Annotated in this window: 61 protein-coding genes and 1 tRNA gene; 38 read left to right on the top strand and 24 right to left on the bottom strand. The window is 66.0% G+C overall.

The window, feature by feature from the left end; all coding sequences use genetic code 11:
- Positions 1 to 299: 299 nt before the first annotated feature.
- Entirely contained in the window at positions 300 to 1,364 is a 1,065-nt protein-coding gene (locus tag AC6A67_RS09320; protein WP_498036281.1) for a Tim44 domain-containing protein, read from the top strand.
- Positions 1,365 to 1,714: 350 nt separating this feature from the next.
- On the opposite strand, the gene AC6A67_RS09325 is transcribed toward AC6A67_RS09320, so the two are convergent.
- Positions 1,715 to 2,161 carry a PaaI family thioesterase gene (locus AC6A67_RS09325; RefSeq protein ID WP_498036282.1) on the bottom strand — a complete coding sequence of 149 codons (447 nt, stop codon included), beginning with the start codon at positions 2,159 to 2,161 and terminating at the stop codon, positions 1,715 to 1,717.
- Positions 2,162 to 2,712: 551 nt separating this feature from the next.
- On the opposite strand from AC6A67_RS09325, the gene AC6A67_RS09330 reads away from it, so the two are divergent.
- Positions 2,713 to 3,870: an acyltransferase family protein gene (locus AC6A67_RS09330; protein ID WP_498036283.1), complete on the top strand. Its 1,158-nt coding sequence runs from the start codon at positions 2,713 to 2,715 to the stop codon at positions 3,868 to 3,870.
- A 42-nt stretch (positions 3,871 to 3,912) separates the two neighbouring features.
- Here AC6A67_RS09330 and AC6A67_RS09335 read toward each other — a convergent pair whose 3' ends face one another.
- Positions 3,913 to 4,827 (bottom strand): metallophosphoesterase family protein, encoded by a 915-nt coding sequence (locus tag AC6A67_RS09335; RefSeq protein WP_498036284.1) that lies wholly within the window; start codon positions 4,825 to 4,827, stop codon positions 3,913 to 3,915.
- Positions 4,828 to 5,080: 253 nt separating this feature from the next.
- On the opposite strand from AC6A67_RS09335, the gene AC6A67_RS09340 reads away from it, so the two are divergent.
- The 4 genes from AC6A67_RS09340 (at position 5,081) to AC6A67_RS09355 (ending at position 8,781) form a co-directional block, all read left to right on the top strand.
- Entirely contained in the window at positions 5,081 to 5,554 is a 474-nt protein-coding gene (locus AC6A67_RS09340; protein WP_498036285.1) for an NUDIX domain-containing protein, read from the top strand.
- 195 nt (positions 5,555 to 5,749) lie between these two features.
- Positions 5,750 to 6,247, top strand: coding sequence for a GNAT family N-acetyltransferase (locus AC6A67_RS09345; protein ID WP_498036286.1), 498 nt, complete (start codon positions 5,750 to 5,752; stop codon positions 6,245 to 6,247).
- A gap of 360 nt (positions 6,248 to 6,607) precedes the next feature.
- The gene (locus AC6A67_RS09350; RefSeq protein ID WP_498036287.1) at positions 6,608 to 6,859 is read left to right on the top strand and encodes a hypothetical protein; all 252 of its coding nucleotides are present in this window, start codon (positions 6,608 to 6,610) and stop codon (positions 6,857 to 6,859) included.
- A 341-nt stretch (positions 6,860 to 7,200) separates the two neighbouring features.
- Positions 7,201 to 8,781 carry a fatty acid--CoA ligase gene (locus AC6A67_RS09355; protein WP_498036340.1) on the top strand — a complete coding sequence of 527 codons (1,581 nt, stop codon included), beginning with the start codon at positions 7,201 to 7,203 and terminating at the stop codon, positions 8,779 to 8,781.
- A gap of 984 nt (positions 8,782 to 9,765) precedes the next feature.
- On the opposite strand, the gene AC6A67_RS09360 is transcribed toward AC6A67_RS09355, so the two are convergent.
- On the bottom strand, positions 9,766 to 10,563 hold the full coding sequence (locus AC6A67_RS09360; protein ID WP_498036288.1) for an enoyl-CoA hydratase/isomerase family protein: 798 nt from the start codon (positions 10,561 to 10,563) through the stop codon (positions 9,766 to 9,768).
- A gap of 375 nt (positions 10,564 to 10,938) precedes the next feature.
- Between AC6A67_RS09360 and AC6A67_RS09365 the strand changes: the two genes are divergently transcribed.
- The 7 genes from AC6A67_RS09365 (at position 10,939) to AC6A67_RS09395 (ending at position 19,812) form a co-directional block, all read left to right on the top strand.
- Positions 10,939 to 12,060 carry an acyl-CoA dehydrogenase family protein gene (locus AC6A67_RS09365; protein ID WP_498036289.1) on the top strand — a complete coding sequence of 374 codons (1,122 nt, stop codon included), beginning with the start codon at positions 10,939 to 10,941 and terminating at the stop codon, positions 12,058 to 12,060.
- Positions 12,061 to 12,199: 139 nt separating this feature from the next.
- Positions 12,200 to 13,444, top strand: a complete 1,245-nt coding sequence (locus tag AC6A67_RS09370) for an acyl-CoA dehydrogenase (RefSeq protein ID WP_498036290.1) — start codon at positions 12,200 to 12,202, stop codon at positions 13,442 to 13,444.
- 122 nt (positions 13,445 to 13,566) lie between these two features.
- Positions 13,567 to 14,808 carry an acyl-CoA dehydrogenase family protein gene (locus AC6A67_RS09375; protein ID WP_498036291.1) on the top strand — a complete coding sequence of 414 codons (1,242 nt, stop codon included), beginning with the start codon at positions 13,567 to 13,569 and terminating at the stop codon, positions 14,806 to 14,808.
- A gap of 126 nt (positions 14,809 to 14,934) precedes the next feature.
- A complete protein-coding gene (locus AC6A67_RS09380; RefSeq protein WP_498036292.1) occupies positions 14,935 to 15,906 on the top strand; it encodes an NAD(P)H-dependent flavin oxidoreductase in 972 nt (323 codons plus the stop codon).
- Positions 15,907 to 16,096: 190 nt separating this feature from the next.
- Positions 16,097 to 16,852: an enoyl-CoA hydratase/isomerase family protein gene (locus AC6A67_RS09385; protein WP_498036293.1), complete on the top strand. Its 756-nt coding sequence runs from the start codon at positions 16,097 to 16,099 to the stop codon at positions 16,850 to 16,852.
- Between the two features lie 818 nt (positions 16,853 to 17,670).
- Entirely contained in the window at positions 17,671 to 18,459 is a 789-nt protein-coding gene (locus AC6A67_RS09390; protein WP_498036294.1) for an outer membrane protein, read from the top strand.
- 522 nt (positions 18,460 to 18,981) lie between these two features.
- Complete coding sequence (locus AC6A67_RS09395) at positions 18,982 to 19,812, top strand: outer membrane protein (protein ID WP_498036295.1); 831 nt, start codon at positions 18,982 to 18,984, stop codon at positions 19,810 to 19,812.
- A 217-nt stretch (positions 19,813 to 20,029) separates the two neighbouring features.
- Here the strand turns inward: AC6A67_RS09395 and uvrB are convergent, their stop codons facing one another.
- Positions 20,030 to 22,876 (bottom strand): excinuclease ABC subunit UvrB, encoded by a 2,847-nt coding sequence (uvrB, locus tag AC6A67_RS09400; protein WP_498036296.1) that lies wholly within the window; start codon positions 22,874 to 22,876, stop codon positions 20,030 to 20,032.
- Between the two features lie 226 nt (positions 22,877 to 23,102).
- Positions 23,103 to 23,723: a hypothetical protein gene (locus AC6A67_RS09405; protein WP_498036297.1), complete on the bottom strand. Its 621-nt coding sequence runs from the start codon at positions 23,721 to 23,723 to the stop codon at positions 23,103 to 23,105.
- Between the two features lie 237 nt (positions 23,724 to 23,960).
- Here AC6A67_RS09405 and AC6A67_RS09410 point away from each other — a divergent pair, with 237 nt between their 5' ends.
- Entirely contained in the window at positions 23,961 to 24,671 is a 711-nt protein-coding gene (locus AC6A67_RS09410; protein WP_498036298.1) for a class I SAM-dependent methyltransferase, read from the top strand.
- A gap of 137 nt (positions 24,672 to 24,808) precedes the next feature.
- Here AC6A67_RS09410 and AC6A67_RS09415 read toward each other — a convergent pair whose 3' ends face one another.
- Positions 24,809 to 25,060: a hypothetical protein gene (locus AC6A67_RS09415; RefSeq protein ID WP_498036299.1), complete on the bottom strand. Its 252-nt coding sequence runs from the start codon at positions 25,058 to 25,060 to the stop codon at positions 24,809 to 24,811.
- 413 nt (positions 25,061 to 25,473) lie between these two features.
- On the opposite strand from AC6A67_RS09415, the gene AC6A67_RS09420 reads away from it, so the two are divergent.
- Positions 25,474 to 26,676, top strand: a complete 1,203-nt coding sequence (locus AC6A67_RS09420; protein ID WP_498036300.1) for a pyridoxal phosphate-dependent aminotransferase — start codon at positions 25,474 to 25,476, stop codon at positions 26,674 to 26,676.
- 399 nt (positions 26,677 to 27,075) lie between these two features.
- Positions 27,076 to 28,761, top strand: a complete 1,686-nt coding sequence (locus AC6A67_RS09425) for an AMP-binding protein (protein WP_498036301.1) — start codon at positions 27,076 to 27,078, stop codon at positions 28,759 to 28,761.
- Between the two features lie 1,207 nt (positions 28,762 to 29,968).
- Here AC6A67_RS09425 and AC6A67_RS09430 read toward each other — a convergent pair.
- The 6 genes from AC6A67_RS09430 to carB form a co-directional block, all read right to left on the bottom strand.
- On the bottom strand, positions 29,969 to 30,859 hold the full coding sequence (locus AC6A67_RS09430) for a LysR family transcriptional regulator (protein ID WP_498036302.1): 891 nt from the start codon (positions 30,857 to 30,859) through the stop codon (positions 29,969 to 29,971).
- 147 nt (positions 30,860 to 31,006) lie between these two features.
- Positions 31,007 to 31,969: a thioredoxin-disulfide reductase gene (trxB, locus tag AC6A67_RS09435; RefSeq protein ID WP_498036303.1), complete on the bottom strand. Its 963-nt coding sequence runs from the start codon at positions 31,967 to 31,969 to the stop codon at positions 31,007 to 31,009.
- A 228-nt stretch (positions 31,970 to 32,197) separates the two neighbouring features.
- Positions 32,198 to 33,178, bottom strand: a complete 981-nt coding sequence (locus tag AC6A67_RS09440; protein WP_498036304.1) for a mitochondrial fission ELM1 family protein — start codon at positions 33,176 to 33,178, stop codon at positions 32,198 to 32,200.
- A 161-nt stretch (positions 33,179 to 33,339) separates the two neighbouring features.
- Complete coding sequence (locus AC6A67_RS09445) at positions 33,340 to 33,891, bottom strand: hypothetical protein (RefSeq protein WP_498036305.1); 552 nt, start codon at positions 33,889 to 33,891, stop codon at positions 33,340 to 33,342.
- Positions 33,892 to 34,476: 585 nt separating this feature from the next.
- Entirely contained in the window at positions 34,477 to 34,950 is a 474-nt protein-coding gene (gene greA / locus AC6A67_RS09450) for a transcription elongation factor GreA (RefSeq protein ID WP_498036306.1), read from the bottom strand.
- Positions 34,951 to 35,868: 918 nt separating this feature from the next.
- Positions 35,869 to 39,192 (bottom strand): carbamoyl-phosphate synthase large subunit, encoded by a 3,324-nt coding sequence (gene carB, locus AC6A67_RS09455; protein ID WP_498036307.1) that lies wholly within the window; start codon positions 39,190 to 39,192, stop codon positions 35,869 to 35,871.
- 524 nt (positions 39,193 to 39,716) lie between these two features.
- Between carB and AC6A67_RS09460 the strand changes: the two genes are divergently transcribed.
- Positions 39,717 to 40,331, top strand: a complete 615-nt coding sequence (locus AC6A67_RS09460) for an HdeD family acid-resistance protein (protein ID WP_498036308.1) — start codon at positions 39,717 to 39,719, stop codon at positions 40,329 to 40,331.
- A 288-nt stretch (positions 40,332 to 40,619) separates the two neighbouring features.
- Here AC6A67_RS09460 and carA read toward each other — a convergent pair whose 3' ends face one another.
- On the bottom strand, positions 40,620 to 41,822 hold the full coding sequence (gene carA / locus AC6A67_RS09465) for a glutamine-hydrolyzing carbamoyl-phosphate synthase small subunit (protein WP_498036309.1): 1,203 nt from the start codon (positions 41,820 to 41,822) through the stop codon (positions 40,620 to 40,622).
- Positions 41,823 to 42,016: 194 nt separating this feature from the next.
- Here carA and AC6A67_RS09470 point away from each other — a divergent pair, with 194 nt between their 5' ends.
- From AC6A67_RS09470 to AC6A67_RS09490, 5 genes are all read left to right on the top strand, one after another.
- On the top strand, positions 42,017 to 42,472 hold the full coding sequence (locus AC6A67_RS09470) for a GatB/YqeY domain-containing protein (RefSeq protein WP_498036310.1): 456 nt from the start codon (positions 42,017 to 42,019) through the stop codon (positions 42,470 to 42,472).
- Between the two features lie 281 nt (positions 42,473 to 42,753).
- Positions 42,754 to 44,709: a DNA primase gene (dnaG, locus tag AC6A67_RS09475; protein WP_498036311.1), complete on the top strand. Its 1,956-nt coding sequence runs from the start codon at positions 42,754 to 42,756 to the stop codon at positions 44,707 to 44,709.
- A gap of 858 nt (positions 44,710 to 45,567) precedes the next feature.
- Positions 45,568 to 47,547, top strand: coding sequence for an RNA polymerase sigma factor RpoD (rpoD, locus tag AC6A67_RS09480; RefSeq protein ID WP_498036312.1), 1,980 nt, complete (start codon positions 45,568 to 45,570; stop codon positions 47,545 to 47,547).
- A 381-nt stretch (positions 47,548 to 47,928) separates the two neighbouring features.
- Positions 47,929 to 48,843 carry an aldose 1-epimerase family protein gene (locus AC6A67_RS09485; RefSeq protein ID WP_498036313.1) on the top strand — a complete coding sequence of 305 codons (915 nt, stop codon included), beginning with the start codon at positions 47,929 to 47,931 and terminating at the stop codon, positions 48,841 to 48,843.
- A 169-nt stretch (positions 48,844 to 49,012) separates the two neighbouring features.
- A complete protein-coding gene (locus tag AC6A67_RS09490; protein ID WP_498036314.1) occupies positions 49,013 to 49,315 on the top strand; it encodes a hypothetical protein in 303 nt (100 codons plus the stop codon).
- 17 nt (positions 49,316 to 49,332) lie between these two features.
- Here AC6A67_RS09490 and AC6A67_RS09495 read toward each other — a convergent pair whose 3' ends face one another.
- Positions 49,333 to 49,956 carry a TIGR02466 family protein gene (locus AC6A67_RS09495; protein ID WP_498036315.1) on the bottom strand — a complete coding sequence of 208 codons (624 nt, stop codon included), beginning with the start codon at positions 49,954 to 49,956 and terminating at the stop codon, positions 49,333 to 49,335.
- A 551-nt stretch (positions 49,957 to 50,507) separates the two neighbouring features.
- On the opposite strand from AC6A67_RS09495, the gene AC6A67_RS09500 reads away from it, so the two are divergent.
- From AC6A67_RS09500 to AC6A67_RS09510, 3 genes are all read left to right on the top strand, one after another.
- Entirely contained in the window at positions 50,508 to 50,705 is a 198-nt protein-coding gene (locus AC6A67_RS09500) for a hypothetical protein (protein ID WP_498036316.1), read from the top strand.
- A gap of 1,500 nt (positions 50,706 to 52,205) precedes the next feature.
- Entirely contained in the window at positions 52,206 to 53,540 is a 1,335-nt protein-coding gene (locus tag AC6A67_RS09505; RefSeq protein WP_498036317.1) for a carbohydrate porin, read from the top strand.
- Positions 53,541 to 53,886: 346 nt separating this feature from the next.
- Complete coding sequence (locus tag AC6A67_RS09510; RefSeq protein WP_498036341.1) at positions 53,887 to 54,756, top strand: metal ABC transporter substrate-binding protein; 870 nt, start codon at positions 53,887 to 53,889, stop codon at positions 54,754 to 54,756.
- 110 nt (positions 54,757 to 54,866) lie between these two features.
- On the opposite strand, the gene AC6A67_RS09515 is transcribed toward AC6A67_RS09510, so the two are convergent.
- A complete protein-coding gene (locus AC6A67_RS09515) occupies positions 54,867 to 56,066 on the bottom strand; it encodes an ABC transporter substrate-binding protein (RefSeq protein ID WP_498036318.1) in 1,200 nt (399 codons plus the stop codon).
- A gap of 316 nt (positions 56,067 to 56,382) precedes the next feature.
- Between AC6A67_RS09515 and AC6A67_RS09520 the strand changes: the two genes are divergently transcribed.
- From AC6A67_RS09520 to AC6A67_RS09540, 5 genes are all read left to right on the top strand, one after another.
- Complete coding sequence (locus AC6A67_RS09520; protein WP_498036319.1) at positions 56,383 to 57,081, top strand: TetR/AcrR family transcriptional regulator; 699 nt, start codon at positions 56,383 to 56,385, stop codon at positions 57,079 to 57,081.
- 440 nt (positions 57,082 to 57,521) lie between these two features.
- Entirely contained in the window at positions 57,522 to 58,688 is a 1,167-nt protein-coding gene (locus AC6A67_RS09525; RefSeq protein WP_498036320.1) for an amidase, read from the top strand.
- Positions 58,689 to 58,738: 50 nt separating this feature from the next.
- A complete protein-coding gene (locus AC6A67_RS09530) occupies positions 58,739 to 59,758 on the top strand; it encodes an ABC transporter substrate-binding protein (protein ID WP_498036321.1) in 1,020 nt (339 codons plus the stop codon).
- A gap of 193 nt (positions 59,759 to 59,951) precedes the next feature.
- Entirely contained in the window at positions 59,952 to 60,737 is a 786-nt protein-coding gene (locus tag AC6A67_RS09535) for an ABC transporter permease (RefSeq protein ID WP_498036322.1), read from the top strand.
- Entirely contained in the window at positions 60,734 to 61,528 is a 795-nt protein-coding gene (locus AC6A67_RS09540) for an ABC transporter ATP-binding protein (protein ID WP_498036323.1), read from the top strand. The genes AC6A67_RS09535 and AC6A67_RS09540 overlap by 4 nt, the downstream gene beginning before the upstream one ends.
- 101 nt (positions 61,529 to 61,629) lie before the next feature.
- Here AC6A67_RS09540 and AC6A67_RS09545 read toward each other — a convergent pair whose 3' ends face one another.
- Positions 61,630 to 62,133 (bottom strand): pyridoxamine 5'-phosphate oxidase family protein, encoded by a 504-nt coding sequence (locus AC6A67_RS09545; RefSeq protein WP_498036324.1) that lies wholly within the window; start codon positions 62,131 to 62,133, stop codon positions 61,630 to 61,632.
- 255 nt (positions 62,134 to 62,388) lie between these two features.
- Between AC6A67_RS09545 and AC6A67_RS09550 the strand changes: the two genes are divergently transcribed.
- Positions 62,389 to 62,464 (top strand) — tRNA-Ile (locus tag AC6A67_RS09550).
- A gap of 836 nt (positions 62,465 to 63,300) precedes the next feature.
- Here AC6A67_RS09550 and AC6A67_RS09555 read toward each other — a convergent pair.
- The 3 genes from AC6A67_RS09555 to AC6A67_RS09565 all read right to left on the bottom strand — a co-directional run bounded on the left by AC6A67_RS09555 (position 63,301) and on the right by AC6A67_RS09565 (position 67,396).
- The gene (locus tag AC6A67_RS09555) at positions 63,301 to 64,164 is read right to left on the bottom strand and encodes a DUF4238 domain-containing protein (protein ID WP_498036325.1); all 864 of its coding nucleotides are present in this window, start codon (positions 64,162 to 64,164) and stop codon (positions 63,301 to 63,303) included.
- A 470-nt stretch (positions 64,165 to 64,634) separates the two neighbouring features.
- Positions 64,635 to 65,870, bottom strand: coding sequence for an adenylate/guanylate cyclase domain-containing protein (locus AC6A67_RS09560; protein ID WP_498036326.1), 1,236 nt, complete (start codon positions 65,868 to 65,870; stop codon positions 64,635 to 64,637).
- Between the two features lie 293 nt (positions 65,871 to 66,163).
- Positions 66,164 to 67,396 (bottom strand): MFS transporter, encoded by a 1,233-nt coding sequence (locus AC6A67_RS09565; protein WP_498036327.1) that lies wholly within the window; start codon positions 67,394 to 67,396, stop codon positions 66,164 to 66,166.
- Positions 67,397 to 67,926: 530 nt separating this feature from the next.
- Here AC6A67_RS09565 and AC6A67_RS09570 point away from each other — a divergent pair.
- The 5 genes from AC6A67_RS09570 (at position 67,927) to msrA (ending at position 71,425) form a co-directional block, all read left to right on the top strand.
- Positions 67,927 to 68,172 (top strand): hypothetical protein, encoded by a 246-nt coding sequence (locus tag AC6A67_RS09570; protein ID WP_498036328.1) that lies wholly within the window; start codon positions 67,927 to 67,929, stop codon positions 68,170 to 68,172.
- Between the two features lie 248 nt (positions 68,173 to 68,420).
- Positions 68,421 to 69,236 (top strand): meso-2,3-butanediol dehydrogenase, encoded by an 816-nt coding sequence (gene budC, locus AC6A67_RS09575; protein WP_498036329.1) that lies wholly within the window; start codon positions 68,421 to 68,423, stop codon positions 69,234 to 69,236.
- A gap of 2 nt (positions 69,237 to 69,238) precedes the next feature.
- Positions 69,239 to 69,553, top strand: a complete 315-nt coding sequence (locus AC6A67_RS09580; RefSeq protein ID WP_498036330.1) for an XRE family transcriptional regulator — start codon at positions 69,239 to 69,241, stop codon at positions 69,551 to 69,553.
- Between the two features lie 300 nt (positions 69,554 to 69,853).
- Positions 69,854 to 70,597: a hypothetical protein gene (locus AC6A67_RS09585; protein WP_498036331.1), complete on the top strand. Its 744-nt coding sequence runs from the start codon at positions 69,854 to 69,856 to the stop codon at positions 70,595 to 70,597.
- 177 nt (positions 70,598 to 70,774) lie between these two features.
- On the top strand, positions 70,775 to 71,425 hold the full coding sequence (msrA, locus tag AC6A67_RS09590) for a peptide-methionine (S)-S-oxide reductase MsrA (RefSeq protein WP_498036332.1): 651 nt from the start codon (positions 70,775 to 70,777) through the stop codon (positions 71,423 to 71,425).
- A gap of 562 nt (positions 71,426 to 71,987) precedes the next feature.
- Here the strand turns inward: msrA and mepA are convergent.
- Complete coding sequence (mepA, locus tag AC6A67_RS09595; protein WP_498036333.1) at positions 71,988 to 72,935, bottom strand: penicillin-insensitive murein endopeptidase; 948 nt, start codon at positions 72,933 to 72,935, stop codon at positions 71,988 to 71,990.
- Between the two features lie 110 nt (positions 72,936 to 73,045).
- On the opposite strand from mepA, the gene AC6A67_RS09600 reads away from it, so the two are divergent.
- The gene (locus AC6A67_RS09600) at positions 73,046 to 73,405 is read left to right on the top strand and encodes a DMT family protein (protein ID WP_498036334.1); all 360 of its coding nucleotides are present in this window, start codon (positions 73,046 to 73,048) and stop codon (positions 73,403 to 73,405) included.
- 4 nt (positions 73,406 to 73,409) lie between these two features.
- On the opposite strand, the gene AC6A67_RS09605 is transcribed toward AC6A67_RS09600, so the two are convergent.
- From AC6A67_RS09605 to AC6A67_RS09620, 4 genes are all read right to left on the bottom strand, one after another.
- Complete coding sequence (locus tag AC6A67_RS09605; RefSeq protein ID WP_498036335.1) at positions 73,410 to 74,378, bottom strand: magnesium and cobalt transport protein CorA; 969 nt, start codon at positions 74,376 to 74,378, stop codon at positions 73,410 to 73,412.
- Between the two features lie 145 nt (positions 74,379 to 74,523).
- Positions 74,524 to 76,362: a response regulator gene (locus AC6A67_RS09610; protein WP_498036336.1), complete on the bottom strand. Its 1,839-nt coding sequence runs from the start codon at positions 76,360 to 76,362 to the stop codon at positions 74,524 to 74,526.
- Positions 76,355 to 77,215: a CheR family methyltransferase gene (locus AC6A67_RS09615; RefSeq protein ID WP_498036337.1), complete on the bottom strand. Its 861-nt coding sequence runs from the start codon at positions 77,213 to 77,215 to the stop codon at positions 76,355 to 76,357. The genes AC6A67_RS09610 and AC6A67_RS09615 overlap by 8 nt, the downstream gene beginning before the upstream one ends.
- Positions 77,212 to 80,319, bottom strand: a complete 3,108-nt coding sequence (locus AC6A67_RS09620) for a hybrid sensor histidine kinase/response regulator (RefSeq protein WP_498036338.1) — start codon at positions 80,317 to 80,319, stop codon at positions 77,212 to 77,214. The genes AC6A67_RS09615 and AC6A67_RS09620 overlap by 4 nt, the downstream gene beginning before the upstream one ends.
- Positions 80,320 to 80,689: 370 nt before the next feature.
- Here AC6A67_RS09620 and AC6A67_RS09625 point away from each other — a divergent pair, with 370 nt between their 5' ends.
- The gene (locus AC6A67_RS09625; RefSeq protein ID WP_498036339.1) at positions 80,690 to 80,902 is read left to right on the top strand and encodes a hypothetical protein; all 213 of its coding nucleotides are present in this window, start codon (positions 80,690 to 80,692) and stop codon (positions 80,900 to 80,902) included.
- Positions 80,903 to 81,535: the final 633 nt, after the last annotated feature.

An 81,535-nucleotide genomic window follows, 5' to 3' on the forward strand; every position in this document is an offset into this window, starting at 1 on the left:
GCCGCCAGGCCGCCCCCTTACAGATATCGGGTGCGTGATGGCCGTCAGCGCGGAGGTGGCCTCCGCACGGGCACTCTTCGCTAATCCTGCATCATCTCGCGGCGCGCCATGACAGGCGCGCCGCTGTCAGCACGGTCATTGCGACGCCATTCCGCGCTCGGACGCCAGCTCACACATGCCTGAATCAACCCATCTGCGCAGGCCCCCCAGAAAATGTCGGAAAAATGTCGGCGGGCGCTTTAACTGGGGGTGGCGGCTCCCCACATATGTCAGGACTTTTATGCCCGTGGGGGAGATGGATGAAACAGGTGTTGCGTCGTACCGGCCTTTTGGCTCTGGCTTTGGTGGTCACGCTCGGCATGTCGCTGGGCGACGCTGAAGCCCGCAAGGGCGGGGGCGGTTTCGGCAGTCGCGGCTCGAAGACCTGGTCGGCCCCGCCGTCGACCCAGACCGCGCCTTCCACCGCCGCGCCGATGCAACGCACCCAGACCCAGCCTGGCATGCAGCAGCGTGGCCCGGGCGCGCCTGGCGCCCAGGCGGCGCCGCAGCGGCGGTTTGGCGGCGGCCTCATGGGCGGTCTGATGGGCGGTCTGCTCGGCGCCGGCCTCATCGGCATGCTGATGGGCGGCGGCTTCTTCAGCGGCCTCGCCGGCATGGCCGGTTTCCTCGGCCTGTTGTTGCAGGTGGCGCTGATCGGCGGTCTCGTCTGGCTGGCGGTGCGTTATTTCCGCAATCGCCAGCAGCCGGCGGCCGCAGCCCCTGGCGCCGCGCATTATAGCGCTGCGCCGCAGCAGTCGGCGGGTCCGTCTGCAGGTTCCTCGGCTGGTTCCTCAGCAGGTTCCTCAGCTCTTGGCGGCCTTGGCCGCATGGGCGGCGCGGCTGCGCCTGGTTTTGGCGCTCCGGTCCCGCCTGCGCAGCCTGCTTATGCGCCGGCGACGGCGAAGTCGGGCAGCGATGACGTTGGCCTGGGCCAGCAGGATTATGAGGCCTTCGAGCGCCTGCTTGCTGAGATGCAGCTGTCCTTCGGTCGTGGCGACGTGGGCGCCCTGCGGCGGATCTCGACCCCGGAGGTCGCCGCCTATCTGGAAGAGGAACTGGCTGACAACGAGCGCCAGGGCGTGGTTAACGCCACGGCTGACGTCAAACTGCTGCAGGGCGATCTGGCCGAAGCCTGGCGCGAGGGCCCGACCGATTACGCCACCGTGGCCATGCGCTATGCGATGATCGACGTCACCCGCGACCGCGCCACCGGCCGGGTGATTGATGGCGACGCCGAGCGCCCGTCCGAGGTCACCGAGGTCTGGACCTTCCGTCGCGATAACCGCGGTCCGTGGACCCTGTCGGCGATCCAGAACGTCAACTGAGGCGGTTGAGCCTACAGGTCGCGGATGCGTCGCTGCTATCGCGGCTTTCAAGGCGTCGGCGCGTGTGTGTCGCAGATCAGCCAGGCGGCGTTTCGGCGCCGCATGGCTCGCCGCTTTCGATGAAGCGAGATTTCGCAAAGAAAAAGCCGGGAGCGCCCTGTGGGGTCTTCCCGGCTTTTTTGTTTGTTGCGCCGCATGGTTGCGGCGGGCCATCGGGCGCCCCGGCCAGAGGCAGCGTCATACCAGAACCCGATGAGCGTGATAGATCGGGTTCTGGCTAAGCCCGTGCGGCGCCTGAGCATTTCAGGATGCGGATGCGTCCGCTCGCATCCTGGTATAACTGCGTTGGCTCAGCCCTGCTGTTGACGCGCGGCGATGTCCTGCACGCTGGGGCCGCGCTTGAAGGTGGCGCTGGCCCGCACCACGGCCTCGCCGTTGGCGGTGATGATCGCCTGGGTGAACACCAGGTTGCGGGTGACCTTGAGCACGTCGGTGCGGCCCTCGAGCCAGTCCCCCTGCTTCGCCGGACCCACGAAATCCGTGGTCATCGAGATGGTCGGCAGAAACTGGCCGAGCCGGTGGGCGAAGTTGGCGGCCATCGGCATGCACATGTCGCAGAAGGTCATCAGCATGCCGCCATGGCAGACGCCCATGGGATTGCAATGACGCTCTTCAATGCGCATGCCCACCAGCAGGCCCGCGTCGGTTTTCTTGAAGTAAAGCGGTCCATTGACCGCGATGAACTGGCCGCCCGTATCGCGCAACAGCCGGAAACCCTCTGGAATAGTCTCGCTCATACTCTGTCCTGCCTGTCGTTCCTGTCCCGTCAGGCGCGTGCGCGCAACCGCGCAGGCGTCGTTATGACTGGCTGCCGCGATGGGAGCGCGAGGCGGGCGCTGCGCCAGGCAACGCGCCGCTGTGTCTCCATCGCCGCCGATCTGTCAGGCGTCGTCTTCAATGATTACGGCGAGCGCGGCAAGTAGGCAGTTCGCAGTGGGGGCGCCGGCGGGACGCAGGTCGCACTGGCGCGCCGCGCCGCCGCAAAAGCCCCGGCGGACGACAATGGAGCCGCAGAAGGCTGGTGTGTGGCCATGGCGGTGTGTCCGCCTCTGGCGCTTGAAATTGCGTCAGCGCCAGCTATCCATAGGCGGCCTGCGCCAGATGGCTGGCCTATTGGGCGGCGTTTCCTGCTGGTAGCCTGCGTTTGCCAGACTCTGGCCGAGGCAACCAAAAGGTAAGCCTGATCGGTCTATATGGCTGGAACAGGCGTGGCCTGTTGGGGGGCGTTCCCCCGGCATGCGCCTTATGCACCCTGGCCCGCCGCGCGGGCGGTCTATCGGGAACCCTTATGCACGCAACGCCCGTCCTTTTGTCCGCGCCACCTCCGGCGCATCCCCGGGCCGACGGGCGGACGCTCGCGCTGTTGCAGGCCTTGCGCGCCATCGCCGCCATCTGGGTGGTGATCTACCACTGCCACACCGAGGCCTGGCACTGGCTCATCCCGGGCCAGCCGCGCCCGCCCGAGCCATTCCCATGGATGGCGGGCGTCGACGTGTTCTTCGTCATCTCCGGCTTCATCATCGTGCTGAGTTCGCGCAAGCTGTTCGGCGCGAAGGGGGGCTTCCGGCTGTTTGTGACGCGACGGCTGATCCGGGTGCTGCCGCTCTACTGGTTCATGACCACGCTGTTTCTGGCGGTGGCGTTCATATTGCCCCAGGTGCTGAACAGCGCCACGCCCGGCTGGCAGGAGATTCTGGCGTCCTATCTGTTTTATCCGATGCAGCGCAGCGACGGCCTGACCGTGCCGGTGTATTCCATCGGCTGGACGCTGAACTATGAGATGTTCTTCTACACGCTGTTCGCCTTTGTGGTGATGCTGCCGCAGCGGCTCGGCGTGATCGTCATCGCCGGCGGCCTGTTCGCCGGCGTGGCGTGGGGGGCGTGGGCCGGACCTTTGCCAGAGCCGTGGCAGTTCTGGTTCCGGCCGCTGACGCTGGACTTCATTTTCGGCCTGTTCCTCGGGCTGATCTACGGGCGCGGCGCGTCGATCCCGGCGCTCATCGCCTGGCCAGGCGCGGTTATCGCCTTTGGGCTGCTGGCGCTCGATCTGCCGACGCAGGCGCCGCTGAACCAGTTGCCGACGCTGGGGCCGATCCTCGGCTATGGTCTGCCGGCGACCCTGCTGGTGGCCATGGCGGCGTTTGGCGAAACCCGGGCCCTGTCAGCGCAGGTGGCGGCGCGGCCCGATTTTCTGCGTCGGCCTTTCGCCAGCGCGACGAGGGTGCTCGCCGAACTCGGCGACGCCTCTTATGCGCTTTATCTGCTGCATCCGTTCGTCATCCGGCCGATCCGCCAGCTGCTGGCGGCGTTCGGGCTGGGGCCGTGGACGCCGGTGTTGCTGTACACCGCAACAGGCGTCATCGCCTCCTGCATCGCGGGCTGGCTGATGTTCCGCTTTGTGGAATCGCCGGTGACGCAATGGCTGCGCCGGCGCTTCGCTGTCTGACGCCAGACTGCGAACGGCTGACGTATCCGCGACCTTGCGGGCTCATCCGCTGATTACGCCATTGGGCGCCACATCGGCCAGTCGCTGCACCTCGGCGACATTGTCCTGGCTGAAGCCGCGCGTTGTGACCGCGATACGCGAGCGCACGCCGTCGGCGTCGATCCGCAGCAGATGATAGCCGGCGCGGTGGTTGTGGGAGCCGGCCATGGCCGAGGCCGAAGGCGCGCCGAGGATCGGCACGGCGCCGTCCGGGCCGGTGAGGTGGGCCAGCGAGGTGACATGGTTGTGGCCGTGCAGCACCAGCTCGGCGCCGACGCGGGCAATCATCCGCTCGAAGGCCTGCGCGTCGGTCAGACCGCGGCCTGGGGCGGCGCCGCCGCGATGCGGCGGATGGTGGATCATGATGACCCGGCACAGGCGCTCGGCGCGCAATTGCGCCAGCAGCCCCTCCGCCGCCGCCAGCTGGCGGCCGCCCAGCTTGCCGCTGGCCAGAAACGGCAGGGTCGGCGCGCCTGACGAAAGCCCGACCAGGGCCACGCCGTCGCGTCGCCGCACATAAGGAAAGCCGCTAACCGGGCCTTCCGGCGCGCCGGCGTCGCCCGTCATCCATGGGCCGAGATGGGCGTGCAGCGGCTTCAGCGCGCTGCGCACATAGGCGTCATGATTACCAGGGGTGAAGCTGACCCGCTGCGGATCGCCAAGGCTGGCGACAAAAGCCCTGGCGGCGGGAAACTCCGCCGGCAGGCCGATATTCACCACATCGCCAGTGAAGGCGATGTGATCAGGCCGCTGCGCCGCCATATCCGCGCAAATCAGCGCCAGCGCCGCCATGTCATGGGTGAGGAACCGGCCGCGCCGCCAGTTCACCCAGCCGGTGACGCGCTTGCCGGCCAGCTCGCGCAGGCGCGGCGCGGGCAGGGGGCCTATGTGGGCGTCCGAGAGATGGGCGAGCAGCATGGTCAGACCAGCCTGTTTGCAAAAAAATGACGATGGCGGCGCTCTCTGCATAGAGCATGATCGCGGCAATCTGAATTGGATGACGCAGGTTTTGGCGTTTTCATCGCGCAGCCTGATGGGATGACGCGTGCCAGAGGCGGGGCAGAACGCGACCAGGGACATGGGCTTGAGCGTGCCCGAAAGCGCCGCCACTGGAGCAGCCTGGCGGCTGGCGCGCGCCCTTGACCTTCCGGGCGGAAGGCGCTCACAACACATGATGCAAACCTCCCTGTCCGAGCGGCTGCTGCGCCGCGTCCTGCATGTGTATTTCCGCTTCGCCCGGGGCATGACCCTTGGGGTGCGGGCGGCGGTGTTCGACGGGCAGGGCCGGGTGTTCCTGGTGCGCCACACCTATGTCAGCGGCTGGTATTTTCCGGGCGGCGGGGTTGAGGTCGGCGAGGACGCGCTGAGCGCGTTGCAGCGCGAGCTGGCCGAGGAGGGGAATATCGTCATGCAGGGGCCGCCGCGCCTGCACGGCTTTTTCTTCAACAACCGGGTGTCACGACGCGATCATGTCGCTTTGTATGTGGTCGACGCCTTCCACCAGACGGCGCCGCGCCTCGCCGATCGCGAAATCGCCGAGACAGGTTTCTTCGCCCCTGACGCCTTGCCCGCCGACGCCACCCCGGCGACCCGGGCCCGGCTTGCCGAAATTCTCAACGCCACCCCGCCATCGCCGCACTGGTGATGCGGCGGCGTCGCGGACCTGCTGTGGCCAAGGGGCGCCGTGGACGACGGCGCGGCCCGCGTGATAAGGCGCGAGCGGGCGTTGCGGCGCAGGGCCCTGACCGATGGCGACCGGCTGCGGCGCGCCCTGGTTGCGAAAAAGATGCCTTTGTCGTTCCGTCGCCGGTGCTGCGGAATGACGCCCGCGGAGATGCCAATGGCTGAGCTGGAACTGACCACGCGTCCCGAGAGCCCTGAAGACGCGCTGCAGATCGAGCGCCTGCATGACCGCGCCTTTGGCCCTGGCCGCTATGCGCGCACCGCCTACCGTCTGCGCGAGGGCCGCGCGCACCGGCCGGATCTGTCCTTCACCACCCTTGTCGGCGCCATGCTGGTGGGGTCGGTGCGGCTGTCGGGGGTGCGCTCGGGCGCCATCAACGCCGTGATGCTCGGGCCGCTGGCGGTGGAGCCGGCGTTTGAGGGCAGGGGCATCGCCGGGGCGCTGATCCGCTGCTCGCTGGACGCCTGTCGCGCCGCCGGCGAGGAGCTGGTGATGCTGGTGGGCGATCCGCCCTATTACAACCGCTTCGGTTTCACGGTGGCGCCGCCCGGATCGCTGCAGTTTCCTGGCCCGGTCGATCCGACTCGCATCCTCTATATCGAGCTGACCGAGGGCGCCTTCGCCCGCGCCAGGGGCCAGGTGTCGCCGCTCTGATCACAAGATGGCGTGCTGCGCTGGCGGCGCCGGGGCGATCCGGCACATTTTTTTGGCGGTGACTACGCTGAAAAACCGCGGTTCTGCGCGTCAAATGGCCGGAACCCGAGCCTCATAACGGGGTTTTGTTGACGGGCGCATCACCCTGCCTGCGTTTGCCTGACATTGCGCGGCCTGACCGCGAGGCTGGCGGCCCGGCGCCGACGGGTGACGTGGCTATCGGACCGACGTATGCCTTGGTAGAACAGCGCCGATGATCGGGCGACGCAGACGCCAGGGAAATTGGCGGGCGGCGACGCCCTGATCGTGCGTCCAGGCTCGTAGCCCTGGCCATCCAGGGCGGCAACACAGGATTTGGCAATGACAGCAGTTTCCCCCGCCAGGGCAATCAGGACCGTGACGCTCGTCGCGCTGGCAGGCTTTGCGGCGTTGACCCTGGCCGCCTGCAACGCGAAAGTGCGGCCGACGGGCGTGTTGCCGCGTGAATATGTGCCGCCGCCGCCGGCCGAGCGCAACATTGGCATCAAGCCCAAGCAGGGCGAACTGACCGAAGCGCCCGTGTACCAGCAGGCCCCTGCGCCGCAGCGCGGCCTCGCCGTGCCGTCACGCTGACCTCACATACGACGAGAAGGCGCGCGGCCAGGCGATCACCGCCTGGCCTCAACGGGTGCAATAGCGCGGGATGGCGCCTGTCCACTACTTGACAATTTTGCCCCGCGACCTGTTAGGCTTGGGCCAAGTCACGCGCGCTCCGTGGGCGCTACAGATGACGGCCAGAAACGGGGAGCTGGGGGGCCTCGCGTGCGCGCGGCCCTGATATGTGCGGTCGCGCCTGGCGCGGGCGTTGATCACATCCCTGGACCTGGCCGTTGCTGGCGTTTGCGCGGCGTGGTCACGCACAAGACCGGAGCGGCTGTCGCCGCCGGCCCCAGGGGAAACCAACGTCCATGAAGCTGAGCCTCGACGCCAACATCACCACGCTCGCCGAGATTCCGCGCATCCATGCCGCGAAGAGTGGCGACCAGATCAACAACAAGTTTGAAGATCGCGTCACCACCCACGCCGAGTTCAACCGGCACACCAACCAGATCGCCAATCTGATCCTCGCCGCCGGCCTGAAGCCTGGCGACCGGGTGGCGCATGTCGGCAAGAACACCGACCATTATTTCGAGCTGGTGTTCGCCTGCATGAAGGCTGGCGTGATCATCGTGCCGATCGTCTGGCGTCTTGCGCCGCCGGAAGTGGCTTATATCGTGCAGGATTCCGGCGCGAAGCTGCTGTTCGTCGGCCCGGAGTTCATCGATCTGGCGAAGCAGGTGAAGGCCGACAGCCCGAAGCTCGAGCAGGTGATCACGGTTGAGGGCGGCAATCCGGAATGGCCAGACCTCGTCACGCTGCGCGACGCCCAGCCCGACGTCGACCCGCGGCTTGAGTGCAAGCCGGAGGAAGCTTTCCTGCAGCTCTACACGTCAGGCACCACCGGTCGTCCGAAGGGCGCCATGCTGACCCACGAGAACTTCCTGTCGATGCGTCGCCTGCAGGATGGGTCGGATCTGGAGTGGTTGCACTGGTACGCCGACGACATCGGCCTTGTCGCCATGCCGAACGGCCATATTGGCGGCACCGGCTTCGGCATCTGGGTGATGTATTACGGCGTCAAGGCGGTGATCACCCGTGAGTTCGACCCGATGCAGGTGCTCGACCTGATCGAGCACGAGGGCGTCAACAAATTCTTCATGGTGCCGGCCGCCCTGCAGTTTGTGGTGCGCCAGCCGCGCGCCCGCGAGGTGGATTACAGCCGCCTGCGGTCGATCTCTTATGGCGCCAGCCCGATCCCGCACGCGCTGCTGGTCGAGTGCATGGACGTGTTCAAGTGCGGCTTCGTGCAGATGTATGGCCTCACCGAAACCACCGGCACGGTGGTGGCGCTGCCGCCGGAAGATCACACCCGCGAAGAGACCACGCGCATGCGTTCGGCGGGCCGGCCGTTGCCAGGCTGCGAGATCGCCATCCTTGACGATGAGGGCAAGCCGCTGCCGGTGGGCGAGATCGGCGAGATCGCCATCAAGGCGCCGTCCAACATGATCGGCTATTTCAATCTGCCGGAAGCCACCGCCCAGGCCATGCCAGGCGACGGCTGGTTCAAGTCGGGCGACGCCGGTTACATGGACGCCGACGGCTACCTCTATGTCCACGACCGCATGAAGGACATGATCATTTCAGGCGGCGAGAACATCTATCCGGCCGAGGTCGAGAACGCTCTGTGCAGCCACCCGGCGGTGGGCGAGGCGGCGGTGATTGGCATTCCGTCGCCGAAATGGGGCGAAGAGGTGAAGGCCATCGTCGCCCTGCGCCCGGGCCAGAACGTCACCGAGGAAGAGCTGATCGGCTTCGTCCGCACCCGCATCGCCGCCTTCAAGGCGCCGAAGTCGATCGACTTCATCGAACTGCTGCCGCGCAACGCCTCGGGCAAAATCCTGCGCCGCACCCTGCGCGAGCCGTTCTGGGCGGGCTACACCCGCAATGTGAACTGAGCCAGGGGGCATTCTGAGCTTGAGGCGACGGGCGGGGGCTTTCCCCGCCCGTTGTCGTTTTACGCCGCGATGACGCCGTGACGTGGGAGTAAACGCGCGCCCGCCAGCGTCACCCCTTAGCCCGCCGCCACGCCCACGCGCCGCGCCGCCATGCCTTCGCGCCGCCATGCACTCGCGCCGTGATGCCCTCGCGCCGCGCCGCGCCGCGCAACTCGTGGACGCGCGCCGCCCCCTTCGCTCCCCTCGCGGCCGCCGCCCCACCGCCGTCATGGTCGGGCTTGTCCCGACCATCCACGCGTTTGTCACAAAGCCGGACAGCCTGACGCATGGCGCGTGGGCCGGGCGAGAAGGGCAGCGCTGCGGTGGTGCGGTGGGCAAGACGTGGATGCCCGTGACAAGCACGGGCATGACGCGCGCAGGAGGCAACGCACGGGGCAGTGACGCATGGGGCAGTGGCGCACGGTGCAATGGCGCAAGGGGCAATTGCGCATGGGGTAGGGGCGCGTTGGCTCATATGGCGTTGGGCCGTGACACACTGGATATGACGCACAGGAAACAACGCGCCAGGCAGGACGGAAGGCGCCTTGGCGCGGCGTCGTCCTCCATCGCTCCCCTCGCGGTCCCCACCCCACCACCGTCATGGTCGGGCTTGTCCCGACCATCCACGCGTTTGTCGCAAAGCCGGGCAGCCTGGCGCATGACGCGTGGGCCGGGCGAGAAGGGCAGCGCTGCGGTGGCGAGGCGGGCAGGACGCGCAAGACGCGAGAAACGCGAAAGACGCGCAAGACGTGGATGCCCGTGACAAGCACGGGCATGACGCGCGGAGGAGGTGTTGCACGGGGCAGGGGGCGGCCTGAGGCGGCGGGCAGAGGGCAGCGGGCAGCGGGCAGAGGCAGAGGCAGAGGGCAAAGGGCAAAGGGCAAAAAAAAATACCCCCGGAGAACCGGGGGCATCTTTACGCGTGATGCGCGGAGCGCAAGAGGATCAGCTGTCGGTGTAGACCGGCTTGCGCTTGTCGAAGAACGCCGCGATGCCTTCCTTGAAGTCATTGGAGCGCGACGACAGGATCTGGTTGCGGTCTTCCATGGCGATCACCGCCTCGAGGCCGCCGGCGTCGATGGCGTGGTTGAGCGCTTCCTTGGTCAGGCGCAGGCCAAGCGGCGTGGCGTGCAGCAGATCGTCGACATAGGACTGGCCGACGGCGTTCAGCGTCTCCTGGGTGGCGATCTCGGCGGCGAGGCCGAGTTGCAGCGCCTTGTCCGCGTCAATGAAGCGGCCGGTCAGCATGTATTGCGAGGCGATCGAGGCGTTGGTCAGGCGCGGCAGGAAATAGCTGACGCCGATGTCGCAGGCCGACAGGCCGATGCGGATGAAGGCGGCGTTCATCTTCACTTCCGGCGTGACGATACGGATGTCGGAGGCCAGCGCCATGGCGAAGCCGCCGCCCGAAGCCGGGCCATTGACCAGCGAGACGATCGGCTGCGGGCAACGGCGCATGGCGACCACGATCTCGGCGATGCGGCGCTGGAAGCGCAGCGACGACCAGGTGGTCGGCTGCTCGTTCTCGCCGCTGCGGTCCTTGAGGTCGAGGCCGGCGCAGAAGCCGCGGCCAGCGCCGGTCAGCACCACCACGCGCACGTCGTCGCGCCAGTACAGATCGGTGAAGAAGTGGCGCAGCTCTTCCACCAGCTGGCGGTTGAGCGCGTTGAGGCGGTCGGGACGGTTCATGGTGGCGCGGATGACCGGGCCGTCCTGCTCGATCAGAAGATGCTGGTATTCCATGGGGTTCCTCTTGCTGTGACGCCGGCGCCTCTGGGGGCGTGTCGGCCAAATCGGGGATGCGTCTCCGCTCGCGCCCATGCGGCCCCGCCCGTGCCAGTGCTTGCGGCGGCGTCCCTTGGCAGGTCCTGCACCAGGGCCCTGAGCCACGACCTACGCTTGCTGCGGACAGGCTGTGACTGGGCGCTTGAGTCGGGCGAAACGCGGTTCTATTCTGTTGACCAAACGATCGTTAGGTGCTGCAACTGCATCATGCAAGCCGTGAGTTGCGGATGGCTGCGGAAAGTGGCCGCGCAGCTAAAGGGGCTGGCGCGCAGGCGCTCCTGACGGCGGTAATCCAGGCGCAAGGAACGCGAGACGTTCCTGTGGGAGGAACATATGAACTTCGATTTCTCTGACGAGCAGAAGCAGCTGCGCGACTCGGCGCGCCGGTTCCTTGAGAAGCAGAGCCCGGTGGCCGTGGTGCGCCGCGTGCTGGAAGGCGATGAGGGTTACGACAAGGACCTGTGGCAGGGCCTGGCCGACATGGGCTTCACCGGCGCGGCGATCCCGGAAGAGTTCGGCGGCGCTGGCCTCGGCTATCTCGAGCTGTGCGTGATCGCTGAGGAGCTCGGCCGTTCGCTCGCCCCGACGCCGTTCTCGTCCACCGTCTATCTCGCCGCCGAATTCCTGCTCGCCGCAGGCTCCGAGGAGCAGAAGCAGGCCTGGCTGCCGAAGATCGCCGCAGGCGAAGTCATCGGCACATTCGCTTACGCCGAGAGCGCCGGCCCGGTCACCGCCGACCGCATCAAGGCCCAGGTCTCGGGCGGCAAGCTGTCGGGAACCAAGCTTCCTGTCGCTGACGGCGCCGTCGCCGACTTCGCCATCGTCGCCGCCCAGTCGGGTTCGGGTCTCGGCCTGTACATCGTCGACCTCAAGGGCGCTGGCGTCACACGCGAGAACGTTGACGTCATCGATCCGAGCCGCAAGCACGCCCGCATCGTCTTCGACGGCGCCGCCGCCGAGCAGCTCGGTTCGGGCGACGCCCAGGCCGTCATCGACGCCGTCTATGACCGCGCCGCCGTGCTGACCGCCTTCGAGCAGGTCGGCGGCTCTGACCGCGCCCTTGAGATGGCCCGCGACTATGCGCTGGAGCGCATCGCCTTCGGTCGCCAGATCGGCTCGTTCCAGGCCATCAAGCACATGCTCGCCGACATGTATGTCTCGGCGACCCTCGCCCGTTCGAACTGCTATTGGGGCGCCTATGCGCTGTCCACTGGCTCGGCCGAGCTGCCGGAGGCCGCCGCCTCCTGCCGCGTCAGCGCCACCAAGGCGTTCCAGCACTGCTCGACCAACAACATCCAGGTGCACGGCGGCATGGGCTTCACCTGGCAGTTTGATTGCCACCTCTACTACAAGCGCTCCAACCTGCTCGCCCTCAATCTGGGCAGCCTCAGCGTCTGGGAAGACAGGCTGATCTCGCGCATGCGCGAGCGCAATTCGGCGCGCGACGCGGCCTGAGCGGCTTCCGGTTCCGCGCGGGATTCCCGCGCGGCCCGTTCCATGGCGCGACCTGGCCGGCGTATCCGGCGGGCGCGTCGCCAAAGGTAGCGGTGGGACAGGCCTCAAGGCTGTCTCCGGCGAGAAGAGGAACAGGGCGATGAACTTTGACGATACCACCGAAGAAGCCGCGTTCCGTGCGGAAGTGCGCGCCTGGATCGACGCCAACGCGCCGCATGATCTCGACCACGACCTGAAGAAGTCGGGCCTCGGCGGCCTGCGTCTGCCAGGTCGCGACATCGTGGCGGAAGCCAAGGCGTGGCAGAAAAAGAAAGCCGACGCCGGCTGGGCTTGCCTGCACTGGCCGAAGGAGTATGGCGGTCGCAGCGCCAGCCCCATCGAGCGGGTGATCTGGCAGCAGGAAGAGGGGATGTACAACCAGCTGGCGGCGCCTTTCGCCATCGGCCAGGGCATGTGCGGCCCCACCGTGATGGCCTACGCCTCGGAAGAGCTGAAGCGGACATATCTGCCGAAGCTGGCCTCGGGCGAGGAGATCTGGTGCCAGCTGTTCTCCGAGCCGGCCGGCGGCTCCGACGTCGCCGCCTTGCGCACCCGCGCGGAGAAGGTGGAAGGCTCGGACGAATGGGTGATCAACGGCCAGAAGATCTGGACCTCAGGCGCCCAGTTCTCTGACTATGGCATCCTGCTGACCCGCACCGATCCGACCGTGCCGAAGCACGCCGGCCTCACCATGTTCATCGTGGACATGAAGGCGCCGGGCGTCGAGGTGCGGCCGATCCACCAGATGAGCGGCGGCCGCGAGTTCAACGAAGTGTTCTTCGAGAACGTGCGCATCCACGACAGCCACCGTCTTGGCGCGGTCAATGACGGCTGGAACGTAGCGCTGACCACGCTGATGAACGAGCGCATGTCGATTGGCTCGCGCCTCGCCACCGGCTTCCCGGAGATCTTCGCCTTCACGTCGGACTTCCAGCTGCCAGATGGCCCGGCCATCGACAACGCCGCCGTGCGTTCGAAGCTGGCTGACTGGGCGGTGAAGTCGAGCGGCCTGCGTTACACGGCGTTCCGCTCGATCTCCAGCCTGTCGAAGGGCGAACGCCCTGGCCCGGAGAACTCGATCGGCAAGCTGGTCGCCGGCGTCATGACCCAGGACATCGCCAAATATGCGCTCGAACTGCAGGGCGAGGCCGGCGTGCTGACCTCGCCAGAGCAGGCGGAGGCGGCGGCCCTGTTCCAGAATCTCGTGCTCCGCACCCCTGGCATGCGTATCGCCGGCGGCACCGACGAGATCCTGCGCAACATTATCGCCGAGCGCGTGCTTGGCCTGCCGGGCGACGTGCGCGTCGACAAGAACGTGCCGTTCAACCAGGCGCCGGGGCGCTGAGGCAGTCCACCATCAGGGGCGGCGCCGCCAGCGCCGCCCGACACGCACACGGGGCAGGCGTGGCCAGCGGCCAGCCGCCACAACAGCAAGAATGACCGGGACCTCCCGGGGGAAATGAACCGATGAATTTTGACGATACCCCAGAAGAAGCCGCCTTCCGCCAGGAGGCGCGCGCCTGGATCGCCGCCAATGCGCCGAAGCACCTGAAGGAAGAGCTGGAGCTGTCGGGCTTTGGCGGTCTGTATCTGAAGAGCGAAGACCCGATGGAGGCCGGCAAGGCCTGGCAGAAGAAAAAGGCCGAAGCCGGATGGGCCTGCCTGCACTGGCCGAAGGAATATGGCGGCCGCGGCGCCACGCCGATCGAGCGCGTGATCTGGGGCCAGGAAGAGGGCGTCTACGCCAAGCTCTCCGGCCTGTTCACCATCGGCCATGGCATGTGCGGCCCGACCGTGATGGCCTGGGGTTCGGAAGAGGCCAAGCGCGAGCGTCTGCCGACCCTCGCCTCGGGCGAGGAGATCTGGTGCCAGCTGTTCTCGGAGCCGGCCGCCGGCTCTGACCTCGCCGGTCTGCGCACCCGCGCCGAGCGCGCCGATGACGGCTCGGGCGACTGGATCATCAATGGCCAGAAGATCTGGACCTCGGGCGCCCAGCATTCGCAGTGGGGCCTGCTGTTGACCCGCACCGACCCGAATGTGCCGAAGCACAAGGGTCTGACCATGTTCTTCCTCGACATGCGCTCGCCGGGCGTGGAGGTGGTGCCGATCCGCCAGATGAACGACCAGCGCTCGTTCAACGAGGTGTTCTTCACCAATGTGCGCATTCCGGACAGCCAGCGGCTTGGCCCGGTGGGCAATGGCTGGAACGTCTCGCTGACCACGCTGATGAACGAGCGCCTGTCGATTGGCTCCGGCATGCCGACGGGCTTCCCTGACCTGATCGACTTCGCCATCCAGTGCGGCGACATCGACAACGCCGCCGTGCGCACGAAGCTGGCTGACTGGGCGGTGAAGGCCTCGGGCCTGAAGTTCACCGCCTTCCGGGCCCTGTCGGCGCTGTCGAAGGGCGAGACCCCCGGCCCGGAGAACTCGATCGGCAAGCTGGTGGCCGGCGCCATGATGCAGGACATCGCCCGCTACGCCATGGAATTGCAGGGCGAGGCCGGCATGCTGACCGACGCTAAGGACGCCGAGGCGCGCGGCAAGTTCCAGGCCATGGCGCTGCGCTCGCCCGCCACCCGCATCGAGGGCGGTTCGGACGAGATCCTGCGCAACATCATCGCCGAGCGCGTGCTGAACCTGCCGTCTGACGTGCGCGTCGACAAGGACGTGGCCTTCAACGCCATCCCGACCAGCGGTCGCAAGTAATCACGCCCAGGCTGCGCCCGCCACGGCGGGCGGCGGCCTGCGGCTTCACCTTACGGCGTCTCTCCGCCCGGCCCTGGTGGTCGGGCGTGAGCGCATCGCCGCCATGGTTCATCCAGGGGAAATTCGATGATCAAGACACGTTTCACCGAGATGTTCGGCGTTGAACATCCCATCGCCCAGGGCGGCATGCAGTGGGTTGGCAAGGCTGAGCTGGTCTCCGCCGTCGCCAATGCCGGCGGCCTCGGCTTCATCACGGCGCTGACCCAGCCGACGCCAGAAGATCTGGCCAAGGAAATCAAGCGCACCCGCGAGATGACCGACAAGCCGTTCGGCGTCAATCTGACCATTCTGCCGGCGATCAACCCGCCGCCTTACGCCGAATACCGCGCCGCGATCATTGAATCGGGCGTCAAGGCGGTTGAGACGGCTGGCTACAAGCCGGAAGAGCACATCAACGAGTTCAAGAAGCACGGCGTCAAGGTCATTCACAAATGCACCGCCGTCCGTCACGCGGTCTCGGCCCAGCGCATGGGCGCCGACGCCATCTCGATCGACGGCTTTGAGTGCGCCGGTCACCCGGGCGAGGACGACATTCCGGGCCTGATCCTGATCCCGGCCGCCGCCGAGAAGATCACCATCCCGATGATCGCCTCGGGCGGCTTCGGCGACGGTCGTGGCCTCGCTGCCGCCTTGGCGCTGGGCGCCGAGGGCATCAACATGGGCACCCGCTTCATGGCGACGAAGGAGGCCCCGATCCATCAGAAGATCAAGGAGCAGCTGGTCGCCAATGACGAGCGCGCCACCGATCTGATCTTCCGCACCATGCGCAACACCTCGCGCGTCGTGCGCAACGTCGTCAGCACCGAAGTGGTGCAGAAGGAGCGTGAGGGCGCCAAGTTCGAGGACGTGCGGCACCTGGTGGCCGGCGCCCGCGGCAAGATGGTCTATGAAACCGGCGATCCGGACCACGGCATCTGGACCGCTGGCATGATCCAGGGCCTGATCCACGACATTCCGAGCTGCGACGAGCTGATTTCGCGCATCGTCGCCGACGCGGAAGCCATCATCAAGGGTCGCCTGGCCGGCTTTGTGAGCTGATCCCGGGCGTCGCCGACGCCTTGAGGCCGGGCCGGCGCGCAAGCGTGGGCCCGGCCTTTTTTATCTGGCTGCGCGCCTGCTTTAACTGGCTGCGCGCCGGCTTTAACTGGCTGCGCGCCGGCGTGGCGCGCCACAGCTTTGGGCCCGCAAGGGCCGCCCGCGACCCTCAGGTCGCCACAGGAGGAACATCATGACCCAGCTGGTGCTCAGGGAAGACCGCGATGGCTGCGCCATCCTCACCCTCAACCGCCCCGACAAGCTGAACTCGCTGAATGTCGAACTGTTCGCCGACCTTGAGCGCCATGTGGACGCCATCGCCGGCCAGACCGACAGCATTGGCCTCGTTATTGTGCGCGGCGGCGGCAAATGTTTCTCGGCCGGCCACGACCTCAACGACATCGCCGCCGGTGAGAAGCCGCCGCGCCCGCATTTCCAGTCCAGCGTCATCGAAAAGCTGGCTAACCTGCCGCAGCCGGTGATCACCGCCGTGCACGGCCATTGCTACACAGGCGCGCTGGAGCTGGCGCTGGCCGGCGATCTGCTGGTGTGCGCCGAGAACGCCAAATTCGCCGACACCCACGCGCGCTGGTCGCTGACTCCGGTGTGGGGCATGAGCCAGCGCCTGCCGCGCCGCGTCGGCCTGCCCAAGGCGCGCGAGATGATGTTCACCGCCCGCACCTATACGGGGCGCCAGGCCGAAGCCATGGGCCTCGCCAACATCTGTGTCGCCGACGCTGATTTCGACGCCGAGCTCGACAGCCTGGCGAAGGCGATCCTCGCCAATTCCTGGTTCAGCCACCGCGCCAACAAGGCGCTGCTCAACGACACCGATGGCCTGCCGCTCGCCGCTGGCCTCAGCCATGAGATCGCCCGCACCCGCGGCGTCGGCCCCGACATGGCCGACCGCATCGCCGCCTTCCAGAACAAGACGGCGAAGATTTCGTAACCGGCTGACGGGCGTCGCCTGCGGATGTGCGGGCGGCGCCTGTCCCGAGACGCACGTGACGCCATGGCATGCGCTGTGGCGTTTTCCGTTGTTGTGAAAAAATAACGCTCAAGATGCGCGATAAGTTATCGTCACCAATCAGGATTATTGAATATTTGGTAAAATAATTATCGGCTTTCCATTGAATAACAGTAAACGGGAGCGCGATGTTAAAGGCATGCCTGATGTGCCGGGCGTTGATTCTTGCCCTGGCGGCGGCGCTGGCCTCGCTGGACGGGGTTCTACATGGGCGCCAACGGCGGCTATGGCGCTGCCCTTCCGAAGCTGTCGGGGGTGAGCTGGAACGCTTGCGCCAGTGAGGGCTACACGGCGATCGCGCATATGATGACGTCAATCCCGGCGCGAAGGCTCATACATTGCGCAACGCCAACACACGCGGCCGATTATACATGAGCGCCAGGAGCCGTGGTGAACGTCAGCGTGTTGCGCGCGGAGTTACGCTACCGGTTCTGAGCGGCCGGCATCGCCAACAAGGCCTGATAGCGGAGCCGGATGGGCATGACTGATCGGGTTCTGGTCACGCTCGAGTGGCGTTTGAGCTTTGCCGGGAGCGACGCGTCGGCATCGTCGCGGCCTGGTATGGGCCGGGCGCTGTGAGCCGGCGCGGGGGCGGCGCCCGATGGGGACTGTGGCGCCGTAGCGTCAGTGTAGACGTCGCAGCGCAGCGACGATGGCTGGCGCCTCCAGATGGGGATTATAGCCGCTGGCGCTGCTGATCTACCCCTTGCGGGTGTAAACCTGCTATTCCGGAGTAGATTATGTCTAGAAAATTGAAAGTTATTGCTGCAGCGGCGCTGTCTCTGTCATGTGCAACGGTTGCGGTTGCTGCCGATCTTCCCGCCCGTTACGTTGCGCCGGTTGCGCCGGAGGCGCCGAAGCCCGCGTTTACTTTTGACGGATTTTATGCCGGCGTGAACGGTGGCTATGGCATGGGGGTTGGCAATGGCCAGGGCTGGAAGCCCTCCTCGCTGTTCGGCAAGCGCAAGAAGGGCGGGCACGCCGGCGTGCGCCAGAGCGAGCGTAAGGACGGGCGTGGCGGTTTCGTTGGCGGCGCCCAGCTCGGTTACAATGTCCAGCAGGGACAATTTGTCTTTGGTATTGAGACCGACCTCAACTATGCCGGCCTGTCGCTCGCCAGCAAGCGGGTGACGTCGTCCGCCGCCGAGACCTCCAGGAATGCGCGTGTCAACTGGTTCGGCACGCTACGCCCGCGGATTGGTTTCGTGCCGACCGAGCGGCTGATGATCTACGGTACGGGTGGTCTCGCCTACGGCAGCGTGACGTCGGCGCGCGACGCCGCGATGGCGGGCGCAAGTGTCGGCGAGCGCCGCAGCGACGTGCGCGTGGGCTATACGCTTGGCGCAGGCGTCGAGTATGCGATCGCCGACAATGTGACGCTGCGCGGCTCCTATGACTTCGTTGACCTGGGGCGTGGCGGTCGCGGTCGTAAGTCAACGGTCGCCCCGGCGGCGGATACGGTGGCGGCGGGAGCGAGGGACCGTGCGCGATTCCAGGTCTTCCGCGTGGGCCTCAACTACCGGTTCTGATCACGTCGGTCAGCCAGGGGACGACGCCGGGCCAGATGCCGAAATCTTGCCGCTGATGTTGTCCAGCGTGGGCGGGTTGTCGCCGATCCGCCCACGTCTCTGTCGCCAGGGCCCGCCATGGTCAGAAGGCATGTCAGGTCGCGGCTGCGTCAGCATCGTTCCGGCCTGACAGGAGCGGCGGAGCGCTGCAGTGTGCGGGCGATCGGGCGAGGCCGTTGGGCGCTGTCGCACAGGCAGGCGCCGCAAGCCGACGCGGGCCCGTGGGTTCAGGCTGACCGGCGCTGCAATGGCGTCGTGGCGCCGCCAGGGTGGCGGCGACAGTACGCTGCAGGATGCTTTTCGTTGCGATGCGCTGGAGCGTGCTGACGCAGCCCGCGCGTTGTGGACGGCGCCGCATGGTCAGTGATGGGGTGTGACGCCCGCGCAACGACGTCACCGCAAGTAATAAATCAAGGGATACATCGTATTTACAGTCTAAGACAATGATGTGATTTTCTATTCATTCGAATAAGATGTCGATGAGTGGAGAAATTCATGTGCAGGTCGCTTGGCCTTGCTGTCATTGTCGCATCATCCCTGGCTTCGGCGGCCGTCGCAGCAGATCTTCCATCACGGAAATACGCACCGCCGGCGCCGTCTGCGCTGGCGCCCGTGTTCACATGGACCGGGTTTTACGTCGGCGTAAACGCCGGCGTCGCCTTTCTGGGTGATCAACAGCGTAACGCTGCCGACGCCACCGTCGCGATGTCCGGAAGCGCGTCGAGCACGGCGCTTGTCACGGCTCCGAACCGTGGGAAGCGCAACACCGCCTCGTTTACGGGCGGCGGCCAGATCGGCTTCAATTATCAATTGGGCGCGGCCGTGATTGGCGTCGAAACCGACTTCAATTACGCGCGTCTGACCCGCGTCCGGGGCGTCAGCGTTGTCAGCGCCGAAGGGAACATGAATGCAAATCTGCGCGCCGAACTCGAATGGTTCGGCACAGTGCGCGCGCGACTTGGCTTCATGCCGATGGACCAGCTCCTCGTCTACGCGACAGGCGGTCTCGCCTATGGTTCGGTGAAAGCCAGTATTGAAGGGGCCTCTGGTCTGACTGGGGTTGTGCGGGGCGGCGAGGGGTCGCGCGACAAGATCCGGGTCGGATGGACGCTGGGGGCAGGCGCTGAATATGCCCTGACGAACAACATCTCCATCAAGGGTGAATATGCCTATGTTGACCTCGGGCAGCAGCGGCATCGCTCCTCCGGGCTCACCTTTGCGAATGGCGCCGGACAGCTGGTCACCGCCAATATGGGGATGAGACACGATTCCCGGTTCCATGTGGTGCGCGCCGGTCTGAATTACCGGTTCTGACCTTGGGTCAGTACTCTGCACAGCCATGCAAGCAATAGCCCGGCCTGCGCCGGGCTATTGCTATTGGGCGCACGGCTTGAGCTTGGGGCGCATCAGGGAAAGCCGCCAATACCGCGCCATGCATGGCGTTGCGTGGGAGCCTGCCTCCCGATAGCGTTCGGCCAGTCCCGGACAGCGCAGTCGCGGCGCAAAAGCTGCGGCTGGCTTCATGGTCAGCCTACCGCTTGCGCCCACGCGCCGGCTTTGTCTGTGCCGGCAGGACGGGGCGGGGCGGGGCGGTGAAATCGTCGGCGCCGAGCGGCAGCTCGCGATTGTGCGGGCCCATCTCGTCCAGCGTCGGCTTGCGCGCCCGGGATTTTGGCGCGGGCCTGGGCGGCTCGTTGGCGGCGCGGCCATAGCGGCGTTCGCCGGCATAGCCGCCGGCGCTGCGCTCCACATCGGCCTGGCGGGCGAGCGGATCGTCGGCGATGGCCAGTTCCGTCGCCTGCAGGCGCTTGATCTCGTCGCGCAGCCGGGCGGCGGTCTCGAAGTCGAGATCGGCGGCGGCCGTGCGCATGCGCTTTTCGAGATCGGCGATCACCGCCTGCATGTTGTGGCCGACTGGCGCCGCTTCGCCGCTCAGGCCAGCGTCGACGGTGACGCGATCGCGCTCATATACGCTGTCGAGAATGTCGGCGATATTCTTGCGCACGCTCTGCGGCGTGATGCCATTGGCCGCGTTCCACGCCATCTGCTTTTCACGGCGACGGCGGGTCTCGTCCAGCGCCCGCTCCATCGAGCCGGTCATCTGGTCTGCGTAAAGGATCACCCGGCCATCGACATTACGGGCGGCGCGGCCAATGGTCTGGATCAGCGAAGTCTCCGAGCGCAGGAAGCCTTCCTTGTCGGCGTCGAGAATGGCGACGAGGCCGCACTCGGGGATGTCGAGTCCTTCACGCAACAGATTGATGCCGACCAGCACGTCGAAGGCGCCGAGGCGCAGGTCGCGGATGATCTCGATCCGCTCCAGCGTGTCGATGTCCGAGTGCATGTAGCGCACCCGCACGCCGTTCTCGTGCAGATATTCGGTGAGGTCCTCGGCCATGCGCTTGGTCAGCACGGTGAGCAGCGTGCGATAGCCCTGGGCGGCCGTGGCGCGGATTTCGCCGAGCACGTCATCGACCTGGCTGCGGGCCGGGCGGATTTCCACCGGCGGATCGACCAGACCGGTGGGGCGGATAACCTGTTCGACGAAGACGCCGCCGGTCTGCTCCATTTCCCACGCGCTAGGCGTGGCCGAGACGTGCACCGTCTGCGGCCGCATCGCCTCCCATTCCTCAAAGCGCAGCGGCCGGTTGTCGAGGCAGGATGGCAGGCGGAAGCCATATTCGGCCAGCGTCGCCTTGCGCCGGAAGTCGCCGCGATACATCGCGCCGATCTGCGGCACGGTGACATGGCTCTCGTCGACAAACACCAGCGCATTGTCGGCGAGATATTCGAACAGGGTCGGCGGCGGCTCGCCCGGCTTGCGACCGGTGAGGTAGCGCGAATAATTCTCAATGCCCGCGCAGGCCCCGGTCGCCTCCATCATCTCCATATCGAAAACCGTGCGCTGCTCCAGCCGCTGCGCCTCCAGATAGCGCCCGGACCGGTTGAGCTGGTCGAGCCGCTGCTTCAGCTCGGCCTTGATGCTCTTGATCGCCTGCCCCAGGGTTGGCTTGGGCGTGACATAGTGCGAATTGGCGTAAACCTTGACGAAGGACAGATCCGCCGTCTTGTGGCCGGTCAGCGGATCGAATTCGGCGATGCTGTCGATCTCGTCGCCAAACAGGCTGATGCGCCAGGCGCGATCTTCCATATGGGCCGGGAACAGTTCGATGACGTCGCCGCGCACCCGGAAGGTGCCACGACCGAAATCCGCCTGGATGCGCTTGTATTGCAGCGCCACCAGATCCGCCAGTAACTGCCGCTGCTCGATGCGTTCGCCAACCTTTAGCGAGAAGGTCATGGCGGTGTAGGTTTCGACCGAGCCGATACCATAGATGCACGACACCGAGGCGACGATAATGACGTCGTCGCGCTCCAGCAGGGCGCGGGTGGCCGCGTGGCGCATCCGGTCGATCTGTTCGTTCACCGTGCTCTCTTTTTCGATATAGGTGTCCGAGCGCGGCACGTAGGCTTCAGGCTGGTAATAATCGTAATAAGAGACGAAGTATTCGACGGCGTTATCGGGGAAGAATGATTTGAACTCGCCATAGAGCTGCGCCGCCAGCGTCTTGTTGTGGGCGAGGATGAGCGCTGGCCGCTGCGTCTTCTGGATCACCTGGGCCATGGTGAAGGTTTTGCCCGAGCCGGTGACGCCGAGCAGCACCTGGTCGCGCTCATGCTGTTCGACGCCCGCCACCAGCTCCTTGATGGCCTGGGGCTGGTCGCCGGCAGGCTCGAACTCGGATACCAGCCGGAACGCCATGCCGCCTTCCGACTTCTCCGGGCGCGGCGGCCGGTGCGGCGTCCACGGCTTGGCGTCCAGCCGCGGATCGCCGCTGGCCAAGAGGCTCTCCAGCGCGGTGCGCGTCGCCTGGGCGCCTGGCGTCAGCGACGGATCAGGGTCATCGGGCGAAATGGCGACATTGCCTTCGCGCACCCGACGCGGCGCGGCGTTGAGAATGTCATCACGGCTCAGCGCGCCGTCGGCCTCGCCCCATTTGCGGGCGCGCTTGGCGCCAGAATCTGTCGCCGCTGCAGCGCCATCAGCCGGGGTGGCGTTGGTCGCGTCATAGCGCGCCTGCGGCGTCTCGCCGAAGCCATCCTGGGCCGCATCCTGCGTCGCCGTTTTGGCCTTGCGCGCGGCGGCGCGACGGGCCTTCAGATCGGCCTGATCACTGGCGGCCGTGCCAGGCCCGGCGCGTCCCTTGTTGAGCGCCGGATTGAGCAGTGCGGCGAGATGCTCATCAAGCGGAACCAGCTCGGGACGCGCGGCGCGCGACCGCGGCGTCTTCGCCGCTGTGGCCCTGGCGGGCCGCTTGCGCGCAGACGCGTCAGCTGCGTCAGAAGGGGTGTCCGGCGTCTGGGGCTTTTTCGGCATGGCGCTAATATGGGGGCTATTGGTCTCTGAGACAAACCCGGAACATCGCTGATCACCAACCTGTCACGCCAGGGGACGGGGCAGTGGGCCGATCAGGCCTTGCGGAAGAAGTCAGGATGGGGGCGAGCAGCGGGCAGGGCGAGGCAGGGGAGGGCGACGCAGGGCAGGGCGAGGACGTTGCGCCGCCTGGCGCGCGGCGCTGGGCGCCGGGCCAGTCTCGACAACCTCACGCCGCGTCGAGCAGGCGGCGGGTGACGACGGCGACGCGGCACAGCCAGGCGATGCGCCGGGTCACCGCGTCCTTGTCCTGCTGCACATCGGGACCTTGCGCCGTGGCCCTGGCCCGCCAGACGGCGAACTCGACCTCCATCAGCGCATCCTCGCCAATGCTGTGCGACCACACTGCCGCCGGGACGTTGCACAGGGTGGTCACCGCATCAATGCGGATGACGCCATAGGCCTTTTGCGGGCGCAGCAGCAGGCGGGGCACGCCGCCCCGAATGCCGGCCCCGGCCGGATCCATGTCGATGCGCACCAGCGGCCACGGGGCGAGCGGGCCGCCATGCGCCGCCAGCAGTCTGTCGCCGACGGCGCGAAACCGCTCTGCCCGGCTGGCGATGGCGGTCGCCATATCCTGCTGGCTGCGCAGGGCGTCGAGCATGGGGGCCAGCGCGTGCAGGGCGCCATAGACGCCGGGGGCGTCGTTGTCAGCGGCGGGGGTCAGATGGCGCAAAGCGGCGATGATGGCGGCGCGCCGCGCTTCGGGCGCGTCGCTGGCGGTGACGAAGGCGGTGAGGGCTTCTCGCCCCAGTTCGGGCGCTGACGTCTCGCTGTTCGCCTCAACCATGCGCCTGTCCTCCCATTTCCGCGCCACTTGCGCTGCGGCTTGCGCCTCCGCCCTTGCCACAGCCTGCGTCTCTCCGCTACGCCTGTGGCCGCAAACAGCCGCCAGCATGGGCTGGCCTGGAGCGGTTCCTCGCCAGGCGATGGGGCCATGCTCCAGTTTTCATTGTGATGAGTGAACCGGCATGCATCTGGCGCGGGCCCGATGGCGGTCGCTCCTGTCCGGCGAGGCGCGCATACGATGACACAAGCGATCCAGCTGCGCTGCAATATTTGCGGCGGCGAGTCCTTCCTGGACATGCCGGGCCGGCCGAAGGTGCGTTGCGAAAGCTGCGGGTCGCTGGAGCGCACGCGAATCTGCGCCATGCGGCTGCAGGGGGATCTGAAGCCGAAGCCTGGCGCCAGCGTGCTGCATTTTGCGCCGGAGCGCGGCCTCGCCGCCTTCCTGCGCGCGCTATCGCAGGGCGCCTATCGCGCCGTCGACATCGCGCCGGAAAACTATCCGGGCTCGGGGGCGGAGAAATTCGATCTGTGCCGGGATGTGTTTGACCTGCCCGAGAACGCCTATGACGTGATCGTGCTCAATCACGTGCTCGAGCATATCGAGTGCAACTATTCCGCGGTGTTGCTGCGGCTGGCCCGCTCGCTGACCGATGACGGCGTGATGCTGTTCTCGGTGCCGGTCGAGGGTGAGGAGTTTCGCGACAATATTGCGCTGGGCACGCTGGAGGATAAGGCCGCCCGCTTCGGCGCCTTCCGCCATTACCGCAATTTTGGCCGCGCCTTCATCGGCGAGACCCTTGGCATGTTGTTCCACATGCCTGCGGATAATGATCTGACCCGATATTTCACCGAAGATCAGCTGCGCACGGCGTCGATTCGGCCCAATCACTGGCATAAGGTCACGGGCGCCACGGTGTTCGCCGTGCGCAAGCGCGACATCAGGGTGTGATATAATAAGCGTTCGGGCGCCTCAGGCGTCTGTCCGGCTGCAGATCGCACGTCGATCAGGCGCAACGGCGCGACGGCAGTCACGCCGCCGCAGACCTTGAGTTATCGCACCCCAGTGACTTGGCGCATCACGGTGACTTAGCGCACCACCGTGGTGACGATCGCCGGCCCGCTGTTGCTGTGCGCCATCTGCGGCCCGGTCTGGCGCTCACCGCCCACGGGCATGGTGCTGACCACCGCCATGGTGCCGACGGCCAAAGTAATCACCAGCGCCAGTGAAAAGCGGAACTGCCGGCCAGCTTCGGCGCGGCTCACCCGGCCAATGTCAAACCCACCCGCGTTGCGGCGGGAGTTGAAATCTTCCAGGCGGATCGGGTCATGGCTCTGCATGTCGCTCACTCCGGTTGGTCATGTGTGCGCGTCATCGGCGGCCACGGCGGCAATCTGCCCCATGTGACCAACATCCATGGTGCGCCGGCACACATCTGTGTCGCTTGAAACCATCAGGCGGTTCATCGCTGGCGCATCGCCGCCCGTCGCGGGGGCTTTGCCTGCGTTCCCGGTGATTTGCCGGTCGCCAGCATGGTTTCTGAAAAGTAAACCCGCTCTGGCCGCAGTTGTTCCGGAAAATTGTTGATGGGCGCCTGCGGCAGGGGCGCGGGAAAAAAATGTGCGGCCTGACGTGATTGCAGGCCTGCATCGCCGATCTGTGGCTTGCGCCCCGCCGCAGGGGGGCTTAGACCAAGCCGCCTCTTCCTCCGCCGCGCGGAGGCATTTTCCCTGACTGTTTAAGGAGATCAGTCGTGGCTTTCCTTTCCGACGCTCTCGGCCGCATGAAGCCTTCCGCCACGATCGTGGTGACGCAAAAAGCGCGCGACCTGAAAGCGCAGGGTCGCGACGTGATCTCGCTCTCCGTTGGTGAGCCTGATTTCGACACCCCGGACCACATCAAGCAGGCTGGCATCGCCGCCATTGAGCGTGGCGAAACCCGTTATCCGCCGGTGTCGGGCATCCAGCCGCTGCGCGAGGCCATCGCCCGCAAGTTCAAGCGTGAGAACGACCTCGACTACAAGCCGTCGCAGACCATCGTCGGCACCGGCGGCAAGCAAATCCTGTTCAACGCGCTGATGGCCACCATCAATGCCGGCGACGAGGTGGTGATTCCGGCCCCTTACTGGGTGTCCTATCCGGAAATGGTCGCCCTGTGCGGCGGCACGCCGGTGTTCGCCGAGACCACCATCGCCAATAATTTCAAGCTGCAGGCCGCCGAGCTTGAGGCTGCGATCACCCCAAAGACCAAATGGGTGATCCTCAACTCGCCGTCCAACCCCTCGGGCGCGGCCTACAGCTTTGACGAGATGAAGGCGCTCACCGACGTGCTGCTGCGTCATCCGCATGTCTGGGTGCTGACCGACGACATGTATGAGCACCTGGTCTATGGCGATTTCAAATTCGTCACCCCAGCCCAGGTCGAGCCGCAGCTGTATGACCGCACGCTGACCATGAACGGCGTCTCCAAGTCTTACGCCATGACCGGCTGGCGTATTGGCTACGCCGCTGGCCCCGAGCATCTGATCAAGGCCATGGACACCCTGCAGGGTCAGCAGACCTCGGGCGCCTGCACCATCGCCCAGTGGGCCTCGGTGGAGGCGCTGGATGGTCCGCAGGACCACCTTGGCGTGTTCCGCAAGGCGTTTGAGGAGCGGCGCGACCTCGTGGTGTCGATGCTCAACCAGGCGGCGCATCTGCAGTGCCCGACCCCGGAAGGCGCGTTCTATGTCTATCCGTCCTGCGCGGGCGCGATCGGCCTGAAGACGCCAGACGGCAAGGTGATCAACAATGACGAGGACTTCGTCACGGCGCTGCTGGAATCCGAAGGCGTCGCCGTGGTGCATGGCTCGGCGTTCGGCCTTGGCCCGAACTTCCGCGTCTCTTACGCCACCTCGACCGCGGTGCTGGAAGACGCCTGCACCCGCATCCAGCGCTTCTGCGCCTCGCTGCGCTGATCGCCTGACCGATCGCTGAATGCTTCTGAAGGCCGCCCCCCGTGGGCGGCCTTTTGCATTGCGATCAAGCCCTCCGCCAGCGCCAGCCGGTCGACCATTGCGCGATAGCCCGGGCGGCAGGCGCACTGGTTGCGCGCGGCTTCGGCGCCCGTCCCGGCGCTCGCATGCCTCTCCGCCCTCTGCTGCAGCGCCCCCGTCGAGGACACACAGGCCAGTTGACCCGCATATTGGCGCATGGGCGCCGCTGTTTCCGGGCAAATCTTGGTCTTTGGTCTGTGTCGACCCTCCGGCGCGTTGCAGCTACCCTGAGGCAAACAGGGCTGGCGTAAGCGCTGGCGCCGGCTGTGGCGCGCGCGGGGGCGGTCGACAAGGCGCAGAAGCGCACTGGCGGAGGGACGGATGCAAGCGACGGTTGCGGCGGCGCAGGAGCGCCCATGGCTGAAGAGTTACCCGGCGGGCGTGCCGGCTGATATTGATCAGGCCAGCGTCGGCACGCTGGTCGACCTGTTCCGGGTCAGCGTCGCCAAATTCGCCGACAAGCCTGCCTATGAGAGCTTCGGCGTGCGCATGAGCTTCGGCGACCTGAGGCGCGAGGCCGAGGCCTTCGCCAGCTGGCTGCAGCAATCCGGCGTCGGCAAGGGCGACCGCGTCGCCATCATGATGCCGAATGTTCTCGCCTTCCCGGTCGCCATGTTTGGGGCGCTGCTGGCTGGTTGCACGGTGGTCAACGTCAATCCGCTGTACACGCCGCGCGAGCTGGAGCACCAGCTCAATGATTCAGGCGCCCGCGTGCTGGTGGTGCTGGAGAATTTCGCCGTCACCGTGCAGCAGGCCTTGCCGCGCCTGCGGCTTGATCGCATCCTGATCGCCAGCCCCGGCGACGAGATGGGCTTCAAGGGCCTGATCGTCAATGCGGTGTCGCGTTACATCAAGAAAGCGGTGCCGGCGTGGAATATCCCGGCCGCCATCCGCCTGTCCGAGGCGCTGGGCAAGGGCCGCGGCAAGCCGCCGACCCCGGTGAGCGTCAGCAAGGACGATCTGGCCTTCCTGCAATATACCGGCGGCACCACGGGCGTCTCCAAGGGCGCCATGCTGACCCATGGCAATGTCGCCAGCAATGTTGAGCAGTCGGATCTGTGGTTCAACGGCGGCGCGGCGCCAGAAGCTGATCCGGTGATGGTCACGGCGCTGCCGCTGTATCACATCTTCGCGCTGACCGCCTGCTGCCTGTTCATGCTGAAATCCGGCGGCTGCTCGCTGTTGATCGCCAATCCGCGCGACATCGATGGCTTCGTCAAGACGCTGAAGGGCGTGCGCTTCACCCGCATGTCTGGCGTCAACACGCTGTATAATGCGCTGGCGCATCATCCCGGCATTCGCGAGGTGGATTTCTCGCATCTGGCCTTCTCGGTGGCGGGCGGCATGGCGACCCAGGCCCCGGTGGCGAAATTGTGGAAGGACCTCACCGGCTCGCCGATCCTCGAAGGCTATGGGCTGTCCGAGACCTCGCCGGTGGTGACGGCCAATCCGTCCAATCTGGAGGAATTCTCGGGCACGATCGGTTATCCCATGCCGTCGACCTATGTGGCGATCCGCGACAGCGATAACCAGGATGTGCCCCTGGGCGAACCAGGCGAATTGTGCGTCAAGGGCCCGCAGGTGATGCCTGGCTACTGGAACCGGCCGGACGAGACCGCCAAGGTGATGACGCCAGATGGCTATTTCCGCACCGGCGACGTGGCGGTGATGCAGCCCGACGGCCAGTTCCGCATCGTTGACCGGGCCAAGGACATGATCCTGGTGTCGGGCTTCAACGTCTATCCCAACGAGGTGGAGGAGGTGCTGGCCTCGCATCCTGGCGTGCTGGAGGCGGCGGTTGTCGGCGCGCCAGACGGGGCGACCGGCGAGCGGGTGGTGGCCTATGTGGTGCGCACCGACCACAGCCTCACCGAAGAGGCGGTGCGCGCCTTCGCCCGCGAACGGCTGGCCGCCTACAAGTCGCCGAAGCAGGTGGTGTTCCGCGACGAATTGCCGAAGACCAATGTCGGCAAGGTGCTCCGGCGCGCCCTGCGCGAAGGCCAGTAACGCGGCCTGGCGGCGGCAGCGCTGACAGCAGCATCAGGCGCGGGCCGCCCCACGGCGGCTTGCTCGCCTTGAGGCGTTGGCTTTGCAAATGCGGCCGCCGGGACGACAGGCCGCCGGGCAAGCCCGACTTCAGCGGCAGTGGAGAGGCGACGGCCAGCGACGATTGCCCTCGTTACCCCCCAGCCCCCGCCTGCGCGCAGCCATTCCAGTGCGGCTAAAGGAGAGGCCTCTGGCCGGGTGACCCTCACGGGATGCTGGCGGCGCGTTTTGGGTCTCAGCGAGCAGGCGCCAACTCGCCCGTTCGCCAGCTCGGCAAGTCGTCGGCTCGGCAAGTCGCCAACCAGGCAAGCCCCAGGGCGCGGCGTCGGGTGCGCACGGCAAAACCAGTCACCAGTGACTGGTATTCATTGACCATGTAAACATCGCAGTCACCTGATCCCTGAGGCCGCGTAAGTAATCATCCGCTGGGGGGGTGGCGAGCCTGCGCGCGACATGCCGTGCTGCGACCACGTGCTGCTGCGGCGCAGCAGCGGTTATTCCATGCATATGGCGCAGAGGCGCCGCTGCGGATATCGGTCGCCTTCGCCGGCGCCCAGACATCGGTGCGCAGGACAACAGTCAGGAAAGAAAAAAGGTCGGGTTCCATTTAGAAACCCGACCCTGAGTTGTTCCGCTATGAACGGAACACTTCCAGAGGGGAACGGTGAAAACTGCACTCAACGCCGGGAGGCGGTGCGGAGCACTGCTTTCATCCACTTACCATTGTCACCAGACGCCCGATTTAATCAAGCGTAAGATGCATCATGTCTGCCATGCGCGCGTGACATGTAATCACAGACTCGCGAGCCAGTTCCGGTGAATTCTTGCCAGATCAGATATTTAACACCGCAAAGGTACGGTGTGTGCAGACTTCCTTACGTGAAATCTGATGCACCTGGGGCAATGGTAGAGAAATATTTGCCGGCCCGCCGGGCCAGACAGCGCGGCGGCCAGGGCCCCGCCCGGTGTGGCCAGCCCCCGGCTGCCCGGGTCCGCCCCGTGCGTGTGCGGCGTGCCTGATCAATCAGGGTTGACGCGAGCGATAATTCGCGCCGCCGCCAGAGCATTGCGTCAGTTGCGCGAAATGCAGCCGCGCCGCCGCAGGGGCAGGGTCTCAGGGCATGGCTGGCGGCAGGGCGCCGCCAGCGGACCTGACCACCATCGCGGCTCAATAGGCCCAGCGCTGGGCCTTGCTAATCAGGAAGTCGCGGAACACCTGCACGCGGGCCACCGCCTTCATCTCTTCGGGATAGACCAGATAGGAATCGAGCGCCGGCAGCTCATTGGCGGGCAGCACCTGCACAAGGCCCGAGGTTGGCTCAACCAGATAGTCGGGCAGCACGGCGATGCCGATGCCGACGTCGACGGCGCGCTTCAGGGCGGAGATATTGTTGACCACCATGTGATAGGGGCGCGGATCCTTGGGCTCGCGACCCGCCGTGGCCAGCCAGTGCGCCGAGACCAGGAAGGGCGGCACCGAGCCGCCGTAGCACAGGATCCGGTGGCGATCGATGTCCTCGAACGATTCCGGCAGGCCGTGCCGCTTGGCGTAATCCTGTGAGGCGTAAACGTGGAAGTGCACGGCGAACAGCCGGCGCTGGATCAGGTCAGCCTGCACCGGCTGACGCAGGCGCAGGGCGATGTCCGCCTCGCGCATCGACAGGTCGAGCTCTTCGTCGGTGAGGATCAGTTCGATTTTTACGTCGGGGTAGAGATCGAGAAACTCACCCAGCCGCGGCGTCAGCCACGCGGCGCCGAGGCCCAGCGTGGTGGTGACCTTGAGTTCGCCCGAGGGCCGCTCGCGCGAGTCGGTGAGACGGGCGCGGGTGGCGTCGAGACGCATGGTCATCTCACGCGCCGTGCGGAACAGCAGTTCGCCCTGCTCAGTCAGGATGAGGCCGCGGGCGTGCCGGTGAAACAACGGCGCCTTCAGTTCGCGCTCAAGCGCGCTGACCTGGCGGCTGACCGCCGACTGGCTCAACCCTAGGTCGTCGCCGGCGCGGGTGAAGCTGCCAGCTTCCGCGACGGTGTAAAAAATTCTGATCTTGTCCCAATCCATGGCTTTCCCGTTCCCCCTGTCGACGCCGGCGCGCGGCGGTTTGTCCCGCCTTGTGGTTTGCGCGTCCCAGCTTGGTCGTCGCCCGCGTGCGGACGACGCATATTGGTCATCGCTGCGCCCGCCATGGCGGCGCGCAGCGCTAGCCACTCATTCCGCGGCGTGCGCCGTGGCCTCTTCCGCCGCCAGCCAGCGTTCTGCCTCCAGCGCCGCCATGCAGCCCATGCCAGCGGCGGTCACCGCCTGGCGGAAGACGTCATCGGTGACGTCGCCGGCGGCGAAAACGCCAGGCGTGCTGGTGGCGGTGGAGTCAGGCGCCGTCCAGATATAGCCGCCTGGCTTCATCTTCAGCGTGTCGGCGAACAGCTCGCTCGACGGCTTGTGGCCGATGGCGATGAACACGCCGTCGGCGTCGAGGCGCTGGCTCGCGCCGGTCTGGACGTTGCGCAGGTTGACGTGGGTGACGCCCGGCGGGTTCTGCACGCCGCAGATCTCGTCGATGACGCTGTGCCACACCACCTCGATCTTCGGGTGGGCGAACAGCCGCTCCTGCAGGATGCGCTCGGCGCGCAGGCTGTCACGGCGATGCACCAGCGTGACTTTGGCGGCGAGGCCCGCCAGATACAGGGCTTCCTCGACGGCGGTGTTGCCGCCGCCGACCACCACCACATTCTTGTTGCGGAAGAAGAAGCCGTCGCAGGTGGCGCAGGCCGAAACGCCAAAGCCCTGGAACGCCTGTTCGGACGGCAGGCCCAGCCACTGCGCCTGGGCGCCGGTGGCGATCACCAGCGCGTCGCAGGTGTAGACGTCGCCGCTATCGCAGGTGACGGTGAACGGCCGCTTCGAGATATCGACGCTGGTGACATAGTCCGACACAAGCTCTGCGCCGACATGTTCGGCCTGGGCGCGCATCTGCTCCATCAGCCACGGGCCCTGAATGGCCTCGGCGAAACCGGGGTAGTTCTCGACATCGGTGGTGATCGTCAGCTGGCCGCCCTGCTGGTAGCCAGCGATCAGCACCGGCTTCATCATGGCGCGGGCCGCGTAGATGGCGGTGGTGTAGCCGGCGGGGCCGGAGCCGATGATCAGCAGTCGGGTGTGCTTGTTGGCCATGGGTACGCCTGGTGTTTCCCTGGGCACCTGTGCATCTGGCGCCTCTGCGGCGGCCCCGTCGCGCGGTTGTCACCACGCGGCGGCGAAACGCCTCGATCTCAATCCCAGCGCAGGGCTCCATCCGCATGGAGCAAGCCTGCGCTAACGTTAACCTGTTCTGGCCGTCAAAGCAGGTCCCCGCAAGGGGATAGTCGGGCCGCCTGGCGTTATCACGCACAGGCGGCGCGCTCAGCTGGCCCGGTCGCGGCGAGCGCGCCAGGCCGTCATGACTGCATCGGCGATAGACTGGGTCGAGTTTAGGGGGGGGTATGCACTGCCTGCAAGTGTTCCCCGGAATTCGTGCACAATTCCCCGCGCCCGCAGACCGTCGAGCAGCCGCGTGGTTTTGGCGTCGTCGGGCCCTGGGGAAAAGGTCAGCACCGGCTGGCCGGTGGCGGCGGCCTCGCCAACCATATTGGCCGAATCGGTCGTCACCACCACTGCATCGGCCAGGGCCATCATGGCGGCGTAAGGATTGTCGCCAGTTCCGTCCCAATAATAGCCGCCGTGGCAGGCGACGACTGCCTGCGCCGCTCTGGCCAGGCTGGCTGGCGTGCGGCGCGAGGGGGTGATCATCAGCGCGGCGCCGCTGGCGGCCAGCGCCTCAAGCCTGCCGCACAGCTCGGCGATCAGGCTCTCCGTAAAGTGATGGCGACGGCTGTCGCCGCCGAGCAGGACGGCGACGCGCGGCCCGGGCAGCGCCGCCAGCTGCGGCGGGGGCATGGCGCGGGCGGCGGCAAGGCGCTGCGCCGACAGCCGGTGCGGGCTGGTCAGGGTGGCGAGCACATTCGGCCCACGCAGCCGGTCATGTTCGGGAACCCAGATCAGGTCGGCGGCATCAGGGCCGGTGCGCGGATCCTTGAGGAACACCGTGAACACGCGGCCCTCTGAAGCGCGGCGGATGGCGCGCAGATAGGCCACGGCGCGGCGGCCCGAGGCGACGACAAGGTCTGGAAAAGGCCCGGCTATCGGGCTGCCGGGCCGGTCCGGCGCCTCAAGCGGGCTGATCGGCCCCCACGGCATCAGCCACAGCCATGGCGGGCGGGGGGCGACGCGGCGCAGTTGCGGCGCAAGGTCAAGCGCCTCGATGACGGCGGCGCATTGCAACTCGTCGCCGGCCTTGCCGTCGCTGAGCGCCCACGCTGATGCCGGCCTGTCTGACGACGCCATCACGCTCTGGTCCCTGGCTGCAGCCGCCCTCGAGGTTAGCCCGCCAGCAGCCTGACCATGCTGGGGCGTTGGCCGCCGGGCGGGCTGGCGATGTGTCGCTGATCAGACGCGGGCAATCAGGGCCCCGCGAGGCCACTGCAAGCGCGAGCCCTCGGCGTCTGTCACATGGCCTGGACGTAGCGGGCTGTCCAGCCCGCATAGGATTTAACCAGCTCGCCCAGCCGGCGGAAGTCAGCTTCGACGCCGTTCTCGCCATGGGGCAAAGCGGCGGGCGAGGTCACGGTGACTGGATAGCGATGCAGCACGGCGCCATCGGAGCCGATGACCAGGGTTTCGCCCTCCATGCGGTCAGTGGTGCGCAGCGCGGCGGAGCCATCCTGGATGATGTCGGCGGGCACCACCACATCGGTCAGACGCACCACGAGGCGCGGGCTGGACTGGTCGCCGGTGAAGCTGAACTTGCGCGACATCTCCTCGCGCATCATCTGGCGTAGCCGTTCGCCGGTGGGCTGGTAGAGCTCCGCGCCGAGCGGCGACGTGTCCACGGTGAGCGAGGCAAAGCCGCCATGGGGCAGGCTGGAGGCCTGGCCGCTGCCTGGGAGCATGGGCGCCAGCAGCACGGCGGCGCCAACGACCAAGGCCGCCACAGCGGCAGTGAGCGGACGCCGCGCCAGGTTGGCGCGGGAGAGCAAGGAGGTCAGGGCGGCTTTCACGGAAGCGGACATATCCATCACAGGAGCATCGCCAGCGCGGCCACTGGCCGCGCAGCGCGAGCGAACCAGATCAAGGCCCGCTCCAGTCGATTGGTGATTTCGGCGCCGGGGCGCTACGGGCGGCCACAGGCGTATGGCCGTGAGATAGGCGCCGGGTCCAAATTTTAATGTGTGATGGCGCACATGGGGGCGACGCAATCACCAGACTGCGACCCCTCGCCCCAGCCTGTCCGCCCCTGTCCCGCGCCTGGTGGGGGCCTGGTGGGGGCCTGGCGGGGGCCTGGCGGGGGCTCGTCGCCCGTTGGCGGGACGTGAGGCGACGACGCGACCGCGACGAACGCCCGGATGATTTTTCAATCGAAGTGAACCTTATGAGCAATCAGCATATGCGCTTGGCACGGAGGGCGGAGGGCGGAGGGCGGAGGGCGGAGGGCGGAGGACGCCATAAAGCAAAAAAGCCCCCGCACGGATGCGGAGGCCTTGATTCGCAGGTTATCTGGTCGCGGCGTCACGTCCCTGGCCGGGTCTGGCGCCGCGCATGAGCCAGCCGCGCCAGCCACGCGGGCGTGTCGCCGCCCGTGCAGATCAGCGGAAGACGATGCCGACGATCTCGTAAGACTTGCCGCCGCCGGGGGCGTTGACTTCCACCGTATCGCCGACGCTCTTGGAGATCAGCGCGCGGGCGATCGGCGACTTGATCGACACCTTGCCCTGGCTGACATCGGCCTCGGGCTCACCGACGATCTGATAGGTCTTCTCTTCCTCGGTGTCCTCGTCAACCAAAGTGACGGTGGCGCCGAATTTGACAGTGTCGCCGCTCATCTTCGACGTATCGAAAATTTCGGCGCGCGAGATCAGGCCCTCAAGTTCGAGCACGCGGCCCTCATTGAGGCTCTGGGCTTCCTTGGCGGCGTGATACTCGGCGTTCTCGGACAGGTCGCCCAGGGCGCGCGCCTCGGCGATCGCCGTGATGATGCGCTGGCGCTCCACCTGTTGCCGGTGCTTCAGCTCGACCTCGAGCGCCGCATAGCCCTTGGTCGTGATCGGAACCTTTTCCATCAATCCACCCGTAAGTGTAGATTGGGCCCGCACAGGGCGGGCCCAGGGTCCGCCGCAAAAGCGTGCGACGGAGTATTTTCACCGGAGCATGATCCCGTGCTGTAGCGGATCATGCCCAATCCCATTGTGCGGCGCGCCTCCTGCCAGCTGGCGTGGTCGGCCACAGGAAGCGCGTCAGGGCGAAAGGCGCGCACGCCGCCGCCGCCCGGACGAGACAGCCCAAAGGTCGCAGCGCCGGATCTCGCCAGCGCCGGATCTCGCCAGTGTCCTTGCGCCCGATGTGCTCCGCACCGAAGTCACCGGGCGCTCGGCCCACCACGCGTGCGGCGCGGAGGCAATCAGTCCGGGGTCGTGCCGGGCAATTCTGGCGATAGTCTGTCCGCCTGAGTTGCTCACCACATCCGGGGTGACGTTGGCGCCGCCAATGAGCCACCCCCGGCCCGCTGGCGTCGTCGTCGTGTGAATTCTTGCGCCTGCACGACCGCGTTGGTCGCAGCAGGCCAGCCAGGGAAGCGACGCAGAACAACCCACGCCCAAAAGATTGGGCGGGGTCGCCTTGGCCGTTGCTGAATGGCTGATGACAGAGTGCCCCGGACCGCGGCGCGCCGCAAGCCCTTGCAGCGCGGTCGATTTGTCTGGGGGAGGGCGATTGACTTTTCGCTCCCATCTAGAGCCGCGCCGCGTTTCCGGGCGGTGGAATCGCGCCCCGTGCCGGCGCCGCGGCGGGTGAAAGATATGGAGCGCCTGCCGCCGGCGAGACCATAGGGAAATACGCTACGGCAAGTGGCCGCAACCGGCCCTGGGCTGCCCGCTGCATGGGCGCTCAGCGCATGTGTCAGATGACACGGTCACGAACGCCAGCTTGCACGGATGTGTGGGCGGCGCATGTGCGCGCCGCCTCGTGAGGCGTGACGCCGCTCAGAAATATTCCTGAAGCGCGCGCACTTTCAGCTCGCCGCCACGGTAGGCCTTGATGCCCTCTGCCGAGGCGATGGCGCCGGCCAGCGTGGTGTAATAGGGCACCTTGGCCAGCAGGGCGGCGCGGCGCAGCGAACGCGAATCCTGCAGCGCCTGGGCGCCTTCGGTGGTGTTGAACACCAGCTGGATGCCGCCGTTCTTGATGGCGTCGACCACATGCGGACGGCCTTCAAGCACCTTGTTGATACGGGTGCATGGCACGCCGTTCTCTTCAAGGAAGCGCTGGGTGCCGGAGGTGGCGACCAGCTTGAAGTCCATGTCGACCAGCGAGCGCATGGTCGGCAGGATCCGCTCCTTGTCGCCATCGCGCACCGACACGAACACCGTGCCGGAGGTCGGCACCTTGGAGCCGCCGCCAAGCTGGCTCTTGGCGAAGGCGACGCCAAAGTCGAAGTCGAGACCCATGACCTCGCCGGTCGAGCGCATCTCCGGGCCGAGCACAATGTCGACGCCAGGGAAGCGGGCGAAGGGGAATACGGATTCCTTGACGCCGATGTGCTTCAGATCGCGCTTGACCAGGTTGAAGCTGGCCAGCTTCTCGCCGGCCATGATGCGGGCGGCGATCTTGGCGATCGGCGTGCCAATGACCTTGGCGACGAACGGCACGGTGCGCGAGGCGCGGGGATTGACCTCGAGCAGATAAATCACCCCGTCCTTGATGGCGTATTGCACGTTCATCAGGCCGCCGACGTGCAGGTTTTTGGCCAGCAGGGCGGTCTGGCGCTCGAGTTCGGCGATGGTCTCAGCCGGCAGCGAGCGCGGCGGCAGCGAGCAGGCGCTGTCGCCCGAGTGAATGCCGGCTTCCTCGATGTGCTCCATGATGCCGCAGATGAACACGTCTTCGCCATCGGCGAGCGCGTCCACGTCGACTTCAACCGCGTCCGACAGATAGCTGTCGAACAGCAGGGCGTTCTTGCCGAGCAGGGTGTTGATCTGGCCGGTCTTGTCGTTCGGATAGCGGATGCGGACCTCTTGCGGCACCAGCTCCGGCAGGGTGCCGAACAGGTAGTCGTTGAGCTGCGTCTCGTCGCGCAGGATGGCCATGGCGCGGCCGCCGAGCACGTAGGACGGGCGCACCACCAGTGGGAAGCCGAGTTCGCCCGCCACCAGACGCGCCTGCTCCACCGAATAGGCGATGCCATTGTCGGGCTGCTTCAGGCCGAGCTTGTCGAGCAGGCGCTTGAAGCGGTCGCGGTCTTCGGCGAGGTCGATCATGTCCGGCGAGGTGCCGAGGATCGGGATGCCGGCCTGCTCCAGCGCATTGGCCAGCTTCAGCGGCGTCTGGCCGCCGAACTGCACGATCACGCCATGCAGCGTGCCCTTGCTGCGCTCGAGGTCGAGCACCTCGATGACGTCCTCAGCCGTCAGCGGCTCGAAGTACAGGCGATCGGAGGTGTCATAGTCGGTGGAGACGGTCTCCGGGTTACAATTGACCATGATGGTCTCGTAACCGGCGTCTTCCAGCGCAAAGGCCGCGTGGCAGCAGCAATAGTCGAACTCGATGCCCTGGCCGATACGGTTCGGGCCGCCGCCGAGAATGGCGACCTTCTGGCGCGCGCTCGGCTGGGCCTCGTTCACCGGCTGGCTGCCGCCGAAAGGCGCAGCGTAGGTCGAGTACATGTAAGCCGTCGGCGAGGCGAACTCGGCGGCGCAGGTGTCAATGCGCTTGTACACCGGACGCACGTCAAGCTCGCGCCGGCGCTTCGTCACGTCAGCCTCGCTGAGGCCGGCCAGAATGGCGAGGCGCGCGTCGGAGAAGCCCATCGCCTTCAGCTTGCGGAAGGCGCCCGGCGTGGTCGGCAGGCCATGGGCGCGGACCCGCGCCTCCATGTCGGTGATGCCCTTGAGCTGGGCGATGAACCACGGGTCGATCTTGCAGGCGTCGTGGATGGTCTCGGCGTCGAAGCCAAGGCGCAGGGCCTGGCCGACCGCCAGCAGGCGCTCCGGCGTCGGCGTGCCGAGGGCGGCGCGCACGGCGTTCTTGTCGTCGTCCTGGCCGAGGCCGGGGATCTGGAACTCATCGAGGCCGTTGAGGCCGGTCTCGAGCGAGCGCAGGGCCTTTTGCAGGCTCTCCTGGAAGGTGCGGCCAATGGCCATCGCCTCGCCCACCGACTTCATGGCGGTGGTCAGGGTGCTGTCGGCGCCTGGGAATTTCTCGAAGGCGAAACGCGGGATCTTGGTGACCACATAGTCGATGGTCGGCTCGAACGCCGCCGGGGTCGCGCCGCCGGTGATGTCATTGTCGATCTCATCAAGCGTGTAGCCGACGGCCAGGCGCGCCGCGACCTTGGCGATCGGGAAGCCGGTGGCCTTCGACGCCAGCGCCGAGGAGCGCGACACGCGCGGGTTCATTTCGATAACGATCATCCGGCCATTGGCCGGGTTGACGGCGAACTGCACGTTCGAGCCGCCGGTCTCAACGCCGATCTCGCGCAGCACCGCCAGCGAGGCGTCGCGCATGATCTGGTATTCCTTGTCGGTGAGCGTCAGCGCCGGGGCGACGGTGATCGAATCGCCGGTGTGCACGCCCATCGGGTCGATGTTCTCGATCGAGCAGATGATGATGCAATTGTCCGCCTTGTCGCGGACAACCTCCATCTCATACTCCTTCCAGCCCAGCACGCTCTCCTCAACCAGCACCTCATTGGTGGGGGAGGCGTCGATGCCGCGCTCGATAATGTCGATGAACTCGGCCTTGTTGTAGGCGATGCCGCCGCCGGTGCCGCCCAGCGTGAACGACGGGCGAATGATGGCCGGCAGGCCAATGTCGTCGAGCGCCTCAAGCGCTGCGGCCAGGGTCTTGATATGGTGCGAACGCGGCGTGTCCAGACCGATCTTGGTCATGGCCTCGCGGAAGCGTTCGCGGTCTTCGGCCTTGTCGATGGCGTCGGCGGTGGCGCCGATCATCTCGACGTCAAACTTCTCCAGCACGCCCATCTTCTGCAGCGACAGGGCGCAGTTCAGCGCCGTCTGGCCGCCCATGGTGGGGAGAAGGGCGAAGCCGCCCGGAATGACGTTGCGTTCCTTCTCGATGATCTTCGCCACGACTTCCGGCGTGATCGGCTCGATATAGGTCGCATGGGCCAGATCGGGATCGGTCATGATCGTGGCCGGGTTCGAATTCACCAGGACGATGCGGTAGCCCTCGTCCTTCAGCGCCTTGCACGCCTGCGTTCCCGAATAGTCGAACTCGCAGGCCTGGCCGATGACGATGGGGCCGGCGCCGATGATCAGGATCGTGGAGATATCTGTGCGTTTGGGCATCGGGTCCGCTTTGTCAGCCTGGGGCGTGACGTCCGGAACCGGGAAGCTCCAGGGCGACGCCGCGCCATAGTGGGGACGCTCGCCCGAGCGTGCGGGCCTGCCGGCGGAGCCGTCAGGCGCAAGCGGGCGATCGTGTGTCTGATCCCTGGCCTCGCGCATAAAAAAAGGCCGCTACGTCGGCGGTAAGCCGAGGGCTGCGTCCTTGGATCTGGCGTAGGGCTGGAAGCCGCCAGAGGAAGCGCCGGGCCCGGGATCGAGATCGTTTAGACGATAACGGCGCGGGAGGGAAGGGCTGATGCGGACTGTTGTCAGGCGTTTGTGATCTGCGGCTTAACCATGGCGCGTGCATTTGTCCGCAGGCTGTGGTGCATGGATTACACTTGTGACAGCAGGCGCAGGCCCGGCGCGCAGGCGCGCGGCCGTCGCACAACCGCATCGCGCGGCGCCCCTGCGCCATTCCGGCGCAGTTCGTCGCAGCAGGCTTCACGCCGCGCCGGGGGCGCTGCGTGTTCATGGAGGCCGACATGAGTGAACAGAACAATACGGCGACAGGGCCATCGACAACGGCGTCGACATCTCCGGGCGCCGGGCTGACGCCAGGCTTTGAGGGGCTGCGCAAGCGCCTGCGCAATCGCTGGGGCTGGCTGCTGGCGCTGGGCGTGCTGCTGACGGCGCTTGGAATCATTGGCTTCGCCATGCTGCCGTCGCTGACCCTCGTCACCGTCTGGTGGATCGGCGCGCTGGTGATGATCGGCGGCGGCGCCCAGATCGTCGACGCCTTCAGCGAGAAGGACTGGGGCCCCTTCGCCGCCCATTTGCTCATCGCCGTGCTCTACATCGTCGCCGGCGCCGTGCTGATCTGGAACCCGGTGCTCGGCGCCCTGTCGATCACCCTGTTCATCGCCGCCGCCCTGCTGGCGGTCGGCGTGCTGCGCATCATCATGGCCTTCCAGCTGCGTCCGGCCTCCGGCTGGGTGCTGACCGCGCTTAGCGGCCTGCTGTCGGTGGTGCTGGGCGTGATGATCTTCTCCGAGTGGCCGGCGTCGGGCGTCTGGGTCATCGGCCTGTTCTTCGCCATCGAGCTGGTGTCGGAAGGCATCGCCTTCATCGCCCTGGCGCTGGCGGCGCGCAAATCCTGATGGCGCTGAGCCGCTGACGCCGCGCCAGCGGCTGGTCGCGCGGCGAGCGCCGCGCGGTCATCCAGGCCAGGCGATGCGGCCCAAAATAAAACCGCCGGCGTTGTGCGCCGGCGGTTTTTTAGTGTCCTGCTCAAGTCCTTGATGGCCGCGACATCGCTCCGGAGCAGCCTGCGCAGAATGATGCGGCGCCCGGCCTGTCGCTGTCGTTAAGCCACGCCCAGGAGCTGCTTGCGCCTCCGCGACCTGCGAGGCTGATCCCCGATGAGCCATACCCATCGGGTTCAGGCGTCAGCCCTGCTGACGGGCGCGCTCGGCGTCGATCAGGCCGAGGAAGCGGTCGAACAGATAATGACTGTCCTGCGGGCCAGGCGAGGCTTCCGGGTGATGCTGCACCGAAAACGCCGGCCGGTCAGTCAGCGCGATGCCGCAGTTCGAGCCGTCGAACAGCGAGACGTGCGTCTCCTGGACATTGGCTGGCAGCGAATTGCGATCGACGGCGAAGCCGTGGTTCATCGACACCACCTCGACCTTCCTGGTGCCGAGGTCCTGCACCGGGTGATTGGCGCCGTGATGGCCCTGGCGCATCTTTTCGGTTTTGGCGCCGACGGCCAGCGCCAGCATCTGGTGGCCAAGGCAGATGCCGAAGGTCGGCACGCGACGGTCGACCAGCTCGGCGATCAGCGGCAGCGACCATTTGCCGGTGGCGGCCGGGTCGCCCGGGCCGTTGGAGATGAACACGCCGTCCGGCTTCAGGGCGAGAATGTCCTCGACCGAAGAATTGCCCGGCGCCACCGTGACCTTGCAATTACGCTCGGCGAACAGTCGCAGGATGTTGCGCTTCACGCCGTAGTCGAGGGCGACGATGTGGTATTTGGCCTCGCCAGCCTTGCCATAGCCGGTCTCGAGATCCCAGGTGCTCTCGTCCCAGTCGATACGCTGCGTGGTGCTGACGCCGGGGGTGAGGTCGAGGCCGACCATCGACGGCAGCGCCGCCGCCTCGCGCTGCAGCGTCGCGACGTCGAACTTGCCGTCAGGCGCATGGGCGACGATGGCGTTCTGCATGCCATTGTCGCGGATCAGCGCCGTCAGCGCCCGGGTGTCGACGCCGGTGATGCCGACGATGCCGCGCGCCTTCAGCCAGGCGTCGAGGTGTTTGGTGGCGCGCCAGTTGGCCGGGTCGGTGACCTCGGCGTGCAGCACTATGCCGGTGGCGCCATTGTCCGACGCGGCGTTGACCGACTCGATGTCCTCGTCATTGACGCCGACATTGCCGATGTGCGGGAAGGTGAAGGTGATGATCTGACCGGAATAGGACGGATCGGTGATGATCTCCTCATAGCCGGTCATGGCGGTGTTGAAGCAGACCTCGCCTGCGCGCTGGCCCTCGGCGCCGATGCCATAGCCCTCGATGACGGTTCCGTCTGCGAGAACCAGCAGTGCGGTGGCCGTAGGTTCGCTCCAGCCTTCCGGTTGGGTGCTGTCTTGAAGCATGGTCGCCATTGTCCTAAGTCCGGGTTTCTGGTTGCGGCGCGCGCCCTGACGGCCGCCCGTCGCCTGCGAACCGTGTTAGGGTTCGTGGCGACGCCAGCCGTCCTGCATGCCCGACTTCATCAGATTTAAGCGGACACTTAGGGTGAGCGTCCGCAGCCGTCAACGATTACAGCTCAAAGAGCGGAGACACGATCATGTTGCGTGAGGCATTCGCCACCGCCCAGAAAGACGCCCTGCGTTCGGGCGACAAGCCGCGCCTGGCCACAGTGCGCCTCATCACCGCAGCCCTGAAGGATCAGGATATCGCCGCCCGTGGCGAGGGTCGTGAGCCGCTGTCTGATGAGCAAATCCTCGCTCTGCTGCAGAAGATGGTCAAGCAGCGCCGCGAGTCGGTGGAGATTTACGCCAAGGCAGGCCGCGACGAGCTCGCTGCGGGTGAACGCGCAGAAATCGCCGTGCTCGAGAGCTTCATGCCGGCGCAGATGGACGCCGACGCCATCAAGGCGGCGGTCGACGCCGCCATCGCCGAGGTCGGCGCAGCATCCATGAAGGACATGGGCAAGGTCGTCGGCGCCCTGAAAGCCAAATACACCGGCCAGATGAATTTCGCCGAGGCCAGCGCGGCGGTGAAGGCGGCGCTCGGCGGCTGAGACGCGGGCGAAGATTTGGGCAGGCGCGAGGGTTTGGGCAGGCGCGACGGCTGAGTGTCGCGCGCCGGGTTCGGTTCACGCGGCGGTTTGCTGCGTGGCGTCCATGCGGCGCGTCGCCCGGGGCGACTATCCCCACAACCAACAGCCCGCTGGACCCGGCGGGCTGTGGCTGAGGCCGGCGCATGGTGAATCGGGCGCGCGGTCGTATAATGGCGGGCCAGGCGCACAAGGGCGGCTGGCCAGCGCCTGGCGGCGCCAGCTAAAGGCTTCGCGACAGCTCCATGCGATTTTCACCGTCCATTCTGGATGAGATCAAGGCGCGCATGCCGGTGTCGGCTGTGGTCGGACGGCGCGTGCGCCTGACCAAGGCCGGACGCGAATGGAAGGGGCTGTCGCCCTTCAACGCCGAAAAGACCGCCTCCTTCTTCGTCAATGACGACAAGCAGCGCTATTTCGATTTCTCGTCGGGGCGCAACGGCGACATCTTCAATTTCGTCATGGAGACCGAAGGCCTCAGTTTCAGTGAGGCGGTCGAACGGCTCGCCGCCGAAGCCGGCGTGTCTTTGCCGCGTGAGACCCCTGAGGAGGCGCGGCGCGAACAGAAACGCCAGGGCCTGCACGAGGTGGTGGAGCTGGCGACGCAATGGTTTGAATATGAGCTGACCTCGGCGCGCGGGGCACGGGCCCGCGCCTATCTCGACGGTCGCGGCCTTGGTCCGGAGGTGCGCCGGCGCTTTCGCCTCGGCTACGCTCCCGCAGGCCGGCACGAGCTGCAGAATGCGCTGGCGGCCAAAGGCGTGGCGGTCGACGCCATGATCGACGCCGGCCTGCTGATCGCCGGCGACGACATTCCAACGCCCTATGACCGGTTCCGCGACCGGGTGATCTTCCCCATCGCCGATCCGCGCGGCCGGCCTGTCGCTTTTGGCGGCCGCGCCATGGCGGCGGAGGTGCAGCCCAAATATCTCAACTCGCCCGAGACGCCGCTGTTTCACAAGGGCGGGCTGCTCTACAATTTTCACAACGCCCGCAAGGCCCTGCAGCAGCCTGGCGCCAGCCAGACCTCGGCCATCGTGGTGGTGGAAGGCTATGTCGACGTCATCGCCCTCGACATGGCGGGCGCCCCCCAGGCCGTGGCGCCGCTTGGCACGGCGCTGACGCCGGAACAGCTCACCCTGTTGTGGCGTTCGGCGGAAACGGCGTTGCTGTGCTTTGACGGCGACAAGGCTGGCCGTCGCGCCGCCTTCCGGGCGCTGGATGTGGCGCTGCCGCTGCTGGCGCCGGGCAAGACGGTGAATTTCGTGTTGATGCCCGAAGGGCAGGACCCGGACGATCTGTTGCGCCAGGGCGGCCGCGAGGCGGTGCTGTCAGCGTTGCGCGCCCAGATCCCGATGGTCGAGCTGCTGTGGCGCCGCGAGACCGAGGGGCAGGCGCTCGACACCCCTGACCAGCGCGCCGCGCTGGAGCACCGACTGCGCGACGCGGCCATGCGCATTCAGGATGACACGCTGCGGCGGCACTATCGCGCCGAGATTGACGCGCGCATCGCGGCGCTGACCCCGGCGGCGCCCCAGGGCGGCCAGGGCCGGTATCGCAACGCCCGCGCCCAAAGTGGCGCAGGTTTTGCCCGTGGCGGCGCAGGTTCGGGACGTAGCGGCGGCTGGGGCCAGTCAGGCAAAGCTTCCGGCATGCCGCCTGGCATGGCGCTGGCCGGCCATCCGGGGCTGACCCGCTCGGCGGAGTTCCCGCGCGAAATGCTGATCGTCGCCTTGCTCATCGCCCATCCGCATTTTCTGGTGGATCTGGGCGAACAGCTGGCGGCGATCGACTTTCGCGGCCCGGAAGCGCGCCAGGCGGCGCGGGAGCTGCTCGATTGCGTGGCCCGCCATGGCGCAGCCGCCGACCACGTGGGCGAAGCGGAGCAAGCAGGCGATCTGCGGCAGCTTGTGGCCAGCTGCGGCCTCGCTGACCGCCTCGACGGGCTGCGCCGCCGCATGGCGGCGGGGGCGGCCTGGGCGCTGGAGCCAGAGGCTGACGCGCTGGCGGTTGAAGAGATGCTGCGCCAGGCGCTGACCTTGCAAAGCCGCGCCGGCGCTCTACATACCGAACTGACGGCGGCGCAACGGGCATTCGCCGAAGAGGAGTCCGAAGCGAACTTCAGCTGGCTTTGCGACGTCAAGGCCCGCCTCGACAGTCTCGACGGCGCCGAAGCCCAGGCCGGCGACCGCAACTGGTAAGCCGGGACGCCAGCCCCGCCTTGCAGGTCGCTGGGAGCAGCTGAACTGATTCGCGGCATAAGGGCGCATTTTTCTTGCGCTAGCCGCCGATTTCTTGCGTGAGCCTCCTGGCCTGTGGCTGGCGCGATGGCGCCGCACATGCCTGTATCATCCTGGCGCGGACTCCAGCGGTGGGGCGCTGTTAATGTTTGTGGCGCAACGATTTATAAGGATTAACGCGCTAGTGCTGCAGCCTGCGGGCAACGGCTCTGGCGCGCGCCTGGGGCGGCCTCACGTGGCGGCGACCGTGCCTGAAGCCGTTGCATCTGTTAAAATAGAGGGACAGCCGCACATTCGACTGATTCGACATTTGCCGCCGGTCGGCGCATGAGCAACGTCGCCTGAGGGCGCGAGGCTATTCTGACGACCTGGCGGGAGTGTCTGCGTGGCGACGGCGGCGAGGCATGAATTGGCTTGGCCTAGGCTGTCCTGGATTGTCCTGGATTGTCCTGGATTGGCCTGGCCGACGCCACCGCCCTGGAGCCAGGCGGCTCGGCAGGTGGCTCGGGAATGCGGCGCGACGCGTGGCGCCATGTGCGGCGGTCTTGTGCGGCGCCGCAAGTTGTGACCGCGTTGCGGTGATGGCCTGTCGGCAGGCGGGTGCGCCAGGGTCGATGCGGCGGCATGGAATTGGGGCGCGGGGCGCCGGGGACGAGCGGACGCGCCTGGCGCGTCAGCCATCGGGAGTAAGCGTGCGGGGCCGTCGGGCGACGCGCCGCTGGCCCGGTGGTGGTGATGGATATTCTGGCGGCTCCCGTCTGGGGGCCGGCGATGCGTTTGGCGGAGCCCGCCCGACGGATGACAGTGGAGCTTGAGCGAATGGCGACAAAAGCGACGGAACGGGAAGACGCCCCAGATGCGGCCGAGACCCAGACCGACGGCCCTCTCCTCGACCTGACCGACGCCGGCGTCCGCCGGATGATCAAGCTCGCCAAGAAGCGCGGCTATGTCACCTATGAAGAGCTGAACGAGGTTCTGCCTCCCGAGGAGTTCAACTCGGAGCAGATCGAAGACGTGCTGTCGCAGCTGTCCGAGATGGGCATCAACGTCGTTGAGTCCGAAGAGAACGACGACAAGGAAGAAGGCGAGAGCGAAGAGGAAGAGGCCGAGGGCGGCGAACTGGCGCCGGCTGCCCCGCGCGCTGTCGCCGCGCCGACCACCACCACCCGCGAGCCTGGCGAGCGCACCGACGACCCGGTGCGCATGTATCTGCGCGAGATGGGCTCGGTGGAGTTGCTGTCACGCGAGGGCGAAATCGCCATCGCCAAGCGCATCGAGGCTGGCCGCGAGGCGATGATCGCCGGCCTGTGCGAGAGCCCGCTGACCTTCCAGGCCATCATCATCTGGCGCGATGAGCTGGTCGAGGGCAAGGTTCTGCTGCGCGACATCATCGACCTTGAGGCCACCTACGCAGGTCCCGACGCCAAGAATGGCGCCGCCGCGGTTGAGGGCCAGGCCGCCGAGGGCGAGGAAGAAACGGCTGAGGGCGAGGAAGCCTCGGGCGACATGGACGAAGAGGATATGGAGAACAATATCTCCCTGTCCGCCATGGAAGCCGAGATCAAGCCGAAGGTGCTGGAGACGTTTGATCGCGTCGCCGACAATTACAAGCGCCTGCGCCGCCTGCAGGATCAGGACATCGAGAACCGCCTGCAGAGCCTGCGTCTGTCGCCGGCCCAGGAGCGCAAGTACAAGAAGCTGAAGGACGAGATCGTCGTTGACGTGAAGTCCCTGTCGCTCAACGCCAATCGCATCGAGGCGCTGGTCGAGCAGCTCTATGACATCAACAAGCGCCTGATCGGCATGGAAAGCCGCCTGCTGCGTCTCGGTGAGAGCCATGGCGTCGGCCGCGAGGACTTCCTCAAGCAATACCAGGGCGCCGAGCTCGATCCCAAGTGGATCCTGCGCGTCTCCAAGCTGGGCACCAAGGGCTGGAAGAACTTCGTCGCCCACGAGAAGGACCAGATCCGCTCGATGCGTCAGGACATCCAGACGCTGGCGGCCGAGACCGGGCTTGAGATCGGCGAGTTCCGCAAGATCGTGCTGATGGTGCAGAAGGGCGAGCGTGAAGCCCGCCAGGCCAAGAAGGAAATGATCGAGGCCAATCTGCGCCTCGTGATCTCCATCGCCAAGAAATACACCAACCGCGGCCTGCAGTTCCTCGATCTCATTCAGGAAGGCAACATTGGCCTGATGAAGGCGGTCGACAAGTTCGAATACCGCCGTGGTTACAAGTTCTCCACCTACGCCACCTGGTGGATTCGCCAGGCGATCACCCGTTCGATCGCCGACCAGGCCCGCACCATCCGTATCCCGGTGCACATGATCGAGACGATCAACAAGATCGTCCGCACCTCGCGCCAGATGCTACACGAGATCGGCCGCGAGCCGACGCCGGAAGAGCTGGCCGAAAAGCTGGCGATGCCGCTGGAAAAGGTGCGCAAGGTCCTGAAGATCGCCAAGGAGCCGATCTCGCTGGAGACGCCGATTGGCGACGAGGAAGACAGCCACCTCGGCGACTTCATCGAGGACAAGAACGCCATCCTGCCGATCGACGCGGCGATCCAGTCGAACCTGCGCGAGACCACCACGCGCGTGCTCGCCTCGCTGACGCCGCGCGAAGAGCGCGTGCTGCGCATGCGCTTCGGCATCGGCATGAACACCGACCACACGCTGGAAGAAGTCGGCCAGCAGTTCTCGGTGACCCGCGAGCGTATTCGCCAGATCGAGGCCAAGGCGCTGCGCAAGCTCAAGCACCCGAGCCGCTCGCGCAAGCTGCGCAGCTTCCTCGACAATTGAGCCAAGGCGCAAGAGCCATCGAAAGTGGGGCCGGCGGTGACATCGCCGGCCTTTTTGTGTCCGGGCGATGGGGGCCTGACGCCAGCTGCATCGCTATATCTCCCGAGCGTTCGTGCGCGCATTTTCCCGCAGTTGGCCTGCCCATCAATCCGTGATCGTCGGCTGTACGCGCCGGGCGCTTGTGATTGCTGCGCCGCAATGGTCTTCTCGCACAAAGGCCGTCGCGGCCGATTCCAGCCCGCCGTCGTCATGCTGTCATTGCGGCGCGACGCCGAAGGCCGGGAAACAGAACATCCGGCGCCCCGTCGTGTCTTGCGCAGGGCGGCGGCAGAAAGGGCGACGCTTGCGCGAAGCTGCGCCAGCCGTTGCGGCGGGGGATTCATGCGGGCTGCCAATGATGATCGCATTCACATCAGCGCCGGTGGCCTGAGCGCCGACATCGAGCCGTTTGGCGCCGAACTGGCCGTGCTGCGGGACCCGGACGGGCGCGATCTGCTGTATGATGGCGACCCGCATTACTGGACCGGCCGGGCGCCGTTGCTGTTCCCGATCGTCGGGGCGCTGGCTGGCGGGGCCTACAGGCTGGGCCGCGAGTCGCGGCGCCTGCCGCAGCATGGTTTTGCCCGCCACTCCATGTTCGCGCTGGAGCAGCGCGACACTGACCGGGTGCTGCTGCGGCTGCGTGAGAGCGAGAGCAGCCGCGCCGTCTATCCGTTCCCGTTTCAGCTGGATGTCGCCTATCACATCGCGGCGACGGCTCTGACCGTCACCGCCACGGTGACCAACCGTGGTCGCCGGCCTATGCCCTGCGCCATGGGGTTTCATCCGGCGTTTCGCTGGCCCTTGCCCTATGGGGGCGCGCGCGAGGAGCACGCCCTGACCTTTGAGGTGGTGGAGCGCGGCCGGGTGTGCCGGCCTGACGGCGATGGCCTGCTGCTGCCGGCGCGGCGCACGCCCGTGGGCCCCGACGGGCAATTGCCGCTGTCAGACGCGCTGTTCACTGACGGGGCGCTGGTGTTCCGCGAACTGGCCAGCCGGCGTGTGCTTTATGGCGCGCCGGGCCGCCCGCATATCGCTGTGGAGTTTCCGCAGATGCCGAGCCTCGGCGTCTGGAGCAAGCCTGGCGCCAACGCGCCATTTGTCTGCATCGAGCCATGGCAGGGCTATGCCGACGAGGCGCCGCTGCCAGGCGATGCGCCACAGCCGCAGGACCTCTACGACAAGCCCGGCATGGTGGAATTGCCGCCCGGCGCGGCGCGGGATTTCAGCATGCGCATTGTGCTGACATCCGGCTGAAGGCCGGTTGCGTTGCCGGATTACACGGCTGCGGCGCCAGTGACGCCAGGTCGGCGGGTGCTGACGTATCCGCATGCTGACATGATCAGGCGCCGCAAGGGCTTAACCAGACCCCGTTCTGTCATGCGCAACGGGGGCTGGCGCGGCGTCGAGGCGGGGAGGTGGCGTCGTGGTGAAATACGGGCTGTGGGCAGGGCTGGCGGGCGCCGTCCTGTTGGCGACCACGCCGGGCGCGTGGGCGCAAGGCGAGCGGGAGATCGATCCGGCGACGGGCGGGGCCTGGGTTATTTGCGCCGACCCTGGCGAGTGGTGTGAGCTGGATGGCGTCTACCGGTCGCGTTTCGGCGTGCGCGGCGATTACGCCTATCGCGAGGCGCGTAACGGCTTCACCTGCACGGCGAAGCTGTTTGGGCGCAAGACGCAGCCGCAGGGCGCGACCTGCGACTTCCTGTTGCCGAAGGGGCGCGAATAGACCCCATCCCTGGCCGGTTATTTCCAGGCGTAGTTAAAGCTGACGGAAATGCGCTCGTCTTCCGATTCATTCATCGGCACCTCGTGGCGCAGCCAGCTCTCCCACAGCAGCACATCGCCTGGCTCGGGCGACAGGCGGATGAATGGGCGATTGGCCGGGTCGCGACGGCCTGGGGCCGCCATCATGAAGGCGAGGCGCGGGTCTTCAAAGCGGATGGCGGCGGAGCCAGGCGGGAGGGCGACGTAAAACGTGCCGCTGATCACCGAATGGGGATGCAGGTGCGACGAGTGCATGCCGCCGGTCGGCAACACATTGATCCAAAGCGAGTCGCATTCGAGCTTGCCGCCCTTGAGGTCAAAATCCAGCGCCTCGACAAAGCGGGCCACGTGCTGGTCGAGCTGCGTCACCAGCTGCGCGAACACCGGGAATCGCCAGGGCAGGTCATCCAGCGAGGCGTAAGAGGTGTAGCCCGGATAGCCATTGGCCTCGCACCAGTCGAGGCCGGCGTCGTCGTCCTCGGTCAGGCTGCGGCAGACGCCGTCGAGCTCGCGCACCAGCGGCGCGTCGGCGCCGGGCGCAAGCGAGGCGCGATAGATGGGCGTGGCGAAATGCTGGGTGATGCTGGGGGTGTTGGCGCTCATGCGCCATATATCGCCCGAAGGCGGCGCGCGTCAAAGCTGTTGCGCCGCGTGCCGGGCCTGTTGAGGCCGACGGCGGATGAGGCGTTGCATCACATTGCCTGGAGCCCTGGCGTTGATGCTTGCCGCCGCTGGCGAAGTTTCCCATGTCTATGGCAGGCGGGGGCAATGAAAGCTCCTGACCTTGATAGCCGGGGGCGCGCGCCGGCCAATGGGGCGAGGATAGCGATCAGGGGCTGGCTGCTGGTGTAAGGCCGCCAGGCGGTTGACGTATCCGCGAGCTGCCCGCCTTGGGCCAGGCCAATGCGCCGCGCGGGCGAGACCAGCGCCCGACGCGCGCGGCGCGACGGGCTCTGCTGTGCGGCGCTGGTGGACGTAGCCAGTGGCGCTGATCGCATGCGCCCGAGGCGTGTGACTTATACCAGAACCCGATAGCGTGACTCATCGGATTCTGGTTAAGACCGTGCGGCGCCTGAGCATTTCAGGATGCGTCTGCGTCAGCATCTTCGCATCCTGGTATTACGCCGTTACGCAAGCATTGAGGAGGATAAGCCATGACCTCGAATGTCGCTGAACGTGGGCTGTACAAGACGCGCGATGGCTGGGTGCAGATCGTGTCTGGCGAAGAGCTGCGCCGGGTGCGCGCCCAGGCCTATCTGGCCAGCGGGGCGCAACCGCCGCTGGAAAAGCTGCCGCTGCGTGATGACGACGCCGCGGAGGCGGCGGACAAAGAGCACATGCAGCAGCACTGAGAGGGGCCATTGCGTGGGGTCGATGCCTCCGCCGCATCACCCTCACCCCGGGGCGTGCGCCGATAGCGCAGCGACTGGCTGATCGCGCCTCAGTGGGAGGCAATTGTCTCTGGCCTGAGCCGATGAGCCAGGGCGGGCGCTTTCTGCGACCGGCGCGAGGAGGGCCGGCGACAGTCACGCGCGTCCTGGCGTTGTTGCAACGACGGTCGTGGCGACCGTGCTTTTGCTGGCGAGGCTGCCGTCCTGCCTTTCAGCGCCGCGTCGGCGTCCGTGACGTGGCGGGCTTTTTTGCCGGCGCCGCTCTGGTTGCGGCGGGCTTGCGCGCTGTGGTCGTCCGCGCCGTTGTGCTGCGCGCGGCGGCTTCCGGCTTGTGGGCCGCTGGCTTGCGCGCGGCCGGGGCGGCCTTGGCCGCAGGCTTTTTCGCAGCCGGCCGGGCTGCGGCGCGCGCGGGCGCCCTGGTCGCAGGCGCCTTTGCCTTGGCGGCTGCGCTCGCCAGCCGCGCCGCCGCCTTACGCGGACTGGCCGCCTTTGCTGGTTTGCGTGGCGCGGCCTTTGACGTCTTCAGAAGATAAACCATACGTCGTCTCCTGTAATGACTGCCGTTCATGCGCCGTCATGGACGTGCATGACAGTATCAATACGTCTCATTGGTAAACGGATCCTGAATATTAGCTGAGCCAGTTTAAGTATTGATGTGCGATTGTGAGTACGTGCACAGTATTAATCGCGAGTCGTGTCTCGCGATGTGGTCGAGCGTAGGGGTAATCGCTGAATTGACCGTGGGGCGCCGGGTCGCTGTCGCGCCGCAGGCCGGGGGCCGGCGGCGCTGCGCAACCGCCTGCGCGCTTCGGGCGGAGGGCCGCCGGCGCGCTGCTCAGTGGGCTGGCGGCGAACTGCGCCGGCAGGCCTGAAACGCCTGCCGTAAGGAAGATGGCCGAACACGACGCTGGCCGCGCTTTGGCGGGGCCGGTTGCCGAACCATCTGCCATGAGCGGCACAGGTGGCCATGGTGATCGTGTTGGGTCGTATCACGATCGTCGTCGTCAGTCGCGCGCCACACGCGCCGGGCGTAACAGCCGCGTAAGCAAGTCCGGCGCGTCACAAGGTGGCCGCTGCCTTGAAGGGGGGCGCCGCTCCCGGCGTCGGCTCCGGGTTTCTACTCTGCCCATAGGGCTGCGGTCGGCGACGAGGTCATTCCAGCATCGTCGGGGCCAGCGCCGGCCCGGCAGTCAATCCTGCCGCGACCATGCCCGTCGTCAGCCCGCGAACACATCGCCGCACAAAGTTTGCACTTGCAAACGAGTTGCAAGTGCGTCTGACATCGTGTTGTTGTGACGGCGATGCAAACGTTGTCACATGGGGTGGCGCGCTGAAGAGGTGCGAGCGATGTCGCAAAATGTTGGACGGGGCGTGGGTCTGGGGCAGTCCCGCGCGCCTGGAGATCTCCTGCCGCCTGGCCAGAGGGCGCACGGGTCGGCAGATGCAGGGCGGGCTACAGGCGTGGGCGTGCGGCCAACGCCAGGCGTTGGCCGCTACGCCGCAAGACTTTGCGCTGGCATGGCGGCGGCCTGCGGCGCGGTGATGCTGTTCACCGCGACCAGAGCCTGGGCCGAAGGGCCGCCAGCGTCTCAGACCGGGGCGCAGACAGGGCAGGGCGCGCAGGCCTCACTGCCGGTGCTGGCGCGGCTCGCCGACAGCGGCGTGACGCCCTATTTCCTGGCGACGGCGGATCTGATCGGCGTCTCGGACGGCCAGCGCAGCCGTGGCGGCGCGGCGACGCTGGTGAAGGCCGGGGCCGATCTGAACCTGGCGACGCTGGTCGGCTGGCGCGGCGCGAGCCTGCGCATGGGCGTGTTTTTGATCGGCGGCAAGGCCCCTGGCGAGCGGGAGAGCGGCGGGCTTGGGCCGTTGACCAATATTCAGGCGGGGCCGACGGCAAGACTGGCCGATGTCTATCTGAAACAATCGTTTCTTGATGACCGGCTGACCGTCAAGATCGGCCAGATGTCGGTGGACGACAGCTTCGGTTTCGCCGGGCCAGCGGAGGTTCTGGTGAACCCGACCTTCGGCTGGGCGGCGATCAATGGCTACAATCTGCCAGGCGGCGGCCCTCCCTACCCGGCGCCGGCGCCAGGCGTCGAAATCGCCGTCAAACCGGCCGCAGGCTGGACGGTGCAATTGGGCGCCTATAGCGGCAGCCCATGGCATAGCGGCCACTGGAACCGGCGCGGCGCGGCGCTGAATTTCCGGCATGGCTCCTTCGTCATGGCTGAGGTTGGCCATGAACACAGCATCGCCGGCCTGCCAGGCGCCATCAAATTTGGCGCCTGGCGCAGCGCGCCATCGTCGCGTGACATGCGCCAGCTCGGCTGGCTGGAGGAGCACGCCGCGCGCCGGACCGGCAACGCCATCTATGCGGTGGTGGAGCAGACGGTGTGGCGCGGCGCCAATGACGCCGAAGCCCGCGTGTTCGGCAGGATCTGGCGGGCCAACGCCAGCCGTTCGCCCTCGATTGAGCTCTATGCAGACGGCGGCGTCTCTTTGAAGGGCCTGATCGCCGGACGCAGCGATGACGTGATCGGCCTCGGCCTGGCTTACGCCCGCATTAGCCGTCGCGGCGCTGTGGAGCTGGCGCCGGATCACCACGTCGCCTTGCGCGGTTCCTCGCTCATCGCAGAAGCCTCGTGGCGCCTGCAATTGCACGACGGCGTCACCGCCCAGCCGTTTGTGCAATATTTCGTGCGGCCAGGCGGCGGCATGCAGGACGAGCATCGCCCGGGCCGCCGCCTGCGCGATGTGGCGGTGTTCGGCCTGCGCGCCCAAGCAGGCTTCTGACCCGGCTGCGACACGCACCCACCGCCGGCAGCAAGGCCGGATCGCCAGCGAAAGGCGTGGCCAGCAGCCGTCATTCATCGGTCGTCCGACAAGGGTGACCTCACATCAACCCATTGCATGCGCGCCGCCACCTTTGGTGACCGCGTCTCAAAAATAACAGAGCCAGCACGCAGTGCGCGTACAAATTGCAAATCATTTGCACTTGCATGCAACGTCGACGCCCACCACATTGGCGTCAGCGTGGCTGGCGGGGATCAGGGACAACACAATGCGACAGAACACAGCAGCCAACCGACGACATGTACTGGGGGCGCTCGCCGGCCTCGGTCTCGGCCTCGGCCTCGCTATGGCGCTGCCATTCGCCGCGCCGGCAAAGGCGGCGGAGCAGCCGGAGAAATTCAAGGTCGTCACCACCTTTACGGTGCTGGCTGACATGGCGCGCAATGTCGCCGGTGATGCGGCGATCGTTGAATCCATCACCCGGCCGGACGCCGAGATCCACAATTACCAACCGACGCCAGGCGACATTGAGCGCGCCATGGACGCCAGGCTGGTGCTGCGCAACGGCCTTAACCTCGAGCTGTGGTTTGACAAATTCATCCGCAAGCTCGGCGGCGCGCCAGAGGTGGTGGTCTCGGCGGGCGTCGAGCCCATGGGCATCGGCGAGGGCCCCTATAGCGGCAAACCCAACCCGCACGCCTGGATGTCGCCGGCTGCGGCGCTGATCTATGTCGACAATATCCGCGACGCGCTGGCGAAACATGATCCGAAAAATGCGGCGATCTACCAGAGCAACGCCGAGAACTACAAGAACCGCATCAAGGCGGCGATTGAGCCGATCCGCGCCGAATTGCAGTCAGTCCCGGAGGCGCAGCGCTGGCTGGTGACGTCAGAGGGCGCATTCTCTTATCTGGCGCGCGATTTCGGCCTGAAGGAGCTGTATCTGTGGCCGATCAACGCCGACCAGCAGGGCACGCCGCAGCAGGTGCGCAAGGTGATCGACGCGGTGCGCGCCCATAAGGCGCCAGCGGTGTTCTCGGAGAGCACGGTGTCGGATCGCCCGGCCAAACAGGTGGCGCGTGAAACCGGCGCCCGCTATGGCGGCGTGCTCTATGTGGATTCGCTCTCCGGCCCGGATGGTGCGGTGCCGACCTATCTCGATCTGCTGGGCGTCACCGCCGGCACGATCGCAAAGGGGCTGAAGGGCGGCCAATAAGGCGAGGGCGCCTGGCGCAGCGCGCCAGGCGCCGCGAGGCTTATACCAGGATGCGAAGATGCTGACGCATCCGCATCCTGCAATGCTCAGGCGCCGCACAGGTTCTGGTATTACTCCTTGAATGGCTCAGGCGGCAGCTTCCAGTCGGCGCCGTCATAGGTCGCCAGGTAGAAGGTGTTGACCGGCTCGTAATTGTCGGGCGTCACCGCCAGCGTCAGGCCTGGCAGCATATAGACCGTGCGCTTGCCCTTGAGATTGGTGGCGATGCGCATCAGATTCTCGCGGGTGAGATTGTCGCCGCACTCTTTCAGAATGTCCGCCAGCAGCACCGCGCCAGCATAAGCATAAAAGCCGGCGTCATCGCCCGCGTGTACGGTGGGGGTGTTTTTGGCGCGGAACGCCTCATAGGCGCGCACATCCGGATCATCCTTCCACACCGGGCTGCCGACGCGCTTGTTGGACTGCAGCGAGATGGCGCCCTTCAGGCCGCCTTCGCCCGCCGCCTTCATCAGCATGGCGTTGGCCGAGGGGCTGATGATGTAATGGGTGGCGTTCCAGTTGAGTTCGCCGACCTTCTTCATCGATTGCGAGGCATATTTGCCGATCGAGATATTGAAGAACACGTCTGCGCCCGATGCGGCGAGCTTGACCATCTGTGAGTCGACGGTGGGATCGGTGAAGTCATAGCTCGCCTCGGCGACGATCATGGTCTTCGCCTTGTCGCCAAGGGCGGCGCGGAAGGCGCTGACGAAGTCGCGGCCGACATCGTCATTCTGCATCAGGATCGCCACCTTCGCGTCAGGCCGGTTGCGCAGCAGCCATTTGCCGAACACCCGTCCCTCGGTGGAGTACAGCGCCAGCGACGGCGTCGACCACGGGAACTCCTTGGGGTTGTTCCATTTGGCGGCGCCGGAGCCCACCATCAGCTGCGGCACCTTCTTGCTGGCGAGGTAGCGCTGCACCGCATTCTGCGCGGCGGTGCCGACAGAGTAGAAGGTGGCGAGCACGCCCTCCTGCTCCACCAGCTTGCGCGTGGCCTCCACCGTCTTGGGCGGGCTGTAATGGTCGTCGAGGCTGATCAGATTGACCTTGCGCCCGTTGATGCCGCCCTGCTGGTTCAACATGTCGAAATAGGCGGTCTGGATGCGCCCGACCACGCCGGCGTGCGAGGCCGGGCCGCTATAGGGCACGGTCTGGCCGATGCGGATTTCGCTCTGGCTGGCGCCCTGGTCGTATTTGGGCTGGGCGGCGAGCGGCGTCATCCATAGACAGGCCGCCGCCAGCATGGCGATTTTCGTGATACCCTGCATGGGTTTCTCCCCCGATTGCGCAGCCTTTGAGCGGCGGCGTCGCTGCCAGCATATGTCTATAACGCGTTATATCAAATAGGCAGTTTGAGGGGTGGCGCAGCCACGCCTGCACGCCAGGTCCATGTGGCCACTCCGCGGTTGGCGCCTGAATTTGCGGCGCCGCTGACGACGGCTGGCGCTGCCTGTGCTTGTGAGCAGGCGCCTCGCGATGCGATTTTGATGGCAGACATGGCGCCAGACGGGCCACGCCCCTCGGCGCCAGCGTCGCCAGCGACGGGGGCTCCCGATTCTGGCGCGCCTGCGGGGGAGTGAACCGATGACCAGCGCACCAGCGCCGCAAGGACGCGGCCGCCGTCGCGACGCCGAAGCGACGCGCCGGCGTATTCTGGAAGCCGCGCAAAACGCCTTTGCCCTTGAGGGCTACGCCGGGGCCCGCATCGATCAGATCGCCCGCGCCTCGGCCTGCAATGTGCAGATGATCTACCGCTATTTCGGCGACAAGGAGGGGCTGTATCTGGCGGCGCTGGAGGCGATCTATGTGCGCATCCGTAGCCATGAGCAGCAATTGCAGCTGTCGGCGCTGGAGCCGATGGACGGCATGCGGCGGCTGATCGGCTTCACCTTTGATTATCTGCGCGATAATCCTGATTTCGTCGCCATCGTGCGCAACGAGAATCTGATGGAAGGCAAATTCATTCGCCGGCTACAGTCCGTCTCAGATACGGCCAATCCACTGGTTGAGGCGCTGAGCGATCTTTTGGCCCGTGGCCTGCAGTCTGGCGCCTTCCGGCGGCCAATGACCGCCATGGATCTCTATCTGACCGTGCTCGGATTGTGCATGACCCATTGCGCGCAAAAGCACACGCTGTCCGCCATGTTTCGCTTTGATTTCAGCGATCCAGACTGGCAGCAGCATCGCCGCGAACAGGTGATGCAGCTGGTGCTGGGCTATCTGGTGACGCCTGAGCCCGCCATGCCCACATTAGCGCTGCACGCCCATCATGGTGCTGGCTGAGCGCCAGGCTATGTTGCGCCGCTGACCCAAAATGCGCTCGTGGCGACCAGCGGTTGGGGCCCTGCGTCGGGCCGTTACTAACACGTTGGTTAAATGTCGGCATTCGCCAGCCACTGCGTGCTGCAGCGCCTGGCCAGGCGCTGCGCATAAGCATCGCCGCTGCATGGCGCCCAGGCGGCGTCGGCGCCCAAATTCAGCGCGTCGTCTCGCATAAATTTTAGTCAGAAACGCTCAACATTTGGCGCAAGCCTCTCTTGCTGCTGCGATTTTCCGATGCAAGTATTTACTTGCTTTCGGAGAGAGCGTCGCAGGACCAACCCGGTGAACCGCATATCAAACGCGGTTTCCTGGACCGGACCGTCGCGCCTCCAGGTCGTCGCAAGCCGGGTTGCTCCGTGCTTGCGGCGCCCGTCACATCTGGGCGAGGGGCCTTCAGTTACATGGTTGAGGATCGGTTCAACGCGATCGTGCCGCACGGTCAGATCACCATCGCCGGCGCCGAAGCAGGCCCGCTGGCCGGGCTGCGCTTCGTGGTGAAGGATTTCTTTGACGTGGCCGGCGTCCCGACCGGCGCTGGCAGCCCCGCGTGGCTGGCCAGCCACGAGACGCCGACGTCCAGCGCCCCCGTCGTGAGCCGTCTGCTGGGCGCTGGCGCGACGCTGATCGGCAAGACCCACACCGACGAGATGGCGTGGAGCCTCAATGGCGAGAACCATCACTACGGCACGCCGGTCAATCCGGCGGCGCCAGACCGGATTCCCGGCGGCTCGTCGTCCGGATCGGCGGTGATCGCCGCAGCCGGCCAGGCAGATTTCACCATTGGCTCCGATACGGGCGGCTCAGTTCGTTTGCCGGCCAGTTATTGCGGTGTGCTTGGCATGCGTCCCAGCCATGGCCGCATCGATATTTCAGGCGCCGTGCCGCTGGCCCCCAGCTATGACAGCGTCGGCTGGTTCGCCCGCGATGGCGTCATGATGCAGCGCGTCGCCGCCGTGCTGTTCGACACATGGCGAGCCCCGGCCAGCCCGTCGCGCTTTCTGCTCGCCACAGACATGTTTGCGGCTGCGGGCGCAGGGGTCACTGCGGCGCTGTCCGCTGCCCTGATGCACTTCCCCGACGCCACGCCGGTGGTGGTCGCCGATGGGCAACTGCCCGCCTGGCGCAACGTGTTTCGCGTGCTGCAGGCCAGTGAGGTCTGGCAGGCGCACGGCGCCTGGGTCGAGGCGACGCGGCCGGAATTTGGCCCTGGCATCCGCGAGCGCTTCGCCGGCGCGCCGCTCATCGGCGCCGATGAGATTGCTGCGGCAAAGGCTCTGCGCGCTGACGTCCGTGATCGCCTTGAGGCGCTGTTGGGTGATGACGGCGTGCTGATCCTGCCGACTGCGCCAGGGGCCGCGCCGCTGCGCGGCACGCCAGGGCCGGAGATCGAGGCCTTCCGCGCCCGCTGCCTCGAGTTGCTGTGCCTCGCTGGCCACGCCGGCCTGCCGCAGATCTCCCTGCCGCTCGGCGAGATCGATCGCTGCCCGCTTGGCCTGTCGCTCATCGCGCCGCGCGGCCAGGACGAGCGGCTGCTGGACATCGCCGCGCGCCTGCTGCCCGCCGCCTGACGTCGCAGGCTTGCGCCACTAATCCGTTCTATTGCCAGGGAAGCTTCACAATGTCTGAGCAGAACACGTTCAAGCGCCCCACCATTCTCGCCAGCGCCGGCGTCAGCCGTCGACTGTTTCTCGGCGGCGCCGCCATCGCTGGCGCCACGCTCGCCATGCCGGCCATCGCCCAGTCGCGGCCCAAGGCCAAGATCGGCTATTGGCCGATCGCTGGCGGCCTCGCTTTCTTCGCCGCACTTGAGAAGGGCTATTTCGCCGACGCCGGCGTTGATGTGGAAGCGGTGCGCTTCGCTGGCCCCAACCAGGTGGTCGAGGCGCTGATTTCGGGCCGCATCGACGGCTCCGCCACTGGCACCGCCTCCACGGCGCTGGCGCTTGGCGATGCCCAGGACCCTGGCTCGATCCGCCTGTTCTGCCAGAACTTCGCCAATGCCGATTATGTCCTCGACCGTATTATCGTGCCGAAGGACAGCCCGATCACCTCGGTCAAGGAACTGGCTGGCAAGCGCTTTGCCTGCGGCCCGGGCGTAAACAATGTCACGCTGGCCAAGGCGATCCTTGAAGCCGCCGGCATCCCCAACCCCAAGGTGACCGAGCTGCCAGGGGCGCAGATCCTGCCTGCCGTGGCGGCAGGGCAGATCGACGGCGCGTATGTGCTGGAGCCGACCGCCGTGATCGGTCACAACAAGGGCATCTCCAAGGTCATCGAGACGGCGGTGGTGTCAAAGTATGTGCTGGGCGACGCGAAGGCGCCCTGGCTGGGCGGCGCGGCCTCGCTGTCGGGCGCCTTCGTCAAGGCCAATCCCGAAGCGGCGAAGGCGATTGTCGCCGGCTACGCCAGGGGCGTGGATTACGTGCGCAAGGCTGGCATCGAGGCCAACCAGTATCTGAAGGGCTACACGCCGATCGACGACGATCTGCTGCGCGATGTGCCGGTCTCCGGCTATCGCATGACCTCCGAGATGTCGGAGGCGGACTGGGCCGCCATGCAGAAGCTGTTTGACGTGTTCTACGAGCGCAAGGTGGTGCCGCAGAAGCTCAACGCCGCCGGCATGGCGCTGAAGCTGTAACGCATTGCAGGGCCAGGCGGCGCCCTTGCGCCCTCTGGCCAGCTCCCCGCTCCATTGGCGCCTGGGCCGCTGGCTCAGGGCAGCGCGACGCCGCCTGCGCCGCGAACGCCTGGGGCATGCCCCGATCGACCCGCCGCCGCTGGCGACGCCGCCTTAAGGCCCGCCGCCGCCAGCCCGCCCCAGGGGGACCCACATGACGCCGCGCGCGCAAAAGACATTCCGCCTTAACAGCCGCACCTGGCTGCCGCTGGTTGGCCCGGCCATCCTCATCGCCGCCTGGGGCATTCTGGTGCAGAGCAAGGTGATCAGCCCGGTGCTGCTGCCCGGGCCGCTGACCACGCTTGAGCATCTGGGCGCCACCATCGTCAGCGGCGCCATCTTCGGCGACTTCATGATGACGCTGAGCCGCACCATTCAGGCGTTCCTGATCGCCACCGCCATCGGCGTGCCGCTGGGCGTGGCGCTGGGATCGTCCGAGAAGGTGTATCGCAGCGTCGAGTTTCTGATCGACTTCTTCCGCTCGACCCCGTCCAGCGCGCTGATCCCGCTGTTCATGCTGATCTTCGGCATCTCGGACTTCAACAAGATCGCCATCGCCGCGTTCGCCGCATTCCTGGTGATCCTGTTCAACAGCGCCTATGGCGTGATGAACGCCAAGCGCACGCGCATCATGGCGGCCTCGGTGATGGGGGCCAACCGCTTCCAGATTTTCCGCGACGTGCTGCTGTGGGAGAGTCTGCCGCAAACCTTCATCGGCCTGCGTAACGGCATCTCCATGGCGCTAGTCATTGTGGTGGTGGCCGAAATGTTCATGGGCTCTGACGATGGCCTCGGCCAGCGCATCATCAATGCGCAGCAGATCATGAATGTGCGCGAAATGTACGCCTCCATCCTCGCCGCCGGCGTGCTCGGCTATGTCCTCAACCTCGTCTTCCTGCTCATCGACAAGAAGATCGTGCACTGGAGCGGCCGCTCATGATCATGTCGTCTGCAACTGTTCGCCGCGACCAGCGCAGCTGGCCCGCCATCACCGTCCGTGGCCTGACCAAGTATTTTGGCAATGGCCCGCTGTATGAGAACTTCGACCTCGATATCCCCCGCAACAAGATCATGACGATCTTTGGCCCCAACGGCTGCGGCAAGTCGACGTTGATCAACATGATCGCCGGCCTGACGCCGATTGATGGCGGCGAGGTGCTGTTCGACGGCAAGACCAGCCGCGAGACCAACATCGGCTATGTCTTCCAGAACTATCGCGACGCGCTGTTTCCATGGAAGCGGGCCATCGACAATATTCGTTACCCGCTGTCGCTGGGGAATATGCCGAAGGGCGAGATCGAGGCGCGGGTCCAGAAGATCATCGCCGCCTTCGACATCAAGTTCGACCTCAACCGCTTTCCCTACGAGCTGTCCGGCGGGCAGCAGCAGCTGGTGTGCATCATGCGCGCCCTGATCACCGAGCCGGAGGTGCTGTTTCTCGACGAGCCGTTTTCGGCGCTCGACTATGAGATGACGCTGTTCATCCGAGACAAGCTGCAGCAGATCTTCATGGAAACCGGCACCACCATGGTGCTTGTCTCCCATGACCTCGAAGAAGCGGTGTTTCTCGCCGATGTGGTGCTGCTGCTGACCAAGCGTCCGACAAAGGTATCCGAGCTCATCGACTTCACCGCCGCACGGCCGCGTTCTGTAGAAACGCTCACCTTGCCGGAGTTCATCGAGACCAAGCGCCATACGCTTGAGGTGTTCCAGCGCGAGGTCAACAAGTAATACCAGACCCCGATGAGCGTGACTCATCGGGGTCTGGCCAAGCCCGCGCGGCGCCTGAGCATTTCAGGACGCGGATGCGTCAGCATCTCCGCGACCTGGGATCAGAGTTTCACCTCGGCATTGACGCCCATGTCGGGTTTGCCCCCGGTGAGCGCCGCCACCAGCATTTTGGCGCTGGCGACGATGCGGCCAGGGCTGTCCCACACCTCGCCATGCTCAGGCGTGACCGTGATCAGGCGGATGCTGGGATCGTTGGCGTCGTCCCACCAGGCCTTGTCGACCGGGGAGAACAGGGCGGCGATTTTGGCGCGGTCATTGCTTAGCGCCGCCTGCCCGGACACCACTGCATATTTGTAGGCGCCATTGTCGGCCCAGGCCAGTGAGACCGTCGGGAAGGCCGCAATCTCCGTATTCAGATCACCAATCTCATCGGTCAAAAAGTAAACCGCGCCTGTGGCGTCGTCGAAGCGGGCGTGCATGGGCCGGCTTCGCTGGGCCTCACCATTCCAGGTGGTGAACATACATACCTTGATGTCTTGCGCGATGGCCCAGATGCGGCGGGTCGTCTCTTCAGCGCTAATGGCGTCATGGCCATGATCTTTCATGTCGCAGTCTCCCTTTAGGAGAGCAACGTGCGGGCGCATGCCGTGGTTCCGCCGGGCGCCGTGGCAGGCGCCCCGCCGGCGATCAGCGCCCGCCAGACCTGCGCCGACGCCCAACGCCGACCGACCTTGAAACGTCGCCATCAACGCCGCCGCCCACCTTGCTGCGATCACGCCGCCGTGGCATCTATGCCCCCGGTGGCGACACCCTGATTCCGCGATGAGCCGCATGACTTTGGCGCGCCGTCGATCTGGAGAGGGCCTGTAGCTCAATGGTTAGAGCCGACCGCTCATAACGGTCTGGTTGCAGGTTCGAGTCCTGCCGGGCCCACCAAATTCGGTCCCAAGGCGTCTCATGTATCCTAGGGGGGGGCGCCACGGATTTCTCAATGAAATCAGTAATCTCTGGTCGGCATGGGAAGGCTCTGGACACCCAGCAAAAGCGCATGTTGGTACTCTTGTTGGTGTCAGATCAAGGCAACCGCTTTTTGATACCAACTCAGCTGCCGATTCGGTTATCGAATCAATTGCTTGAACTGACTCAATTATTTTGAGCCTATTCGGGTGCCACGGGTAGTGGGTTTGAGTCCCGCAGCCGATGCGATGGGCGTTTGAACTCGAATTTGGGTAATCTAATCGCGTGTGAAACGGGAAAGTAGCAGGAGTTCGTGTCCCGATGAAGCCTTAGGCTCCACCTGCGATAGCAAGTAAAAATTCAACGTTAGAAGAATAGAGTACAGATATACTTCGACGCTTGGTGGAGTGTCGGCCGTTGCGGTTTAAACTAACCGGATACGAGGGCTGTAGATGGTACTGGAGAGGTCCATGAGAGCGCTCCTAACACTGCCTTTACGGCATGAAGATTGGTTAGAATTCCCGAAGAGAAAGTAGAGAAAGTAGAGAAAGTAGAGGAAGTGCGGACTGGCGGAATCGAACACTGACGGGAAACGCAGGGTATTCCTCTGTCGAGCTATGAGCACGATCAGTATCCTGTGCCAAGTAATGGTTGGGGGATGTGACGATGCTGACGACGATAACCGCAAGTGCCCCGAGAGAATCGGCGATTTGCCTCTGGACCTGGAAGGCGCTTACTAGGGGGCGACAACTACGCAGAGAATAATGAGGATCACGAACTCTCCAAGCGCGACAGGGACGGGATGATTTTCGCGCCTATGTGCTCAGTTGATCCTGTAGCAGGTACCGATCGATGAACGCCGGCTGGGCTTCGCCGTAAACGAATTTCTTCGCATTTATCAGTGTCGATTGGTTGTTCGCCTTGATCACATCGCGAGCGGGCATTCGACCAAAGTGCTCAATGATATCCGGCGCATCACTGGCGATGAAAAGGTGCGTCGGAGACAAGGGTAACGAGATGGCGGTGCGGCGCTTGTAAAGATCGCCCACTCGCTCGAACGGATTGTCACCAAATAGTAGTCGCCTGGATGCCGATGAAACATCCCTCACCAACCAGTGCAGGTTTTTTATGCGCTCGGCGGCCTTGTCGCTTCTCAGCAGGCGGACGAGTATGCTGAGTCCTGAATTGGCAACACTAGCCGAAGCGTTCTTCAACGCCCACTCATAGAGTGTAGTTTCTGGGGCATCGCCCTTAACGGCAGTGTACTCAGGAATTTCTTGCGACAGGTCATGCTTGATCCGTTCACTCGCTTCTGCCTTTACCTTCTCCACAATGTGGGGGACACGCAGCAGTGAGGCGATGAGGTAGACAGTCCACCCGTAGCGCTCGCTAACGGTCAGCCTTTCCGGTCCTAGGCTTATCAGCTTGTCTAGTACCGGCGCAGCCTGGGTTTCGATCTCCCCGAGAATCTTGGTCTCAATCTGTTGCGCCTCTTCATCGTTCACGTGTTCAAGCAAGTAGAGACCTGGGGCATAGGCAGTGGCAGCGGAAGTTACCCGTTTGGAAACCAGTTTGCCGTTGTATGCGATGCGGCTCCACTGCGTGATTAGCCCATCTGCTAGCTCCCAGTTGCGCAGATGAAACTGAGAGACGTAATGATGATCACCTTTCTTACTCATCAGCTCCCATCTTTGATCTGAACGTAGTCTGCGGAACGTTGCCTCACGATAGCGCGCCAGTCGACACTGTGTCGCTCGATCCACGGAAAACGGCTGTTGCTGTCTGTTGCGGGTAGAGTACAGCCATAAGGCAATTCACAGAACGCTCGTATTGACCCACAGCATCCAGCAAAACGCTAATTAAATTGCTGATGTCAAGATGGGGTGTTTGAGGATTAAAAATAGATCATATTAAATATGTAATTTTCCGATGTTATTTTCTGTGGTGTTCATCATGTCGATGGAGGGGATTTCGTGAAGACTATTCTGCTATGGGTGTTCTGAGTGAGGGTACTTGTAAGACCTTGTGGCTTGTCGCGCGCGGTCGCGCCAGAGCCTGGCGCCGAGGGCTGTTTCTGGGCAGGGTTTGACGCTTCACACCTGCGCGGATATCGCGCGCCTAGGGGCGATCCCTTAGACAGCTCGCCCCCTCACGGCCGATACACCTTCACCTCGTCGGGGATGCCCTTGAGCGCGAAGGAGCCGATCAGTTCGTGGATGCCCCACAGCTGGTTGGTCAGCGCGCCGGACATGATCAGCGGCTCGCCCAGCACCCGGTTGAGCCCCGCGAGGCGGCTGGCGAGGTTGACGTCGCGGCCGATGACGGTGAAATCCAGCCGCGCGCCGGAGCCGACATTGCCATAGGCCGCCTCGCCATGGTGCAAAGCGATGCCGGCGGCGATGGCCTGGTCTGGATGTTGGGCGTTCCAGATGGCGAGTTGCGCAAGGGCGCCGTGGGCGGCGTCGAGGGCCGCCTGGGCGGCGCTGCCGGCGTCGTCGCCGCGATCGCGAAAGATCGCCAGCAGGCCGTCGCCGAGATATTTCAGCACCTCGCCGCCCTCGCGCTCGATCGGCGGCACGATGCAGTCGAAATAGGCGTTGAGCAGATCGACGGTCTGCTCCGGCGTCATCGACGATGAACGCTGGGTGTAATCACGCATATCGGCGAACAGGATGGCCGAGCGGATGCGGGTGACCTGGCCGCGCCTGACGTCGCCATCGAGCACCAGCTTGTGCGGCTCATCGCCAATGTAGGTGCGCAACAGCTCGTGGACGGAATCATAGCCCGCGTAGATTTCCAGCACCGCCTCAATCGTCGGCGTCAGGGCGCGCAGCATGGTCAGATCGCGGTCACGATAGCCATCGGGCGCGCGCGTGGAGAAGCTCATGCCGTTCAGCCGGCCATTGGCGAACACCAGGGGCGTGCAGAAATAATGGGTGTAGCCGCACGCCCTGAGGTCCTTCACCACCGGGAACAAATCGTCAGCCACTTCGGCGAGGCGGAAAGAAAGATCTTCGCCCGAGCGATGCACGGCGGCGAAGGGGCTCTCCTCATAGGTCTTGTCCGACAGCGCGCTGTAATCGATCGCCTCAGCCTCAAGGCCCTCCGCCTTGTTCCACTCCATCACCTGGGCGGCCTGTTCGGCCCGCAGGGTCTGCAGCACCAGCATGGCGCGCTCAACGGGCACGCTGGCGGCGGCGAGGCGCTCGCACAGGCCGGCGACGATCACCCGCAGATCGCCGGCGGTGCGCCCATCAGTGAGCAGCCAGTCGCGGATGGCCAGGCCCTGGGCAAGGGATTCCTGGTCCAGCTCCAGCCAGATTGCGCCGCCTTGCGGCCGGCGCCTGGCCACTTCCACCGGGTCAATGGTGACCGTCGTGCTCATGGGCGGCGCGCGCGGGCAAGGTTGCGCAGGGTCGGGGTGTCGATGGTCGCGTTCAGCTGCATCTGTCGCCAGTCTCCCGCCTTGCGCCGCTGGCGCATGATTGACGCGTCGCAGCCGTCGCCCGTGATGGCGCAGGGGCGTGGCGAATTTCAGGCCACAGGCCGGCCCTGTCGTCTGACGACGCCCGGCCGGCTAAACTCGCACGCGCCCCCGACGGCGCCCCGCAAGGATAGCGGGTTTTGCCGCAAAGGCGACGCCGCCGCTATTCACCAGCGCGTGCGGCGGCGCGCGTCTCAGGCGCGGGCGAAGGCGGGCGGTCGCTGGCCGCGCAGGCGCAACAACAGGAACAGCACGATGCCGCCATTGAGCAGATTGAAGACAATGCCGTTCAGGAACGCCATCTGGTAAGAGCCGGTGAGGTCGAAGATGCGGCCCGACATCCAGCCGCCCAGCGCCATGCCGATCACCGTGGCGAGGATCAGCAGGCCAACGCGGCCGCCGGCTTCCTTCACCGGGAAATACTCGCGGACGATGATGGCGTAGCTCGGCACCAGCCCGCCCTGGAACAGGCCGAACAGCGCCGAGATCACATAGAGCGACGGCAGGCTGTTGAACATCAGATACAGCGCCAGCGCCGAGCCCTGGGCGATGGAGCTGAGAAACAGCACGCCAAGCCCGCCGATGCGGTCGGCGATATAACCGCAGGCAATGCGGCTGATAATGCCGCAGGCCAGCATCAGCGACAGCATTTCGGCGCCGCGCGCCACGCCATAACCCAGGTCGCCGCAATAGGCGACGATGTGCACCTGCGGCATCGCCATGGCGACGCAACAGCCGATGCCCGCCACCGCCAGCAAGGTCTGCAGGCGGCCAGGGCTGACGCCAAGCGCCTGTTCCGGGCTGGCGTAATTCTGCACGGCGGCGCCGCTGGCGTTGAGGGTCACCGCCTCAGCCGGGGCCCGCCGCCGCAGCAGCAAAGTGAGCGGCAGCATGGTGGCGACGCAGAAAATGGCGATGCCAATATGGGTGGCGCGCCAGCCCCACATGGCGATCGACCGCTCGACCACCGGCGGCCAGAAGGCGCCCGCCAGATAATTGCCGGAGGCGCATAGAGCCACCGCAAGGCCGCGCCGCTTGAGGAACCAGCAGGAGATGTCAGCCACCAGGGGGCCGAAACAGGCGGAGGAGCCAATGCCGATGCACAGCCCAAACACGATGGCGAAGCTGATGATGCCGGGCATGAAGGCGGTGGCGACATAGCCAAGCCCCATTAGCAGCGCGCCCAGCGCCAGCGGCGTCGCCACGCCGATGCGGTCGACGACGCGGCCGAACAGCACGCCTCCTACGCCAAAACCCAGCATGGACAGGGTGAAGGGCAGGGCCGCAGCGGCGCGATCAATGCCGAACTCCGCCTGCACGGCGGGCATGGCGACCACCACCGACCACATGCCGACGCCGCCGATCATGCTCAGCAGCATCGCGACCACCAGCCGCCGCCACGCGACGGCGCCATCAATCTCGCTCATTCCTGCCCCTGTCCTGCGCGACGTTTCGTCGTTCTGTGCGCCGTCATCGGCGCTGTTGGTCGATCATCTTCTGCTGCAGCGCATGCGCCGCCGCTGCCCGCATCTGCACGTCCCGCAGTCGGGCCCCACCCGACGGCAGCCCGCCCCGCCCCTGGCGTCATCGGTCTGCCCGCCCCGGTGGCGCCGCCCGCTGGACAAGGAGCCGGTGAGGCCAGACGCTGCGTCTGGCGCAGGCGCCGAAACGAGGGTCGTGCAAGGTCATTTTACCGTGGGCGGTCTGCGTGAAAAATTATCCTATAGCGCCTGTCGTTCAGGCGCCATGCGATTAACGAATGACCCGGTTGTAAAATGCTACGCCGCAATCCAGCGGGCGACGCCCTTGCCGCCGGGAGACTCTCTTGCCGCGCCGCCTGGACGTCCAGCCTTACTCCGACCCTTGGGCGCGACCTGAAGCCCCCCTTGCCGGGTCCGGCGCAGACCCCTAACTTCCCCCCGAAATACGACAGACGACCGGCGATCAGGAGCACCTAATGCTACGCCTGTGGGGCATCTGGCTCATCGCCAGTTTCATTGTCGGCGTGGTGATCGGCCTCAAGGGCCGTGAACGCCTTGGCGCGCTGATCGGCCTCGGCTGTGGGCTTGCCGCGCTGGCGTTCAATCTGATCGAGGGCGACAGTTTCGTCTCATCATTCTGGTCGATGGCGGCTGCAGGCGGCGGGCTTGTCGCTGGCGCGCTGGTCGGGGCTGGCGTGGCGCGGGTGCTGGCGCGGCTCTGATCGGGTGATGCCTGGCCCGTGTGCATCTGCGGGCTGCTGACGCGCCGCATCTGCTTCGACCCTCGCGATCTCCGGCGCCGGACCTGGCTCCCGAGCGGATTGCGCCTCATGGCCGCCCGCCTCACGGCTGTGCCCATCGCCATTTGAGCCCACCGCAGATAGCGGGCAGGATGCGCCAGGCAGCGCCACAACAAGGCGCGGGGGGCGCGCGCCGACTTCGCGTCTGGCGCCAGGGATGGGAGATACGCATGACAGGCGGCAGGGTTGTTTTGATCACCGGCGCAGCCTCCGGTATTGGCGCCGCGACCGCGGAACGCTTTCTGGCGGCGGGCGATCGGGTGGCGCTGGTTGATCGCGACGCAGAGGCCTTGCAGCGCCAGCACGCGGCGCTGGGCGATGCGGCGGAGCGGGCTCTGCCAGTCGTCGCAGATGTGACGGCGTCGGGCGCGGTCGACGCCGCTGTCGCACAGGCTGTGGCGCATTTCGGCGGGCTCGACGTGCTGGTCAATAACGCCGGCATCGGCGGCTTCGGCCATGTCGACCGGCTCAGCGACGAGAAATGGCGCAAGGTGTTTGCGGTGAATGTCGATGGCGTGTTCTTCGCCAGCCGCGCGGCGCTGCCGCACCTCATCGCGCGCCGCGGGGCCATCGTCAATGTCTCCTCAATCTCCGGCACGGGCGGCGACCATGGTTTCGCCGCCTATAACGCCTCCAAGGCGGCGGTGATCAATCTGACCAAAGCGATGGCGCTGGATCATGGCGGCGAGGGCGTCCGCGTCAACGCCATCTGCCCAGGGCTGGTGGAGACGCCGCTGTCGGCGCAATTGCGGGAGACGCCTGCCGTCGCCCAGGGCTATCTCGACGCCATCGCGCTTGGGCGGATGGCCCGGCCAGCGGAGATCGCTGAGGTGATTTATTTCCTCGCCTCGCCAGCGGCATCCTATGTCACGGGCGCGTCGCTGGTGGTGGATGGCGGGCTGACCGCAGCGACCGGCCAGCCCAATTTCACGCGCATGCTGACGGGCGAAATCCGCGTCGGCGGCGCGGCCCCTGCGGGAGCTTGACCATGGAACAGGACACAATCACCGGGCCGCAATGCGCCGCCGCCCGGGCGCTGACCCAGATCAGCGTCGCCGTATTGGCCCGTCGCGCTGGCCTGCCGCCGCGCGCCATCGAACTGTTTGAGGCAGGCTCGATGCCGCCAGACCGGCCCGGTCTGCTGGCGCTGCAGGCGGCGCTCGAGCAGTTCGGCGCCCATTTCATCGCCGAAAGCGATATGGGCGTCGGCGTGCGCCTGCGCTTCACCGCCACCACCTCGCGCCGCGTCTCCAGCTGGGAAAATGAGGGTGGGGCCGTGGGCGACGATGACGTGCCTGGCTGAGGCAAGTCACCGGCTGCCTGAGGTCCGGGGGCGAAGGGCCAGGCATGCGCGGTGAGGGGTGAATGGCAGGGTGCGACGCGACCGGCGTCGCTGCGCCTGCCCACCCATCCACGAAATTCCGGCGGCGTCGGCGAAGGTCGATTGACAAGTCAGTGCATTGAACAAATAGTGAACAAGACAGAGCGTCGGGCGCCGTGGTTCGTGGGCTTCTTATGAGGTCCTGCGAAAGGGCGCAGGGCAATTTTGAGCGGCGCGCGGCTATGGGCGCGGTGATGGACGATGTTGGCGGGAGCGTCCGGGTTGGCGATCAAAGGCGATGCCAGTAGCCTGCGCGCGTTGGGTCGACCGGCGCTGTTCGGCCTGCCGGAGCTGGACAATGTGCTGGCCGATGGCGGCGTAACGCCAGGGGTCGCCCATATGATCGAACCGCTGCGTCGCGAGGGCGATTGCGACGTGGACGCTGCCTCTGCGCGGCGTGATCAGGTGGCGGTGGCGCAATTTGCGCTGGGCTTTCTGGCGCGCTCGCGCCGCCCCGCGCTGTGGATAGGACCGCCGCGCGACCTGTTGTGTGAACCGGAGGCCTGCGGGGCCGCCGCGCCAGAAAATGGCGGCGCGGCGGCAGAGCAGGTGCAGCGCATCGAGCTGGATTGGGCGAAGCGGCCGACCTTCGCGCCGCAGTGGCTGCGCGAGCAGCAGATGCTGACGGCGGCGCTCGACGCCCGTCGCGCCCGCCGCCTGGCGCATCCATTGCAGCTGGCGCGACAATGGCGACGCCATGGGCTGACGCCGATCGTGCTCGCCGACGACGCAGCCAGTTTCGCCGACCGGCTGGGCGCGCCGACAGTGCTCTGGCGCGTCGGCTGGGATCAGGGCGGCGCGGCGGACGACGGCGACGTCAGCGTCTGGCGGCTGGAGCTGGTGCGTGAGGACCAGGTGCGGCGGGTGCTGGCCACGCCCTGTGACGCTGCCGGACGCCTCGCTCCGGCGCCGCGCGCCGCCACGCCGGGCAAGGAGCTGATGCGGCGTCTGGCGCGGGCGCCGTAGGCGGCGCTACGCAGGCGCGGGCCATGGGCCTGGCGCCTTCCCTGATCGGGCCAGCTGCCGATGTGGCGGGTCGCAGCTTGCGCCGAGGTGGCGTGGCTGGCGCGCATCCCCATATAATGCCTTGCTATCGGTTCTTGATTGAACGGCGCGCCTGCGCCCATGCAGCAGGAGATGACCATGTTCTTTGGACGCAAGAAGACCACTCTGCCGGGGCCAGGCGAGGCGCTGCCGGGCCGGGAGCAGCCGCTGCTCACCACCGGACGCCACTTTGTCAACGACCGGCCGTTGCATGGGCCATGGCCTGGTCTTGCCCAGCTCCAGCTTGGCATGGGTTGTTTCTGGGGCGCCGAGCGGCTGATCTGGAACACGCCGGGCGTCGAAGTGACAGCGGTTGGCTATGCCGGCGGCCAGACGCCGAATCCCACTTACGAAGAGGTCTGCTCCGGCCAAACCGGCCACACCGAGGTGGTGTTGGCGGTCTATGACCCGCAGCGGCTGTCCACCGAGGAGTTGCTGGCGGTGTTCTTCGAGAACCACGACCCCACCCAGGGCATGCGCCAGGGCAATGACGTCGGCACACAATATCGCTCGGCGATCTATGGCGATCCGCAACTGCTCGCCATCGCCCGGCGCGTACGCGACGCCTATCAGGCCTCGCTGTCCGCCGCTGGCTTCGGGCCGATCACCACAGAAATCGCGCCCGCGTCGCCGTTCTATTACGCCGAAGACTACCACCAGCAATATCTCGCCAAAAATCCCGGCGGCTATTGCGGCATTGGCGGCGTCGGCGTGGCGTGCCAGCGCGGAACCGGCGTGGCGGCTGAATAGCGGCGACCGCGGCCGCCGTAGCCCGCCCGCCGGCTCGCCCGCCAGTGCCCGCCCGCACCACCAATCTCCGCCGTCATGCCCGCGCTCGTCGCGGGCATCCACGACTTTTGCTGCTCATAGTTAGCGTCGCGGAGCAACTTTGCTCCCGTCACGCGCTCCTGCTGCGATGGCGATGCCGCCAGAACTGGCGCCAGGACGTGGATGCCCGTGACAAGCACGGGCATGACGTGGTGGGTGAGCGTCGATTATGCGCAGTCGCCGCATGGGCTTGACCAGCAGCGGATGGGTCATGCTCGCTGGCTTCAGCTGTTAGGGGGAGTTAAGCACCGCCGTTATGCCCGCGCTCGTCGCGGGCATCCACGACTTTTTCTGCTTATCGCTGGCGTCGCGGCGCAACCTTGCTCCCGTCACACGCCCCTGCGGCGATGCCGCCTGAACAGGCGCCAGGACGTGGATGCCCGTGACAAGCACGGGCATGATGTGGTGGGTGAGCGTTGATGATGTCCGCTCGCCGCACGGGTTTGGCCAGAAGCCGATGGGTCATGCGCATCGGGTTCTGTTCTTAGCGCGCATTCAGCACCGCCGTGCAGGCAGGCGGGAGGTCTGCGAGGGTGAGCGGCCGTGGCGGCTTGCCGGGCGGACGCGGTTTGGGGTGCAGCACTTCGGGCTTGAACCACCACGCCAGCTGCTCGCCGCAGCCATCGCCGGGCGGCGGCGGCGCCTGGGTGCGGCAGGTCGAAGAGCCGCCGCAGCTGAGGCGGATATGGAAATGATAATTGTGCCCCCAGGTCGGGCGCACCTTGCGCAGCCAGGCCCGGTCGCTGCCTGCGTCACGGCATAGCGCTTTTTTGATCGCCGGATTGACGAAGACGCGCTCCACCTGCGGATTGCTCGCCGCCAGACGGATCAGGTTGAAATGGCTATCGGTGTACACCCGCGGGTCGACGTCGAGCCGGTCAGGCCGCACCAGATTGGTGGATGACACCTCTTCGCGTTCAGCGTGCGAGAACACCCTGTCGGTCATCGGCCGCAGCCAGATGTCGGCCTCGATGCCCAATTGATGCGAGGCGTGGCCGGTGAGCATCGGGCCGCCGCGCGGCTGTGACAGATCGCCGATCAGAATGCCGCGCCAGCCGGTGACCTGGGCGGCCTGGGCCGAAAAGCCCTGCAGAAATTTGGTCAGGCGCGGCGTGCCCCAATTGCGATTGCGCGACAACCGCATCATCTGCCAGCTTGGCCCCGTCGCCGGCATTTGCAGGCCGCCGGAATAGCAGCCGCGCGAGTAAAAGCCGATGGTTTCAGCCTGGCCCGGCGCTGCGCTGTTGACCTGGCCGAACAGGCGGCGGGCGGCGTCTGGCGGCAGCGATTTGATCGCAGCGGCGCGCCGGCTGGCCTCCTGACGCGCATTCTCCTGCGCGCCGGCCGGCCCCGCAGCCAGCATCGACCCCACAAAAGCGGATCCGGTGAGGGTGGTCCCGGCGACTGCCAGGCAAATCAGCTGCTTCCACATGCCCGGAGGGTGTCACAGTCAAAGCACGCAAACAACCGCAGCTGGCCCAGGTGATTGCGCCCTTGGTTGCGAAAGCGTAACGCAGGGCGTCACTTGCTGGAGAGGCCCAGATGAGCCTGCTGTCGCCCCATGTTCTGCCCATCCTGCTGCTGGTTGCGTCCAACGTCTTCATGACCGTGGCCTGGTATGGCCACCTGAAATTCCCCGGCGTGGCGCTGACCACGGTGATCCTGGTGTCCTGGGGGATCGCGCTGCTGGAATATTGCCTTGCGGTGCCAGCCAACCGCATCGGTCACGCGGTGTATAGCACGGCCGAGCTGAAAACCATTCAGGAAGTGATTTCCCTGTCGGTGTTCGCCATTTTCTCGATCACCGTGCTGGGCGAGCGCTTCACCCTCAACCATCTGGTGGGCTTTGGCCTGATCGCCATCGGCGCGCTGTTCATCTTCCGCGGCCCGCTGTCCTCGTGAGCTGTTACAGCCACTGCACCCGTTTGAAATGGGCGTAGAGCCCGCCGCAGACGATGGCGATGGCGCCGAGCACGACATAGTAGCCATAGGCGGTCTGCAGCTCCGGCATATTGCGGAAATTCATGCCGTAAATGCCGGCGATCGCCGTTGGCACGGCGAGAATGGCGGCCCAGGCCGCCAGTTGCCGGGTAATGGCGCTCTGGCGTTGCTGCTCCAGCAGATTGCTCGCCTCGAACACCGAGGTCAGAATCTCGCGCAGGCCGCTGACCCGGCTTTCGACGCGCCGCACGTGGTCATGCACGTCGCGGAAATACGGCCGCGCCGCCGGATCAATGCCCGGCATCTCGAAATTGCTCAGCTTGTTGCTGACGTCGAGCATCGGTCCGAGCACGCGCTGAAAGCGGATCAGCTCGCGGCGGGTGCGGAACAGCTGGCTGATCTCATCGCGGGAGAGGAAAGCGTCGAGCATGTGCTGCTCGGTGGACAGCACCTCGTCTTCGATGTCCTCGATGATCGGCAGATAGCCGTCGACGATGAAATCGAAGATGGCGTGCAGCACGTAATCGGCGCCCTGGGCCAGCTGGGTCGGCGCCGCCTCCAGCAGGTGGCGCAGCTCGGTGTGCGCCCGGGCTGAACCGTGGCGCACGCTGATGATGTAATTGCGATTGAGGAAGATCGCCGTTTCGCCATAGGCGATGCGGTCGCCCTCCATATGCGCCGTCTTGGCCACAACGAACAACTGCTCGTCGTACACTTCGACCTTGGGCAATTGGTGGGCCTTGAGGGCGTCTTCAACAGCGAGCGGATGCAGGCCGTAATTCTGCTCCAGCAGCTGCAGCTCGTCGTCGCTGGGCTCGTGCAGGCCAATCCAGACGAATTCCGACTGGTCGTCGGCGCAGGGCGGCGGCTGGTCCAGTGACACCGGCATCACCGGGTGGCCGTTACGATACAGAACAGCTGCAACGACAGTCATGCCGGCCCTTTACTCACATCATGCCCCCGCCCGATGCGCCGCCACACTGCGCCGAACCGGCGCCCGCGTCCAGCCCGCGCCCCAGGGGTCGCCGCCACAGGCTGAGGGCAGGGCTACGCTGCGAGCGCCCGCGTGAGGCACGGCGTCAGACGGGCTCCGCAATTGCTGCGCGGCGCCTTGCGCGCAGATTGCGCAGGGCGGCGAACAGGGCGTCCGAGCGGAACGGCTTTTCGACGACTGGCGCCTCGGCGAAGTCCGCGGGCAGATGAGCGCGGCCATAGCCTGAGACGAAGCAGAACGGGATCTGCCGCCGGGCCAGCGCCGCCGCGACCGGATCAACTGGTTCACCGCCAAGATTGCCGTCGAGAATGGCGACATCAATCTCCGCATCCGCCGCAACCTGCAGCGCCTCAGCCACCGAGGGAGCGATGGCGACGATCTCCGCTCCGGCGTCCTCCAGCTCGCTGCTGAGGTCGAAAGCGATCAGTGGTTCGTCCTCGACGATCAGGATGCGGCAGCCGGTGAACTCCAGCCCATCTGACTCAGGGGCCGCAACGACCGGTTGCGAAGCAGGCGCGGCGCCGCCGGTGAAGGTGACGCCACTGGACAGGCGGAACGACCAGATCACGCCCGTCGGCAGCCAGTCCGCCGCGACAGCGTCATCACCACCGGTGGCGCTGGAGCGGATCAGCGTCGAGCCGAAGCCGCTGCGTCGCGGCGGCGACACCAGCGGGCCGCCGCGCTCCTCCCACTGCAACTCAAGACCGCCGCCAACCACCTGCCAGCTGATCAGCACCTGGCCGCGTGGCGAAGACAGCGCGCCGTATTTATTGGCATTGGTGCCCAGCTCATGCAGGCACAGCGCCATGCGCAGGGTGTTCTCAGGCGACAACTCCACCGCCGGGCCGCTGGTGTGAACGCGCTCGCGATCAAGCGCGCCGGTCTGGAACTGGTCGTCGATCAGCTGATCAAGGCGGGTGCTCGACCAGGTGGCGTCAGACAGGATGGCGTGGGCGCGCGACAGCGCCTGCAGACGACCACTGAAGCTTTGCTCAAAGGCCGGAAGGTCGGCGCTCTGCCGCAGGGTCTGGCGGGCGATCGCCTGGACATTGGCCAGGGTGTTTTTCATGCGGTGGTGCAATTCGCCGATCAGCAGCGAGCGCACCTGTTCCGACTTGCGCCGTTCGCTAACATCAAGAATTTGCAGAGAAATCGACAGGTCGCCGGTGCCTGGATCGTGCAGCACGGATCCATAGAGTTCGCAGTGAATGGCCTCGCCGTCCGGGCGCTCGCCGGAAGCCTCGGCCATGTGGCGCGGCGGCGCATCGCCATCGGCCAGCAGCCAGCCACGCACCGTCTCCAGCGCCTCGGCATTCAGCCAGGGGAACGCGTCGGCGCTGCGGCCGGCCATGTCGCTGGCCTGGCGGCCAAACAGCCGCTCGGCGCCCGCCGACCAGGCGCGAATGATCATGCCGCTGTCGATCTCGACATAGGCCAGCGGCGAATTGTCGGCATGCGCCTTCAGCCGCGCCATGGCGAGGTCGCGGTGCATGGCGATGGCGTGCAGCTCGTCGCGCTGACGGGCGAGATCCCGCGCCTGCTGGCCGATGCGGAAGAACACCTCCGCCTTGGACTTCAGCACCAAAGGGTCGATCGGCTTGAAGATGTAGTCGACAGCGCCGGCCTCATAGCCGCGGAAGCGCCGGGTGTCGTCGCGCTCGGCGGCGGTGACAAAGATGATCGGCACGCGCCGGGTCCGTTCGGCGCCGCGCATCAGTTCGGCCAGCTCATAGCCGTCGGTTTCGGGCATGTGCACGTCGAGAAAGGCCAGCGCATAATCATGCACCAGCATCAGCTCCAGCGCCTCGGCGGCGGAGGTGGCCTGGTGCACCTCCAGCCCATCGCGCTGCAGCAGGGCCTCGAGCGCCATCAGGTTCTCGCGGATGTCGTCGACGATCAGAAAGCGGATGGGGTCGTCAGTCATGACGCATGTCCCCGCTGGCTGTGCGACGCCAGATGCGCTCGCGTTCATTGAAGCTGGCGTAGGCGCCGGCATTGCTGGAGAAACGCAGCGTCTCGTGCGAGCCAAGGCCAAGGAAACCGCCGCGCACCAGCGCCTCAGAGAATAACCCCAACGCCCGTTCCTGCAATCGGGTGTTGAAATAGATCAGGACGTTTCTGCAGGACACCAGATGCACCTCGGAAAACACCTGGTCGGTCGCTAGGTCATGCTCGCTGAACACCGTACGACTGCGCAGGCTGCGGTCGAACACCACATGGCCGTAGCCGGCGGTGTAATAGTCGGACAGGGAGGCGCGGCCCCCAGCCTTCTGGTAGTTGGTGGAGAAGCCCGACACCCGGTCGAGGCTATAAACCCCAGCTGACGCCTTCGCCAGCGCCCGACGATTGATCTCGGTTGCATAAAACAGCGTGCGGTCGAACAGGCCTTCCTCGCGGAACAGGATGGCGAGCGAATACAGCTCCTCGCCATTGGCGCAGCCGGCGACCCAGACCTTGAGCGAAGGGAAGGTGCGCAGGTGCGGGATCACCTCCTGACGCAGCGCCAGATAATAGCTCGGGTCGCGAAACAGGTCGCTGACCTGCACGGTCAGGGCGTCGAGCACCTCCGGCAACACCAGCGGTTCATGCAACACCCGCTTCTGCAGGTCGGACAGCGTCTCACATGACAGCCGCTCGCGCGCCAGATCGACCCGCCGCTGCAGCGAGCTGCGCGAGTAGGATCGGAAGTCATAATGGTAGCGCCGGTAGAGCGCCTCCAGAAACAGATCGAGCTCAATCGGCTCGCTCGGCGACGTCAGCAGGGGCGCTGTGCTCATCGCGAAACCCAGACACGGGCCAGCGACAGCAGTTTGTCCACGTCGATCGGCTTGGGGATGTAGTCATTGGCGCCAGCCTCGAGGCACTGGTTCTGGTCATCGGCCATCGCCTTGGCGGTGAGCATGATGATCGGCAGCGACTTCCAGCGCTCCATGCGGCGAATTTCACGGGTGGCGGTGATGCCATCCATCTCCGGCATCATCACGTCCATCAGCACCAGATCGATCGCCGGGGAGGCGCTGTCGGCGGCCCGGCCCAGCGCTTCCAGCGCCTCGCGGCCATTGCGCGCCACCTGCACGTCGACGCCATGCGGCTCCAGAATGCCGGTGAGGGCGTAGACGTTACGGATGTCGTCCTCGACTACCAGGATACGGCGGCCTTCCAGCACGGCGTCGCGGTTCAGCGACACCTTGAGCATTTCGCGCTGGCGCTCCGGCAGGCCGGCGACGACCTGGTGCAGGAACAGCGTCACCTCATCGATCAGCCGCTCAGGCGATTTGGCGCCCTTGATGATGATCGAGCGCGAATAGCGGCGCAGGCGCAACTCCTCGGCCTCGCTCAGCGCGCGCGCGGTGTAGACGATGACGGGCGGGAACGAGGCGGCCTCGTCAGCATCGAGCTGCTCGAGCACGTCGAAGCCCGAGGCGTCAGGCAGGGTCATGTCGAGCACGATGCAATCGAAGGTGCCGGCGCGGCACGCGGCCATGGCCTCGGCGGCGGTCGAGGCGCCGACGGTCTCCACCGTGTCGCTGCCGAGCAGGGCGCGCAGGCCGGCGAGCTGGGCCGGATCGTCCTCGACGATCAGCACCCGGCGATTGCGGTCCTCATAATGGCTGTCCAGCCGCTGGATGGTGTGCACCAGCGCGTCGCGATCAACGGGCTTCAGCAAATAGCTCATGGCGCCCTGGGCCAGCGCCTCGCGCATGTGATCGCCCGCCGACACCACATGGATCGGGATGTGGCGGGTGTGGACGTCGCGCTTCAGGCGATCGAGCACCGACAGGCCAGAGTGATCTGGCAGGCCGACGTCGAGCACGATCGCCTGCGGCAGGTAGCGCCGGGCGGCGCGGACGGCGTCTTCGGCCGAGCCAACCACGATGCCGCGGAACTTCAGTTCGCGGGCAAGGTCAAGCAGCACCTGGGCGAAGACGGCGTCGTCCTCCACCACCAGAATGATGCGGTCGCCTTCGCCGATGACGTCGCGGTCGTCATGAATGCCTGGCGAGACGGCGATGACGTCGCCGCTGACGTCTGGCATCTGCGCCGCGAGGCGAGCCGGGGCTGGCATGGCGCTGGCCGATAAGGCGCGCGGGGCGGTGATTTCGAGCGCATGGCTGGTCGCGCCCGGCAGACGCTCAGGCAGATGCAGGGTGAACACGCTGCCCTTGTCACGCACGCTTTCCAGCGTGATGTGGCCGCCGAGCAGCTCGGCGAGCTCGCGTGAGATCGACAGGCCGAGGCCGGTGCCGCCATATTTGCGCGAAATGGTGCCGTCGGCCTGCTGGAACGCCTCGAACACGCCCTTCTGATCATTGGCGTCAATGCCGATGCCCGTGTCTTCGACCGCGAAGCTGACGCCGCCATCGCTGCGCTTCACCCGCAGCGTCACTGCGCCGCGATGGGTGAACTTGATGGCGTTGGACATGAAATTGCGCAGGATCTGCTCAAGCCGCACCGGATCGGTGACGATCTGCAGCGCCTCGTCCTGCACATCGATATGCAGGCCCAGCCCCTTGTTGGCGGCCTGCTGCTCGAAGGCGCGATGCAGGCGCTGCGCCACATTCTTCGGCTCAACCCTGGTCGGTTGCACCTCGAGCTTGCCGGCCTCGATCTTCGACAGATCAAGGATGTCATTGATCAGTCCGAGCAGGTCCTGGCCGGCGTTGGAGATCGTGTCGGCCCATTTGATCTGGTCGGCGTTGAGATTGCCCGTGCGGTTTTCGCCAAGCAGTCGGGCCATGATCAGCAGCGCGTTAAGCGGCGTGCGCAGCTCATGCGACATGTTGGCGACGAATTCTGACTTGTAGCGGCTGGCGCGGCCAAGCTGCGCCGCCTGCTCGGCCAGCTGGTGGCGCGAGGCGACGAGGGCGTCGCGCTGCTCCTCGAGCTGCTGCGCCTGGATTTCGAGCTTGGCGTTGTGCTCCTCAAGGTCCGACTGCTGCTGCTCCAGCTGCTGGCGGCTCAGCAACAGGGCCTGGGTCTGCTCCTCCAGCTCCTCATTGGTCGAGGCCAGCTCTTCAGTATGGCTGCGTAGCTCCTCCGCCTGGCGACGGGTTTCCTCCAGCAGCTCCTGCAATTGCTCGCGGTAACGGGCCGAGCGGAAGCTGACGCCGATGCTGCCGGAAAGGTTCTCCAGCAACAACATTCGCGCCTGATCTGGCTTCTCATCTAGGCCGATTTCGATGAGCCCGTTGACGCCGACCCCATCATGGGTCGGCAGGATCACCGACCAGGCTGGCCGGTCATGCATCAGCCCTGTGGACCAGGCGAGGGTGCTGTCGCGGCTGCCCTGTTGCACCACAATGTCATTGCTGACCGCGGCCCGCCACAGGTGCCCCTGGCCACTGCGCACCTCGGCGGGAACCTGGGTCTCGTCAACACCCCAGGCGGCGATGCGCTGGTAGCCTTCGGCGCCGCGGATATAGGCCACGGCGGCGCGCGCCTTGAGCAGTTCGGCGAGGGCGGTGAGCAGCTTGTCGCCAGCGGCGGCGGGGGTGAGATCGCCCTGGGTCGCCTGGGCGACGGTGACCTGGCCGTTCTGCACGAAGGTGAGCTTTCTGGCGTTCATGCGGTTGCGGACCAGCATGAAGCCGACCACGCCGAGGACGATGATGATGAACGCGCCGAGCGAGCGGTTGATCATCGCCATATGCGGATCGATGCCCTCCTGGGCGCGCAGAAAGCCGAGCGGGATGCAGATCAGCGATGCGGCCGCAGCCATCAGCGGCAGCCACGGGCGCGAGGAGGCGTAGGTGAGCGCCAGCGGCAGCGCATACAGCACCCACACCGCCGTGCCGAGTGAGAACATGCTCTCGAGGGAGAACGTTCCGGCGATGGCCAGCAAGGTGGCGAGCGCTACGATCACGTCGCTTTTGTACCGCACGTCACTCTCCCAATTCCCGCCCGAGCCAGCGTGTTTCCGCCAGGCCGCTCTCCCAGGCGAATGGCCTGAAAGCCCCCGCAGGAAATCTGTCGCATCCCGCCTGATGTAGCGGAAAGCTTAACTATCGCAATCGCATACTGCGTCTTGTGTCGCAACACACCAGCGCCAGGCCTTGTCTTGGCCATACTGGGCTTCGCACGACAACGAAACAGGCGCTGAATGGTTCCGAAAAAAATCCGGAACCTTCCCGGCCCGGCGGCGTTATCGATGGATAATTGCATCGAAGGCCGCTGCGGGCGGCGTGTCGAGCGGGCGTCTGTCCGATTGACCGACGGACACGTGTATCCGTCAAACGGATTGCGACGGTACGATGAACCAGCGGATTAATCCCATGGCCATGATGAGCATGCGCAGCAGCGGCGACGCCGATCAGGCGAGGAACCAGCCCTGCCTCGACGCCAATACGGCCGGCAGCGTCGCCCATGCGGTTGGCGCCCAACTGCGCGCGTTGTTTCAGCAACCTGAGGCGGCGCCTTTGCCCGAAGACATGCTGGCGGTGTTGGGTAAACTCGACCTGTCTTGATGGTCGTAGCCGCCTGTCAGGCACGGCGACCGTATCGCAACGCAGCGGCGGGCAAGAAACGTTCCGCCTGGGTGCGGCGCTGGGCCGACCTGGTCGTTAGTGGCCAATACCAATCATGAGGTTGCGAGCCTTGAGGGCGTATGTTGGCGGCGGGCGCCCTCTGCCGCAGCCTGCGCGCGCGAGCGCGATCATGGCAACAGGATCGACGGCTGTTTCGGAGCGCGGGGGCTCTGATATCAGTCCCGCGTGATCGCCACGGGTGGGGCGCCCTCACGAAATACTGACAGGCTACCGATTCAGCGGCAGATATTCGGACGCGGGCTGACAGGCACTGCTTTGCTTGGCGTTATGGTCGATGCTTCAACAGTTGGCGGCGTCAATGCCGGGGGCAAGACGGCAATGGCCATTGGAGAGCGCATGCTCGACACAGAGGCGGTGTTTGGCGCCGGGGCGAGCTTGTATTTTGGGTCTGCGCCCTCGGATAGGGCTATGGCCGTCTGATTTACAGTGCTTGATCGCCGGAAAGCTTTAAGGGGACGGGGTGAGTGCGATCGCAGGCGCGCTGTAATCGCGGAATTCCTGGCTCGCGGTGACCGGCGCCATGATCGACCGGCTGGCGGCGGGGGGCGCACA

It is taken from the genome of Camelimonas sp. FR25 (genome assembly GCF_059740505.1).

What these genes read in the sequence shown, in the direction of transcription:
- AC6A67_RS09320 (WP_498036281.1), top strand. Translation starts at nt 300, where the DNA reads ATGAAACAGGTGTTGCGTCGTACCGGCCTTTTGGCTCTGGCTTTGGTG.
- AC6A67_RS09325 (WP_498036282.1), bottom strand. Translation starts at nt 2,161, where the DNA reads ATGAGCGAGACTATTCCAGAGGGTTTCCGGCTGTTGCGCGATACGGGC.
- AC6A67_RS09330 (WP_498036283.1), top strand. Translation starts at nt 2,713, where the DNA reads ATGCACGCAACGCCCGTCCTTTTGTCCGCGCCACCTCCGGCGCATCCC.
- AC6A67_RS09335 (WP_498036284.1), bottom strand. Translation starts at nt 4,827, where the DNA reads ATGCTGCTCGCCCATCTCTCGGACGCCCACATAGGCCCCCTGCCCGCG.
- AC6A67_RS09340 (WP_498036285.1), top strand. Translation starts at nt 5,081, where the DNA reads ATGATGCAAACCTCCCTGTCCGAGCGGCTGCTGCGCCGCGTCCTGCAT.
- AC6A67_RS09345 (WP_498036286.1), top strand. Translation starts at nt 5,750, where the DNA reads ATGGCTGAGCTGGAACTGACCACGCGTCCCGAGAGCCCTGAAGACGCG.
- AC6A67_RS09350 (WP_498036287.1), top strand. Translation starts at nt 6,608, where the DNA reads ATGACAGCAGTTTCCCCCGCCAGGGCAATCAGGACCGTGACGCTCGTC.
- AC6A67_RS09360 (WP_498036288.1), bottom strand. Translation starts at nt 10,563, where the DNA reads ATGGAATACCAGCATCTTCTGATCGAGCAGGACGGCCCGGTCATCCGC.
- AC6A67_RS09365 (WP_498036289.1), top strand. Translation starts at nt 10,939, where the DNA reads ATGAACTTCGATTTCTCTGACGAGCAGAAGCAGCTGCGCGACTCGGCG.
- AC6A67_RS09370 (WP_498036290.1), top strand. Translation starts at nt 12,200, where the DNA reads ATGAACTTTGACGATACCACCGAAGAAGCCGCGTTCCGTGCGGAAGTG.
- AC6A67_RS09375 (WP_498036291.1), top strand. Translation starts at nt 13,567, where the DNA reads ATGAATTTTGACGATACCCCAGAAGAAGCCGCCTTCCGCCAGGAGGCG.
- AC6A67_RS09380 (WP_498036292.1), top strand. Translation starts at nt 14,935, where the DNA reads ATGATCAAGACACGTTTCACCGAGATGTTCGGCGTTGAACATCCCATC.
- AC6A67_RS09385 (WP_498036293.1), top strand. Translation starts at nt 16,097, where the DNA reads ATGACCCAGCTGGTGCTCAGGGAAGACCGCGATGGCTGCGCCATCCTC.
- AC6A67_RS09390 (WP_498036294.1), top strand. Translation starts at nt 17,671, where the DNA reads ATGTCTAGAAAATTGAAAGTTATTGCTGCAGCGGCGCTGTCTCTGTCA.
- uvrB (WP_498036296.1), bottom strand. Translation starts at nt 22,876, where the DNA reads ATGCCGAAAAAGCCCCAGACGCCGGACACCCCTTCTGACGCAGCTGAC.
- AC6A67_RS09405 (WP_498036297.1), bottom strand. Translation starts at nt 23,723, where the DNA reads ATGGTTGAGGCGAACAGCGAGACGTCAGCGCCCGAACTGGGGCGAGAA.
- AC6A67_RS09410 (WP_498036298.1), top strand. Translation starts at nt 23,961, where the DNA reads ATGACACAAGCGATCCAGCTGCGCTGCAATATTTGCGGCGGCGAGTCC.
- AC6A67_RS09415 (WP_498036299.1), bottom strand. Translation starts at nt 25,060, where the DNA reads ATGCAGAGCCATGACCCGATCCGCCTGGAAGATTTCAACTCCCGCCGC.
- AC6A67_RS09425 (WP_498036301.1), top strand. Translation starts at nt 27,076, where the DNA reads ATGCAAGCGACGGTTGCGGCGGCGCAGGAGCGCCCATGGCTGAAGAGT.
- AC6A67_RS09430 (WP_498036302.1), bottom strand. Translation starts at nt 30,859, where the DNA reads ATGGATTGGGACAAGATCAGAATTTTTTACACCGTCGCGGAAGCTGGC.
- trxB (WP_498036303.1), bottom strand. Translation starts at nt 31,969, where the DNA reads ATGGCCAACAAGCACACCCGACTGCTGATCATCGGCTCCGGCCCCGCC.
- AC6A67_RS09440 (WP_498036304.1), bottom strand. Translation starts at nt 33,178, where the DNA reads ATGGCGTCGTCAGACAGGCCGGCATCAGCGTGGGCGCTCAGCGACGGC.
- greA (WP_498036306.1), bottom strand. Translation starts at nt 34,950, where the DNA reads ATGGAAAAGGTTCCGATCACGACCAAGGGCTATGCGGCGCTCGAGGTC.
- carB (WP_498036307.1), bottom strand. Translation starts at nt 39,192, where the DNA reads ATGCCCAAACGCACAGATATCTCCACGATCCTGATCATCGGCGCCGGC.
- AC6A67_RS09460 (WP_498036308.1), top strand. Translation starts at nt 39,717, where the DNA reads ATGAGTGAACAGAACAATACGGCGACAGGGCCATCGACAACGGCGTCG.
- carA (WP_498036309.1), bottom strand. Translation starts at nt 41,822, where the DNA reads ATGCTTCAAGACAGCACCCAACCGGAAGGCTGGAGCGAACCTACGGCC.
- AC6A67_RS09470 (WP_498036310.1), top strand. Translation starts at nt 42,017, where the DNA reads ATGTTGCGTGAGGCATTCGCCACCGCCCAGAAAGACGCCCTGCGTTCG.
- dnaG (WP_498036311.1), top strand. Translation starts at nt 42,754, where the DNA reads ATGCGATTTTCACCGTCCATTCTGGATGAGATCAAGGCGCGCATGCCG.
- rpoD (WP_498036312.1), top strand. Translation starts at nt 45,568, where the DNA reads ATGGCGACAAAAGCGACGGAACGGGAAGACGCCCCAGATGCGGCCGAG.
- AC6A67_RS09485 (WP_498036313.1), top strand. Translation starts at nt 47,929, where the DNA reads ATGCGGGCTGCCAATGATGATCGCATTCACATCAGCGCCGGTGGCCTG.
- AC6A67_RS09495 (WP_498036315.1), bottom strand. Translation starts at nt 49,956, where the DNA reads ATGAGCGCCAACACCCCCAGCATCACCCAGCATTTCGCCACGCCCATC.
- AC6A67_RS09500 (WP_498036316.1), top strand. Translation starts at nt 50,508, where the DNA reads ATGACCTCGAATGTCGCTGAACGTGGGCTGTACAAGACGCGCGATGGC.
- AC6A67_RS09510 (WP_498036341.1), top strand. Translation starts at nt 53,887, where the DNA reads ATGGCGCTGCCATTCGCCGCGCCGGCAAAGGCGGCGGAGCAGCCGGAG.
- AC6A67_RS09515 (WP_498036318.1), bottom strand. Translation starts at nt 56,066, where the DNA reads ATGCAGGGTATCACGAAAATCGCCATGCTGGCGGCGGCCTGTCTATGG.
- AC6A67_RS09520 (WP_498036319.1), top strand. Translation starts at nt 56,383, where the DNA reads ATGACCAGCGCACCAGCGCCGCAAGGACGCGGCCGCCGTCGCGACGCC.
- AC6A67_RS09525 (WP_498036320.1), top strand. Translation starts at nt 57,522, where the DNA reads ATGGTTGAGGATCGGTTCAACGCGATCGTGCCGCACGGTCAGATCACC.
- AC6A67_RS09530 (WP_498036321.1), top strand. Translation starts at nt 58,739, where the DNA reads ATGTCTGAGCAGAACACGTTCAAGCGCCCCACCATTCTCGCCAGCGCC.
- AC6A67_RS09535 (WP_498036322.1), top strand. Translation starts at nt 59,952, where the DNA reads ATGACGCCGCGCGCGCAAAAGACATTCCGCCTTAACAGCCGCACCTGG.
- AC6A67_RS09540 (WP_498036323.1), top strand. Translation starts at nt 60,734, where the DNA reads ATGATCATGTCGTCTGCAACTGTTCGCCGCGACCAGCGCAGCTGGCCC.
- AC6A67_RS09545 (WP_498036324.1), bottom strand. Translation starts at nt 62,133, where the DNA reads ATGAAAGATCATGGCCATGACGCCATTAGCGCTGAAGAGACGACCCGC.
- AC6A67_RS09555 (WP_498036325.1), bottom strand. Translation starts at nt 64,164, where the DNA reads ATGAGTAAGAAAGGTGATCATCATTACGTCTCTCAGTTTCATCTGCGC.
- AC6A67_RS09560 (WP_498036326.1), bottom strand. Translation starts at nt 65,870, where the DNA reads ATGAGCACGACGGTCACCATTGACCCGGTGGAAGTGGCCAGGCGCCGG.
- AC6A67_RS09565 (WP_498036327.1), bottom strand. Translation starts at nt 67,396, where the DNA reads ATGAGCGAGATTGATGGCGCCGTCGCGTGGCGGCGGCTGGTGGTCGCG.
- AC6A67_RS09570 (WP_498036328.1), top strand. Translation starts at nt 67,927, where the DNA reads ATGCTACGCCTGTGGGGCATCTGGCTCATCGCCAGTTTCATTGTCGGC.
- budC (WP_498036329.1), top strand. Translation starts at nt 68,421, where the DNA reads ATGACAGGCGGCAGGGTTGTTTTGATCACCGGCGCAGCCTCCGGTATT.
- AC6A67_RS09580 (WP_498036330.1), top strand. Translation starts at nt 69,239, where the DNA reads ATGGAACAGGACACAATCACCGGGCCGCAATGCGCCGCCGCCCGGGCG.
- msrA (WP_498036332.1), top strand. Translation starts at nt 70,775, where the DNA reads ATGTTCTTTGGACGCAAGAAGACCACTCTGCCGGGGCCAGGCGAGGCG.
- mepA (WP_498036333.1), bottom strand. Translation starts at nt 72,935, where the DNA reads ATGTGGAAGCAGCTGATTTGCCTGGCAGTCGCCGGGACCACCCTCACC.
- AC6A67_RS09600 (WP_498036334.1), top strand. Translation starts at nt 73,046, where the DNA reads ATGAGCCTGCTGTCGCCCCATGTTCTGCCCATCCTGCTGCTGGTTGCG.
- AC6A67_RS09605 (WP_498036335.1), bottom strand. Translation starts at nt 74,378, where the DNA reads ATGACTGTCGTTGCAGCTGTTCTGTATCGTAACGGCCACCCGGTGATG.
- AC6A67_RS09610 (WP_498036336.1), bottom strand. Translation starts at nt 76,362, where the DNA reads ATGACTGACGACCCCATCCGCTTTCTGATCGTCGACGACATCCGCGAG.
- AC6A67_RS09615 (WP_498036337.1), bottom strand. Translation starts at nt 77,215, where the DNA reads ATGAGCACAGCGCCCCTGCTGACGTCGCCGAGCGAGCCGATTGAGCTC.
- AC6A67_RS09625 (WP_498036339.1), top strand. Translation starts at nt 80,690, where the DNA reads ATGAACCAGCGGATTAATCCCATGGCCATGATGAGCATGCGCAGCAGC.